Source organism: Streptomyces sp. NPDC126499 (assembly GCF_040302485.1).
GTDB lineage: Bacteria > Actinomycetota > Actinomycetes > Streptomycetales > Streptomycetaceae > Streptomyces.
This window is the reverse complement of record NZ_JBEOUO010000003.1, coordinates 227,821-343,163: the sequence shown is the minus strand read 5'-3', so window position 1 is coordinate 343,163 and position 115,343 is coordinate 227,821. Positions and strand designations below refer to the sequence as shown.

The 115,343-nt window shown below is 72.2% G+C and carries 96 protein-coding genes and 1 tRNA gene (2 of these 97 only partly in view); 54 read left to right on the top strand and 43 right to left on the bottom strand.

Going from position 1 to position 115,343, the window contains the following annotated elements:
* Positions 1 to 776, top strand: partial view of a hypothetical protein gene (locus tag ABTZ91_RS06260; RefSeq protein ID WP_352075954.1) — the 3' portion only. The gene continues 40 nt to the left of window position 1, outside the view; 776 of the gene's 816 nt are visible here — the last part of the coding sequence; the start codon falls outside the window, past its left edge; the stop codon is at positions 774 to 776.
* 27 nt (positions 777 to 803) lie between these two features.
* Positions 804 to 1,388 carry an AAA family ATPase gene (locus ABTZ91_RS06255; RefSeq protein WP_352075953.1) on the top strand — a complete coding sequence of 195 codons (585 nt, stop codon included), beginning with the start codon at positions 804 to 806 and terminating at the stop codon, positions 1,386 to 1,388.
* Here the strand turns inward: ABTZ91_RS06255 and ABTZ91_RS06250 are convergent.
* Positions 1,360 to 1,920 (bottom strand): Uma2 family endonuclease, encoded by a 561-nt coding sequence (locus tag ABTZ91_RS06250; RefSeq protein ID WP_352075952.1) that lies wholly within the window; start codon positions 1,918 to 1,920, stop codon positions 1,360 to 1,362. The two genes, ABTZ91_RS06255 and ABTZ91_RS06250, sit on opposite strands and share 29 nt — an antisense overlap.
* Positions 1,921 to 1,961: 41 nt before the next feature.
* Positions 1,962 to 3,074, bottom strand: coding sequence for a LacI family DNA-binding transcriptional regulator (locus ABTZ91_RS06245; protein WP_352075951.1), 1,113 nt, complete (start codon positions 3,072 to 3,074; stop codon positions 1,962 to 1,964).
* 128 nt (positions 3,075 to 3,202) lie between these two features.
* Here ABTZ91_RS06245 and ABTZ91_RS06240 point away from each other — a divergent pair, with 128 nt between their 5' ends.
* From ABTZ91_RS06240 to ABTZ91_RS06230, 3 genes are read left to right on the top strand one after another with little or no spacing between them, the layout of a single operon-like run.
* Complete coding sequence (locus ABTZ91_RS06240; protein WP_352075950.1) at positions 3,203 to 4,354, top strand: Gfo/Idh/MocA family oxidoreductase; 1,152 nt, start codon at positions 3,203 to 3,205, stop codon at positions 4,352 to 4,354.
* Positions 4,351 to 5,520, top strand: a complete 1,170-nt coding sequence (locus tag ABTZ91_RS06235) for a dihydrodipicolinate synthase family protein (RefSeq protein WP_352075949.1) — start codon at positions 4,351 to 4,353, stop codon at positions 5,518 to 5,520. The genes ABTZ91_RS06240 and ABTZ91_RS06235 overlap by 4 nt, the downstream gene beginning before the upstream one ends.
* Positions 5,517 to 6,320 (top strand): sugar phosphate isomerase/epimerase family protein, encoded by an 804-nt coding sequence (locus ABTZ91_RS06230; RefSeq protein WP_407077899.1) that lies wholly within the window; start codon positions 5,517 to 5,519, stop codon positions 6,318 to 6,320. Before ABTZ91_RS06235 ends, ABTZ91_RS06230 begins: the two co-directional genes overlap by 4 nt.
* Positions 6,321 to 6,618: 298 nt before the next feature.
* Here ABTZ91_RS06230 and ABTZ91_RS06225 read toward each other — a convergent pair whose 3' ends face one another.
* From ABTZ91_RS06225 to ABTZ91_RS06200, 6 genes are all read right to left on the bottom strand, one after another.
* Positions 6,619 to 7,035: a hypothetical protein gene (locus ABTZ91_RS06225; protein ID WP_352075948.1), complete on the bottom strand. Its 417-nt coding sequence runs from the start codon at positions 7,033 to 7,035 to the stop codon at positions 6,619 to 6,621.
* Positions 7,036 to 7,040: 5 nt separating this feature from the next.
* Positions 7,041 to 7,466 (bottom strand): DUF4279 domain-containing protein, encoded by a 426-nt coding sequence (locus ABTZ91_RS06220; RefSeq protein ID WP_352075947.1) that lies wholly within the window; start codon positions 7,464 to 7,466, stop codon positions 7,041 to 7,043.
* A 62-nt stretch (positions 7,467 to 7,528) separates the two neighbouring features.
* Positions 7,529 to 9,217 (bottom strand): putative T7SS-secreted protein, encoded by a 1,689-nt coding sequence (locus tag ABTZ91_RS06215; RefSeq protein WP_352075946.1) that lies wholly within the window; start codon positions 9,215 to 9,217, stop codon positions 7,529 to 7,531.
* Positions 9,217 to 9,864, bottom strand: a complete 648-nt coding sequence (locus ABTZ91_RS06210; protein WP_352075945.1) for a hypothetical protein — start codon at positions 9,862 to 9,864, stop codon at positions 9,217 to 9,219. The genes ABTZ91_RS06215 and ABTZ91_RS06210 overlap by 1 nt, the downstream gene beginning before the upstream one ends.
* Positions 9,861 to 10,280: an SseB family protein gene (locus tag ABTZ91_RS06205; protein WP_352076049.1), complete on the bottom strand. Its 420-nt coding sequence runs from the start codon at positions 10,278 to 10,280 to the stop codon at positions 9,861 to 9,863. The genes ABTZ91_RS06210 and ABTZ91_RS06205 overlap by 4 nt, the downstream gene beginning before the upstream one ends.
* A gap of 406 nt (positions 10,281 to 10,686) precedes the next feature.
* On the bottom strand, positions 10,687 to 11,169 hold the full coding sequence (locus tag ABTZ91_RS06200; RefSeq protein ID WP_352075944.1) for a DUF937 domain-containing protein: 483 nt from the start codon (positions 11,167 to 11,169) through the stop codon (positions 10,687 to 10,689).
* Positions 11,170 to 11,310: 141 nt separating this feature from the next.
* On the opposite strand from ABTZ91_RS06200, the gene ABTZ91_RS06195 reads away from it, so the two are divergent.
* Both ABTZ91_RS06195 and ABTZ91_RS06190 read left to right on the top strand, forming a co-directional pair.
* Positions 11,311 to 13,524 (top strand): ATP-dependent RecD-like DNA helicase, encoded by a 2,214-nt coding sequence (locus tag ABTZ91_RS06195; protein ID WP_352075943.1) that lies wholly within the window; start codon positions 11,311 to 11,313, stop codon positions 13,522 to 13,524.
* Between the two features lie 179 nt (positions 13,525 to 13,703).
* Positions 13,704 to 14,993: a citrate synthase gene (locus ABTZ91_RS06190; RefSeq protein ID WP_352075942.1), complete on the top strand. Its 1,290-nt coding sequence runs from the start codon at positions 13,704 to 13,706 to the stop codon at positions 14,991 to 14,993.
* 366 nt (positions 14,994 to 15,359) lie between these two features.
* On the opposite strand, the gene ABTZ91_RS06185 is transcribed toward ABTZ91_RS06190, so the two are convergent.
* From ABTZ91_RS06185 to ABTZ91_RS06175, 3 genes are all read right to left on the bottom strand, one after another.
* Positions 15,360 to 17,603 carry a heavy metal translocating P-type ATPase gene (locus ABTZ91_RS06185; protein WP_352075941.1) on the bottom strand — a complete coding sequence of 748 codons (2,244 nt, stop codon included), beginning with the start codon at positions 17,601 to 17,603 and terminating at the stop codon, positions 15,360 to 15,362.
* A 75-nt stretch (positions 17,604 to 17,678) separates the two neighbouring features.
* Entirely contained in the window at positions 17,679 to 17,912 is a 234-nt protein-coding gene (locus ABTZ91_RS06180) for a heavy-metal-associated domain-containing protein (protein WP_352075940.1), read from the bottom strand.
* Positions 17,913 to 18,046: 134 nt separating this feature from the next.
* Positions 18,047 to 18,739 carry a TetR/AcrR family transcriptional regulator gene (locus ABTZ91_RS06175; RefSeq protein ID WP_352075939.1) on the bottom strand — a complete coding sequence of 231 codons (693 nt, stop codon included), beginning with the start codon at positions 18,737 to 18,739 and terminating at the stop codon, positions 18,047 to 18,049.
* A gap of 169 nt (positions 18,740 to 18,908) precedes the next feature.
* Between ABTZ91_RS06175 and ABTZ91_RS06170 the strand changes: the two genes are divergently transcribed.
* Entirely contained in the window at positions 18,909 to 21,179 is a 2,271-nt protein-coding gene (locus ABTZ91_RS06170) for an MMPL family transporter (RefSeq protein WP_352075938.1), read from the top strand.
* Between the two features lie 3 nt (positions 21,180 to 21,182).
* Here the strand turns inward: ABTZ91_RS06170 and ABTZ91_RS06165 are convergent, their stop codons facing one another.
* Together ABTZ91_RS06165 and ABTZ91_RS06160 are read right to left on the bottom strand one after the other, a co-directional pair.
* Positions 21,183 to 21,380 carry a MarR family transcriptional regulator gene (locus ABTZ91_RS06165; RefSeq protein WP_352075937.1) on the bottom strand — a complete coding sequence of 66 codons (198 nt, stop codon included), beginning with the start codon at positions 21,378 to 21,380 and terminating at the stop codon, positions 21,183 to 21,185.
* Between the two features lie 236 nt (positions 21,381 to 21,616).
* Complete coding sequence (locus tag ABTZ91_RS06160; protein ID WP_352075936.1) at positions 21,617 to 22,534, bottom strand: sugar phosphate isomerase/epimerase; 918 nt, start codon at positions 22,532 to 22,534, stop codon at positions 21,617 to 21,619.
* 146 nt (positions 22,535 to 22,680) lie between these two features.
* On the opposite strand from ABTZ91_RS06160, the gene iolC reads away from it, so the two are divergent.
* The 5 genes from iolC to ABTZ91_RS06135 are packed head-to-tail and all read left to right on the top strand — an operon-like array spanning position 22,681 to position 28,609.
* Positions 22,681 to 23,712: a 5-dehydro-2-deoxygluconokinase gene (iolC, locus tag ABTZ91_RS06155; RefSeq protein WP_352075935.1), complete on the top strand. Its 1,032-nt coding sequence runs from the start codon at positions 22,681 to 22,683 to the stop codon at positions 23,710 to 23,712.
* A 10-nt stretch (positions 23,713 to 23,722) separates the two neighbouring features.
* Entirely contained in the window at positions 23,723 to 24,556 is an 834-nt protein-coding gene (iolB, locus tag ABTZ91_RS06150) for a 5-deoxy-glucuronate isomerase (RefSeq protein ID WP_352075934.1), read from the top strand.
* Positions 24,553 to 26,409, top strand: a complete 1,857-nt coding sequence (gene iolD, locus ABTZ91_RS06145) for a 3D-(3,5/4)-trihydroxycyclohexane-1,2-dione acylhydrolase (decyclizing) (protein ID WP_352075933.1) — start codon at positions 24,553 to 24,555, stop codon at positions 26,407 to 26,409. Before iolB ends, iolD begins: the two co-directional genes overlap by 4 nt.
* Positions 26,410 to 26,431: 22 nt before the next feature.
* Positions 26,432 to 27,934 carry a CoA-acylating methylmalonate-semialdehyde dehydrogenase gene (gene mmsA, locus ABTZ91_RS06140; RefSeq protein WP_352075932.1) on the top strand — a complete coding sequence of 501 codons (1,503 nt, stop codon included), beginning with the start codon at positions 26,432 to 26,434 and terminating at the stop codon, positions 27,932 to 27,934.
* 60 nt (positions 27,935 to 27,994) lie between these two features.
* On the top strand, positions 27,995 to 28,609 hold the full coding sequence (locus ABTZ91_RS06135; RefSeq protein ID WP_352075931.1) for a DUF4291 domain-containing protein: 615 nt from the start codon (positions 27,995 to 27,997) through the stop codon (positions 28,607 to 28,609).
* Between the two features lie 7 nt (positions 28,610 to 28,616).
* On the opposite strand, the gene ABTZ91_RS06130 is transcribed toward ABTZ91_RS06135, so the two are convergent.
* Entirely contained in the window at positions 28,617 to 29,795 is a 1,179-nt protein-coding gene (locus ABTZ91_RS06130; RefSeq protein ID WP_352075930.1) for a S8 family peptidase, read from the bottom strand.
* 157 nt (positions 29,796 to 29,952) lie between these two features.
* Positions 29,953 to 30,387, bottom strand: coding sequence for a GNAT family N-acetyltransferase (locus ABTZ91_RS06125; RefSeq protein WP_352075929.1), 435 nt, complete (start codon positions 30,385 to 30,387; stop codon positions 29,953 to 29,955).
* Positions 30,388 to 30,533: 146 nt separating this feature from the next.
* Between ABTZ91_RS06125 and ABTZ91_RS06120 the strand changes: the two genes are divergently transcribed.
* From ABTZ91_RS06120 to ABTZ91_RS06100, 5 genes are all read left to right on the top strand, one after another.
* A complete protein-coding gene (locus ABTZ91_RS06120; protein WP_352075928.1) occupies positions 30,534 to 33,374 on the top strand; it encodes an alpha/beta fold hydrolase in 2,841 nt (946 codons plus the stop codon).
* A complete protein-coding gene (locus ABTZ91_RS06115) occupies positions 33,371 to 34,231 on the top strand; it encodes an ABC transporter permease (protein ID WP_352075927.1) in 861 nt (286 codons plus the stop codon). The genes ABTZ91_RS06120 and ABTZ91_RS06115 overlap by 4 nt, the downstream gene beginning before the upstream one ends.
* A 392-nt stretch (positions 34,232 to 34,623) precedes the next feature.
* Positions 34,624 to 38,847 carry a LamG domain-containing protein gene (locus ABTZ91_RS06110; RefSeq protein WP_352075926.1) on the top strand — a complete coding sequence of 1,408 codons (4,224 nt, stop codon included), beginning with the start codon at positions 34,624 to 34,626 and terminating at the stop codon, positions 38,845 to 38,847.
* 165 nt (positions 38,848 to 39,012) lie between these two features.
* Complete coding sequence (locus ABTZ91_RS06105; RefSeq protein WP_352075925.1) at positions 39,013 to 45,378, top strand: RHS repeat-associated core domain-containing protein; 6,366 nt, start codon at positions 39,013 to 39,015, stop codon at positions 45,376 to 45,378.
* 78 nt (positions 45,379 to 45,456) lie between these two features.
* Complete coding sequence (locus ABTZ91_RS06100; RefSeq protein ID WP_352075924.1) at positions 45,457 to 45,990, top strand: hypothetical protein; 534 nt, start codon at positions 45,457 to 45,459, stop codon at positions 45,988 to 45,990.
* A gap of 71 nt (positions 45,991 to 46,061) precedes the next feature.
* Here ABTZ91_RS06100 and ABTZ91_RS06095 read toward each other — a convergent pair whose 3' ends face one another.
* Positions 46,062 to 46,772: a DNA-binding response regulator gene (locus tag ABTZ91_RS06095; protein WP_352075923.1), complete on the bottom strand. Its 711-nt coding sequence runs from the start codon at positions 46,770 to 46,772 to the stop codon at positions 46,062 to 46,064.
* A gap of 211 nt (positions 46,773 to 46,983) precedes the next feature.
* Here ABTZ91_RS06095 and ABTZ91_RS06090 point away from each other — a divergent pair, with 211 nt between their 5' ends.
* The 5 genes from ABTZ91_RS06090 to ABTZ91_RS06070 all read left to right on the top strand — a co-directional run bounded on the left by ABTZ91_RS06090 (position 46,984) and on the right by ABTZ91_RS06070 (position 53,739).
* Entirely contained in the window at positions 46,984 to 48,495 is a 1,512-nt protein-coding gene (locus ABTZ91_RS06090; protein ID WP_407077906.1) for a von Willebrand factor type A domain-containing protein, read from the top strand.
* Positions 48,496 to 48,512: 17 nt separating this feature from the next.
* On the top strand, positions 48,513 to 48,986 hold the full coding sequence (locus ABTZ91_RS06085) for an anthrone oxygenase family protein (protein ID WP_352075921.1): 474 nt from the start codon (positions 48,513 to 48,515) through the stop codon (positions 48,984 to 48,986).
* A gap of 339 nt (positions 48,987 to 49,325) precedes the next feature.
* Positions 49,326 to 50,015, top strand: coding sequence for a ScbR family autoregulator-binding transcription factor (locus ABTZ91_RS06080; protein ID WP_352075920.1), 690 nt, complete (start codon positions 49,326 to 49,328; stop codon positions 50,013 to 50,015).
* 510 nt (positions 50,016 to 50,525) lie between these two features.
* A complete protein-coding gene (locus ABTZ91_RS06075; protein ID WP_352075919.1) occupies positions 50,526 to 51,485 on the top strand; it encodes an AfsR/SARP family transcriptional regulator in 960 nt (319 codons plus the stop codon).
* A 187-nt stretch (positions 51,486 to 51,672) separates the two neighbouring features.
* Positions 51,673 to 53,739: a helix-turn-helix domain-containing protein gene (locus ABTZ91_RS06070; protein ID WP_352075918.1), complete on the top strand. Its 2,067-nt coding sequence runs from the start codon at positions 51,673 to 51,675 to the stop codon at positions 53,737 to 53,739.
* Positions 53,740 to 53,968: 229 nt separating this feature from the next.
* Here the strand turns inward: ABTZ91_RS06070 and ABTZ91_RS06065 are convergent, their stop codons facing one another.
* Complete coding sequence (locus tag ABTZ91_RS06065; RefSeq protein WP_352075917.1) at positions 53,969 to 55,180, bottom strand: transposase; 1,212 nt, start codon at positions 55,178 to 55,180, stop codon at positions 53,969 to 53,971.
* A 462-nt stretch (positions 55,181 to 55,642) separates the two neighbouring features.
* Here ABTZ91_RS06065 and ABTZ91_RS06060 point away from each other — a divergent pair, with 462 nt between their 5' ends.
* Positions 55,643 to 56,065 carry a CrcB family protein gene (locus tag ABTZ91_RS06060; protein ID WP_352075916.1) on the top strand — a complete coding sequence of 141 codons (423 nt, stop codon included), beginning with the start codon at positions 55,643 to 55,645 and terminating at the stop codon, positions 56,063 to 56,065.
* An 82-nt stretch (positions 56,066 to 56,147) separates the two neighbouring features.
* On the top strand, positions 56,148 to 56,498 hold the full coding sequence (crcB, locus tag ABTZ91_RS06055; RefSeq protein ID WP_352075915.1) for a fluoride efflux transporter CrcB: 351 nt from the start codon (positions 56,148 to 56,150) through the stop codon (positions 56,496 to 56,498).
* A gap of 179 nt (positions 56,499 to 56,677) precedes the next feature.
* Here crcB and ABTZ91_RS06050 read toward each other — a convergent pair whose 3' ends face one another.
* Together ABTZ91_RS06050 and ABTZ91_RS06045 are read right to left on the bottom strand one after the other, a co-directional pair.
* Entirely contained in the window at positions 56,678 to 57,625 is a 948-nt protein-coding gene (locus ABTZ91_RS06050; protein WP_352075914.1) for a hypothetical protein, read from the bottom strand.
* 60 nt (positions 57,626 to 57,685) lie between these two features.
* Positions 57,686 to 58,729, bottom strand: a complete 1,044-nt coding sequence (locus tag ABTZ91_RS06045) for a serine hydrolase domain-containing protein (RefSeq protein WP_352075913.1) — start codon at positions 58,727 to 58,729, stop codon at positions 57,686 to 57,688.
* Between the two features lie 236 nt (positions 58,730 to 58,965).
* On the opposite strand from ABTZ91_RS06045, the gene ABTZ91_RS06040 reads away from it, so the two are divergent.
* Together ABTZ91_RS06040 and ABTZ91_RS06035 are read left to right on the top strand one after the other, a co-directional pair.
* Complete coding sequence (locus tag ABTZ91_RS06040; RefSeq protein ID WP_352075912.1) at positions 58,966 to 59,433, top strand: DUF5994 family protein; 468 nt, start codon at positions 58,966 to 58,968, stop codon at positions 59,431 to 59,433.
* 164 nt (positions 59,434 to 59,597) lie between these two features.
* Positions 59,598 to 60,779, top strand: coding sequence for a PP2C family protein-serine/threonine phosphatase (locus ABTZ91_RS06035; protein WP_352075911.1), 1,182 nt, complete (start codon positions 59,598 to 59,600; stop codon positions 60,777 to 60,779).
* Here the strand turns inward: ABTZ91_RS06035 and ABTZ91_RS06030 are convergent.
* From ABTZ91_RS06030 to ABTZ91_RS05975, 12 genes are all read right to left on the bottom strand, one after another.
* On the bottom strand, positions 60,769 to 62,211 hold the full coding sequence (locus ABTZ91_RS06030) for a hypothetical protein (RefSeq protein WP_352075910.1): 1,443 nt from the start codon (positions 62,209 to 62,211) through the stop codon (positions 60,769 to 60,771). The genes ABTZ91_RS06035 and ABTZ91_RS06030 overlap by 11 nt on opposite strands.
* Positions 62,212 to 62,324: 113 nt before the next feature.
* A complete protein-coding gene (locus ABTZ91_RS06025; protein WP_352075909.1) occupies positions 62,325 to 62,891 on the bottom strand; it encodes an MOSC domain-containing protein in 567 nt (188 codons plus the stop codon).
* A 6-nt stretch (positions 62,892 to 62,897) separates the two neighbouring features.
* On the bottom strand, positions 62,898 to 63,131 hold the full coding sequence (locus ABTZ91_RS06020) for an acyl carrier protein (RefSeq protein ID WP_352075908.1): 234 nt from the start codon (positions 63,129 to 63,131) through the stop codon (positions 62,898 to 62,900).
* A 1-nt stretch (position 63,132) separates the two neighbouring features.
* Positions 63,133 to 64,161, bottom strand: a complete 1,029-nt coding sequence (locus ABTZ91_RS06015) for a nitronate monooxygenase (protein ID WP_352075907.1) — start codon at positions 64,159 to 64,161, stop codon at positions 63,133 to 63,135.
* The gene (locus ABTZ91_RS06010; protein WP_352075906.1) at positions 64,158 to 65,162 is read right to left on the bottom strand and encodes a hypothetical protein; all 1,005 of its coding nucleotides are present in this window, start codon (positions 65,160 to 65,162) and stop codon (positions 64,158 to 64,160) included. The genes ABTZ91_RS06015 and ABTZ91_RS06010 overlap by 4 nt, the downstream gene beginning before the upstream one ends.
* Complete coding sequence (locus ABTZ91_RS06005) at positions 65,155 to 66,129, bottom strand: diiron oxygenase (protein ID WP_352075905.1); 975 nt, start codon at positions 66,127 to 66,129, stop codon at positions 65,155 to 65,157. The genes ABTZ91_RS06010 and ABTZ91_RS06005 overlap by 8 nt, the downstream gene beginning before the upstream one ends.
* A 5-nt stretch (positions 66,130 to 66,134) precedes the next feature.
* Entirely contained in the window at positions 66,135 to 67,103 is a 969-nt protein-coding gene (locus ABTZ91_RS06000) for an inositol monophosphatase family protein (RefSeq protein WP_352075904.1), read from the bottom strand.
* On the bottom strand, positions 67,100 to 68,434 hold the full coding sequence (locus ABTZ91_RS05995; RefSeq protein WP_352075903.1) for an aspartate aminotransferase family protein: 1,335 nt from the start codon (positions 68,432 to 68,434) through the stop codon (positions 67,100 to 67,102). Before ABTZ91_RS05995 ends, ABTZ91_RS06000 begins: the two co-directional genes overlap by 4 nt.
* 191 nt (positions 68,435 to 68,625) lie before the next feature.
* Positions 68,626 to 69,153 carry a hypothetical protein gene (locus ABTZ91_RS05990; protein ID WP_352075902.1) on the bottom strand — a complete coding sequence of 176 codons (528 nt, stop codon included), beginning with the start codon at positions 69,151 to 69,153 and terminating at the stop codon, positions 68,626 to 68,628.
* 230 nt (positions 69,154 to 69,383) lie between these two features.
* Entirely contained in the window at positions 69,384 to 70,382 is a 999-nt protein-coding gene (locus tag ABTZ91_RS05985; RefSeq protein WP_352075901.1) for a phosphotransferase family protein, read from the bottom strand.
* A gap of 31 nt (positions 70,383 to 70,413) precedes the next feature.
* On the bottom strand, positions 70,414 to 71,409 hold the full coding sequence (locus ABTZ91_RS05980) for an ROK family protein (protein WP_352075900.1): 996 nt from the start codon (positions 71,407 to 71,409) through the stop codon (positions 70,414 to 70,416).
* A complete protein-coding gene (locus ABTZ91_RS05975; RefSeq protein ID WP_352075899.1) occupies positions 71,406 to 72,734 on the bottom strand; it encodes an alcohol dehydrogenase catalytic domain-containing protein in 1,329 nt (442 codons plus the stop codon). The genes ABTZ91_RS05980 and ABTZ91_RS05975 overlap by 4 nt, the downstream gene beginning before the upstream one ends.
* A 296-nt stretch (positions 72,735 to 73,030) precedes the next feature.
* On the opposite strand from ABTZ91_RS05975, the gene ABTZ91_RS05970 reads away from it, so the two are divergent.
* Together ABTZ91_RS05970 and ABTZ91_RS05965 are read left to right on the top strand one after the other, a co-directional pair.
* Positions 73,031 to 73,360, top strand: coding sequence for a hypothetical protein (locus tag ABTZ91_RS05970; protein WP_352075898.1), 330 nt, complete (start codon positions 73,031 to 73,033; stop codon positions 73,358 to 73,360).
* Between the two features lie 347 nt (positions 73,361 to 73,707).
* Positions 73,708 to 74,457 carry a DUF6928 family protein gene (locus ABTZ91_RS05965; protein WP_352075897.1) on the top strand — a complete coding sequence of 250 codons (750 nt, stop codon included), beginning with the start codon at positions 73,708 to 73,710 and terminating at the stop codon, positions 74,455 to 74,457.
* A gap of 541 nt (positions 74,458 to 74,998) precedes the next feature.
* On the opposite strand, the gene ABTZ91_RS05960 is transcribed toward ABTZ91_RS05965, so the two are convergent.
* Both ABTZ91_RS05960 and ABTZ91_RS05955 read right to left on the bottom strand, forming a co-directional pair.
* Positions 74,999 to 75,205, bottom strand: a complete 207-nt coding sequence (locus tag ABTZ91_RS05960) for a DUF6009 family protein (protein ID WP_352075896.1) — start codon at positions 75,203 to 75,205, stop codon at positions 74,999 to 75,001.
* A 1,239-nt stretch (positions 75,206 to 76,444) separates the two neighbouring features.
* Positions 76,445 to 77,269: a DUF6602 domain-containing protein gene (locus ABTZ91_RS05955; RefSeq protein ID WP_352075895.1), complete on the bottom strand. Its 825-nt coding sequence runs from the start codon at positions 77,267 to 77,269 to the stop codon at positions 76,445 to 76,447.
* A gap of 283 nt (positions 77,270 to 77,552) precedes the next feature.
* On the opposite strand from ABTZ91_RS05955, the gene ABTZ91_RS05950 reads away from it, so the two are divergent.
* The gene (locus tag ABTZ91_RS05950) at positions 77,553 to 77,681 is read left to right on the top strand and encodes a hypothetical protein (protein WP_352075894.1); all 129 of its coding nucleotides are present in this window, start codon (positions 77,553 to 77,555) and stop codon (positions 77,679 to 77,681) included.
* A 128-nt stretch (positions 77,682 to 77,809) separates the two neighbouring features.
* Here the strand turns inward: ABTZ91_RS05950 and ABTZ91_RS05945 are convergent, their stop codons facing one another.
* Entirely contained in the window at positions 77,810 to 79,060 is a 1,251-nt protein-coding gene (locus ABTZ91_RS05945; RefSeq protein WP_352075893.1) for a hypothetical protein, read from the bottom strand.
* A 302-nt stretch (positions 79,061 to 79,362) separates the two neighbouring features.
* Here ABTZ91_RS05945 and ABTZ91_RS05940 point away from each other — a divergent pair, with 302 nt between their 5' ends.
* Complete coding sequence (locus tag ABTZ91_RS05940; protein ID WP_352075892.1) at positions 79,363 to 80,139, top strand: NUDIX domain-containing protein; 777 nt, start codon at positions 79,363 to 79,365, stop codon at positions 80,137 to 80,139.
* On the opposite strand, the gene ABTZ91_RS05935 is transcribed toward ABTZ91_RS05940, so the two are convergent.
* Positions 80,123 to 81,259, bottom strand: a complete 1,137-nt coding sequence (locus ABTZ91_RS05935; RefSeq protein ID WP_352075891.1) for an XRE family transcriptional regulator — start codon at positions 81,257 to 81,259, stop codon at positions 80,123 to 80,125. The two genes, ABTZ91_RS05940 and ABTZ91_RS05935, sit on opposite strands and share 17 nt — an antisense overlap.
* Positions 81,260 to 81,876: 617 nt before the next feature.
* On the opposite strand from ABTZ91_RS05935, the gene ABTZ91_RS05930 reads away from it, so the two are divergent.
* The 15 genes from ABTZ91_RS05930 (at position 81,877) to ABTZ91_RS05860 (ending at position 93,540) form a co-directional block, all read left to right on the top strand.
* Complete coding sequence (locus tag ABTZ91_RS05930) at positions 81,877 to 82,137, top strand: hypothetical protein (protein WP_352075890.1); 261 nt, start codon at positions 81,877 to 81,879, stop codon at positions 82,135 to 82,137.
* Positions 82,134 to 82,322: a hypothetical protein gene (locus ABTZ91_RS05925; RefSeq protein WP_352075889.1), complete on the top strand. Its 189-nt coding sequence runs from the start codon at positions 82,134 to 82,136 to the stop codon at positions 82,320 to 82,322. The genes ABTZ91_RS05930 and ABTZ91_RS05925 overlap by 4 nt, the downstream gene beginning before the upstream one ends.
* Complete coding sequence (locus ABTZ91_RS05920; RefSeq protein WP_352075888.1) at positions 82,319 to 82,555, top strand: hypothetical protein; 237 nt, start codon at positions 82,319 to 82,321, stop codon at positions 82,553 to 82,555. Before ABTZ91_RS05925 ends, ABTZ91_RS05920 begins: the two co-directional genes overlap by 4 nt.
* A complete protein-coding gene (locus tag ABTZ91_RS05915) occupies positions 82,552 to 83,748 on the top strand; it encodes a hypothetical protein (protein ID WP_352075887.1) in 1,197 nt (398 codons plus the stop codon). Before ABTZ91_RS05920 ends, ABTZ91_RS05915 begins: the two co-directional genes overlap by 4 nt.
* Before the next feature lie 81 nt (positions 83,749 to 83,829).
* Positions 83,830 to 86,133 carry an FtsK/SpoIIIE domain-containing protein gene (locus tag ABTZ91_RS05910; protein ID WP_352075886.1) on the top strand — a complete coding sequence of 768 codons (2,304 nt, stop codon included), beginning with the start codon at positions 83,830 to 83,832 and terminating at the stop codon, positions 86,131 to 86,133.
* A 227-nt stretch (positions 86,134 to 86,360) separates the two neighbouring features.
* Positions 86,361 to 86,960 carry a hypothetical protein gene (locus tag ABTZ91_RS05905; RefSeq protein WP_352075885.1) on the top strand — a complete coding sequence of 200 codons (600 nt, stop codon included), beginning with the start codon at positions 86,361 to 86,363 and terminating at the stop codon, positions 86,958 to 86,960.
* Positions 86,957 to 88,051: a DNA cytosine methyltransferase gene (locus ABTZ91_RS05900; RefSeq protein ID WP_352075884.1), complete on the top strand. Its 1,095-nt coding sequence runs from the start codon at positions 86,957 to 86,959 to the stop codon at positions 88,049 to 88,051. The genes ABTZ91_RS05905 and ABTZ91_RS05900 overlap by 4 nt, the downstream gene beginning before the upstream one ends.
* On the top strand, positions 88,048 to 88,404 hold the full coding sequence (locus tag ABTZ91_RS05895) for a hypothetical protein (RefSeq protein WP_352075883.1): 357 nt from the start codon (positions 88,048 to 88,050) through the stop codon (positions 88,402 to 88,404). The genes ABTZ91_RS05900 and ABTZ91_RS05895 overlap by 4 nt, the downstream gene beginning before the upstream one ends.
* A gap of 29 nt (positions 88,405 to 88,433) precedes the next feature.
* On the top strand, positions 88,434 to 88,622 hold the full coding sequence (locus ABTZ91_RS05890) for a hypothetical protein (protein WP_352075882.1): 189 nt from the start codon (positions 88,434 to 88,436) through the stop codon (positions 88,620 to 88,622).
* A 10-nt stretch (positions 88,623 to 88,632) separates the two neighbouring features.
* Positions 88,633 to 89,298, top strand: coding sequence for a hypothetical protein (locus ABTZ91_RS05885; RefSeq protein WP_352075881.1), 666 nt, complete (start codon positions 88,633 to 88,635; stop codon positions 89,296 to 89,298).
* Positions 89,299 to 89,383: 85 nt separating this feature from the next.
* Positions 89,384 to 90,271, top strand: a complete 888-nt coding sequence (locus tag ABTZ91_RS05880) for a DNA primase (protein ID WP_352075880.1) — start codon at positions 89,384 to 89,386, stop codon at positions 90,269 to 90,271.
* Positions 90,268 to 90,486 (top strand): hypothetical protein, encoded by a 219-nt coding sequence (locus ABTZ91_RS05875; RefSeq protein ID WP_352075879.1) that lies wholly within the window; start codon positions 90,268 to 90,270, stop codon positions 90,484 to 90,486. Before ABTZ91_RS05880 ends, ABTZ91_RS05875 begins: the two co-directional genes overlap by 4 nt.
* Positions 90,483 to 91,871, top strand: a complete 1,389-nt coding sequence (locus ABTZ91_RS05870) for a phage/plasmid primase, P4 family (protein ID WP_352075878.1) — start codon at positions 90,483 to 90,485, stop codon at positions 91,869 to 91,871. Before ABTZ91_RS05875 ends, ABTZ91_RS05870 begins: the two co-directional genes overlap by 4 nt.
* A 74-nt stretch (positions 91,872 to 91,945) precedes the next feature.
* The gene (locus ABTZ91_RS05865; RefSeq protein ID WP_352075877.1) at positions 91,946 to 92,143 is read left to right on the top strand and encodes a helix-turn-helix domain-containing protein; all 198 of its coding nucleotides are present in this window, start codon (positions 91,946 to 91,948) and stop codon (positions 92,141 to 92,143) included.
* Positions 92,144 to 92,181: 38 nt separating this feature from the next.
* A complete protein-coding gene (locus ABTZ91_RS05860) occupies positions 92,182 to 93,540 on the top strand; it encodes a tyrosine-type recombinase/integrase (RefSeq protein ID WP_352075876.1) in 1,359 nt (452 codons plus the stop codon).
* A gap of 167 nt (positions 93,541 to 93,707) precedes the next feature.
* On the opposite strand, the gene ABTZ91_RS05855 is transcribed toward ABTZ91_RS05860, so the two are convergent.
* Positions 93,708 to 93,780, bottom strand: a tRNA-Arg gene (locus ABTZ91_RS05855).
* Between the two features lie 261 nt (positions 93,781 to 94,041).
* Here ABTZ91_RS05855 and ABTZ91_RS05850 point away from each other — a divergent pair.
* The 7 genes from ABTZ91_RS05850 to ABTZ91_RS05820 all read left to right on the top strand — a co-directional run bounded on the left by ABTZ91_RS05850 (position 94,042) and on the right by ABTZ91_RS05820 (position 103,529).
* Complete coding sequence (locus tag ABTZ91_RS05850) at positions 94,042 to 95,868, top strand: dynamin family protein (protein ID WP_352075875.1); 1,827 nt, start codon at positions 94,042 to 94,044, stop codon at positions 95,866 to 95,868.
* A gap of 358 nt (positions 95,869 to 96,226) precedes the next feature.
* Positions 96,227 to 98,038: a GTPase gene (locus ABTZ91_RS05845; RefSeq protein WP_352076048.1), complete on the top strand. Its 1,812-nt coding sequence runs from the start codon at positions 96,227 to 96,229 to the stop codon at positions 98,036 to 98,038.
* Between the two features lie 232 nt (positions 98,039 to 98,270).
* On the top strand, positions 98,271 to 98,765 hold the full coding sequence (locus ABTZ91_RS05840) for a single-stranded DNA-binding protein (protein ID WP_352075874.1): 495 nt from the start codon (positions 98,271 to 98,273) through the stop codon (positions 98,763 to 98,765).
* Positions 98,766 to 99,012: 247 nt separating this feature from the next.
* Positions 99,013 to 100,452: a Cys-Gln thioester bond-forming surface protein gene (locus ABTZ91_RS05835; RefSeq protein ID WP_352075873.1), complete on the top strand. Its 1,440-nt coding sequence runs from the start codon at positions 99,013 to 99,015 to the stop codon at positions 100,450 to 100,452.
* Positions 100,453 to 100,748: 296 nt separating this feature from the next.
* Positions 100,749 to 102,413 (top strand): energy-dependent translational throttle protein EttA, encoded by a 1,665-nt coding sequence (gene ettA / locus ABTZ91_RS05830; RefSeq protein WP_352075872.1) that lies wholly within the window; start codon positions 100,749 to 100,751, stop codon positions 102,411 to 102,413.
* Positions 102,414 to 102,426: 13 nt separating this feature from the next.
* Positions 102,427 to 102,852: a thioesterase family protein gene (locus ABTZ91_RS05825; RefSeq protein ID WP_352075871.1), complete on the top strand. Its 426-nt coding sequence runs from the start codon at positions 102,427 to 102,429 to the stop codon at positions 102,850 to 102,852.
* Positions 102,849 to 103,529 (top strand): hypothetical protein, encoded by a 681-nt coding sequence (locus ABTZ91_RS05820; RefSeq protein WP_352075870.1) that lies wholly within the window; start codon positions 102,849 to 102,851, stop codon positions 103,527 to 103,529. The genes ABTZ91_RS05825 and ABTZ91_RS05820 overlap by 4 nt, the downstream gene beginning before the upstream one ends.
* A 200-nt stretch (positions 103,530 to 103,729) precedes the next feature.
* Here ABTZ91_RS05820 and ABTZ91_RS05815 read toward each other — a convergent pair whose 3' ends face one another.
* From ABTZ91_RS05815 to ABTZ91_RS05795, 5 genes are all read right to left on the bottom strand, one after another.
* Positions 103,730 to 104,335: a hypothetical protein gene (locus ABTZ91_RS05815; RefSeq protein WP_352075869.1), complete on the bottom strand. Its 606-nt coding sequence runs from the start codon at positions 104,333 to 104,335 to the stop codon at positions 103,730 to 103,732.
* Positions 104,336 to 104,433: 98 nt separating this feature from the next.
* Positions 104,434 to 105,513: an ABC transporter ATP-binding protein gene (locus tag ABTZ91_RS05810; RefSeq protein ID WP_407077898.1), complete on the bottom strand. Its 1,080-nt coding sequence runs from the start codon at positions 105,511 to 105,513 to the stop codon at positions 104,434 to 104,436.
* Positions 105,510 to 108,296, bottom strand: coding sequence for an FtsX-like permease family protein (locus ABTZ91_RS05805; protein ID WP_352075868.1), 2,787 nt, complete (start codon positions 108,294 to 108,296; stop codon positions 105,510 to 105,512). The genes ABTZ91_RS05810 and ABTZ91_RS05805 overlap by 4 nt, the downstream gene beginning before the upstream one ends.
* A 104-nt stretch (positions 108,297 to 108,400) precedes the next feature.
* Positions 108,401 to 111,850: an ABC transporter permease gene (locus ABTZ91_RS05800; protein WP_352075867.1), complete on the bottom strand. Its 3,450-nt coding sequence runs from the start codon at positions 111,848 to 111,850 to the stop codon at positions 108,401 to 108,403.
* A 162-nt stretch (positions 111,851 to 112,012) separates the two neighbouring features.
* Complete coding sequence (locus tag ABTZ91_RS05795; protein WP_352075866.1) at positions 112,013 to 112,417, bottom strand: globin; 405 nt, start codon at positions 112,415 to 112,417, stop codon at positions 112,013 to 112,015.
* Positions 112,418 to 112,639: 222 nt separating this feature from the next.
* Between ABTZ91_RS05795 and ABTZ91_RS05790 the strand changes: the two genes are divergently transcribed.
* On the top strand, positions 112,640 to 113,617 hold the full coding sequence (locus tag ABTZ91_RS05790) for a methyltransferase domain-containing protein (RefSeq protein ID WP_352075865.1): 978 nt from the start codon (positions 112,640 to 112,642) through the stop codon (positions 113,615 to 113,617).
* Positions 113,618 to 113,638: 21 nt separating this feature from the next.
* Here ABTZ91_RS05790 and ABTZ91_RS05785 read toward each other — a convergent pair whose 3' ends face one another.
* Complete coding sequence (locus ABTZ91_RS05785) at positions 113,639 to 115,015, bottom strand: FHA domain-containing protein (RefSeq protein ID WP_352075864.1); 1,377 nt, start codon at positions 115,013 to 115,015, stop codon at positions 113,639 to 113,641.
* A gap of 50 nt (positions 115,016 to 115,065) precedes the next feature.
* Positions 115,066 to 115,343, bottom strand: the end of a protein-coding gene (locus ABTZ91_RS05780; RefSeq protein ID WP_352075863.1) for a VWA domain-containing protein. It continues 1,048 nt past the right edge of the window; only the last 278 of its 1,326 coding nucleotides appear in the window; the start codon falls outside the window, past its right edge; it ends in the stop codon at positions 115,066 to 115,068.

Here is a 115,343-nt window from a genome sequence, read left to right as displayed (position 1 = left end):
AGCCGTACCCGCAGCACCCGGTGCCGTACGGACAACAGCCGTACGGGCAGCAGCCGTACGGACAACAGCCGTACGGTCACGCCCCGGGACCGTACGGACAGCAGCCGTCGTACGGACAGCAGCCGCACGGCCAACTGCCGTGGGGGGCCGGTCCCTCCGGACCGCAGGGCGGCTGCGAGGTGTGCGGTGCGCAGCCCACGGCGGCGGTGACGGTCCGCTCGCACCAGGGCATGGTCGTCCTCATGCGCACGGTCACCCGGCGCGCCGCCCTCTGCCGCACCTGCGGCCTTGCCGTCTACCGGAAGATGACCTCCGAGACGCTGGTGACGGGCTGGTGGGGCCTCTTCTCCTTCTTCGTCACGCCCTTCATCGTGCTCGGCAACGTCCTCGGCGCCCGAGCCGCCCTCCGCCGGCTGCCCGAGCCGCAGGGCGCCCAGCGCCCGCCCCTGGACCCGGGGCGGCGCGTGCTGCTGCGCGCGCCCGCGATGCTGGTCCTCACCCCGGTCGCGCTCGTCCTGGCGGCGATCCCGGTGCTCCTGCTGATCGGACTGCTCGCGGGCGGCAAGGACGAGCCGGTGGCGCTGTCCGTCGGCGACTGCGTGCGCAACGAGGCGGAGTGGCCGGACCAGAAGCTGCTGAAGGTGGACTGCGGCTCACCGCTCGCCGAGTACCGGGTCGCGGCCGCCTCCTCCTGCGGGCCGACCGACTACCTCCTGCGGCCCGAGTACGTGATCGACGCGCCGGGCGAGCCTGGCTACTGTGTCACGCGCAAGTGACCGTACGGTGCTGAGAGGCCGCCCCGCATGACCTTCGAGCACGTCGTCGTCGACAGCACCGAACCGGCCCCCGGCGCGGTCCTCCTCGTCGGCATCCCCGGCAGCGGCAAGAGCACCGTCGCGGCGGCCCTCGCGGCCCGCTTTCCGCGCTCCGCGCACATCGAGGTCGACCACCTCCAGGAGCTGATCGTCCGGGGCGGCCACTGGCCCACCCCCGAGGGCGACCCCGAGGCCGACCGGCAGATCCTGCTCCGGGCCCGCCACGCCTGCCTCCTCGCGGACAGCTTCGTGGCGGCCGGCTTCCTGCCGGTCGTCGACGACGTGGTCGTCCGCCGCTCCCACCTCGACTTCTACCGCGCGCGGGTCACGACGGGCCCGCTGCACCTGGTCGTCCTCGCCCCCGGCCCCGAAACGGCCTGGGAGCGCAACAACGCCCGCCACAAGAAGCTGACCACGAACTGGGCCTTCCTCGACGAGGCCATGCGGGCCGAACTCTCCGATCAGGGCGTCTGGATCGACAACGCGGACCAGACGGTCGAGGAGACGGTGGACGCGGTACTGGAGGCGACCGGGCTCGGCAGCGCTAGTCGCGCGGGAATCCGTCCGTCTTGACGACGATCTCGCGCCCTTCGAGCGGCAGGACCAGGTCCTCGCCGAAGGGGATCTGCTCCTGCTCGGCGTAGGTGCCCGTGCGGGTCGGGCGGCTGTGGATCGTGCAGGTGGCGTCGGAGGGATCCACGATGACGTAGAGAGGGATGCCGCACTCCGCGTACATGCGGAACTTCTTCTGGAAGTCGTTGTCCCGGGTGCTCTTGGAGATGACCTCGATCACGGCTTCCAGGCTGTGCCACTCGAACCGGCCACGGCTGTTGCGCTCGGCGCCAGGTGCGACGATGGCCAGGTCCGGGGCGTATCCCCAGAGGCTGGACGGGAAGTCGATCATGACGTCCGACAGGACCTTGCCGTGTCCGGCGAGCTGTCGCTTGATCTGCGGTGCCGCCTCGATGAGAACGTCTGACTGGTCCTCGCTCCGAGGCGTCATGATGATCTTCCCCTCCGTGATCTCCACGCGGAAGCCGCCGGGCAGGTTGGTGCCCTCCAGCACGTCCCAGGCGCTCTCGGTGTCTCGGGCGACCATCGTCATCTCGACCTCCGTCAGCAGTTGCCTCCCACGGTAGCGGCGCGCTACTCCCGCGGCCCCGCCGTCGACCCCCGCACCACCACCTCCGCCGGAATCGTCGCGAGGCCCCCCGGAGGCGCCGCCTCCGCCCCCAGCGCGAGCCGGCCGGCCCGTGCGCCCGCCTCGTACAGCGGCAGCCGTACGGTCGTCAGCGCGGGGACCACGTCGACCGAGAACGGCAGGTCGTCGAAGCCCGCCACCGAGACGTCGCCGGGGATGCTCAGGCCGCGGTCGCGCAGGGCCGCGCACACGCCGAGCGCCACCGTGTCGTTGGCCGCGACGACGGCCGTCAGGTCCGGGTCGAGGCGCAGGAGTTCGACGGTCGCGTCGTAGCCGGACGCGCGGTCGTACGGCCCGTGGACCGTGGGGCCCTCGGCCACGCCGGCCGCCCGCAGCGCCTGCCGGTGGCCCTCCAGGCGGTGCCGGGTCGTGGTGCGGTCCGCCGGCCCGGCGACGTAACCGATGCGCCGGTGCCCGAGCGACAGCAGGTGCTCGGCGAGCCGGCGCGCCCCGGCCCGGTTGTCGAAGGCGAGGGTCGCGGCGCCCACGCCGGCCGCCGCGCCCACGTGCCCCGCCTCCGCCCCCGCGCCCGCCGCCGCACCCGCGTGCCCCGCGTCCCCGCCCAGCGGCGGCCGACCGCACAGCACCACCCGGGTGCCCGCCTCGGCGAGCCGGGCCAGCTTGGCCGTCACCGCCGCCTGGTGCTCGGCGTCCTCCAGGGAGCCGCCGGTGAGGATCACGGCAGCGGCGCGCTGCCGCTGGAGCAGGGTCAGATAGGTGAGCTCGCGCTCGGGCGAGCCGCCCGTGTTGCAGACCACGGCCAGCTTCTCGCCCCCGGCGCGCCCCGCCCCGCTCTCGCCGATGGCGCTCTGCGCGGCCCCGGCCATGATCCCGAAGAAGGGGTCGGCGATGTCGTTGACGAGGATGCCGACCAGGTCGGAGGTCGCGGCGGCGAGCGAGCTCGCGGGCCCGTTCGGCACGTAGTCGAGCTCGTCGACCGCCCGCATGACCCGCTCCCGGGTGGCGGCCGCGACCGGGTAGTTGCCGTTGAGTACGCGGGAGACGGTCGCGGGGGAGACCCGTGCGCGGGCGGCCACGTCCGCCAGGGTGACGGTCATCGCGTGCGTACCTCCAGGGCCCTTGTCTGCGGTGTTGTCGGCAGGCTAGCGTCATCCACGATAGAAAGCGCTTTCCATCGTGCTTTCGTCACCTGCCGCACGGCTCGCCGGGGAGAGGAAACACCTTCGTGACACGCAGAACGGTCCGCATCGCCATGAACGGCGTCACCGGACGCATGGGCAACCGCCAGCACCTCGTCCGTTCCATCCTCGCCCTGCGCGAACAGGGCGGACTCGACCTCGGCGACGGCGACACCCTGTGGCCCGAGCCGGTCCTCGTCGGCCGCCGCGAGCCCGCCCTGCGCGCCCTCGCCGAGCGCCACGGACTGACCGAGTGGTCCACCGACCTCGACGCCGTCCTCGCCGACGACTCCGTCGACGTCTACTTCGACGCCCAGGTCACCTCCGCCCGCGTCGAGGCCCTCACCAAGGCCATCACGGCGGGCAAGCACGTCTACACCGAGAAGCCCACCGCCGCCGACCTCGACGGCGCCCTCGCCCTCGCCCGCCTCGCCCGCGACGCCGGCGTCCGCCACGGCGTCGTGCAGGACAAGCTCTTCCTCCCCGGCCTGCTCAAGCTGAAGCGGCTGATCGACGGCGGCTTCTTCGGCGAGATCCTCTCCGTGCGCGGCGAGTTCGGCTACTGGGTCTTCGAAGGCGACTGGCAGGAGGCCCAGCGGCCCAGCTGGAACTACCGCGCCGAGGACGGCGGCGGCATCGTCGTCGACATGTTCCCGCACTGGGAGTACGTGCTCCACGAGCTCTTCGGCCGGGTCACCTCCGTCACCGCGCACGTCGCCACCCACATCCCGCGCCGCTGGGACGAGCGGGGCAAGCCGTACGAGGCGACCGCCGACGACGCCGCGTACGGCATCTTCCAGCTGGAGGGCGGCGCCGTCGCCCAGATCAACTCCTCCTGGGCGGTCCGCGTGAACCGCGACGAACTCGTCGAGTTCCAGGTCGACGGCACCCACGGCTCCGCCGTCGCCGGCCTGCGCGGCTGCCGCGTCCAGCACCGCTCGGCCACCCCCAAGCCGGTCTGGAACCCGGACATCCCCGTCACCGAGCCCTTCCGCGACCAGTGGCAGCAGGTCCCGGACAACGCCGACTTCGACAACGGCTTCAAGGCCCAGTGGGAGCTCTTCCTGCGCCACGTCGTCCTCGGCGAGCCCTACCACTGGGACCTGCTCGCCGGCGCGCGCGGAGTGCAGCTCGCCGAACTGGGCCTGCGCTCCGCCGCCGAGGGCCGCCGCCTGGAGGTCCCGGAGGTGACCCTGTGATCCGGCTGCCCCAGGCGGGCGGAGGCGTACGGGAGTACCACCCGCGCGCCGAGCCCCTGGCCCTCGCGGCGGGCGGCCCGTTCACCTCCCGTACCGTCTTCTCCGCCGCGCACGTCGTCGCCGACCCGTACGCCGACACCACCCCCGACGCCCCGGCCGCCGTCGACTGGGACGCCACCCTCGCCTTCCGCCGCCACCTGTGGTCCCACGGCCTCGGCGTCGCCGAGGCGATGGACACCGCCCAACGCGGCATGGGCCTCGACTGGGCGGGGGCGGCCGAGCTGATCCGCCGCTCCGCCGCCGAGGCGAAGGCGGTCGGCGGCACCATCGCGTGCGGCGTCGGCACCGACCAGCTCACCGCCGGTTCCCGCGCGGACCTCACGGAGATCCGCGCGGCGTACGAGGAACAGCTCGCCGTCGTCGAGGAGTCGGGCGCCCAGGCGATCCTGATGGCCTCGCGCGCGCTGGCCGCCGGGGCGAAGGGCCCCGAGGACTACGCGGAGATCTACGGCCATCTGCTGCGGCAGGCGAGCGAGCCGGTGATCCTGCACTGGCTCGGCCCGATGTTCGACCCGGCCCTCGCGGGCTACTGGGGCTCGGCCGACCTCGACACGGCGACGGACACCTTCCTCGACGTGATCAAGGCCCACCCCGACAAGGTCGACGGCATCAAGGTCTCCCTCCTCGACGCGGGGCGCGAGGTCGCCCTGCGCCGCCGCCTCCCCGAGGGCGTCCGCTGCTACACGGGCGACGACTTCCACTACCCGGAGCTGATCGCGGGCGAGGAGCCTGCGGCGGGCGGGCGCTTCAGCCACGCCCTGCTCGGCATCTTCGACCCGCTGGGCCCGCTGGCCGCCGAGGCCGTCCGGGTGCTCGACACCGGCGACCGGGACGGCTTCCGCACGCTCCTCGACCCGACCGTCGAGCTCTCCCGGCACCTCTTCCAGGCGCCGACCCGCTTCTACAAGACGGGCGTCGTCCTCCTCGCCTGGCTGGCCGGCCACCAGGACCACTTCACGATGGTCGGCGGACTCCAGTCCGCCCGCTCCCTGCCGCACCTCGCCCGCGCGTACGAACTCGCCGACGGCCTCGGCCTTTTCCCCGACCCGGCGCTCGCCGAGTCCCGGATGCGGTCCCTCCTCACGGTGTACGGAGTCCCCCGGTGAACCCCGACCGCTTCAGCGTCAACCAGATGACCGTGAAGCAGCTCCCACTGCCCGAGCTCGTCGCCCACTGCGTCCGCCTCGGCATCCCGGGCATCGGCCTGTGGCGCGAACCGGTGCGGGAATACGGCGTCGAGGCCGCCGCCGCCCTCGTACGGGACGCGGAGCTGACCGTCACCACCCTGTGCCGGGGCGGCTTCTTCACGCGCGAGGGGTGGGAGGAGGACAACCGGGCGGCCGTCGACGAGGCGGCGGCCCTCGGCACCGACACCCTCGTCCTCGTCTCCGGCGGCCTGCCGCCGGGCAGCCGCGACCTGCCCGCCGCCCGCGCCCTGATCGCCGACGCGATCGGGGTCCTCGCCCCGTACGCGGGGGAGCGGGGCGTACGGCTCGCGATCGAGCCGCTCCACCCCATGTACGCCTCCGACCGCTGCGCGGTCTCCACCCTGGACCAGGCCCTGGAGATCGCCGAACGCTTCCCGGCCGAGCAGGTGGGCGTGGTCGTCGACACCTACCACCTGTGGTGGGACGAGCGCGCCCCGGCGGCGGTCGCCCGCGCGGGCGCCGCCGGCCGCATCCACTCCTTCCAGCTCGCCGACTGGACCACCCCGCTCCCGGCCGGAGTCCTCAACGGCCGGGGCCAGTTGGGTACGGGCGCGATCGACCTCACGGCGTGGGCGGCCCTCGTCGAGAAGGCCGGCTACACCGGCCCGGTCGAGGTCGAGCTCTTCAACGACGCCCTGTGGGCCAGGGACGGCGCCGAGGTCCTGGAGGAGACCCGCGAGGCCTTCCTGGCGGTATGACCACCGACCACCCCCGGCCGCACGGCGCCAACGGAGCCCGCACGGCCGGGGGCCAGGGGCCGGCCGTGTGCACCCGGCCCCGGCACGGAGGGGTGCGGCCCTCCGTGCCCCGGGCTGCTTCCCGCCCCCGGGCCGGCTCGCGGGCGGGGGGCACGGCCCGCGCGTACCCGTACGGCGGGACCGTCCCCGCGGACCGGACTCGGCCGTACCCGTACGGCGAGCGCGTCCGCGCGGACCGGACCCGGGCCGGCCGGTCGGTCTGGGGCCGGCCGGTCCGTCTCCAGTCGGCCGGTCCGGCTCAGGCCAGCCAGTCCAGCGGGTCCTCCGCCGGTGTGTTGTCCGGGGTCAGGGTCGTGAAGGAGACCGGGAGGGCGAGTGCGGCGAGACGGGTGGCCGCCTCCGGGGACAGGGTCAGCGGGCCGCCGCGGTCCACGGTGCCCGAGACCGCGACCTGGACGAGGTGGCCGGTGCCGGTCAGCCGGGCGACGGCGTCGGGACGGCCCTCGACGAGGGCGGCCAGGGCCGCGACCTGGTCGTCCAGGTCGGCGGACAGGGCCTCGTCGACGGTGAGGGCCCACCAGCCCGGACCGTGGTGGACCGACAGGCCGGCCGTGCGCTCCGCCGCCGGCCGGGCGAAGGCGAGGGCGGCCTCGACGGCCGAGGCGTCCAGGTCGGGGCCCGTGACGGCGAGGGAGGTGGTGATCGAGGTCCACATGGCGGTCACCGTTCGCTCGTGCTGGGGGTCAGGGTCAGGGGCAGGCCGAGGCGCGCCACCCGGCGCATCTCCTCGGCGGTCAGGGCGAGCTGGGAGTCGTTGTCCACGTAGCCCCTCACCACCAGCGCGACGGAGACCCCTTCGGCCTCAAGGGCCCGCCACTGCTCCACGTACGGCTCGGCCGCCGACAGCACCGTGTCGAGCTGCGCCGCGAAGTCCCGCGTGGTGCGCTCGTCGCACTGCAGCCGCCATTCGCCGTCGACGTCGTCCGGCGGACCCCAGCGACTCGGCCCCGGTGGGCGGGTCGCGGTCGGGCGCAGGGGAGCGAGCCGCGCGGTCAGCGCGTCCGGGTCGAGTGCCGGCCCCCTGGCCACGAGGGCCACCGAGGTCAGCGTCCACGTCGCTCCGTGCTGCCGCCGGTCCGTGCTCACCGTGCCGTTCCTTCCCGTCCCCGTGTCCGTACCGCCGCCACCACGACCCTCACCGCCACCGCTCATTCCAGCTCCCGGCAGGCCGCCCAGTGGACGTTGCCCATGTTCTCCTTGAGCAGTTCGCTCAGATTCGTACGCTTCGCGACCGTGGTCGAATTCTCGTACACCGTGAACCCTCCGCCGCCCTTGGGCTCCGGCGGCGCGAGCGTGTAGTCGGGGATGCGGTCGCCCGGACCGAAGGTCTCCACCGCCCCGCCGGGGTACGAGCCGCCCTCGACCGCGACGCCGTTGAGCCCGGGGAGCCGTTCGGCGTGGGGGATGTAGAAGGAGATGGTCGTGCCCTCGGGGACGACCGTCTCGCCCGCGTAGCGCTCCATGTAGCCGTGCCCGGCGAACACCGTCTCGCCGTCCGCGCGGCCGCCCTTGAGGACCTGGCTCGCGTAGTAGCGCCCGTCGTCGTCGGACCACTTGCGGTCCCTGATGGGCTCCGGCTTGCTCTCGATGATGGCCCGCTTGACGTCCTCGTGCGACGGGATCTCGCCGCCCGAGCCGCGGCTCGTCAGACCGTCGAGGCCGTCGCCGAGTCCCCGGCGTCCGGAGCCGGGGACGTCGAGACCGCCCTTGAGCCCCGCGCGCAGGCCCCCGCGGACCAGGCCCGCGCCCTTGGTGCCGATCAGTTCGGGGACGAGTCGTCCCAGGAACTCGGACGGGTCGCCCTTGGCCGCCTCCCACGCGTTCTTCAGCGCGCGGTCGGGGTTGGCGACGGTGGACGCGAGACCGGCGAGCGTCATGTTGACGCCCTTGTAGTACTCGGCGGGGTGGGTGACGTTGTACGGGTCGAGCGGGTTCACGGAGCGGACGAAGTTGACCAGCCCGGCCGTGCCCTTGATGATGCCGCCGCCGAAATGGGCCAGTTCGATGCCCTGGGCCATCCCGTGGTCCATCAGCTCGTACTTCAGCTTGTCCCGGCCGGTCGGCTCCTTCGGCGCGTGCGCCATCGCCGCCCTGACCGCCGTCTTCGCGGCCTCGGCAGCTTCGTTGCGGGCCTTGCGGGCGTCGTTCAGCACCTCGTGCGCGCGCCGCCGCTTCTCCGTGCTCGGGTCGCTGAACTCGCCCGGGTGCGGCAGGGGATGGTCGCTGGTGCGGGCGTCGTTGTAGGCCTTGGCCTTCTTCTCGTACGTGTCGGCCGCCCGCTCGTAGTCCTCCTTCGCCTCCTTGTAGAGGGCGATCGCCTCGCGGGCCTTGCCCTGGGCGCTGGTGACGGTCTTCCCGTACGTCTCCAGGGCCTGGGCGGCGTCCCCGAACGCGTCGGCGGCGCGCAGCCAGTCCAGCGGCAGGGTCTCGAACCGCTTGCGGAACGCGTCGGCGGCGGCCCCGTGCCAGTGGCTCGCGTCGAGCTGCTTCATGCCGGAGCCGACGAGGTCGAAGGCCTGCTTGAAGTCGCGCAGGTTCTTGACCGCCGCGGTGATCCGGTCCGGTTTGCCGTGGATCAGCTCGTCGGCCTCCTCGGTCTGCCCGAGCTGCTTCTCGCCGACTTCCGCGCCCAGGGAGGACGCGGTCTCGTCGCCCCAGTCCTCGACGGCCTCGGCCACTCCGTCGTAACCGTAGTGCCGCAGCCCCTGCCCGGCCTTGTCGGTGACGTAGTCGACGCCCTCGCCGACGACCTCCTTGCCCTTGTCGATGCCCTTGTCGACCAGGTCCACGCCCTTGTCGACGAGATCGCCGAGTCCTCCGAGTCCCCCGAGCCCCATCAGCGCCTCTCTCCCCAGCGCGGCTCCTCCGCCTGGTCGACGGTGGCCTGGTCCGGGTCGAGGTCCCGCTTCAGCTGCTCGTCCAGCCGGTCACGGACGGCCGGGTCGACGAGGCCGGAGCGCTCCATCGAGTCGAGCTGGGCGTCCATGACGTCGTAGCCGGTGTTCTTCCAGGTCTGCTTGACCTCCTGGTGGGCCTGCGAGAACGATTCGCCGCTCCAGTCCGCGTTGTCCCACATGTGCTGGTCGCGGATGGTCTCCCAGCTCATCTGCTTGACCTCGTCCTCGGAGAGGTGCGGGTTGCCGTTGAGCGCGTTCACGCCGATCTTGAACGAGTCCTTGACGTACTGCTCCTGCTCGGCGAACGACCCCACCGACAGGCCCACTCCCTGCGCGAAGCCGTTCCCGCGCAGGGTGAGCGCGCGCACGCCCCACTCCCACCGGTTGCAGAAGGTCTCGAACTCGGAGGTCAGCCCGCCGTGGCCCAGTTCCAGACCGGTCAGGGCGAGATCGGAGAAGCCGCGGCCGACCGAGGCCTCGCCGATCATGCCGAGGTCCTTCAGCTCGGAGTGCGCCAGGTCGATGCCGCGGGCGATCTCCACCAGCGCCCAGGTCGGTGCCTCCAGCAGCGGATCGCTTCCGCTCATCGCGTCCCCCCGTGGGTGATGGGTCCTTCGTGTCCGCCGATGGCCGCGCCGCCGCCGTACGCCCCGTGCCCCTCGGTGTCCACCGCCACCGCGTCCGGCACGATGCCCCGGACGGGCGGGAAGAGCATGCCGTCCGGGCTGCCCGCGTCGAGCGCCACACCGGCCGGGCCCGGCAGCATCGGCACCATCTCGTCGAGCAGCCGGGAGCCGAGGACGGTCCGGTAGTCCCAGGCGCGTCGGGCGTCCTGCTGCGCGTACGCGAAGCGGGCGAGGGCCGGCTCGTCGGAGAAGGCGCAGATCCACCGCACGCCGTTCTGCTCGGCGGTCCACAGGCTGCCGTACGGGTCGAAGGGGACGAGCACGGCGGTGCTCCGGAACAGGGCGAGCAGCTCGGCGAACCGCTCGGGGTCGAGCACCGGTTCGCCGGGCTGACCCTGCGGACCGGCCGCGTTCGCGACACCGCCCCGGGACGCGTCCCCGGTCCCGCTCGCGGTCGCGTGCCCGGCCCCGCCCTCGGGCCCGGTCGTCGTGGTGCCGGTGGTGGAGCCGGCGGTGGCGTGGGCGGTGGCGCCGGCGGTGGCGCCGGTGTGTGCGTCCGCGTCGGGCCGGACGTTAGGTGCGGTGCGCGGCGGGGGCCGGAACGCGGTGTCGGCCCCCGCCAGTTCGGCCAGTCTGGAGACCTGGCGCGGCCTCGGTGTCTCTTCCCCGTTCTCGGTCACCGCTGCATGCTGCCACGCCGATCTTCCCAGGTGCAACGAGGAAGGAGGGCCGGGAACACGAGGCGCGAGCGCGGCGGGTACGGGCCCTTCCCCGGCGGCCGGCTCAGCGCCTGCCGCCGCCCAGGAGCTCCCCGAGGCCGCCCTTCCTGCCCGCGGCCCGCTTGGTGAGCACGGCCAGGACCACCGGGACCAGGAGTTCGACCGCGCGGGTGACGGCCGGGGCCGGCAGGCCGGTCCTCTTCGCGACCGCGTCGGCCGCGGGCCTGGCCAGCTTGGCGAGGACGCCGGCCATCAGGCCGCCGCCGACCAGCCCGCCGCCGACCAGCCCGCCGAGCGTGGCGACGCCGTGGAGCGGGGGTTCGAAGGAGGAGACCTCGGCGACGGCGGCGCGCACCTCGTCGGCGCTGACCGGTTCGGCGGCGGCCGAGCGGAGTTCCCCGGAGAGCTCCGAGACCGAGCTGCCGACGATCCGCTGCGCCCCCTCGGCGTCGGTGCCGAGCAGGTCGGCGATCTCCAGGAGCCGGTCCTCGCCGAGCTCGCTCAGGACCTCGTCCTGGAAGGAGGGTTCACGTGCGGTTTCGCTCATGCCGGAAACGCTACGGCCGGCTCCCTCCGTCGGCATGCCGAGCGCGGGCGACCGGGGAAGGCGCCCGGCCGCTCCCCGTTGTCCACAGCTGGTCGTCCACAGGGGCCGCGCGGTGTCCGAGCCCTTCGCTACCGTCGGATCATGTCCCATCTCGCAGTGCTCGAAGGTGTCCTGGAGCGGATCACCTATGCCAACGAGGAGAACGGCTACACGGTCGCCCGTGTCGACACCGGCCGTGGTTCCGGTGACCTCCTCACGGTCGTCGGGTCGCTGCTGGGCGCCCAGCCGGGGGAGTCGCTGCGGATGGAGGGCCGCTGGGGCTCCCACCCGCAGTACGGGCGGCAGTTCACCGTGGAGAACTACACGACGGTCCTGCCCGCCACCGTCCAGGGCATCCGCCGCTATCTCGGCTCCGGCCTCATCAAGGGCATCGGCCCGCGCATAGCCGAGCGGATCGTCGACCACTTCGGGACGGACACCCTCGACGTCATCGAGACCGAGCCGGAGCGGCTGATCGAGGTGCCCGGTCTCGGCCCCAAGCGGACGAAGCTGATCGGCGCGGCCTGGGAGGAGCAGAAGGCGATCAAGGAGGTGATGGTCTTCCTCCAGGGCGTCGGCGTCTCCACCTCCATCGCCGTGCGGATCTACAAGAAGTACGGGGACGCCTCGATCTCCGTCGTGCGGAACCAGCCCTACCGGCTCGCCGCCGACGTCTGGGGCATCGGCTTCCTCACCGCCGACCGGATCGCCCAGGCCGTGGGCATTCCGCACGACAGTCCCGACCGGGTGAGAGCCGGCCTGCAGTACGCGCTGTCGCAGTCCACCGACCAGGGCCACTGCTTCCTGCCCGAGGAGCGGCTGATCGCCGACGCGGTCAAGCTGCTCCAGGTCGACACGGGTCTGGTCATCGACTGCCTCGGGGAGCTCGCCGAGGACCCCGAGGGGGTCGTACGGGAGAAGGTGCCGGGCCCTGAGGGGCTGCCGGTCACGGCGGTGTACCTGGTGCCGTTCCACCGGGCCGAGCTGTCCCTCGCCGGGCAGATCCGGCGGCTGCTCGGCGCCGAGGAGGACCGGATGCCGGCCTTCCAGGACGTGGCCTGGGACAAGGCGCTGGCCTGGCTCGCGGACCGGACGGGGGCCTCGCTCGCACCGGAGCAGGAGGAGGCCGTGCGCCTCGCCCTGACCCGTAAGGTCGCCGTGCTCACCGGCGGCCCCGGCTGCGGCAAGTCGTTCACCGTCCGGTCGATCGTCGAGCTGGCCCGGGCCAAGCGGGCCAAGGTGGTGCTCGCGGCGCCGACCGGCCGGGCCGCCAAGCGGCTGGCCGAGCTGACCGGGGCGGAGGCCTCCACCGTCCACCGGCTCCTGGAGCTGAAGCCCGGCGGCGACGCCGCCTACGACCGGGACCGGCCGCTCGACGCCGACCTGGTGGTGGTCGACGAGGCCTCCATGCTGGACCTGCTGCTCGCGAACAAGCTGGTCAAGGCGGTGGCGCCGGGCGCCCATCTGCTCCTGGTCGGGGACGTGGACCAGCTGCCCTCGGTCGGCGCCGGCGAGGTCCTGGGCGATCTGCTCGCGCCCGGCGGCCCGGTCCCGGCCGTCCGGCTGACCCGGATCTTCCGGCAGGCCCAGCAGTCCGGTGTGGTCACCAACGCGCACCGGATCAACGCCGGCGAGCCGCCGCTGACGACCGGCCTGCCGGACTTCTTCCTCTTCGCCGAGGAGGAGACCGAGGACGCCGCCCGGGTGGCCGTCGAGGTCGCGGCCCGGCGGATTCCCGCCAAGTTCGGGCTCGACCCGCGCCGGGACGTCCAGGTCCTCGCCCCCATGCACCGGGGCCCGGCCGGCGCCGGCGCGCTCAACGGGCTGCTCCAGCAGGCGATCACCCCGGCCCGCCCCGACCTGCCGGAGAAGCGCTTCGGCGGCCGGGTCTTCCGGGTCGGCGACAAGGTCACCCAGATCCGCAACAACTACGAGAAGGGCGCCAACGGCGTCTTCAACGGCACGGTGGGCGTCGTGACCTCCCTCGACCCCGTCGAGCAGCGGCTCGTCGTGCGCACCGACGAGGACGAGGAGGTGCCGTACGACTTCGACGAGCTGGACGAGCTGGCCCACGCGTACGCGGTGACGATCCACCGTTCGCAGGGCAGTGAGTATCCGGCGGTGGTGATCCCGGTCACCATGAGTGCCTGGATGATGCTCCAGCGGAACCTGCTCTACACCGCCGTCACCCGGGCCCGGAAGCTCGTGGTCCTGGTGGGCTCCCGCCGGGCGATCGCCCAGGCGGTGCGTACGGTTTCGGCCGGGCGGCGCTTTACCGCACTCGCGCATCGGCTCACAGGGGGCACCCTCGTGTGAAAGATCACGGAGGACTTCCGGAACCGGGGCGAAGGGGGCAGGATGAGCAGGTTGGCGGCACTGAGTGCCGCCGATTGGCCCAATGGTCGACCCCGAGTGCACTCTCCTGAGCCAAATGGGGGATGGTAGAGACAGTCAGGGCACCTCGAAGAAGAGGCACTACGTCGGTGAGGGATGACGTGAGCGACAACTCTGTAGTACTGCGGTACGCGGACGGTGAATACACCTACCCGGTGGTCGAGAGCACCGTCGGCGACAAGGGCTTCGACATCGGGAAGCTCCGAGCCCAGACCGGTCTGGTCACCCTGGACAGCGGATACGGCAACACCGCCGCCTATAAATCCGCCATCACCTACCTGGACGGCGAGAAGGGCATCCTGCGGTACCGCGGCTACCCCATCGAGCAGCTGGCCGAGCAGTCCACCTTCCTGGAGGTGGCGTACCTGCTGATCAACGGCGAGCTGCCGACGTCGGACGAGCTCGCGACGTTCCAGAACGAGATCACCCAGCACACGCTGGTGCACGAGGACGTCAAGAACTTCTTCCGCGGCTTCCCGCGGGACGCGCACCCGATGGCGATGCTGTCCTCCGTGGTCTCCGCGCTGTCCACCTTCTACCAGGACAGCCACAACCCGTTCGACGAGAAGCAGCGCCACCTCTCCACGATCCGGCTGCTCGCCAAGCTGCCGACGATCGCGGCGTACGCGTACAAGAAGTCGATCGGCCACCCCTTCGTCTACCCGCGCAACGACCTCGGGTACGTCGAGAACTTCCTGCGCATGACCTTCTCGGTCCCGGCCCAGGAGTACGAGCTCGACCCGGTCGTGGTCTCCGCGCTCGACAAGCTGCTGATCCTGCACGCGGACCACGAGCAGAACTGTTCGACCTCCACCGTGCGTCTGGTCGGCTCCTCGCAGGCGAACATGTTCGCCTCGATCTCCGCCGGCATCTCGGCCCTGTGGGGCCCGCTGCACGGCGGCGCCAACCAGTCGGTTCTGGAGATGCTCGAGGGCATCCAGGCCAACGGCGGCGACGTCGACTCCTTCATCAACAAGGTGAAGAACAAGGAGGACGGCGTCCGCCTGATGGGCTTCGGCCACCGGGTGTACAAGTCCTTCGACCCGCGCGCCAAGATCATCAAGGCGGCGGCGCACGACGTCCTGTCGGCGCTCGGCAAGTCCGACGAGCTGCTCGACATCGCGCTGAAGCTGGAGGAGCACGCGCTCTCCGACGACTACTTCGTCTCGCGCAACCTCTACCCGAACGTGGACTTCTACACGGGCCTCATCTACCGCGCGATGGGCTTCCCGACCGAGATGTTCACCGTGCTGTTCGCCCTGGGCCGCCTCCCGGGCTGGATCGCCCAGTGGCACGAGATGATCAAGGAGCCGGGTTCCCGCATCGGCCGCCCGCGCCAGATCTACACCGGTGTGGTCGAGCGCGACTTCGTCCCGGCCGAGGCCCGCTGACGCGACTCGCCGGCCGCGGCGCCGTAGAGCGGAAGCGCCCCGCCGTCGATCCCCCCACGGGTCGGCGAGCGGGGCGCTTCCCATATCCCCGGTGCGGATTCCCCCCACGGGATCCGGGCCGGGCGTCTGCTCGCGCGGTCTGCCGGGGTACGTACGGGAGGGCCGCTCAAAGCTCCCCGGTGCACGTGCCCCGGCCGCGCTTGCCTGGGACGTCCCCCAAGACATCCCATGAACGTCCCCCAAGACGTTCTTGGCATCGCCCACTTAGACTCGCGAACAGCCCAGATGGTTACCCCCAAATATCTGTGATCTAGGTCTCTTTGTGAAGGTCCTGTGCGTCACGTGGAGGTGAATTCGTGCGATCACTCAGCGGAAGCGGCGCAGCCGCAGGCTGTTGGTCACCACGAACACGGACGAAAAGGCCATCGCGAGCCCGGCGATCATCGGGTTGAGCAGACCGGCCGCGGCGAGCGGCAGCGCGGCCACGTTGTAGCCGAACGCCCAGCCGAGGTTGCCCTTGATCGTGGCCAGGGTCCGCCGGGCGAGCCGGATGGCGTCCGCCGCGACCCGCAGGTCCCCGCGGACCAGGGTCAGATCGCCCGCCTCGATGGCGGCGTCCGTGCCGGTGCCCATCGCGAGGCCCAGGTCGGCCGTGGCCAGGGCCGCGGCGTCGTTCACCCCGTCGCCGACCATCGCCACCGTGCGGCCCTCGCCCTGGAGGCGCCGGATCACGTCCACCTTCTCCTGCGGCAGCACCTCGGCGATCACCTCGTCGATGCCGACCTCCGCGGCCACCTGCTCGGCGACGGCCCGGCCGTCCCCGGTGAGCAGCACCGGCCGCAGGCCGAGCCCGCGCAGCCGGGCGACCGCCTCCGCGCTGGTCTCCTTGACCGCGTCGGCGACCGTCAGTGTGCCGCGGGCCCGCCCGTCCCAGGCGACGTGCACGACTCCCGGACCCGGCGCGCCGGGCACCTCGATCCCCTCGGCCGCGAGCAGGGCGGCCCGTCCGACGACCACCAGACGGCCGTCGACGGATCCGCGCACGCCGAGGCCGGGCACGTTCTCGAAGGTCTTCGGTACGGGCAGCTCGCCCACCCGGGCGGCGGCGCCGGCCGCGACGGCGCGGGCGACCGGGTGCTCGGAGGAGTGCTCCAGGGCGCCCGCGAGCCGCAGCAGCTCGTTCTCGTCGGCGCGCCCGGTGCCGTAGGCGCCGCCGTACACGTGCACGCCGACGAGCTCCATGCGGCCGGTGGTGACGGTGCCGGTCTTGTCGAGGACGACGGTGTCCACGCGGCGGGTGGACTCCAGGACCTCGGGGCCCTTGATGAGGATGCCGAGCTGGGCGCCGCGGCCGGTGCCGACCATGAGCGCGGTCGGCGTGGCGAGGCCCAGGGCGCAGGGGCAGGCGATGATCAGGACGGCGACGGCGGCCGTGAAGGCGGCGGTGGTGTCGCTCGTGAGCAGGAGCCAGCCGACGAGGGTGCCGAGGGCGATGAGGAGGACGACGGGCACGAAGACGGCGGAGACGCGGTCGGCGAGCCGCTGCACCTCGGCCTTGCCGTTCTGGGCGTCCTCGACCAGCTTGGCCATCCGGGCGAGCTGGGTGTCGGCGCCGACCCGGGTGGCCTCGACGACGAGCCGGCCCGAGGTGTTGACGCAGCCGCCGGTGACGGGGTCGCCGGGGGCGACGTCGAGGGGGACGGACTCGCCGGTGAGCAGGGACGCGTCGACGGCGGAGGCGCCCTCGGCGACGGTGCCGTCGGTGGCGATCTTCTCGCCGGGCCGTACGACGAAGCGGTCGCCGACCGCGAGGGCGGCCACCGGAACGCGTACCTCCGTGCCGTCGCGCAGGACGGCCACGTCCTTGGCGCCGAGGCGCAGCAGGGCGTGCAGGGCGGCGCCGGCCTTCCGCTTGGCGCGGGCCTCCAGATGGCGGCCGAGCAGGATGAAGGTGACGACCCCGGCGGCGACCTCCAGGTAGATGGTGCCGGCGGCGTGCTCACGGGCGACGGTGAGGTCGACGTCGTGCCGCATGCCGGGCATGCCGGCGTCGCCCAGGAACAACGCCCACAGCGACCAGCCGAAGGCGGCGAGCGTGCCGACGGAGACCAGGGTGTCCATGGTGGCGGCGCCGTGCCGGAGGTTGGTCCAGGCGGCGCGGTGGAAGGGCAGCCCGCCCCAGACCACGACCGGCGCGGCGAGGGTGAGCGAGAGCCACTGCCAGTGGTCGAACTGGAGCGCCGGGACCATCGCGAGGAGCACGACGGGCAGGGCGAGCACGGCCGAGACGGTGAGCCGCTGCCGCAGCGAGGCGAGCTCCGGATCCTCCTCCCGTACGGCTCCGGACTCCGCGCCCTCCTGCTCCCTGGGCTCCCTCTCGGGCTCGGGATCCGGCGGCGGGGGCTCCTCGGCGGTGTAGCCGGTTTTGACGACGGTGGCGATCAGGTCGCCGACCGTGACCTCCGCGGGGTGTTCGACGCGCGCCTTCTCGGTGGCGTAGTTGACGGTCGCGGTCACCCCGTCCATCCGGTTGAGCTTCTTCTCGACGCGGGCCGCGCAGGAGGCGCAGGTCATCCCGCCGATCGTCAGCTCGGTGATCGTGGAGGTCATCGTGTTTCCCAACGGGTGCGGGGCCGTACGTCAGCAACCGTACGGCCCCGCGGTGGTGCTGTGGCGAGCGGACGCTCAGGCGCGGCCGACCAGCTCGTAACCGGCCTCGTCGACGGCGGCGCGGACGGCCTCCTCGTCGAGCGGGGCGGTGGACACGACGGTGACCTGGCCGGTGGCCGCCACGGCCGTGACCGAGGAGACGCCGTCGATCTCGGAGATCTCGCTCGTGACCGCGCCCTCGCAGTGGCCGCAGGTCATGCCCTTGACCTGGTAGACGGTGGTCAGTTCGGTCTTCGTCTCGGCGGTCATGGCGTTCTCCTCTGGGGCGTTGCGGTGCGGGGCCCCGCCGGTGCGCGGGGCCGTACGCCGTACTAGCACAGATTATACCCCTAGGGGGTATCGATTGCACGGGTGTCCGACCCGTGGCGCCCGGGTGGGCGTCGTCACGGCCGTCCGGCCGCGGTCGCGGGCGCCGGACCGCCCGACGTGTCGGTCACGGGCGCGGGGGTCGTGGTGAGCGCCCGGCCGATGACCGGGTCGAGATAGCGCAGCAGCACCGTCTTCGTCTCGGCGATCACCGCGTCCCGCTCGGGCCCCTCGGGTGCGGCCAGGATCAGGGCGAGTCCCGCCTTCACGATCGCGAAGGTCATGTCGGCGATCCGGCCGTGCTGGGCCGGGTCCCCGCCGGGCAGGTAGTGGCCGAGCAGCTCGCCGACCCGGGCGAGCAGCGAGGCGTGCAGGGCGTCGTGTTCCTCGGCGATCCGGCCGGGAACCTCGGAGCCGTGCATGAGGGCGAGGAAGGCCGGGTTCTGGCAGTTGAACTCGATCAGCGGGTCGAGGACGGCGTCGAGGAGCTCGGGGAGGGGAAGGGCGAGGTTCTCGGGTGTGAACGCCTGGCCGTGGGCCTCGCGCATCTCGGCGAGCAGCCGGTCGCCCAGCTCCAGCGCGATGGCCTCCTTGTTCGGGAAGTACTGGTAGAGCGTGCCGGGGGAGACGCTCGCCTCGCGGGCGATCGCGTTGGTGCTGGTCGCGGTGTAGCCGTAGGCGCAGAAGACGTTCGCGGCGGCCTGGAGGAGCTGGGCGATACGGCGCTCGCCGCGGGCCTGGCGGCGACGCGGCTTCGGTTCTTCGGGCATGGCTGTCGTCACCGGCTCTCTGAACACGATTGACAAATGCGAGAGGTCGCTCGCATTCTTGAGGAACGCGAGTGATCGCTCGTGTTTGCCAGTCTATGGGGCAATGGGCGACCCCTGCGCCCCGCCGGGAGAGCGTGCGCACGGGTCACGGTGAAGGGGACACCGCGTCATGGCCGAAGTCAAGAAAACGCAGCCCACGGGGGGTGCGCCCGATGGCTGGAGCAGGTTCGTGACGGCCCGGCCGCGCCTGACGCTGCTCCTCGCCCTCGTCCTGACCGCGCTCGCCGTCCTCGCCGGCGGCGGCGTCGCCGACCGGATGGGCAGCGGCGGCTGGGAGGACCCAGACGCCGAGTCCACGTACGCGGTCGAGGTCCTGGAGCGCGAGTTCCCCGCCTCCCAGCCCAATCTGCTGCTGCTCGTCGACGCGGGTGACGCCGGCGTCGACTCCCCGGCCGTCGCCGCCGAGGCCCGGCGGCTCGCCGAGCGGCTCGACGCCCGGCCGGACGTCGACGGCGTCGGTTCCTACTGGGGGACCGGCTCTCCCGCGCTGCGCTCCAAGGACGGCCGGCAGGCCGTGATCGCGGCCCGGATCGACGGCGACGAGAAGACCGCCGGGGAGGTCCTGGAGCGCCTCGCCCCCGAGTTCCGCGGCACCCACGGACCCGTGGAGGTCTCCGTCGGCGGCCCGCTCGCGGTCCGCCACGAAATGCAGCGCACCATCCAGGAGGACCTGCTCAGGGCGGAGCTGATCGCCCTGCCCGTCACCCTCGTCCTGCTCGTCATGGTCTTCGGCAGCGCCGTCGCCGCCCTGCTCCCGCTCGGCATCGGCATCGTCGCCATCCTCGGCACCAACGCCGTGCTGCGCGGCCTCACCGAGTTCACCGACGTCTCCGTCTTCGCGCAGAACCTCACCACCGCCCTCGGCCTCGGACTGGCCATCGACTACGCCCTGTTCGTGGTCCGGCGCTTCCGCGAGGAGCTGGCCACCGGCGCCGACACCAGGGCCGCCGTCGCCACCACCCTGCGCACCGCCGGGCGGACCGTGCTGTTCTCCGCCCTCACCGTCGCCGTCTCGCTCGCCGCGATGCTGGTCTTCCCGCAGTACTTCCTGCGCTCCTTCGCCTACGCCGGCATCGCCGTCGTCCTGCTCGCCGCCGCGGCGGCCCTGATCCTCCTGCCCGCCGCGCTCGTGCTGCTCGGCGACCGGGTCAACGCCCTGGACCTGCGCCGGCTCTTCCGGCGCGCGCCCCGGGCCGGGACGGCGACCGCCCGGACGGCCGACGGGACGGCAGCCGAGGCGGAGGCCCGTGCCGAGGGCGGGGCCGGATGGGCGCGGACGGCGGTCCTCGTGATGCGGCGGGCACCGCTGTTCGCCGTCGCGACCGCCACCGGGCTCGTCCTGCTCGGACTGCCCTTCCTCGGCGTGCGGTTCGGCACCGCCGACGACCGCCAGCTCCCGCCCGGCGCGGAGTCCCGCGTCGTCCAGGACGAGCTGCGCGAGGGCTTCCCCGGCAGCCCCGGCGGTGCGCTCACCGTGCTCGCCGAGGGCACCGCCACGCCCGGACAGTACGCCGGGTACCGGGAGCGGATCGAGCGGCTCGACGGGGTCGCGCGGGTCGACGGGCCGGTCACGTCCCCGGCCGGCGAGCGGACCCACGCCTACTTCACGGTCGTCCCCGAGGGCGAGGGCGTCGGCGCCGAGGCCCAGCGGGTGGTCGGCGAACTGCGCGCCCAGGAGGCCCCGTTCGACACCTCCGTCACCGGAGCGGCGGCCGTCCTCGTCGACTCGAAGGACGCCATAGGGGAGCGGCTGCCCTGGGCGGCCGGCATCATCGCCGTCGTCACCCTGCTCCTCGTCTTCCTGCTCACCGGCAGCGTCCTGATCCCGCTCCAGGCGGTCGTGCTCAACGCGCTCAGCCTCACGGCCATGTTCGGCGCGGTCGTCTGGGTCTTCCAGGACGGGCACCTCTCCGGACTGCTCGGCTTCACCCCCACCGGGGACATCGAGACCACCCTGCCCGTCCTGATGTTCTGCGTGGCCTTCGGACTGTCCATGGACTACGGGGTGTTCCTGCTCTCGCGGATCAAGGAGGAGTACGACGCCACCGGCGACCACGAGCACGCGGTCCGCTTCGGACTGCGCCGCACCGGCGGGCTGATCACCGCGGCCGCCGTGATCCTGGCCGTGGTCATGGTGGCCATCGGCACCTCGCGGGTCACCAACACCAAGATGCTCGGCCTCGGCGTCGCCCTCGCCGTCCTCATGGACGCCATGGTGGTCCGCAGCCTGCTCGTCCCCTCCGTGATGAAGCTGACCGGGCGCCTCACCTGGTGGGCCCCCGGGCCGCTGCGCCGGTTCCACGACCGCTTCGGCGTCAGTGAGGGCGGCGCGATACCCGAGGCACCCGGGCCGGACCGGGTGCCCGAGAAGGTGCGATAGCGGTCAGTCCCGGCGGCCCCGGTTCCCGGGGCGCCTGGCCACCCAGGCGCGGATGGTGTCCGCGTACCAGTAGGGCTTGCCCGACTCGACGTGGTCGGGGGCCGGCAGCAGCCCGTGCTTCCGATAGGAGCGGACCGTGTCCGGCTGCACCTTGATGTGCGCGGCGATGTCCTTGTACGACCAGAGCCTTCTGTCCGTCATGTGTGGCACCTCTCCTGCGTGCCCGGCAGCGGCGGCGGGGGTGCCGTCGGGGGAGCTGCCGGGCGTCACTGGTGATCACTGGCGATCACTGGCTGGTGATCACTGAGCCTGTGCCCGGTGAACGCCCGCTTCGGACCGGAGGAGAGCGGCTGTCGAACGGCTGTGACGGAAAACCCGCGTAATGGAGATATGTGTGACGAAGGAGCTACGGACGTGACGTAAGTGACGCAAGGTCATCAGGCGCCGCAGGAGCGGAGGAACCGACGGGTGCGGACCGCGATGGGGTAGGGCTTGTCCGGATCGCACGGATACATGTCCTGCTCGACGATCGCGAACAGGTCGACGTCCAGGGCCTGCGCCGCGGCCAGGACCGGTTCGAGGGCCGGCACTCCCGACGGCGGCTCGACCATCACACCGCGCGCCACCGCCGGGCCGAACGGCACCCCCTCGGCGACCACCTCGGCGAGGACCGCCGGGTCGACCTGCTTGAGGTGGAGGTAGCCGATCCGTTCGCCGTAGGTCTCGATCAGCTTGACGCTGTCCCCGCCGCAGTAGGCGTAGTGGCCGGTGTCCAGGCAGAGCGCGACCAGGTCTGGATCGGTGGCGTCCAGGAAGCGGGTGACGTTCTCCTCGCCGTCGATGTGGGTGTCGGCGTGCGGGTGGACGACGATCCGCAGGCCGTAGCGCTCCCGGACCTCGTGGCCGAGGCGCTCGGTGAGGGAGGTCAGATGCCGCCACTGCCCGGCCGTCAGGGTGCGGTCCTCCAGGACCTCGCCGGTGCGGTCGTCCCGCCAGAAGGAGGGGATCACCACCAGGTGCTCCGCGCCCATCGCCTGGGCCAGGGCCGCGTTCTCGGCCACGTGCGCCCAGGTCCGCTCCCACACCGCCGGGCCGTGGTGCAGCCCGGTGAACACCGTCGCCGCGGACACCTTCAGGCCGCGGCGGGCGGTCTCCTCGGCGAGCACGGCGGGATCGGTGGGCAGATAGCCGTACGGGCCGAGCTCGATCCACTCGTATCCGGCGCCCGCCACCTCGTCGAGGAAGCGCTGCCAGGGCACCTGCAGGGGGTCGTCGGGAAACCACACGCCCCAGGAGTCCGGGGCGGAACCGATGCGGATACGGGACAACGGCGACCGGTTCGTCGGGTTGGTCATGCATGCAACCTTGGCGGCGGTCCGCGACGAGCGTCAAGACACCGTCCGGACCCGCGTCCTCGCCCACGGACACGGCGTTGACAGGGCACAGGGCCGTGGATAGACCTGGGACGTGGGCCCCGGCGGGCCGAGGAGAGGTGCGTGGCATGACGGCGGAGCCGTACGACCGACCGTACGACCTGATCACGATGGGCCGCCTCGGCGTGGACCTCTACCCGCTGCAGAGCGGGGTGGAGCTGGCCCGGGTGGAGAGCTTCGGCAAGTTCCTCGGCGGCTCCCCGGCCAATGTCGCCGTCGCCGCCGCCCGCCTGGGACGGAGCGTCGCTCTTGTCAGCCGCACCGGGGCCGATCCGTTCGGCACGTACCTCCACCGCGAGCTGCGGGCGTTCGGGGTGGACGACCGCTGGGTCACGGACGTGACCGCGTACCCCACCCCGGTCACCTTCTGCGAGATCTTCCCGCCCGACCACTTCCCGATCCACTTCTACCGCCGCCCCAAGGCCCCCGACCTGGAGATCCACCTCCACGAACTGGACCTGCCCGCCCTGCGGGCCGCCCGCGCCTTCTGGGTGACCGGTACCGGCCTGAGCGCCGAACCGAGCCGGGCCGCCACCCTCGGCGCGCTCCGGGAACGGGCCGACGGCGCGGCGCCGGACGCGCTCACCGTCCTCGACCTGGACTGGCGGCCCGCCCTGTGGGACGGCGCCGCACCGGCCGACGAGGCCCGCCCGCTCTACCGGGAGGCCCTGCGGCACGCCACCGTCGCCGTCGGCAACGCCGACGAGTGCGAGGTCGCCACCGGCGAACGCGAGCCGTACGCCGCCGCCCGCGCCCTGCTCGCCGCCGGAGTGCGGCTCGCCGTCGTCAAACAGGGCCCCAAGGGCGTCCTCGCGCTGGCCGCCGACGGCACCGCGGCCGAGGTCCCGCCGCTGCCCGTCGAGGTGGTCAACGGCCTCGGCGCGGGCGACGCCTTCGGCGGGGCGCTCGCCCACGCCCTGCTCGACGGCCGTGACCTGGAAGACGTGCTGCGCTACGCCAACGCGGCGGGCGCGATCGTCGCCGGCCGGCTCGCCTGTTCGCCCGCGATGCCCTACGACGACGAGATCGCCCTCGCGCTCGCCACCGGCACCGGCTCCGTCCCCGCGCGCCACCGGGAGAGCGGCCCGGCAGGCGGGTAGGGAGAGGACCATGGACACCACGCTCTCGCCCCCATCCCTCCACCTGCCCGCCGGCACCGCCGCCCGCGGCCCGTACACCGTCGACATCGACCCCGAACGGGCCGGCTGGACGCACAGCTCGCTGCGGGTCGTCGACCTGCCGCCCGGCGGGACCCACACGTACCTGACGGGGAACAGCGAATGGGTGGTGCTTCCGCTCTCCGGGGGCGGTACGGTGCGCGTCGACGGGGAAATCATCGAACTCGTGGGCCGGACCGACGTGTTCGACGGGGTCTCGGACTTCGCCTATGTGCCGAGGGACGCCCACGCCCAGATCGCCTCCGGCGCGGGAGGCCGCTTCGCTTTGGCAGGAGCGAAGTGCGAGCGACGACTCCCCGCCCGCTACGGCCCCGCGCCGGAGGTTCCCGTCGAGACCCGCGGCAGCGGCAACCGTGCCCGCGAGGTGCGCAACTTCGCCGCCGCCGGAGCCTTCGCCTGCGACCGGCTGATCGCCGTCGAGGTGGTCACCCCGGGCGGCAACTGGTCCTCCTATCCGCCCCACAAACACGACGAGCACCACCCCGGCCGGGAGTCCGTCCTGGAGGAGATCTACTACTACGAGGTCGCCGGCCCGCGGGGCGTCGGCTACGGCTACCAGCGGATCACCCCCTCCCGGCCCGGCGGCGCCGAGCTCCTCGCCGAGGTCCGCACCGGCGACGCCGTCCTCGTGCCGGACGGCTGGCACGGCCCGTCCATCGCCCAGCCCGGCCACCCGCTGTACTACCTCAACGTCATGGCGGGCCCCGGGCCCGAGCGCGCGTGGCGGATCAGCTTCCACCCCGACCACACGGAGGGATACCAGTGACGCGTCTGACCGTCGCCCAGGCCCTGGTGCGCTTCCTCGCCGCCCAGCACACCGAACGCGACGGCGTACGGCAGCGGCTGATCACCGCCACCTGGGGCATCTTCGGCCACGGCAACGTCGCCGGGATCGGCCAGGCGCTCGTCGAGTTCCCCGGCCTCATGCCGTACCACCAGGGACGCAACGAACAGGCCATGGTGCACGCGGCCGTCGGCTACGCCCGCCAGTCCCGCCGCCTCCAGGCCCACGCCGTCACCACCTCCATCGGCCCCGGCGCCACCAACCTCGTCACCGGCGCCGCGCTCGCCACCGTCAACCGGCTGCCCGTGCTGCTGCTGCCCGGCGACACCTTCGCCACCCGGCCCGCCGACCCCGTCCTCCAGCAGCTCGAAGTGCCCTACGCGGGCGAGGTGTCCGTCAACGACTGCCTGCGCCCGGTGTCGAAGTACTTCGACCGGATCACCCGCCCCGAGGCGCTGATCCCGGCCGCGCTCGCCGCCGTACGCGTCCTCACCGACCCCGCCGAGACCGGGGCCGTCACCCTCGCCCTGCCGCAGGACGTCCAGGCCGAGGCGTACGACTGGCCCGAGGAGTTCCTCGCCGAGCGGACCTGGACCGTGCGCCGGCCCCGGCCCGACGCGGCCGAACTCGACGCGGCCGTCCACGCCGTCAGGGCCGCCGAGCGGCCGCTGATCATCGCGGGCGGCGGCGTGAAGTACAGCGGCGCCGAGGACGCCCTGCGCACCCTCGCCGAACGGGCCGGCCTCCCCGTCGCCACCACCCAGGCCGGCAAGGGCGTCCTGCCCCACGACCACCCCTGCGACGTCGGCGGCGTCGGCCACACCGGCACCGCGACCGCCAACGACCTCGCCCGCGGCAGCGACCTGATCATCGGCGTCGGCACCCGCCACACCGACTTCACCACCGCCTCCGGCACCCTCTTCGGCCCGGACACCCGCCTGCTCAACCTCAACATCACCGCCTTCGACGCCCACAAACAGGCCGCCCGGACCCTCGTCGCCGACGCCCGCGAGGGCCTGATCGCGCTCACCGAGAAGCTGGGCGACCACCGCCGGGACCCGGCGCGGTGGACCTCCGCCAAGGAGGACTGGCAGCGCCGGACCGACCGCGCCTACGTCGCACCCGACGAGCACGCCCGCCCCACCCAGACCCAGGTGCTCGGCGTACTCGACACCCTGGTCACCGGGGACGACATCCTGATCAACGCCGCCGGCTCGCTCCCCGGCGACCTCCACAAGCTGTGGCGGGCCCGGTCGGCCGACCAGTACCACGTCGAATACGGCTACTCCTGCATGGGATACGAGATCCCCGCCGCCATCGGCGTCGCCCTCGCCGCACCCGGCCGGCCCGTCTGGGCCCTCGTCGGCGACGGGACGTATCTGATGAACCCCACCGAAATCGTCACCGCCGTCCAGGAGGAACTGCCTATCAAGGTCGTCATCCTCGACAACCACGGCTACGCCTCCATCGGCGGCCTGTCGGAGGCGGTCGGAGCCGAGCGCTACGGCACCGACTACCGCCTCCGCGCCCCCGACGGCTCCTTCACCGGACCGCCGCTCCCCGTCGACCTGGCCGCCAACGCCGCCTCCCTCGGCATGCGGGTGCTGCGCGCCCGCACCCTGCGTGACCTGCGAGAAGCCCTCGCGGACGCACGGCGGGCGACGGTTCCCACATGTGTCTACGTCGAGACCGAAACGGCAGACAGTGTGTCGGGCGCGCCCCCGGCCGAGGCGTGGTGGGATGTGCCCGTGGCCGAGACCTCGACCCGCTCGTCGGCGGTCAAGGCCCGCGAGGAGTACGACCGGCACGTCACCGCCCGACGCCGCCACCTGTAGCAGCCAGAAGGAGCATGTCGTCATGACGAAGACCGTCAACCACTGGATCGGTGGCAAGACCGTCGAAGGCACGTCGGGCAACTGGGGCCCGGTCACCGACCCGGCCACCGGCGCCGTCACCACCCGGGTCGCGCTCGCCTCCGTCGAGGAGGTCGACGCCGCCGTCGCCGCCGCCAAGGACGCCTTCGCGACCTGGGGCACCTCCTCGCTGGCCCAGCGCACCACGATCCTCTTCCGCTTCCGCGCGCTGCTCGACGCCAACCGCGACGCGATCGCCGAGCTGATCGTCGCCGAGCACGGCAAGGTGCACTCCGACGCGCTCGGCGAGGTCGCCCGCGGCCTGGAGATCGTCGACCTGGCCTGCGGCATCACCACCCAGCTCAAGGGCGAGCTGTCCACCCAGGTGTCCAACCGGGTCGACGTGGCCGCGATCCGCCAGCCGGTGGGCGTGGTGGCCGGCATCACCCCGTTCAACTTCCCGGCGATGGTGCCGATGTGGATGTTCCCGCTCGCCATCGCCTGCGGCAACACCTTCGTCCTGAAGCCGAGCGAGAAGGACCCGTCGCCGTCCCTGAAGATCGCCGAGCTGCTCGCCGAGGCCGGCCTGCCGGACGGCGTCTTCAACGTCGTCCACGGCGACAAGGTGGCCGTGGACCGGCTGCTCGAGCACCCGGACGTCTCCGCCGTCTCCTTCGTCGGCTCCACCCCGATCGCCCGCCACATCCACACCACCGCCTCCGCGAACGGCAAGCGCGTCCAGGCCCTCGGCGGCGCGAAGAACCACATGCTCGTGCTGCCCGACGCCGACCTGGACGCGGCCGCCGACGCGGCGGTCTCGGCGGCGTACGGCTCGGCCGGCGAGCGCTGCATGGCGATCTCCGCGGTCGTCGCGGTCGGCGCGATCGGCGACGAACTGGTGCAGAAGATCCGCGAGCGCGCCGAGAAGATCAAGATCGGCCCCGGCACCGACCCGACCTCCGAGATGGGCCCGCTCATCACGGCCGCCCACCGCGACAAGGTCGCCTCCTACGTGCACGGCGCGGCGGACGAGGGCTGCGAGGTCGTCCTCGACGGCACCGGCTACACCGTCGACGGCCACGAGAACGGCCACTGGATCGGCCTGTCCCTCCTCGACCACGTGCCGACCACGGCCAAGGCGTACCAGGACGAGATCTTCGGCCCGGTGCTGTGCGTGCTGCGCGCCGAGACGTACGAGGAGGGCCTCGCCCTGATCAACGCCTCGCCGTTCGGCAACGGCACCGCCATCTTCACCCGCGACGGCGGCGCGGCCCGCCGCTTCCAGCTGGAGGTCGAGGCGGGCATGGTCGGCGTGAACGTGCCGATCCCGGTGCCGGTGGGCTACCACTCCTTCGGCGGCTGGAAGGACTCGCTCTTCGGCGACCACCACATCTACGGCAACGACGGCGTCCACTTCTACACCCGCGGCAAGGTCGTCACGACCCGCTGGCCGGACCCGTCCGAGGCCCCGGCGGGCGTCGACCTGGGCTTCCCGCGCAACCACTGAGCACCGGACGCCGGTGAATCCGCTGGCCCCCGGGGCGCGCGCCCGCGCATCCTGGGGGCCATGCCCGTACCCCCGAAGTACCAGATCCGCGCCGCCCACACCGACACGACGGTGACCGTCTACCAGGCGTACCGCCCGGAGATCGGCCTCGCGGCCGCCCGCGACGGCCGTTTCCCGGCCGTGTGGAAGCGGGACCGGATGACCTGGATCAAGCCCTCGTTCCTGTGGATGATGTACCGCTGCGGCTGGGGCCTGAAGGAGGGACAGGAGACGGTCCTCGCCGTCGAGATCACCCGTGAGGGCTTCGAGTGGGCGCTGCGCCACGCCTGCCTCTCCCACTACGTCCGGGGTTTCCACGCCGACCGCGCCACCTGGCAGCGCGAGCTGAAGCGGTCCCCGGCCCGGGTGCAGTGGGACCCGGAGCGCGACCTGCACCTGCGCCCGCTGTCGTACCGCTCGCTGCAACTGGGCCTGGCCGGGGAGGCGTCCCGCCGGTACGCGGACGAGTGGACCGTCGGCATCCGCGAGGTGACGCCGCTCGCCCGCGAGATCCACGGCCTGGTACGCGAGGGGCGCCTGCCGGAGGCGGAAGCACTGCTGCCCGAGGAGCGGCCGTACCCGGTGGGGGACGGGCTCCTCGGGCGCGTGGTCGCCGAGGGCGACGCGTCGGCCTAGCGGCCGGCTACCAGCGCGAATACAGGAGCTTGTTCGGGGAGCCGGTCCTCGGGTCCTGGACCTTGCCGGAGGTCGCGTTGGCGACGAGGGCGCTGCTCACCTGGGCCGGGGTGGCCGTCGGGTGGGTGGCGAGGTAGAGGGCCGCGACGCCCGCGGTGTGCGGGGCGGCCATGGAGGTGCCGGAGATGCTGCTGGTCGCCGTGTCGTTGTCCTTCCACGCCGAGGTGATGCCCACGCCCGGGGCGAAGAGGTCCACGCAGGTGCCGTAGTTGGAGAAGGAGGCCCGCTTGTCGGCGGAGTCCGTCGCGCCGACCGTGAGGGCCTCGGGGACGCGGGCGGGGGAGTAGTTGCAGGCGTTCGCGGGCCAGCCGAGGATGTTGCCGTTGCCCGCGGCGACCGCGTAGCTGACGCCCGAGGCGATCGAGCGCTTCACCGCGTCGTCGAGCGAGGTGTTCGCCCCGCCGCCCAAACTCATGTTGGCGACGGCCGGCTTGACCGCGTTGGCCGTCACCCAGTCGACGCCCGCGATGACCCCGGCGGTCGTGCCGGAGCCGGTGCAGTTGAGGACCCGTACCGCCACCAGCTTCACACTCTTGGCGACGCCGTACTTCGCGCCGCCGACCGTGCCCGCGACGTGCGTGCCGTGGCCCTGGCAGTCCTGGCCGTTCTGCCCGTCCCCGACGGTGTCCGTGCCGACCGTCGCCCGCCCGCCGAACTCGGAGTGGGAGGTGCGGATGCCGGTGTCGATGACGTACGCGGTGACGTTCGACGCGGTCGTGTCGTACGTGTACGTCGTCGACAGCGGCAGGTCCCGCTGGTCGACCCGGTCGAGACCCCAGGTCGCGCCGGTCTGCGTGTCGGCGACCCGTACGGTCGCGTTCTGCTCGACGTACGCCACCCGCGGGTCGGCGGCGAGCGCGGCGGCCTTCGCCCGCGACATCGTGGCCGAGAAGCCCTTGAGCGCCGACCGGTACTGGTGCTGCGGCGTCACCCCGAGATCGGCGGCGCGGGTGGAACCGTCCTTGAGGACGACGATCCAGCTGTCGTCGATCGCGAGGGACGCCGGGGCCAGCCGCAGGTCGCCGGCCGGCGTGCCCTGTGCGGTGGGGGAGGCGGCGAACTGGAGGCCGGCGGCGAGCGCGACCACGGGTATGAGCGCGGTGAGGCGGCGGGTGGTGGAGGACATCGGCTGGGGCACCTGAACCTCTCGTCGTGGGGGCACCGGACCGTGCGGCCCGCACGTGGGGCCACGGGCGCGTACGGGCACCGCGTCCCGCGGATGTGCGGGCACGCGATGGTGGCCCACAGCGTCGCGCCTTTGTCATGTGCCGCACAAGACGGCGTCAGTGCGCGTTCACCCCGCCACCCCCGAACTCCCACGTCAGCATCGCGAACGCACCCTCCGCCACCGCCCCCGCCGTCCCATACGTCCGCAGCGCGGCCTCGTTGTCCGGATCCACCCCCACCCACATCCCGTAACAGCCCCGCGCCCGCGCCTCGGCCGCCAGCGCCTCCGTGAGCGCGCGCCCGATCCCCCGCCGCCGGTGCGCCTCGTCCACCGACAGCTCGTACAGACACATCTCCACGCCCTTGTCGGGATGGCGCATCTCGACCCCCGACACGAACCCGGCGGGAAAGCCGTCCGCCGCGTACGCCACCAACAGCACATGCCCCGGCGCCGCGAGGAAGTCCGCGGCCCACTCCTCCCGCGGCGGCGCGTCGTACAGATGCCCCGCCGCCATCAGCTCCGCCACCGTCGTCGCCCTCCGGATCTCCACCTGGGCCTCCCGTTCGTACCGCCGCACCGCCCTGCCGCCGTACCGCGTCTGGTGTACGGGGACCGTACTGCGTACGACCTGAGGAGGCCGCCCGGTTCCGCCCCCGGGCAGCCGAGCCGACCCGCGCCGCCGCCTAGGCTCGACCCATGAAGCTGCGACCTCCCCGCCCGGGCCTCCCACGGTGGGCCGCCCTCGGCGCCGCCCTCGCCGTGCTCGCGGGCGGCGCCGGCACCTGGACCGCCGTCGCCTCCGACGAACCCGCGCCCGTGCGGCGCGCCGACCGGATGCTCGACCTCGACGGGGTACGGATCGACACCTCGTACTTCACCGCGGGCGACGCCGACCGCCGCCGTCCCGCCGTCCTCGTCGGCCACGGCTTCGGCGGCTCCAAGGACGACGTCCGCGCCCAGGCCGAGCAGCTCGCCCGCGACGGCTACGCCGTGCTCACCTGGTCCGCCCGCGGCTTCGGCGCCTCCACCGGGCAGATCGGCCTCAACGACCCGGAACGCGAGGTCAAGGACGTCCGCCGGCTCGTCGACTGGCTCGCCGACCGCCCCGAGGTCCTCCTCGACAAGCCGGGCGACCCGCGCGTCGGCGTCACGGGCGCCTCCTACGGCGGCGCGGTCTCGCTGCTCGCGGCCGGCCACGACCCGCGCGTCGACGCCATCGCCCCGCAGATCACCTACTGGAACCTCGCGGACGCGCTGTTCCCGAACGGGGTCTTCAAGAAGCTGTGGGCGGGCATCTTCTTCTCGGCGGGCGCGGGGGCGGGGGCGGGGGGCCCGGCGGGCGGGACGGACCGGGTGCGCGGGATGGACCGGGAGGGCAGCCTGGCGGACGGGGCGGACCGGGCGGGCGAGACGGGCCCGGCCGGCGGGACGGAGCCGGCGAACGGGACGGGTGCGACGGACCGGACGAGCGGGGCGGGCCCGGCGGGCCCGGCGGAGCCGGCGAACGGGACGGTCCCTGAGAACGGGGACGCCTGCGGTCGCTTCAGCCCCGAGGTCTGCGCCCTCTACCAGCGGGTCGCCGTCTCCGGGAAGCCGGACCCGGCCGCCCGCGCGCTCCTGGAGGCCCGCAGCCCCTCGGCCGTCGGCGCCCGCATCAAGGTGCCCGCGCTGATCGTCCAGGGGCAGTCCGACTCCCTCTTCACCCTCGACCAGGCCGACGCCATGGCGAGGACCATCGCCGCGGGCGGCGCCCCCGTCGCCGTCGACTGGACGTCCGGCGGACACGACGGCGGCGACCGCGAGACGGAGCGCGTCCAGGCCCGTATCACCGCCTGGTTCGACCGCTACCTGGGGCGGGACGCGTCCGTCGACACCGGACCCGCCTTCCGCGTCAGCCGTACCGGAGGCGTCGACTCCACCGACGGCCGGGCCACCCTGCGCGGCGCCACCGCCGACCGCTACCCCGGCCTCGCCGCCGCGCCCGTCTCCGTCCCGCTCGCCGGGCCGCCGAGCTCCTTCGCCAACCCGGCCGGCGCCAGTCCTCCCGCTCTGTCCGCCGTACCCGGCCTCGGCGGCGGGCTCTCCCAGCTGTCCTCCCTCGGCATGGGAGGGCTCTCCCTCGACTTCCCGGGCCAGTTCGCCGCCTTCGACGCCCGGCCGCAGACCCGGCCGATCCGCGTCACCGGCGCCCCGACCGTGCGCGTACGGGTCACCTCCACCGCCGCCGACGGCTCGGCGGTCCTCTTCGCCAAGGTGTACGACGTGGAGCCGGACGGACGGCAGCAGGTGCTGCCCGCCCAACTGGTCACCCCGGTCCGGGTCGAGGGCGCCGCACAGGGCCGCGAGGTCTCGCTGACCCTGCCCGCCGTGGACCACGAGGTGGCCGCCGGGCACCGGCTGCGGCTGGTCCTCGCCGCCACCGACCTCGGCTACGCCTCGCCGGCCGCGCCCGCCACGTACACCGTCGCCGTCCGCGGCCCGCTCACCGTGCCGACCGCGCCGGCCGTCGCCACCCAGGCGGCGGGGCTGCCGTGGTGGGTGTGGGGCCTGCCCGCCGCCGGTCTCGTCGTCGCGGCGGGGCTGCTGCTCACCGCCCGCCGCCGGACGGCCGCCCCGGCCCCCGACCCCGCCCTCGCGGACGTACCGCTCCAGATCACGGGGCTGACGAAGAAGTACAAGGGCGGTGACCGCTACAGCGTCCGCGACCTGTCCTTCCGCGTCGAGCAGGGCCAGGTCCTCGGCCTGCTCGGGCCGAACGGCGCCGGCAAGACGACCACGCTGCGCATGCTGATGGGGCTGATCACCCCGGACGAGGGCGAGATCCGGGTCTTCGGCCAGGCCGTCCGGCCGGGCGCGCCGGTGCTGTCCCGGGTCGGCGCGTTCGTCGAGGGCGCGGGCTTCCTGCCGCATCTGTCGGGCCGGGAGAACCTGGAGCTGTACTGGAAGGCCACCGGCCGCCCCGCCGAGGACGCCCACCTCGACGAGGCGCTGCGGATCGCCAACCTGGGCGGCGCCCTGGAACGCGCCGTCCGCACCTACTCCCAGGGCATGCGACAGCGGCTCGCCCTCGCCCAGGCCATGCTCGGCCTGCCGGACCTGCTGATCCTGGACGAGCCGACGAACGGCCTCGACCCGCCGCAGATCCGGGAGATGCGGGAGGTGATGATCCGTTACGCGGCGGGCGGCCGGACCGTCATCGTCTCCAGCCACCTGCTCGCCGAGGTCGAACAGTCCTGCACCCACCTCGTGGTGATGGACCGGGGCCGCCTCGTCCAGGCCGGCCCGGTCGAGGAGATCACCGGCTCCGGCGACACCCTGCTCGTCACCCTCGGCGGTCCGGTGCCGGACGCGGTGGTGGAGAAGCTCGGTGCCGTACGCGTGGACGGCGGCCTGCTCGTCCGCCTCGACGCGGCCGGAGTCGCCGGGCCCACGGCCCTGATCGGCGAACTCGTCCGCCTCGACGTGCCGGTGACCGGGGTGGGCCCGCACCGCCGCCTGGAGGACGCGTTCCTGACCCTGATCGGAGAGACCGCATGACCGCCGCCACCGCAGCCGCCGCTCCCGGATACGCCCCCGGCCGCACCCTGCCGCTGCGCGTGGAGGCCATGCGGCAGCTCAAGCGCCGCCGCACCCTGGTGATGGGCCTGATCCTGGCCGCCCTGCCCTTCGTCCTGATCGTCGCCTTCGCCATCGGCGGCTCCCCGGACGGCTCGCGGAACGGCCGGATCACCCTCATGGACACGGCCACGGCGTCCGGGGCCAACTTCGCGGCGACCTGCCTCTTCGTCTCGGCGGGCTTCCTCCTGGTCATCCCGGTCGCCCTGTTCTGCGGCGACACGGTCGCCTCGGAGGCCGGCTGGTCCTCCCTGCGCTACCTGCTCGCCTCACCCGTCCCCCGCGCCCGGCTGCTGTGGTCCAAACTCGCGGTCGCCCTCGGATTCAGCGCCGCCGCCATCCTGCTGCTCCCGCTCGTCGCCCTCGCCGCCGGCACGGTCGCCTACGGCTGGGGCCCGCTGCGCCTCCCCACCGGCGGCACCCTCCCGGCGACGGACGCCCTGCCCCGCCTCGCCCTCGTGGTCGCCTTCGTCTTCGTCTCCCAGCTCGTCACCGCCGGCCTCGCCTTCTGGCTCTCCACCCGCACCGACGCCCCCCTCGGCGCGGTCGGCGGCGCCGTCGGCCTCACCATCATCGGCAACGTCCTCGACGCGGTCACCGCCCTCGGCGACTGGCGCGCCTTCCTCCCGGCCCACTGGCAGTTCGCCTGGGCGGACGCCCTCCAGCCCCACCTGGAATGGTCGGGCATGGCCAAGGGCACGGCGATCTCGGTGACGTACGCCCTGGTGTTGTTCGCGCTGGCGTTCCGGGGCTTCGCGCGCAAGGACATCGTGTCCTGATCTCCCACGACTTGACGAAGTCGCACAAGAATCGAACACATGATGTTCACATGCCATTTCCCTTGATCGGCACCCGACTTTGTCTCTAGGTCGACTTTTTCGGGCTCCTGAGCTGGCATTCTGCGTCCGGTTGTGTGCGCGGCGTGAGGAGGGGGGAGGTGAACGGCGGCCGCCTTGTATGTCACCAATCGAAAGAGATTTGCCGGTTCGATTCAAAAGATCACCCCACCTCTCCTCCGACCGCCTGAGTAGCGTCCTCGTCGCGTGCACGAACCGTGTGCACATTCAACGAGGCTGGGGGGCCTATGGGGTGGGGAAGACGTCGCCGCAGAGCGACATACGGGGCCGTCATCACGACGCTGACGGCTGTTATCGCGGGCGGCACGGCAGTCTTGCCGGCCAGCGCGCAGGAGGCCGTCGCCGCACAACAGGCGGACGCCGTCCTGCGGGCGGGCGCCGTCGCCGCCGCGGCGCAGAGCGGCGAGGCACCCAGCGAGGAGCTCGCCAAGGCCGCCGCCAAGAAGAGCGGCCACGCCATTGAGGTCACCAGCCTCCGTGACGAGCGGCGTGATGTTTTCGCGAACGCCGACGGGTCGTTCAGCGCGCGCGAGTACACCCAGCCTGTGCGCACGCAGCGAGGCGAGGACTGGGTGCCCGTCGACGCCACCCTCGTCGACAACGGCGACGGCACCTGGTCTCCGAAAGCCGCGACCGTAGACCTGGAGTTCTCCGGCGGCGGCAACGGACCGTTCGCCCGGATGAGCCGGATCGGCCGAGAGTACGCCCTCACCTGGCCCGGCGGTGCGCTGCCGACGCCGAAGGTCGAGGCCGACACCGCGACCTACGCGGAGGTGCTGCCCGGCGTCGACCTCGTGGTCCGCGCGGGTATCGAGGGCTTCTCGCACTACTTTGTCGTCAAGACGGCCGAGGCCGCTGCCAATCCTGAGTTGGACACCCTGGAACTCGGCCTCTCGACGAAGGGGCTGACCGTCAAGGAGACGCCGGGCGGCGCTGTCCAGGCCGTCGACTCCGCCGTCGGCGGCACCGTCTTCGAATCGGGCAGCGCGTCCATGTGGGACTCGACCGCCCCTGTCCCGCCGGCCCGTGCCGCGGCCGCACAGGACACCGGCCCGAGGGCCGTACACCCGAGGCCCGCCCTCGACGCGGCCGACGGCGGCCGCAAGGCCAGGGTGGGCATCGACGTCGCCAAGGGCAAGCTGACCCTGAAGCCCGACCTGAAACTGCTGCGCGGCAAGAACACCGGTTATCCGGTCGTCATCGACCCGACCCCACGCACCACCGGCACCACCGCCTGGACGGGCGTGATGTCGGGCATGCCGAACGAGCAGGACTGGAAGTACTCCGGCGACGCGGGCGTGGGCCTCTGCCCCGTCGACCAGACACCTGCCTCGTGCTCGGGGATCGGTGTGCGTCGGCTGCTGTTCAGCTTCCCCATGGGCTTCTACAAGGGCAAGCAGATCCTCAGCAGCACCTTCTCCGCCCGCGTGGCGAAGGTCTACTGGAACGACTACCGGGCCGAGCCGATCGACCTGTACCGGGTCGGCGGCGCGAACTACACGGTCACGGAGTCCAGCAACTACTCCAACACCTCCGGCGACTGGACCAACCAGCTGCTGAGGGTCAACCAGAAGATCGTGCCGACCACCTGCGGCAGCCAGGCGAACCTCCACTTCAGCAACGGCGCGGTCCTCACCGACGTCCGCGCGGCGGCCGCCGGGGGCTGGAACACGATGTCCTTCGGCCTGCGCGCCGGTGACGAGACAGCGTACGCGGGATGGAAGCGCATCTGCGGCAACGCCTACCTGTCGATCACCTACAACACGCCGCCGCTTCAGGTCGCCAACGCCACCATGAGCTCGAACCCGGGGGACAGGTGCGTCACCGACCCGGCTCAGGCGCCTTACGTGGACGGCCTGCCGCAGTTGCGCGCCGAGGCCAGGGACCCCGATCACACGGCGACGTCCAGCGACCCGGTGAAGATGCAGTACCAGGTCTTCTACCGCGACGCGGCCAACGTCGAGAAGAGCTACTTCGCGGAGACCGGCTACAAGGCGCCGAACGCGGGCACGCACTTCACCCACCAGGTCACGGCGCCGCCGGCGCCCACGGGCCCGGCCATGTACTACCCGACGACGAAGATGGTCTACCAGCGCTCCACGCCGACCGCGGGTCCCAACACCGCGCAGATCCCGTTTGACGCCACGGGCAGGAAGGTCCTCGTCGGCGACTGGAACGGCGACGGACTCGACACCCTGGGTACCTACGACCCGGCAACGCGGACCTTCGCCCTGCGGGACAATAATGCAGGTCCGGACAAGATCGACTTCGCCTTCGGAAGCGCGGGTGACCTCCCGGTCGTGGGCGACTGGAACGGCGACGGCGTCGACACCGTCGGCGTTTGGCGCCCAAGCAGCCACATGTTCTACCTGAACAACGAGCACACCAATAGCGTCGCGGACGTCTCGTTCGTGTACGGCGCCGACGGCATGACCCCGCTGGTGGGTGACTGGAACGGCGACGGCCTCGACACGGTCGGCATGTACTACGGCGCGATCAGCCGTTTCTACATCCGCAATTTCAACAGCGCCGGTGGTAACAGCTACGAGATCCACTACGGCAGCGTCGGCGACCAGCCGGTCGTGGGTGACTGGAACGGCGACGGCACGGACAGCACGGGTGTCTGGCGGCCGTCCAGCCACATCTACTACCTGAACAACGAGCATGCCAACAACGTCGCGGACGTCTCCTTCGTGTATGGCGCCGACGGCATGACCGCGCTGGCCGGCAAGTGGGTGTCCGGTATCCCAGAGAACACCACGATCTCCTGGCAGGCCCGCGCCTTCGACGGGGATGCCTGGGGGCCCTGGAGCTCCGCCAACGGTGCCGGCCGCTGTGTCGTACGGCGCGACTCAACCATCCCGGCCAGGCCGATCGTCACGGGCACGCCGTACAAGGACGACAACCAGTGGCGCGACGGCATCGGCGGCATGGGAGTGTTCAGGATCGCTCCCGCCGACAAGGACGTGGCCAGCTTCCGCTACAGCTTTGACGGCGCCCCGCCCACGACGCGCGTCGCCCTCAGCGGCCTGATGCTGACGTGGACCCCGACCTGGGCAGGACGCCACACCCTGTGGGTCGAATCCGTCGACGGTGCCGGGCACACGAGCGCGCGAACGACGTACAGCTTCCTGGTCGCGAGCGGGCGGATCGCCCAGTGGAGCCTCGCCGACCCCGAAGGCAGCACGGAGGCTCTCGACGAGGTGGGCAGCTCTCCTGCCCACCCCGGTACGGGCGTGACCTTCCAGGTGGCCGGCAGGGGCGGCATGTCCGACCCGGTGGCGCGCTTCGACGGTACGTCCCTCGCTTACCTCACCACCGCCGACGAGCAGGCTCCGGCGGAGGACGCCTCCGTCGTCGACACGACGCTGGGCTTCTCGGTGAGTGCCTGGGTCAAGCCGGCGGCCCTCGACCGTGACATGACGGTTCTCAGCCAGGACGGCACCGACCAGGCCGGCTTCGTGCTCGGCTACGACGCCGCCACGAAGTCCTGGGCCTTCTCCGCGCCCGACGCGGACGGCACGGCAAACACCCGCTACGCGGCCCGGGTCGACGCCGACGCCGCGGCCGTCGACAAGTGGGTCCATCTGACGGGTGTGTTCGACACCAAGTCCACCGCCGTGCCGCAGCTCCGGTTGTACGTGGACGACGGTGACCCGGCGACTCCGACGGCCACCGCGACGGCCGAGCGGAGCACCTCATGGGCGGCGACGGGTGCCTTCCAGATCGGCCGGGCGAAGATTGACGGTACCTACGGTGCCCCCTTCGCGGGTGACATGTCCCAGGTGCGGGTCTACAACCGACCCGTGACCACCGGTGAGATCGCCGAATTCCAGACGGTCCGGCCGGCCCGCAAGGCGTATTGGGACTTCGAGACCGACGCCGTGGACGGCAAGGTGCCGAACACCGAGACCACGGGCGCCCCGTTGGCTCTGTACGACGAGGCGAAGATATACCGCAGGCTCGCTCATCGCGACCCGGTGGCTCTCTCCGGCAACGGCCACATGGTTCTTGACGGCGTCAACGACCACGCGTACACCAGCGCGCCGGTCGTGGGCGGCGACAAGAGCTTCACGGTGGCGGCTCGTGTGCGGCTGACGAACGTCGACTCCACCACGACCCAGACGATCCTGTCCCTCCCGGGGCAGAACACCGACCGGCTTGCGGTCCGCTACGACGGTGCGACCAAGCGCTTCAAGCTCACACTGACCGCCGGAGACAGCGCTACGGCCAAGACAACGGAGCTGGCGAACGCTGACGCCCTGCCCTCCGCGACGGGCAGCGGCAACCACCTGGCGGTCGTCTACGACGCGGTGACGCGGAACCTGCGGCTCTACGTGGACGGCGGTGAGCCGGTTCAGGTCACCGTTGAGGACCCGGCCGGGTGGGCCTCCACCGGCGGGCTCCAGGTGGGTCGCTCGGGGAAGGCCGGCCAGTACCTGTCCGGCGCCGTGGACGAGGTGCGGGCCTACGCCGGTGCGCTGTCTCCGACCGTGATCTCGATGCTGAACAACGTGACGCCCGAACCGAATCTCTAGTTCGGTCGGCCTGGCCGGGCGGCTCTCCTCGGAGGTCGCCCGGCCGGTTCGGCGTTCGGCGCCACCACTTTTTCCTTCTTCCTTCCGACCTCTCATCGGAGTCTCGTCATGCCCCTAAGCGGTCGACCGCTGGGCGCGCGCATGCCAAGAAGCGCGTTGTCCGGCATGGTCCTCGTCCTGACGCTGGCCCTCTCGGGCGGCGTCGCCCAAGCAGTCACACCCCAGGCGGAGGCCGCCGGCCTCCCGGGGATCTCCAAGAACCCTCACCCCGTAGAGGGCAAGCACGCCGGGAAGGCCAAGCCCCTGCCCGCGGACGCCGCCAGGAAGGCCGCAGTCAAGACCTTGGGCAAGGTCTCCTGGCCTGCTCGGGCCAGTGCCGAAGTCACGTTGTCCGCCGCCTCCGGCTGGGCGAAGGCCGCCGACGGCCGTACGGTGAAGGCCCCCGCCCAGCAGGCGGCCAAGACCCGCATCGGCGGACTGCCCGTCACCGTCGCACCCACGACTACGAAGAACCGCGCGGCCGCGGCGCAGGACACACCGCCGGCCACCGCTCCCGCCAAGGTGAGGATCACCTCTCTCGGTCGGGACAAGGCGGCCCCCTGGGGCGGAGCCGCCCTTCTCACCGTCGCGCGCGCCGACACCGGAACCAGCGCCGCACCGGTGCGGTTGTCCCTCGATTACTCCGCCTTCGCCGACGGTGCCGGCGGCGCCTACGGGTCCCGGCTCACCCTGGTCCAGCTGCCCGCCTGCGTCCTGACGGCGGCACCCGGCAGCAAGGACTGTACGGCCACCCCGAAGACCCTCGCCGCCGTCAACGACACCCAAACCCGCACGGTCAGCGCCGATGTCACCGCCACCTCGGCGAACGCCCCCGCGACCGCCGTGTACGCGCTGACGCCCACGGCCTCCTCCGCGAAGGGCAACTACAAGGCCACGCAGCTCGCACCCTCCGCCAGCTGGTCGGTCAACAACTCCTCGGGCGGCTTCTCCTGGTCGTATCCGCTGCGCACCGTGCCGACCCCCGGTGACATCGCGCCCAACATCGAGCTCGGCTACTCGTCCCAGTCCGCCGACGGCCGCACCGCCGCCACCAACAACCAGGGCTCCTGGATCGGTGAGGGATTCGGCTACGAGCCGGACTACATCGAGCGCTCCTACAAACCCTGCTCCGACGACGGCCACACCGGATCCGGCGAGCAGTGCTGGGCGTACGACAACGCCACCGTCATGCTCAACGGCCAGTCGTCCACGCTCGTCAAGAGCGACAAGGACGGCAGCTGGCACTTCGCCAACGACAACGGCGCCAAGATCCAGAAGCTGAACGGTTCGACCTACGCCACCGGCAACGGCGACAACGACGGCGAGTACTGGAAGATCACCACGACGGACGGTACGGAGTACTACTTCGGCCTGAACCGGCTCCCCGGCTGGACGACGGGCAAGGAGGAGACCCAGTCCACCTGGACGGCACCCGTCTTCGGTGACGACTCGGGCGAGCCCTGCTACAACGCCACCTTCGCGAGCGCCCACTGCAAGCAGGCCTGGCGATGGAACCTCGACTACGTCAAGGACCGGCACGGCGACGTCAGGTCGTACTTCTACACGCCGGAGACCAACCACTACGCCCTGAACGGCAAGACGGACGTCAACGGCACCGCGTACCACCGCGCCGGCTTCGTCAAGCGCATCGACTACGGTCAGCGCGACAACGCCGTCTATTCCACCAAGGCTCCGGCGCGCGTCGTCTTCACCACCGTCGAGCGCTGCCTTCCGGACGCGACGTTCGACTGCGCCCCGGCCAAGTTCACGACGGCCAACGCGGCACGATGGCCCGATACCCCGGTCGACCGGCACTGCGCCGCCAACACCAAGTGCACCCTGGCACAGAGCACCCAAACCTTCTGGACGACCAAGCGGCTCACCGGAATCACCACCCAGATGAGCACCAGCGCGGTCGCCGGCGAGTACGACGACATCGACGCCTGGACGTTCACCCACCTCTTCACGGACAACGGTGACGCCACCAAGTCCCTCTGGCTGTCCAAGATCGACCACGAGGGCCGGGCCGGCAGCGGCTCCGCCTCGCTGCCGTCCGTGACGTTCGGTGGCGAGCCCAAGATGAACCGGGTCGACAGCGACACCGACAACACCGACCCGTTCTACCGCTTCCGCCTCACCACCGTGACCAGCGAGACCGGCGCGCAGCTCGACATCACTTACGCGCCCCGCGAGTGCACGCCGACCACGCTGCCGCAGCCCGGGTCCTCGACCAAGCGCTGCTACCCGGTCATCTGGACCCCGCCGGGCGCGGCCGACGCCCAGACGGACTGGTTCCACAAGTACGTCGTCGAGCAGATCACCGACACCGACCGCACGGGCCGCAGCGACGACCTCGTCACCCGCTACGCCTACGCGGGCCCCGCCGGCTGGCGGTACGCCGAGCCCAACGGCATCACCGACCCGAAATACCTGACCTGGAGCCAGTGGCAGGGCTACGGAAAGGTCACCGTCACCGGTGGCAACGGCCAGACCATGAGGTCCCGCACCGACTACACCTATCTCCAGGGCCTCGACGGCGACAAGCTCCCCGGGACCACCACGAGCACCCGTATCGAGAAGGTGAAGGACTCCACCGGCGTCGAGTACACCGGCAGCAAGGAGTTCACCGGCGTCGAGATCGAGGAGCAGGCCTACGACCTGGCCGTCGGCGGCAAGGCGGTCTCCAAGACGATCACCGAGCCGTGGAAGACGGAGACCGCGACCCAGACGAAGACCTGGGCCACGACCAAGGCCACCGTCGTCGCTCCGGGCGCGACCCGCGTCTACCACCTGCAGTCCGACAACACCTGGACCCAGACCAAGTCCGTACCGACCTACGACACCACCGTCCCCGGCACCCGCCTGAAGCACACCGACGACTTCGGCGACGTCACGACCGCCGATGACGACAAGTGCGTCCGGCCCGCGTACGCCGACGTCCCGGCCCAGCACGTCTACGACCAGGTCTCCCGCAAGGAGACCGTCACCGTCCACTGCGGCGTCACCCCGGACCGCAGGACGCAGGTCATCAGTGACGAGAAGACGACGTACAACACCGCCGGTGACGTCATCAAGAGCGAGCGGTTGACCGCCCACGACGGGACCACTCCGACCTACCAGGTCACCAGCACCACCGAGGTCGACGGCTTCGGCCGTCCGACGCTGGTCAAGGACGCGGACCTCAAGCCGACCAGGACCACTTACACCGACACCAACGGCCTGCTGACCCGGACCACGGTCACCAACGCGCTGGGCCACGTCACCGTCACCGACTACGCCCCCGCCTGGGGCGCGGCCAGCGGCGTCACCGACCCCAACAAGAAGCGCACCGACCTGGCGTACGACGCGCTCGGCCGGCTCACCTCGGTCTGGCACGCCAACCGGGCCAAGACCTCCACCCCGAGCGTCAAGTACTCCTACAACGTCCGCCGTGACAAGCCGGTCGCGGTCAAGACGGAAACTCTGCGGAACGACGGATCGTACGAGGCCGCTTACCAGCTCTACGACAGCCTGCTGCGTCCACGGCAGACGCAGAGCCCGGGCGCCGACGGCACCAGCCTCGTCAGCGACACCTGGTACGACGGCACGGGGAAGACGAAGAAGACCAACGCCACCTACAACGCGGCGCAGGCACCGTCGGACGAGCTGATCCTCGTCGCCGACGGGCTGACCGGTTCACAGACCCGCTACGAGTACGACGGCCTCGGCCGGACCACCGCGGAGATCTCCCTCATCGCCGGCGTCGAGCAGTGGCGCACGACCACCGCCTACGACGGCACCGCGGTGCACGTCGACCCGCCGGTCGGCGGTGTACCCACGACGACCATCAACGACATCCACGGGCGGGTCAAGGAGCTTCGCCACTACCGCACCGCGTCCCCGGAGCCGGTCGGCCCCGGCACCCAGTACGACACCATCAGGTACACGTACACCAAGCGCGGCCAGCTGGAGACCTTCACCGACTCCCAGAACAACACCTGGCGCTACGGCTACGACCAGCTCGGCCGCAAGACCTCCGTCCAGGACCCGGACGCGGGCACCACGACCACCGAGTACGACAACCTCGACCGGCCCAAGTGGAGCCTGGACGCACGCGAGAAGAAGATCTCCATCACCTATGACGCCCTCGGCCGCGAGACCGGCACCTGGGAGGGTGACGCGGGGACCGGCACAAGACTGACCGAGAACCTGTACGACAACACGGGCTACCTGGGCCAGCCCTGGGCTTCCATCCGGTACGTCAACGGCGTCGAGGCCTACTCCACCTACGTCCAGACCCGTGACGCGCTCTACCGGCCCGAGCGGACCGACTACTACGTCGCCGCAGGCGTCGACAGCAAGCTCCAGGGGACGTACTCCTTCACCACCATGTACGGCCTCGACGGCAACGTCACCAGCACGGCCATGCCGGCAGCGGGCAAGCTGCCTGTCGAGACGTTCGCCTACACGTACGACGAGCTGAACCGCCCCGACACCATGGCGAGTGCGACGTCCGGCTACGTCAAGGACACGCTGTACACGCCCACCGGGCAGCTCAAGGGTTTGCTCCTGTCGAACGGCAACGGCCGCACGGTCCAGCAGTCCTTCGCGTACGAGAAGGGCACCGACCGGCTGATCGGCTCGACCATCGACATCGAGGGCGTCACCGGCCCGGCGAAGGCCACCGCCTACTCCTACGACCAGTCCGGCAACGTCCTGTCCATCACGGATACCGCCGAGGCCGTCGCCGACGTGCAGTGCTTCGCCTACGACGCGGGGCAGCGCCTCACCGAGGCGTGGACCCCGGCTGCCACCGGCGACGCGGCGACCGGCTCCGGCACGGTCGGCGGCACGCAGGACGGCAAGGCCCCCGCGGCCTGTGCCGCTGCGCCCGGCACCAACCCGCTCGGCGGCCCGGCCTCGTACTGGAAGTCCTACGTCACCGACTCCATCGGTAACCGGACGAAGGACGTCACGCACGACCCGGGTCTCGACGCGACGAAGGACACCACCCGCACCTTCACCTACGGTGAGGGCACCGCGGGCCCGCACGCCGTCACCAAGGTCGACGAGACCGGCCCCGCCGGTCCGCGTACGTCCACCTACCACTACGACCCGAGCGGCAACACCGACACCCGCACCTTCGGCACGGCCACCCAGAAGGTGGCGTGGAACTCCGAGGGCAAGCCGGAAACGATCAACGAACCGGACGGCCGGCAGTCCACGTTCCTCTACGACGCCGACGGCAACCGTGCCGTCCGCAAGGACGCCTCGGGGACCACGCTCTACCTCCCCGGTATGGAGTTGAAGCTGCCGACCGGCGGCACCGCCGTCGAGGCCACCCGCTACTACTCCTTCGCCGGCCAGACGATTGCCGTCCGCCAGGACAGCGGCGACCTCTACTTCCAGGGCGCCGACCACCAGGGCACCGGCCTCGTCGTCATCGCCGCCGCGACCGGCCTCGTCACCCGCCGCCGCCTTGACCCCTACGGCAACGCCCGCAGCGCGTCGACCGGCACGTGGCCGACCGACCAGGGCTTCGTCGGCGGCACCATCGACACCCAGTCGGGCCTGACCCACGTCGGCGCCCGTGAGTACGACCCGTCTCTGGGCAAGTTCATCTCGGTCGACCCGATCATGGACCCCCAGGACCCGGCCCAGATGAACGCCTACAGCTACGCCCACAACTCTCCGGTCACCAAGTCCGACCCGACGGGCCTCCGCCCGGACGGCCCGGTGGGCGGCAACGGCGTCGCGGACTACTACTGGGCCAAGGAACGGGGCATGACGACCGGCTACTACACCAAGAAGAACGGCTCCTACGACTGGCATCAGACGGCCCGCACGGACGCGGACTCCCAGCGCAAGTACAGGGCGTACCGGGCGAACCCGCGGCATTACAAGGTCTACCACTACGACGCGAAGCAGGTGGAGGCGGCGAGGAAGGCCGCGGACAAGCGCGCGACGGAGCGGCGGGCCGCGGAGGCGGCGCGGAAGAGCCAGGCGGAGGACAAAGGGTGGTTCCATGACACCTTCGCCACCTGGGACGGGTGGAAGAACCGGGTGCTTCCGGTTGTCGGCTTCGGTATATGTGTGATCGCTTCAGCCGGTGCCTGCATCGCTGCTGGTGCTGTCATCGCGGTTGGCAAGTTCGGAGTGGACTACGCACTCACCGGTGAAGCGGATGTTGCTGCCCTTGGGAAGGACTTGGCCTGGACTGCCGTTGGAGGAGGCGTAGCCGCCGGGGTAGGACGGTCGGTTGGCGGTGCGGCGACATGGGCTGAAGCGTACGGCGCCAACGCCATTTCGAGAGTCCCACAGGCAATCAAGACGAAGGTCCCTGGAGTGCGCGGGGTCGGCGGCAGCCCGAAGTCATGGACGACGGTAAACAATCCGAAGGGGGCCATCGATTGGGGCGCAACCTACGGAAACATGGGGCTCAACGCCGCTTTCAATACCGCCTTCTGCGGTGCGAGTAACGCAAGTCTCGGATCCTATGCCGGAGGTTGCTAGGGTCGTGTGACAGCGGTGGTCATGAGGCAGTGGACTTCGTGGCCGCCTGCAACGCCGAACGATGGGGGTGCAATGGGCGTGGAACGCCCCGTAACTCTGCAACGAAAATCCTTCCGGATTCTCTCGCTCGTCATTCCTTCCGTCATTCTTCTCTTCATTCTGTGGGTAGCGCTCGGATCCAAACGGGAGATCGATGGTGATGCACTTGCGGTGATGGCAGCCGGCTTCGCCTTGATTTCCTTGGTGCGACGCATCTGGTGTTCCCGGGTCGTCATGACCTCGAATGGGATTCAAGTTGTCAATCCACTGATTACCCATTCCATCCCGGTAGGAGTTGCTGCTCGTGCTGAGCGAACGCAGGGTGGAACATTGGTCATCGTGACCACCAGTGGCGAGGAAGTCAGGTCGGTGGGCTTCGGCGGCTCGCTGATCGACAGCTTCGTTGGATCTGCCGAGCGCGGCGCCCAACGTGTCGAAGCACACATTCGATCAGGAAGACGTTCCTCGAAGATCGACGTGTTGTCCAAGCGCATCACGACGGATGTGGTTTCCGATGTCTGCCTTCTCGCATCCTTTGTCTGCGCGGTGACGGCAGCGGCCGTCGGCGTGTGACGACAAGATGAAAGGGATCGGCTTAACGGAGTGGGATGCGCACCCGCTCAGGTCGGGCTGCTTCTGACCCCTCACACCCACCCCCTCCGAGCCGCTTCCGCCCCCGCGCGGAAGCGGCTCGTCGCGCCCAGGGCCGCCATCAGTTCGCCCACCCGGCGGCTGTAGGTGCGCGGGGACATGCCCAGGCGGGCGGCGGCGGTTTCGTCGGTGAGGCCGGCGAGGAGGGCTTCGAGGACCGGGCGGAGTTGTGGGGGGAGGTCGGGGGAGGGGGCCGTGAGGCCCGCGAGCTCCTGGCTGGTGTCCCAGGCGGCGTGATGGGCGCGGACCAGGGCCTGGACCACGACCGGGTCGCGGATGAGGAGGAGGCCGTTGTAGTGGAGCTGGAGGTCGAGGGGGACCGCCGCGACCGCGCGGTCGACCAGGATCATCTTGAAGGGGATGGACTCGGCGACCCGCGCCCGCCCCGGCACCCGCACCGCGTCCGCCACATACGGCACGGCGTGGCGCGGCACGATACGGCGCACCTCGCCCGCCCGCTCCGCCGCCGCCCGCATGCACGCTCCTGCCAGCTCCAGGAACGGCTCGGGGATCGCACGCGCCACGGAGGCGGCCGGATCGTCGAAGGTCAACAGCTCATGCCGGGCCGAGGCGGCGAGCCCCGCGAGCGCGGCGCTGACCCGGCGCGTGCCCCGCACGGGGCGCCCGGGAGGACGCTGAAGCTCCGGCCCGGCCCGGCCCATCGCCGAACGGGCCAGCATCACGGAGCCCGCAGTCTCTGCCACCGGTGACCACCCCCGCCCGAACGATGTGCCACTCCATGTACGCACGTGACTCCGCACGGTGACAACCCCTGTTGACAAGGATGGCGAGTCCCTGCCACTACGGCATGCCACCGCCGCCGTTGCCGCATTGAGATCGTTCCGCAACCCCTTCGTCTGCTCCTTCCGGCGCTCCCGAACGTCACATTCACAAGTGCCGTACCTCGACGGGGAGATGCTCATGAAGAGAAGGATCGGCGCGGGACTGCTCGCCGGAGTCCTGCTGCTCACCGGCTGCAGCGCCGGTTCCGACCGCGGCGCCACCAGGAGCTCCGACCACGGGGCGCCCGACCGCGGCGCGCCTCCGCCCCCGGCCGCCTCACCGGCCCCCGGCGCCCCCGAGACTCCCGGCGCGCCCGAGGCTCCCGACCGGCTGTCCACCTTCGCCCTCGACGTCGACACCGCCTCCTACGGCTACGCCCGCCGCGCCCTCGCCGAGGGCCGGCTGCCCGACCCGGCGGACGTACGGCCCGAGGAGTTCGTCAACAGCTTCAAGCCGGACTATCCGAGGCCGAAGGACAACGGCTTCAGCGTCACCGTCGACGGCGCCCGCTCGGACGCCGCCGGCTGGTCCCTGGTGCGGGTCGGCCTCGCGACCCGGCCGAGCGACGGCGAACGGCCGCCCGCCGCCCTCACCTTCGTCGTCGACGTCTCCGGTTCGATGGCCGAGCCGGGCAGGCTCGACCTCGTCAAGGAGTCGCTCGGGCTGCTCGCCGACCGCCTCCGCGACGACGACTCGGTCGCCCTCGTCACCTTCAGCTCCGAGGCCGAGACCGTGCTCCCCATGACCCGGGTCGGCGGCAACCGCGAGCGGTTCCACGACGTCGTCGACGCCCTCGCCACCAGCTCCTCCACCAATGTCGAGGCGGGCGTCCGCACGGGCTACGACGTCGCCGTCGAAGGACACCGCAAGGGCGCCACCAACCGGGTCGTGCTCCTCTCCGACGCCCTCGCGAACACCGGCGACACCGAAGCCGAGGGCATCCTGGAGCGGATCGACACCGAGCGCCGGAGGTACGGGATCACGCTCTTCGGCGTCGGTGTCGGCAGCGAGTACGGCGACGCCTTCATGGAGAAGCTCGCCGACAAGGGCGACGGCTCCACCACGTACGTCTCCACCCCCGGCCAGGCCCGCAAGGTCTTCGTCGACCAGCTGCCCGCCCACGTCGAGCTGCGCGCCCGTGACGCCAAGGCGCAGGTCGCCTTCGACGCGAAGACCGTGGAGAGCTTCCGGCTGATCGGCTACGAGAACCGCGAGGTCGCCGACGAGGACTTCCGTGACGACCGGGTCGACGGCGGCGAGGTCGGCGCCGGGCACACGGTGACGGCGCTGTACGCGGTCAAGCTGCGGCCCGGGAAGAGCGGGCGGGTCGCCACCGCCACGGTCCGCTGGCTCGACCCGGCCACCCGTACCCCGCACGAGCGTTCCGGCACGGCCGACACCTCCGCACTGACCGCCCCGATCTGGGGCGACGGCCACGACAGCCTCCAACTGACGGCCATCGCCGCCTACTTCGCCGACCGGCTGCGCGGCGGATCCATGCCCGGCGCACCCGCCCTGTCCAGCCTCGCCGCGCGGGCCGGCGCGCTGGCGGAGCGGGCGCGCTCCGCGTCCGTACGGGAGCTGGCCGAGGCGATCCGCCGGGCCGACGGGCTCGGCGAATCCACCGACCCGTACGCCGGCTGATCGGCATCATGGTGACCATGGCCGCCCTGCTGCTCGCTCTCGCCGTCGTCTCCACCGGGCTCTACGCCGGCTTCATGCTGATCTTCCACACCGGTGTGATGCCGGCCCTGGCCCGGCTGTCGGACGAGGAGTTCGTCCGTGCCGTGCGGCGGATCAACGAGTACGTGCCGAGGCCGGTGTTCCTGCTGGTCTTCCTCGGGGTCGTCGCCTTCCCGGCGGCGGCCCTGGCCGTGCCCACCGGCGGGCGGACGGACCTTCAGAAGTGGCTGGTGGTGGCCGGGCTTGTGTGCGCGGTGGCGAACCACCTCGTCACCATGGGCGGCAACATCCCGCTCAACACGGCGCTCGCCGCCGCCGAGTCGACGGACGAGCCGCCGGCCGCCGTGCGGGCCGCCTTCGAGAAGCGCTGGAACGGTTTCCACCGCGTCCGCACCCTGCTGATCGTGGCCTCCTTCGGTCTGCTGACCGCCTCGGCCGTCGGCACCGCCTGACCGACCCAGCCTCGGTCTCGGGCGGCCGGTCCGCCTCGATCCCGGTCGGCCGGCCCGCGCCGACGCGACCACCGGGTCGGTTTTCCGGTCGCCGAGAGTGACATCGGCGGCCTTCCGGACGGGGCGTCAGTTCCCGTCGGCGGCCCCGACCTGACGTTCTCGTTCCTGGCCGTGGTGTCAAAGTGGCTGGTCAGGAGAGTGTGTTCGCGGACGGCGAGATGCGCGGGTTCTCTGCGAACAGGGCTTCGGGTATCTTCCAGCTGCCGGAAAATAGGTACCCCCAGGTTTGTTTTCTGCCACCGGGATGCCGGTTCGGGCGATGAGAGGGACGTGACTCCCATGGCGAAGCAGGATCGGGCGATCCGCACCCGCAAGGCGATCCTGGAGGCGGCCGCCGCCGTCTTCGACGAGCGGGGCTACGAGGCCGCCAAGCTCTCCGACATCCTGGCGCTGGCCCAAGTGACCAAGGGCGCGCTGTACTTCCACTTCGACTCCAAGGAAGACCTCGCGCACGCGGTGATCGACGCCCAGGTGTCGGTCGTGCCCACGGCGCCGCCGCAGATCTCCAAGGTGCAGGAGTTCGTGGACGTCGGCATGGTCTTCGCGCACCGGCTGACCCGTGACCGGGTGCTGAGCGGCAGCGTGCGGCTGACCCTCGACCAGGGCGCCCACGACCTCAACCGCAGCGGCCCGTACCGCGAGTGGACCGAGATCAACCTGCGCCTGCTCAACGAGGCCAAGGAGCGCGGCGAACTGCTGCCGCACGCCGACCCCGAGGAGGTGGCCCCGCTCGTCGTGGGCGCCTACGCAGGGCTCAACCTGATGACCCACGCCCTGGAGGGCGACCGGTCCTCGCTGGAGCGCTGGGCGTCGGCGCTCTACCACCACTTACTTCCCAGCATCGTGGTCCCGTCGGTGCTCACCATGCTCGACCTGGAGCCGGGCCGGGGTGCCCGTGCCCTCGGCCTCGGCGCGTCGGACGACGCCACCACGACCACCGCGGCCACCCCGGAAGAGGTCGTCTCCTGACGGATGCCCGCCGGCACCCGCCATCCGATCCCTCCGCACGCCTGCCCCCGGCCCCGCCGCGACACGCCCTTGCGTCGCCGCCCGCACCCCCGTGCCTCCGGCGCACCCCGCTTGCGCCGCCCCCACCCTCTTCGCCCCTCGCCCCCTCTCCGGCGGCCGCGTGCCCGCTCGGCCGCCCAGGCCCCCTGGAGTACGCGCGCGTGAGGCGGCATCATGGGAACGCAAAAGAAACCGCCATGCTGGTTTGTTGATGACCCTGGCCGGAAGGCACCCGCACCACTGCCTGAAAACAGCCCCCAAAGCATACCCGTGGGTCCAGTAACTGGATCGCCGGGTACGTTTCCCCCGGTCCTGGCGCTCTCTTGATGGTCGCGAAGACCCGCAAACCGGGCAAAATTTCCGTCCGCGAGGTTCAGTCTTTCCGTACCGCCCGGTTTCTTATTGACATGCAGCGCGGTCTCTTTTCTAATCGTCCAGGGTCATCCCGTGCGCAGATGCTGAGGGGGCAAGGTGGACGTCCGGATCCTGGGGGGACTTTCGGTGCGCGAGAACGGGGTGTCGGTCACCCCGACCGCCGCCGCGCCACGACAACTGCTCGCCCTGCTCGCCGCCGGTGCCGACCAGATCGTCCCGGTCTCCGTCCTCATGGAGGAGGTGTGGCCGTCCGGTGCGCCGCGCGGAGCCCGCGCCGAACTCCACTCCCACATCCTCGGGTTGCGGTCCCTGATCGCCACGGCCCTGCCCGGCGGGCGGGACGGTGGCAGGGACGGCGGCAGGGGCGCCGGGCGGGACCGCGGTGACGGGCGCACCGCCGAGACCGTGCTCGCCGCCCAGTCCGGCGGCTACCGCCTCGACACCGGCGGCGGCTCCCACGACGTCTGGCAGTTCGAGCGCGCGGCCGGCGCCGGATACCGGGCCATGGAAGCGGGTGACCTCCCGCGCGCCGCGCTCCGCCTCGGCGAGGCCCTCGCCCTCTGGCGCGGCGAGCCGTACGCCGGTGTCGACGCCGGGCCACGGCTGCGGGCCGAGATCGAGCGCCTGGAGGCCTCCCGGCTCAGCGTCCTCGACCAGTGGGTGGAGGCCCAGTTGGGCCTCGGCCGGCACGCCGAGATGGTGCCCGAGCTCGCCGTGCTCGTCGCCCGCCACCCGGTCAACGAGTCGCTGCACGCCCAGTTCATGGTCGCCCTGCTGCGCTCCGGCCGCACCGACGACGCCCTGGACGCCTTCCGCAGACTCTGCGCGGCGCTGCAGCGGGACGGGGGCCGCGAGCCCTCGGCGCGGCTGCGCCGCCTCCACCGCACGCTGCTGACCGTCCGGGACACCGCCCGGCCCCGCATCCCGGCCCAGGCCCAAGCCCCGGCCCACGCCCACACCCTGCCGCCGATCCACGCGCAGCCCCGCCCCGAGACGTCGGCCTCCTGGTCGCGTTCCCCCCGGCCCGTACCGTCCTTCGCGGCCGCGTCCGCCTGAGCCGGCGGCGACGCGGGGCCGCAACGGACGGAAAGGGCCGAAGGGGCGGTAAGGAGAGGGAACGGCGATGACGGGAACGAAGTGGTCGATCTCACCGTTGACCGGCGTCCACGGCCGCTCTAGTTTCGGCCAGCGGTACGGGTTTCCGCAGCGGCACCCGATTCTGCTCGGCAGCGGGAGTTGAGGAATGTCCAACCAGGGCGCGTACGGGAGCGGTGGCGCCGGCGCGCTCGCCGTGCTGGAGCTGCTGGCCCGGCGGGCACCGCAGGAGCGGTTCGCCGAACTGCTCGACAAGGCCCGCGCGGACGACCTCCCCGAGCCCGAACTCGCCCAGCTCGAAAGGGCCGTCCACCTCGCGACCGGCGTCCGGCACTCCCTGGCCCGCCGCGAACAGCGCGAGGCCGGCCTCGACGCCCTCGCCGACACCGCCCGCGACCTCACCCTCCCCTACGACCTGGACGGGCTGCTCCGCAGCATCGCCCGCCGGGCCCGGCGGCTCCTCGGCCTCGACCTGACCTGCGTCACCCTGCGCGGCCCGCACGGCGTCCGGGTCGTCCACGGCACCGACGGCGCCCTCGCCGCGACCGGCCCGGCCGGCTGCCCCGGCGCCTTCGAGGAGGACGGGCTCGGCGGGCTCGTCCACGTCCTGGGCGCGCCCGTCTGGACCGAGGACTACCTCGCGGACGAGCGCTTCGCCCACACGCCCGCCGTCGACGCGGCCGTACGGGACGAGGGCCTGAGGGCGGTCGTCGTCGTGCCGCTGCGCGCGGGCGACACCGTCCTCGGACTGCTCTACGGCGCCGACCGCAGGGCCCGCCGGTACACCGCGGGCGAGCTCGGACTGCTCACCTCCCTCGCCGACCTGGCCGCCGTCGCCACCGAGAAGGCCGGGCTGCTCGACCAGACCCGCGCGGAGGTCACCGAGCTCGAACGGGACAGCTCCCGGGCCCGCACCACCCTCACCCGCATGCGCTACATCGGCGAGGCGCACCGCCGCATCATGAACCTGATCCTGGCCGGCGGCGACCTCGGCAACGTGGCCAAGGCCGCCGGGGACGCCCTCGACGCCTCCGTCCTGATCCGCGACCCCGGCGGCCGTACGCTCGCCTCCACCGGCGAGATCACCGGACTCGACGAGGAGGCCGTGGCCAAGGCCTCGCTCGACGCCCACGCCGGCCGCCGTCCCGTGCTCACGGGAGGCGGCCGCGACGCGCAGTGCCGGGACGGCCAGGACCGCGCCCCCGAGCCCCGCGAGGGTGAGGGTTCCGCGTCGGACGACCGGCGGACCTGGGTCGCGCCGGTCATCGCCGGCTCCGAGGACCTGGGCGTCCTCGTCGTCCGCGCCGCCACCCCGCTCACCGGCGAGGACGAGCGGCTCCTCGAACTGGCCGCCCAGGCCGTCGCCTTCCTGCTCCTGATCCAGCGCTCCACCGCCGTCGCCGAGGGCCCCGTCCGCGACGAGCTCCTCGACGACCTGCTCGCCGAGCCGCAGCACGCCCCGCAGCAGATCGCCCAGCGCGCCCGCCGCCTCGGCATCGACCTGCGCAAGCCGCACGTCCTGGTGGTCGCCCGGCCCGAGGGCGGCGAGCAGGGCCGCGCGGTGGTGTGGGCCTCCTCGTACGCGTACCGCATGGCGGGCCTGAAGACGGTGCAGGGCGGCTGCATCGTCCTGCTGCTGCCCGGGGTGGACGCCTCGGCCGCCGCGAAGGCCGTCTCGGGCGAGCTGGCCCCGCTGCTCGGCCATCCCGTCTCGGTGGGCGCCGCCGGGCCCGGCTGGAGCCCGGACAGCGTGGTCCGGTCGTACCAGGAGGCCATGCGCTGCCTGGACGCGATGAGCGCGCTCGGCGGCACGGGCGCGGCGGCGTCCGTGGACGACCTGGGGTTCCTCGGGCTGCTGCTGTCGGACGACCACGACGTGGACGGGTTCATCGAGTCGGCGATCGGCCCCGTACTGGACTACGACGCCGAGCGGTTCACCGACCTGACCCGCACGCTGGAGGCGTACTTCGCCTCCGGTGCCAGCCCCACCAACGCGGCCGAGGCGCTGCACGTCCACCCGAACACGGTCTCGCGCCGGCTGGAGCGGATCGGCGAACTCCTCGGCCCGGAGTGGCAGAAGCCCGGCCAGGTCCTGGAGGTGCAGCTGGCGCTGCGCCTCCAGCGCACTCGTGACGTCCTCGCCCGCCGCCGGGCCGCCCTGGGCGAGGCCCGCCCGTCGGCCTCTCCGGCCCCGCCGACATCCTCGGCCCCATAGGCCCCATCCGCCTCATCGACCCCGTAGGTCCCATCCCCCCTCGGCCCCGTAGGTCCCGTCGTCGGTGGACCGCCCGGTCGGCGCCTGAATCCCGCCGGGCGCCCGTACGCGTGGTGGGGGCCCGGAAATCTCACGTCGCCCGTACGCGCGTACGGGGCCCGGAAGCCCCAACTTCCGGGCCCCAGCTCTGAGGGACCCCTGTCACCGCTCTCTGAGCGCGGGTGCGGGGTCAGCTCGCCGAGCGGTCGTGGACGGAGCCGTACGGCGTGTCCCAGCCGGCGGCCAGGACGGTCGCCGCGTGCGCCGCCGAGGCGAGCGTGATGTGCCGGTGCCAGCCGCGGAAGGAGCGACCGACGAAGTCCCGCAGGCCCGCGCCCTCGCCGACCGCGCGGAAGTCCCGCTCGACCCGCCGCGACAGCTTCGTCAGCCGCAGCAGCGGCCCGACCGACGACCCCGTCAGATCCGTGATCCACAGCCGGGCCGGGGAGCGCCGGGGGTCGTCCCACTCGCCGAGCAGGAGCAGCGGCCGCTGCCGCTCGCCCGCCGGGACGGGCAGGGTGACCCGGACCGCGGTGGCCAGCGACGTGCGCGAGGTGCGCATCCCGGCGGCCGCGTCCACCCAGCTGACCGGGCGGCGCAGCCCCTTGAGGGACTCCAGGATCTGGAGCGCGGTGAGCGGTCCCGCGCCGAAGCCGGGCAGCGAGCGGTCGGCGACGGTCAGCCGGCAGCCCGCGCCGATCCGGGCGACGACGGGGACGCCCGCGAGCGCGAGCCGGTGCAGGGCCGGCCGTCCGGCGCCGCCCCGGATGTCGAGCAGCAGCGGCTTGCGGGCCACGTCCGGCCAGCGGGCCGTGTCCAGCGCCGCGTTGACCGCGCACTCCTCCAGGGTCTCCTCCGCCGCGCCCTCGGGCACCTCCGCCCGGTCCCGCCGCGTGCGGTCCTTCACCCAGGGATCGGGCAGGAAGAGGCGCCAGTTGACGGGGACGCTGGTCTCCTCGGAGGCGAACCAGACGCCGAACGCCTGCTGCCCGCGGAACACCTGGCCCCGCTCGGGGTCGAAGCGCCGGTCGACACCGACCGAGTGCTGTCCGGCCTTCGGTATCGGCATCGGCCGCACCACCCACGCCTGCGGGGCGCTGTTCTGCTGGAGGTAGCGGGCGAGTTCGGCCCGCATCGGCCGCCAGTCCCACGTGGAGCTGGAGATGAAGTGGTGCAGGCTCTGCTCGGCGGCCGGGCCGCCGATCTGCGCGGCGATGTTGCGGATCGACTTGCGGCCCTGCGCGGTCAGCAGACCGCGCAGGTACTGCTCGGCCTTCAGCCGCTGGTCACGGCGCGGGAATCCGGAGAAGAGCGCGGCGCAGAGTTCGCCGTACACGTCCTCGGCGGCCGCGTCCCGGTGCGCGGTGACGGTCCTGAACCTGGTTGCGACGGATGTACTCACGACACTCCTGCCCTACGGGTTGAGCAGCTCCCTCCCGCTGCACCTCCACGGTCGCGCGTCGCCGCCGTGGGCACGAGGTGTACCCGGCACCCGTCTGGGCCGCCGAATGGTGGCCGGACCACCGCCCCCCGTCCGGCTCCCGGTCCGGCCGCCTGTTCCCGCCCGGTCCGGCCCCCGGTCCGACCGCCCGGCCCCCCGTTCCGCCCACAGGTCCGCCCCCGGGGCCGGCCACCCCCCGGCGCTCTCGTCGCCCCATCCCCGTGGGGGGTATCTGACAGACTCGCCGGGCCGCCTTTGACCCGTGCGGCGCCCCGCCCGGACCATCGGGGCGAGGCAGCACGGGCCGGACTCCGGTTAATGCCCCAGGCCGGGGTCCGTGCCTGTGCGCCTCGCTTGCCACCCCCGTCCCATCAGGGCCGTCCCCGCCGGGGCCCGGCGCCCGGCGCGCCCTAACCTGGTGCCATGGGATTCTGCGCACAGCTCCCGGTCGTCGGAGCGGTCGCCGCCGGCGGCGCCCTCGGGGCGACCGTCCGCTACGCGGCGACCCTCGCCTGGCCGACCCCGGCCGGCGCGTTCCCGTGGACGATCCTCACCGTCAACGCGACCGGCTGCGCGGCCCTCGGCGTCCTGATGGTCCTCGCCACCGAGACCCCGACCCCGCCCCACCCGCTGCTGCGGCCCTTCCTGGGCACGGGGGTGTGCGGTGGCTTCACCACCTTCTCCGCCTACGCGCTCGACACCCAGCGGCTGCTCGCCGACGGTGACGTCACGCGCGGAATGCTCCACCTGGCGGCGACCCCGCTCACCGCGCTGGCCGCCGTCTGGGCGGCCGTCGTGGCGACCCGCGCCGCCGTACGGACCGTCCCGGCGAGGAGGCGGGGATGACGCACCAGGAGAGGGCCCGGCTCACCGGCCCGGTGACGCCCGCGTGCGAGGTCGTACGGTACGGGCGCCGGGAGCCGCAGGAGTGAACTGGCTGCTCGTCGTCGCCGGCGCCGCCGTCGGCGCGCCCCTGCGCTACCTCACCGACCGCCTGGTCCAGGCCCGCCACGACTCCGTCTTCCCCTGGGGCACGTTCCTCGTGAACGTGGCCGGCTCCTTCGCCCTCGGCCTCCTCACCGGCGTGGCCTCCACCCGGGCCGGCCTGCTCCTCGGCACGGGCCTGTGCGGCGCCCTCACCACGTACTCCACCTTCTCGTACGAGACGCTGAAGCTGTACGAGGGCGGGGCGCGGGCCTACGCGGCGGCGAACGTCGCGGGCAGCGTCGCCGCGGGCCTGGGCGCCGTGTGGCTGGGCGCGGCACTCGTACGGCCCTGACGACTCGTACGGCCGTCGGGAACAGCACCGCGTACGGCCCTGGCGCCCGCGTACGGTCCCCCGGGAGCCGCGTACGGCCGTCGGCAACGGCACCCGCGTACGGCCGTCGGCAACGGCGCCCGCGTACGGCCCTGGCGCCCGCGTACCCCGTGTACGGCCCCGGCACCCGGCCGCCCGGCTCAGGAGCGGCGCCCCGGAAGGGACGGCGGGTACACGCGGGGGACGGGCCGGGGGCCCGCGGCTCCCGGGGCGAGGGTGAGCGCGAAGCCGTGGTTCGCGGCGACGGAGCGGATGTGCTCGGCCGACAGGGAGCCCTGACGCTCCAGGGTCAGCGCCGGCAGCCCGGCCCGCCCGCACCCGGCGAAGCGGTGGAAGGAGACCACGCTCGTCGTCACCGGCGTGTGGTGCGGGTGGCGCAGCCGCGCCGCGGCCTCGTCGGCGTGCGACAGGACCCGGACCCACGGCTCGTGCGCGAAGTCCCGGGCGGCCGCGTCGGCCCGCCAGTGGGGGAGTTCGCGCGAGCGGCTCGCCGAGACGGTGAAGAGGTACTCCGTGCCGGTCCGGTCCAGGGCCGCGCGGAGGAAGTCGTTCGACGGGCAGTGCCGGCCGGGCGCGACCACCTGAACGGTCGTCACCCCGTCCTCGGCCGAGGTGAGATGCGGCGGGAGCCGGTCCGCGGCGGGGCCGCGGAAGGCGAAGGGGCCGAGCTCGTACAGCTCGTCCATCAGCGACCGGACCTGCCGCCGCGGCAGTTCGGCGGGCAGCCGGGTCCAGTCGAAGAGCCCGGGGATGGCGGACGGCACGGTGGTGACCGCGCCGGCCCGGTCCTCCGGGCGGCCCGTCATCCGGTGGACCCGCGCGACGACCTCGCGGTCGGGGCGGGCGGTCAGCGCGTAGAGGGCGGCGAAGCCGTGCACCACCGCGCAGCCCGCGTCCAGATCCTCCGCCGCCCTCCGTACGTCCCCGGCGTCGCCGAGCACCGGGCCGCCGCCGGTGCCCGGCCGCCCGGCCGCCGGTCTCCCGGCCGCCCCCGTCCCCCGCTTCCCCGTCCCCTGCTCCCCGGCCGCCCGCTCGCCCCGTTCCGTGGTCGCCGGCTCCTCCACCAACACCGCCCGCTCGTCTCCCATCGCCGCGCCTCCTCGCCTTCCCGATCGTTTACGGCGTGCAACGAGCCCGGCAGCTTCCGGTCACAACGGGGCGAACACCGCTTCCCGGAACGCGTCGCGCACCGCCGTCACGGGACCGGTGGCGCGGGTGAAGTACAGCTTGTTGGTGAGCAGGACCGCCCAGCGGCCCCGCGAGGGGCTGACCCACAGGCCGGTGCCGGTGAAGCCGTAGTGCGCCCAGACGTCGTCCCGTACCGCCGTGCCCGGGGCGAGGTGCCAGAACAGACCGCGCACCGGGGCCAGTTCGCCGGTGCGGACCCGCAGCGACGCCGCCACCCACTCGGGCCCGAACGGCGGCCGCACCGGGTCGAGCACCTGCCGCAGGAAGCGCCCCAGGTCCCCGGCGGTGGAGAAGGCGCCCGCGATGCCGCAGGCCCCGCCGAGCAGCCGGGTCGAGAAGTCGTGCACGGTGCCGCGCAGATGGGCGCCGGTCTCCTCGTCGTACTCCGTCGGCGCGCAGCGGGCGGCCAGTGGGGCCGGCAGCGGCCCGAAACGGGTCTCCGTCATGCCCAGCGGCGCCCACACCCGGTCGGCGGCGAGCCGCGCCAGGCGCAGTCCGGTGAGGTGCTCGGCGAGATAGCCGAGGATCAGCGCGGCCCGGTCGGTGTACTCGACGGCCTCCCCGGGCCGCCGCCGCAGCACCTCCCGCAGCACCCCGTCCCGTACGTCCTGCGGATCGGAGCCGTACAGCGCGCGGAGGTTGGCGCGCAGCGGCAGCCCGGCGGTGTGGGTGAGCAGCTGGAGCGGGGTGACGTCACCGAGCGGGTGCCCGGCGGCCTCGGGCCAGAAGGAGCCCAGGGGCGCGTCGAGCAGGAGCTTGCCGTCCTCTACGAGCGTGCCGACGACCGGCCACACCGCGATCACCTTGGTGAGGCTCGCCAGGTCGAACAGCGTGTCGGGGCGGGTGGGCAGGCCGCCCGCCGTCCCGTCGTGCGACCCGACGGCACCGCCCGCGACGAGGCCGCCGGCATCACCGACGGCCCAGGCGGCGCCGGGGTAGACCTGCGCGCGGACCCCTTCCCGCAGGAGCCGCGCGATCCGCGGAGTGTCGAGCGTCGTGTTCACATCAGGTGTCTACCCCGTTACGGGGTGCGAGACGGCCCTCACCGTCCCCGGCCGACGCCTCGGCCGGCGACCGGCGCGTCCGCCCTGATCAGAGCGGGTTCCAGGGGGCCGGGGAGTACGGTGGGAAGCGCGGTGGCAGAGCGGGAAGCACGGTGACAGAGCGCCGAACCGACCGCTCCGGCGTCAGGAACGCCGCGCACGGGGCCGTCGCACCGCACAGACAGGGCGAACCGATCATGGCCGCATCCGTCGACCCCCCTCCCTCCCGGCTCCTCCCCGACGAGGTCCACGGCGCGGTGCGCCCCGGGACGGCCGTGCTCCGCCTCCGTACCACCCATTCCCGCGAAGGCGTCCTCGACGGGGCCTGGTGGCCCCGCTCCCGGCACGTCGCCGCCGAGCTGCCGGCGCTGATCGAGGCCCTCACCGCCCACATCGGCCCGGTGACCAGGGTCGGCCTGGACACCGACGCCTGGGAGGAGGTCCCCACCCGCCTGGTCGTCGCCGACCGGGTCGTGCGGCTGGACTCGTATCCCGTCGGCGACGACACCGTCCTGATCACCCGGGGCGACCAGGACCACTTCGCGCTCCTCGTCGTCCCGCCGCACACGCCGACCGACCTGGCCCGCGAGGCGATGGCCCGCGCCGTCCGGGCCGACAACGTCACCTCGGCCGCCGAGATCCTCCTCGCCACGACCTCGGAGTGAGGGCAGCTCGCCGCCGCCGCGGTCCCGACCGCACCGTCCCGACCGTCCCGTCCCGTCCCGACCGCACCGCCGCTGTTCTGGCTGTGACCGCCCGTTTCCCGGCGGGGCGAGCGGGCCGGGCCGGCAACAGGACAGGCGCCATCGGCTGATGTATGCCTTTTTCCATGGGTGCCCACCCGCGAGCCTTCCGCCTCCGCCTTTCCCGGCGCGGTGGCGGAGCGCTGCTCGCCGTGCCCTTCACCCTGATCGCGACGGTCACGGTGGTCGACATCCTGTCGCCGCCGGAGGTGCACCTGGGACCGTTCCTCGTCGCCGCGCCGGCGGTGACGGCGTCCTTCGCCGGGCCGCGCATGACGGCCTTCGTGGGCGCGGCCGCGGTCCTCGCCCAGGCGGTCGTGGCGGTCGTGCGGACGAGCCTCACGGACCTCAACCACACCTACCAGATCATCGCGCTGATCCTGATCTCGGTCATCGTGACCTTCTTCGCCCATCTGCGCGAGGAGGACGAGAGCCGGGTGACGCGGCTGCGCTCCATCGCCGAGGCCGCCCAGAGCGTCGTCCTGCGCCCGCTCCCACACCGGGCGGGACCCCTGCACATCGCCTCCGTCTATCTGGCGGCCGAGGAGGAGGCGCAGATGGGCGGCGACCTGTACGCGGCGGCCCGTACGGCGTCCGGGACCCGGCTGCTCATCGGGGACGCCAGGGGCAAGGGCCTCGACGCGATCAGCGAGGCGTCGCTCGTCCTGGGCGCCTTCCGGGTCACGGCCCGCCGCGAGCACGAGCTGCCCGAACTCGTCGGACACCTGGAGGAGGGAGTCGGCTCGGCGGAGGAGACGGAGGGCGCGGCGGCGGGCTCGCGCGCCGACGGGGCGGCCGACGACCCGAACGAGGCCTTCGTCACCGCTCTGGTCCTGGACATACCCGACCGCGAGCCGGTCGTACGCCTGGTGAACCGCGGCCACCCGCCGCCGCTGCTCCTGCGCCAGGGGCGGGTGATCCCGCTCGAAACCGCCGACGCGAGTCCGCCGCTGGGCCTGTCGGACGTCGTCGCGCCCGATGTGACGGTGGAGACCTTCCCCTTCGACGTCGGCGACGTGCTCCTCCTCTACACGGACGGGGTCGTCGAGGCCCGCGACCGTACGCGCGCCTTCTACCCCCTGACCGAACGCCTCGCCGCCTGGGCCGACGCCGACCCGCCGACCCTGCTCGACCACCTGCGGGCCGACCTGCGGGCTCACGCGGGCGGCCACCTCGGTGACGACGCGGCCCTCGTCGCGGTGGAACGCCTCGCCCCGGACGCGAAGCCGCCCGCGGCCGGCCCCCTGGAGCGGGGAATCAGCCGATGACCGCCTCCGGGTCGTCGAGTTCGTGCAGGCCCGCCGGGTCCTCGTCGGTCAGCACCTCTCCCGTCGCGGTGACCAGGCGCCGGCCGTGGCCCCGGTGGACGCACAGGAGCTGGTCGCGGGTGCCGGTCCGGTCGCGGTACACCGCGAGGGCCGGGCCGTACTTGCTGCTGTGGCCGGGCAGTTCGGCGGCCTCGCTCCACCGGGTGCCGTCGTAGGAGGACCACCACAGCCGCTGGCGCGCCCGGTCGCGGTGGACGCAGATCAGCTCGCCGTCGAAGACGGCCAGGCCGATGTTGCTCCGGGTGCGGTGCCCGGGCAGGGCGCCCTCGGAGGTCCAGGTGCCGCCGCGCAGCCGGCTCCAGTGGATCGCCCCGTCCTTGGGGTTGCCGTGCAGCAGGTGCAGGGCGCCGTCGTACACGGCGAGCGCCGGGGACCTGGTGGTGACACAGCCGGGGACGGGTTCGGGGGCGGTCCAGGTGCGGCCGTCCCGGCTGGTGGTGACCATGATCCGCTGACCGGCCTCGGCGTAGGCGAGGTGCAGGGCGCCCTGGAAGACGGCCAGCGCCGGGCCGTACACGCTCTCGGCGTACGGGACCGGCCGGTCCGGGCTCCAGGTGTCGCCGTCGTACGAGGTCAGCGCCATGCCCCAGGTGCCCGAGCCGCCGCGGTGCGTGCAGTACAGCCGGTCCTCGAACACGGCCAGGGCCGGGCTGCCCAGGGTGTGGTGCGAGGGGAAGGGCCGGTCCTCGGACCGGCCGCCGTCCGCGCGGTGCGCGGTCCACCACAACTCGGGGTCGTCGCCCCGGCCCTGATAGACGCAGTACAGGTCGCCGCGGAAGACGGCCAGGGCGGGGGTCTCGGAGGCGTAGCAGGCCGTGAACTGCCGCTCGGGCCCCCAGCCCGTGCCCGGCGCATACGCGCTGAACCACAGGCCGTTCGCGGGCGGCGGGGCGTCGAGGGCCAGGGGAGCCAGCAGCGTGGGCGCGGCCCACGGAGAGGTCAGCTCGCATCCGGCGCCCCGGGCGGTCTCCCGGATCCGCCCGGCGCGTTCGGTCAGCCGCGCGCCGACGGCCTCGGCGAGCTCCTCGGGCAGGGCACCGGCGAGCACGTCCCGCACCAGGCCGGGGAAACCGCTCACGGGGCCGGTGCCGTCCGCGGGCACGAGCCGGTCCACGGCCCCCTGGTCGAGGCGGAGGGCGAAACCCCAGTCCAGGAGGCGAACGGAGACGCTCGCTCCCGTCTCGGCGAGCACCTTGGCGGCCCGCTCCGCGCGTTCCACGGCGCGGGGCGAGGGCGCGTCCGCGCCGGGGTCCGTGGCCCGGGGTGAGGGGATGTCCGCGCCGGGGTCCATGGCCCGGGGCGCGGGGGCGTCCGCGCCGGGGCCCGGTGCCGTGTCGTTCTTCCGCCCGGGGGCGGTGCCTTCGATCGCCATGCTGTCTTCCTGCCTGCAGAGCCGGGGGCCGGGCGGCCCGCCCTCCGCGCGGTGCGGGGACGAGCCGGCCGGGCCTCCGGACATGGACGTGTACGGGCCCGTCCCGGCGCGCTTCACGCCGGCGGGTGGATCCGGTCGCCGATCCTGATCGTCCCGCCGCGGACCACCTCGGCCCGCAGCCCGCCGCGGTGCACCAGGCCGCGGATCAGGCCGGGACGGACCAGTCGTTCCAGGCGGGCGCAGGGTTCGCTGAGCCTGAGGCCGCGCAGGACCACCGTCCCGATCCGGAACTCGTGGTCCACGAGCGGGTTGAGCCGGACGCCGCGGCAGACCAGGTTGCGGCGGCACTCGGCGGGGGTGAGCGTGATGCCGTGCTCGCGGGCGAGGGCGTCGAGCGCCTCGGCCTCGATGAGGGTGACGTCGCAGACCCCCGAGGCCCGTCCGGTCCCCCGGCGGCGCGGGCGGGGGCCCTGCCCCGCCCAGTAGTTGCGGTCCCCCAGCAGGCCCCGGCCGATCACCGCGCGCACCTGGGCGACGGGGAAGGTCGGCGCGCCGGGGTGCGCGGCGAGGTGCAGGGAGGCGACCAGGCCGGGTCCGGGGTCGGGGCTGGGGCCGGGGTCGGACCGGACGAGGCCGGGTCCGGGGTCGTCGGGCCCGGACGGCGGCGGGTGCTGTGCCACGGCGCTTCACCCCTTCAGGAAGTGCTCCGAGAGGGAACGCAGAGTGCGGAACTGGTTCACGTCGATCTCCTCCAGGCTCAGCTCCCGGCCGATCAGGTCCTCGAGCAGCAGGACGAACTCCATGAAGGCGAGCGAGTCGATCAGCCTGCTCTCGATCAGGTCCAGGTCGTCCGGAATGTCCCCGACGGTGGGGTTGCGTTCGCGCAGCCAGTCCACGATCGGCTTGGTGACGTCGGCCATGTCATCTCTCCTGGATCCGGTGAGGCGCGGGGGGCGTGCCCGGGTGCGAGCCGGCGCGCAGGACGCGGGCGTCCTCGTACTCCTGGCGGATCCGGGCGACGATGGCGGCGGCCGGGTGCGCGGCGGTGACGCGGGTGCAGGACCGGCCGCAGTACATGGCCATCTCCTCGACGCGCCCGGTGGTGGCCTCGCCCGGCGCGGCCGCGCTGTAGCGCGCCACCGGGTACGGCCGGCCGTCCACCCGGGTGGTGGCGATGAAGGCGGCCGGGGCGCGCTCCTTCGCGGCGGTGAGGGAGTTGCGCAGGACGCGGTGCGGGCGGTGCGGCCAGCCGATCGCGAAGAGGGAGGTGACGAGGGTGTCCTCGGCCACCGCCTCGACCACACGCCGCTTGAACTCCGGGTGCGCGGTGGACTCCCCGGCCGGTACGAACAGGGTGCCGGCCATGGCGCCGTCCGCACCCCGGGCCACCGCGCCGGCGAGGTCCCCGCCGGTGGCGATCCCGCCGGCGACGGCGAGGACGGCGTGCGGGTGGCGGGCCCGGACGGCGGCCAGCAGGACGTCCACGGGCTGGGCGCCGAGCAGATGGCCGCCGGCCTCGGTGCCCTGGAGGACCAGGACGGCCGCGCCGCGCGCGAGGGCGGTGTCGGCGTCGGAGGGGGTGCCGACCTGGACCACCAGCGGGTGTCCGGCGGCCCGTACGGTCCGGGCCGCGTCGTCGGCGGGGAGCCCGAAGGCGGTGACGAAACCGTTGCGGGGCAGTTCCGGCAGGACCGCCCGGAGCTGCTCAAGACAGCGGGCCGGGCCCGTCACCTCCGGGACGACGTTCACCCCGAAGGGGCGGCCGTCGGCGGCGGCCGCCGTCTCCCGGACCAGCCGGGCCGCCCGCGCGGGCGCCTCCTTGTACAGGGCGAGGGTGCCGCCGGCTCCGGCCCGGGAGACCTCGGCGCACAGGGCGGGCCCGGCGACGGCGCCCATGCCGGCCTGTAGCAGGGGCAGTTCGAGCCCCAGCAGGGTGGCGAGCCGGGTCACGAGCGTTCCCCCGCCCGCCGGACCGCGCGGTGCGCGGCGGCCAGGTCGCCTTCGAACAGGTCGCCCAGGGCGTGCACCCAGCGCTCCAGGCCGAAGGCGACGCAGCCCGTGAAGGCCGGGCGGCCGGCGTGGTCGATCGTGCGGCGCTCGCCGAAGAAGTTGCGGTGGTTGTTGGTGGAGGCGAGGGCGGTGCCGTCGGTGTGCAGGTACTCCTCCTTGACCGGGGCGAGCAGCTGCATGACGGTGCGCGCGCCGTCCTTCTGGAAGAACGGGTCGGTGGCGGGCCGCCGGTCCAGGGCGAGGCCGAGGGAGGCGCCGAAGGCGAGGATCCGCTCCCGGTGCCGGTCGAGGTGGGCCCGTACGGTGTCGGCCGAGCCCACGCACACCAGCTCCCGCATGGTGAATCCCCAGAGCCTGCGCAGCCCGTCGTGGTGGTCCTCACGGCGGAAGCACTGCGCGACCGTGCTGACCAGGACGGGGGTGTCGCTGCTGCTCCCGGTGAGGTGCACGAAGCAGCCGTAACAGGCGGCGGAGGGCAGGAGGTGGGTGGCGTCGGCGAGGTCGGCGGCGGGCAGTGCGGCCGGCCCGGGTGGCTCGCTGGCCGAGCCGGGCGGTTCGGCGGCGTCGTACGGAGGAGTGGGCTCGTACGGAGGAGTGGGCTCGTAGGGAGTGGTGGCGAGAGTGGCCAGGCGGTCGGGGCGGATCCGGGTGACCGGGCTGCCCAGGTGCGGGAAGTTGCGGAAGTAGTCGAGGGTCCGCAGGTCCTCCACCCGCAGCAGCGGCGGGTAGCTCTGCTGCCGGGCCCCGGCCTCGGCGCCCCAGCGGGTGAACACCGCGTCCAGCGCGGCCCTCAGCACGACGGCCGGTTCGTCGAGGGTCGCGAGCCCGTCCCGGACCGACCAGTCGGCCCCGGTCGCCCCGGTGGCCTCGGTCGCCCCGGTAGTCCCAGTCGTTCCGGCGGCCCTGGTGGCCCCGCTGGTCAGGCGGCCGGTGTCAGTCATCGAACACCCCGATCCGCCGGAGGAAACCGGTCGTCTTGTGGAGGACCCTGGCGTGGGCGGCCTGCCGCGCGGGGTGGGCGAGCAGCCGCTTGCGCAGGGCGAAGCCGTCGGGGAGGCCGGCGTCGCGGTAGACGGCGGGGTTGTAGAAGGCCGCGATGCTGAGCGCGAGGTAGCGGTCGAGGTAGCCGCGCAGGTCGCGCCGGGCCGTGTCGTCGAGGCCCCCGCGCAGCAGGCGCTCCCACAGCAGCTGCACCAGGCGGCAGCCGAAGGCGATGTGCCGGGACTCGTCCTGGTGGTGCAGCCGGTTGATGTGCCGGATGGTCGGATGCAGCCGGTCGTCGGCCGCCAGGTGGACGTTGTAGTGGTCGACGATCTGCTCGAAGACCAGGATCCGGGCGAAGACGAGGAAGTTCTGGATGTCCGGGTCGCGCGGGGCCTCGGGCAGCCTGACCGACTTGTCGGGGTAGATCTTGTCGGCGTAGCGCAGGCAGAAGGTGGCGAAGAACCACATGTGATCGTTCTCCTCACCGACGAAGTGGTGGAAGAACTCCGAGGGCAGCTCGAAGCCGGGCGTGTGGATGCGCCGGGTGACCTCGATGAGCAGCTCGCGGATGCCGTGCACGTTCAGGCTGTAGAAGTTGACGCTCTCCCACCTGCTCAGGGCGCGGAGCTGGTCGGGGCTGAGCTCGTCCATGAGTTCCGTGCCGTGGACGGAGAGCAGTTCGGGCGACATCCACAGGCCGTCGGCGGGGATCGCGGGCGGCCAGTCGAAGGTGGTGAACGGGTTGTAGTAGTCCTGGGTGGCCTTGTCGGAGAGCCGGTCGAGCAGGGCCTTGAACTCGGTGTCGTCGGGGACGGCGGCCGTGGTGGTGCCGGTCGTGGTGGCGGCGGTGGCGGCACCGGCCGTGGTGGCGTCGGTCGTTGCGGCACCGGTCGTCGTGCCGGGCGGGGTGGTCCGGGGGCGCATGGGCGTCATTCCTTCCATCGGACGGACGCCAGCAGGGCCCGGTGCAGCTCGGGCGTGGACGCCGCCACGCAGGACCGCTGGTTGCCGACGTCGAGGTCGGTCAGGACGGTGCTGCCGAGGGGCTGTCCGTAGGCGTCGGTGACGACCGCCCCGGCCCGCTCGGCGAGGAAGACGGCCGCGGCGATGTCGTACGGGAACAGGTGCAGGACCCGGCCGTTGCCGACGCGCTCGAACTCGGGCAGCAGCGCCGGATCGTCGCGCAGCAGCCGGTTGCCGATGTCCACGTAGGCGTCGAGCTGGCCGGTGAGCAGCCGCGAGATCGACCAGGTGGCGCTGTTGAAGACGAAGACCCCGCCGGTGTTGGCCGACAGGTCGATGAGGTGACCGTAGGCCTCGGTCATCAGACGGGCCGGGTGGCCGTTGAACTCCAGTGACCAGAACATCCGCGCCGGGTCGGTGGTGCGGGTCAGCGCCGGGACGGGGTGGTCGTAGCCGTACGCCGTGATCCCCGGCGTCGTGAGGTCGCCGTAGAGGTAGGCGCCCGTGCGCAGTTCCATCAGCAGCGCGTGCTCGACGTCGGCGATCCGGGGGCGCTTCGCCATCCGGGCGACCGCGACCGAGACGGTGGCCGACTCCAGGCCGGCGACGGCGGGGCGGGTGCCGTCGATGGGGTCCACGACCAGCAGATGGGCCGGGTCGGCGCCGTGGTACTGCAGTCCGCGGTCCTCGGAGTAGACGGCGACGGGCAGGTCGTGGCCGGCGATGTACTTCCAGACGGCGGCCTCGGCGACCTCGTCGAGGCCGAACTGGGCGTCGCCGCCCGGCGAGAGGCCCCGCACCAGCCGGCTGCCGTGCCGGTGCCGGGCGGCCAGCACGGCCTCGCGGACGGCCGCGGCGAGACCCGTCACGTACGCGCGCATGGCCGCGGCGGACGGCGGGCCGCCGGGCGCGGGGACGGGAGCGGGGGCGGTCACGCGGCGGCCTCCTCGGCGAAGAGCGCGTCGAGCCGGTCGCAGAGCAGATCGGCCTCCTCGTGGGTGAGGATCAGCGGCGGCCGGATCTTGATCACGTTGCCCCGGCCGTAGCGGGAGGTGCGCAGGATGAGGCCGTGGTCCATGCCGCGCCGGGCCAGGGCCTGGGCCCGTTCGCTGTGCGGGCGCCCCCGGTCGTCGCCGATCTCGATCCCGATCATCAGACCGAGGCCGCGTACGTCCACGACGGCCTTGTGCCGTGCGGCCAGCGCGCGCAGCCGTTCCATGACGTGGGCGCCGACCGCGCGGACGTTCTCCAGGAAGCCGGGGCGGCCGATCACGTCCAGGGTGGCGACCGCCGCGGCGGCGGCGAGGACGTTGCCGCCGTAGGTGAAGGAGTGGTGGTCGCTGCTGAGCCCGGACATCCGCTCGTCGGCGACGATGGCCGCGACCTGCGCACCGGAGCCGCCGAGGCCCTTGGCGGTGGTGAGGATGTCGGGCCGGACGCCGAAGTGCTCGGCGGCGAACATCCGGCCGATCCGGCCGATGCCGGTCTGGATCTCGTCGAAGACGAGGGCGATGCCCCGTTCGTCGCACAGGGCACGCAGGGCGGGCAGATAGCCGTCGGGAGGCACGATGTTGCCGCCGCTGCCGGAGACCGGTTCCACGACGACGCAGGCGACGCTGCCCGAACTCGCGTGGTCCAGGAAGTCGTTGATGCGCTCGACGCACAGCATGCCGCAGCTGTCGGGCCCCGCCTGGCCGTAGAAGCAGCGCAGACAGTAGGGGTCGGGCACCTGGAGCACACCCGGCATCAGGTGCGGAAAGGGCTCCTTGCGGAACGACTCGCCCGACATGGTGGTCGTCATCATGGTCTGGCCGTGGTGGCTGCGGAACAGGGTGACGACGTCGCGCCGGCCGGTGGCGAGCTGCGCCATCTTGACCGCGCCCTCGTTGGCGGTGGAGCCCCCCGACACCTTGAGGTGCACCTTGGTCAGGTTCGGCGGGGTGACCTCGACCAGCCGCCGGACCAGCTCGTTGACGGGAGCGGTCTGGAAGGTCGAGGTGGTGTGCACCAGCCGTTCGACCTGGTCGCGCATGGCCTTGACCACTTCGGGGTGACCGTATCCGAGGCTCAGGTTGAAGGTGCCGGACGCGCAGTCCAGGTACTCGTTGCCGTCGGTGTCGTACAGGTGGACGCCCTCACCGTGGTCCATCTCGTACGCGCTGACCGGGTAGTACAGATGGTTCTGTACGTAGCTCAGGGCCTCGCCGCGGACATCGCTCCGGGCGGTGCCGCGGTCGTCGCGCTGGGCACGTATCAGGTCTGCCATGTATCTCCTGTCGGCTTCCGTCCCGCGGACACGAAGGACGGCGGATGGCGGGAATTCGGTCGGGGAATGCGCCCGGGGAAATGCGGTCCGGGAATGCGGCCGGGGAGTGTGGCCGGGGAATGCGGCCAGGAAGACACGGCCGGGCATACGGGACGGGAATGCGGGCCGGGCTGCGGTGAAGGGGGTGGAATTCACACGTCCAGTACGAAGGTGAACGAGGCGTCCCAGCCCTCGGGGGTCTCCCGCACGTCCATCAGGCATTCTGGCCGGAAATACTTGTCGAGGTGGTTACGGCGTTCTCCCGGGAAATACAGCATCGTGGTCAGTACGGTGCCTCCGGGCGGCTGCACCTTCACGTGCACGTGCCGCGTCCGGCCCGGGTACACGGCCGGCAGGACGGTCTCGAGCCGCCACTGCCCGTCGGCGTCCGCGAACTGGTGGCCGCGCAGCCGGAAGCCGTCGTCGTCGTAGACGCCCTCGGGTCCGACCTGCCAGAAGTCGAGCAGGGTGCCGCCGACGGGCTTGCCCTCAAGGGTGCGCACCGCGCCGTGGAGCAGCATCGGGACACCCCCGTCCACATCGTCCCGGAAGCTCGTGCGCAAAGGGGTGTCTGGCTTGTAGTACGGTCCCTCGCGCAAGGCGGGCGTGGGCGGAGTCCCGTTGCAGCGAACCGTCGGAGTGATCGTCTTCAGGACATCTTCCGGACTTCCGTTCGGCACGGCGGAATTCTCCCTCGATAAAGGATCGTCCTTCGTTTCGACCAAGGAAGACTAACCCGGCCGTCTGGTACTGAGAAGAAGGCGATGCATCGTTTCTTCGCCATTGATGCCGCATATATGGCCAGGCTTTGATGATCCCTTTGTGTGGAGGTCGACTCCTGTGAAAAAGGAGGTGAGCGGGTCGGATGGGAGAAGGGGACGAGGAGCGGGCGCCGCCCGCCCGGCAGCGGTCAGGGCCGGCCGTCGGCGGCCCGGCGCAGCACGGTGAGGGTGCGGGCGAAGTAGGCCGGGTCGGGCGGTGCGGTGAGGATGTCCGCGAGCGCGAAGAGGTCCAGCGTCCGGCTGATCCGCAGCCAGTCAGCGGGCAGTCGGCCGCTCCCGGCCCGGAAGCCCTCGACGAAGCCCGTGGTGAAGTCGGGCGGGTACTCGTGGGCGAAGCGCAGCATGTTCCCGACGTCGAAGAGCGGTGAGCCGCTGAAGGCGAGCTCCCAGTCGAGCACGGCTGCCACCTCCCACCGCCCCGCGCGCCGTTCGACCAGGAGGTTCTTCGGGTTGAAGTCGCAGTGGACCAGGCTGCGTTCCCCCGCCACGGCGGCCAGCGCCGGAGCCCCTCGACGGGCCAGGGTCCTGAGCAACTCCTTGTCCGTGTCGCTCAGCGGGCCGTCGGCCGTGGCGGCAAGACAGCGGTCGACGAAGCCGGGCAGGTCGCCCAGCGGAGGCGTACCGTCCGCGGCCGGAACCAGGGACGGGTCGGCGAAGGCGCCCGGGCGGGGCAGCCTGACCCTGCCGATCCGCGCCAGCACCGAGCCGACGGCCCGGCCAAGGTCCCGGGCCTCGCCGCTCGCCGGGCCCTCGGCGAGTACCCGGCCGAGCGGGATCCCGTCCATGAACCGGTAGAGGAGGGTCGGGCGGCCGGTGACCCGGCCGTGCGGATCGGCCGCGACCACCGGGGTCACCGGGACGGTGCGGGCCGCCGCCCGGCCGAGGACGGCGACCTCCACGGCGCAGGGATTGCGCGGCACCCGGCCGCTGTGGGGCCGGTAGCGGCGCAGGACGTAGCGCTCCACGCCCGGCGCGCCGGCCGGACGGGCGGTGAGCAGGGCCATGTCATTGGTGAACCCGCCGGGCAGCGGGTCCACCTCGTACAGGCGGGCCCCGGGCAGGGCGTGCCGGACCAGCCAGGCGTGCGTGGCCGGATCGAGGAGGCCCCCCGGGGCGGCGCGCGTCATACCGGCCAGCCTGCCCGGCCCGGGGCCCGCCTCATGCGTGCCTTCCCTCCGACGGCCCAGCACCGGAACGCGGTCGCCGCCGCCCGGCAACGGCGGCGGCCGCGGCGCCGGTGGAGGCGGCGCCTGCGGCTGCCTCGGCCGCGTCGGCCGCCAGGACCAGGCCGCCGGCCGGTCCGGCGAGCCGGCCGAGCCGGGCCGGGACCACGAAGTCCTCGGCCGCGTGCTCGGGCAGCCCGGGATAGCCGGCGAGGGCGGCGGACAACTCGGCGCGCAGCAGCGGGAAGAGGCCGGGCAGCTCCGCGACGCCGCCGCCGATCACGATCCGCTGGGGCGCGGTCGTGTAGACGATGTTGCGCAGCCCCGCGGCCAGGTAGGCCGCTTCCAGCCGGAGCGCCTCCCGCAGCGCGCCCCCGGTCAGTTGCTCGGCCGGGGTGCCCCAGCGGGAGGCCATGGCCTCGCCGCCCGCCAGCCCCTCCCAGCAGTCGCCGTGGAAGGGACAGGCCCCGGGGAAGGCGTCACCGGCGATCCGAGGCACGGCGAGGTGCCCCATCTCGGTGTGGACCAGGCCGCTGACCACCTTGCCGCCAACCACCGCACCGCCGCCGATGCCGGTGCCGACGGTCAGGTAGACGTACGTGCCCAGGCCGCGAGCCGCACCCCAGCGGCCCTCGCCGAGGGCCGCGCCGTTGACGTCCGTGTCGATGCCCACCGGCACGCCGAGCGCGGCGGCGACGGGGCCGGCGACGTCCACCCCGGACCAGCCGGGCTTGGGGGTGGCCGCGAGGTGGCCGAACCGGGCGTGTCCCGGACGGAGTTCGAGGGGGCCGAAGGAGGCGATCCCGACCGCGTCCAGCGGTCCGGACGCCGCGGCCCGCTCCTGGAAGAAGGCGATGGCCCGGGCCAGGGTGGGGGCCGGTTCGCCGGTCGGGAAGCGGATCTCGGCCTCGATCCGGTCGGGGGCGGAGCCGACCAGGCAGACGAACTTGGTCCCGCCGGACTCGATCGCCCCGAACCGCGGCGCGCTCACGCGCCCACCGGCCAGCCGTCGGCGCCGACGGGGCCGGAGTGCGAGCGGATGACCACCTTGAGCGCGTCGTAACGGGGAGGCCGCCCGGGCGCGCGGTCGCCGCGGACCGGAGCGTCGGCGTGGGCCGGGTGGGCCGCGTCGGTCCGGCCGACGGCGCCGGGTCGGGGGTCCGCCTCGGTCCGGCCGTCCGCGTCGGTCCGGCCGGCCTTGTCGCCCTGGATGAGCCCGCCGAGGGCCGCGAAGGCGTCCTCGTACCGTTCGAGCGGGAACTCGTGCGTCACCAGCCGCTCCAGGAAGGGCACGCCGCCGGACGGGGACCTCGCACCGGTCCGGGACCCGGGCGCCGGACCGGTGCGGGGCTCGGGGCCGGCGGGACCGGTCGGGCCGGTGCGGGGCTCCCGGCCGGTCGGGCAGGTCCGGGCGCAGAGTTCGGCGGCCAGGTCGACGGCGACCGGGAAGGTGTCGGCCCGGTAGTCACCGGCACCGATCAGCCGGATGCCGCGGTTGGTGAGCCGGAGCGGGTGCACCGGCACGGCGTAGCTGTCGTCGAAGCCCATCACCACGATCCGGCCGCCGTCGTCGACCAGCCGCAGCGCCGCGTCGAGGCCGACCCCGGTGGTGTCGAAGACGAGGGAGGGGCGCTCGCCGTCCGCCGCCTTGAGCACCGCTTCGGCCGGGTCCGTACCGGCCACGTCCACGACGTGCGCGAACTGTTCGCGGGCCAGTTCGAGCCGGTAGCCGTCGGGTTCGGCGAGGGTGACCCGGCGCGCCTGGCGGGCGGCGACCAGCGCGGTCAGCATCCCGATCGGCCCGGCGCCGAGCACCACGACGGTGTCGTCGAAGGAGACGGCCGCCGCCTCGACGTTGTTGAGGACGCAGGCGAGCGGTTCGATCAGGACGGCGCCACGGAAGGACAGCCCGTCGGGAAGCCGTACGACGAATCGTTCCGGCAGGGTCACGCTCTCCGCGTACGTACCGTCGCGGTCGACGCCGACCTCGGTCCCGGCCTTGTGCCGGCAGAAGTTGGTCGCTCCCCGCCGGCAAGGCACGCACCAGCCGCAGTACAGCGTGGGGTTGACCACGACCCGGTCGCCGACGGCCACCGAACGCACCTGTGGCCCCGTCTCCCGGACCACACCCACCGACTCGTGCCCGAGCACCACGCCCGGCCGAGCGGGGAACCGCCCGAGCAGGATCTTGCGGTCCGTACCGCAGACCCCTGTACCGACGACCTCGACGACGACGTCATCACCGTTCAAGAGCTGTGCGGCGGGCCGGTCCTGCAGTGCGACGGAGCCGGGACCCAGATAGACGAGAGCGCGCACGAAACCTCCCCCATCGGTGTTGGGAAGGCGAAGTTAGCCCAGCCGGACACGACGGGACACAACACCTCTGAGCCACTTCGCACCCCCGGCCGCCGTGGCCGTGGCCGCGACACCTCGGGCCCGGCCGCAGGACGACTGGTCAGAGCGACGTCAACGACTCTTGCCCGACCGGGAGCCCGGGCGGACCGGGGCGGACCCGCGTCCGAAACTGGGCGGTGACGGGCCGCACCCGACCATTAGGTCAAAGACCGTTGCAGTACTGGTGAAGTGCCCAGCGCTTGCCGACACTTGGGGCCATGAGCGACGACGGATGGACTTACGAGGTCGACCAGAACGGCAACCGCTGGCGCTACCGGGTGAAGCCGGAGCGGATCCAAACAGTCGGGGTCACGTACGAAAGAGCGGTCGTCCTCGTCGAGGACGCCGACAAGCGGGGCATGACGCTGGTGGAGTACGCCGGCTGGGTCGGCAGGATGTCCTCTTCGGAACTGCACGTGTACCGCGACCGCGTCAGAGCGGGCATCGGCGGACCGGAACTGGAGGCCCTGTACGACGCCTGGCTGGACGCACGGGTAGTGGTGAGGGAGACCCAGATGCAGATCATGGGCTCGTGGAAGACGGTCTAGCGAGCGAGCACCTGGTGGGCGCAGGCGCCGCCATGATCGCGGCCAGCGTCTTCCGGGTCACCTGCTCGCCGACGGCCCCCGTCCTTCGGTCGCATCCGCCGTCGATGGTCCTACTCGCCGGAACGGCACCCACAACTCGTCCGCACCGCCACCCGCTCAATCAGATCGGTCACGCACACTTCAACGAACGATCGCGCCAAGGAACGACGTCTTAGAAGGCACTTGGTGGATGGGGGAGTGGGGTGCCTCTGACCTGTGCCGGCGTGCCCAGTCGCTGGCCGCTCCCGGAAACTGCGGACGCTCTCGGGACGGCGGGGCTGTCAGCGGTGCGGGCTAGCGTGCGTCTCATGGGAGCGAAGACGGCGCTACTGGCGTACGCGGACGGAGACATGGCCTCGGCTTTGCGGGAGGCCGGTGAGCCGGCGGCTGAGGCAACAGCGGCGCTGATCGCCCAGGTCTTCCCGGGCTGGGAGATGGAGTCGACGAAGGGCGAGGCCCTGGGGGAGGTGACGTACCCACCGGAGGGACTCACGTACGCGGCGAGCTTCCCGGGCGTGGACCTGGTCTGCGACCGGCGTCTGATGTTCGACCGCCCGTCGGAACTGCCGGCACACCTTCTGGAGGCCGCCGCGGGTCGTCGCGTGATCCTGCACGCGATGCACAGTGTCTCGGATTGGCTTGCCTTCGCAGTCTGGGAGGAGGGCCGCCTCCGCCGCTCGCTGAGCCTCTCGCCTGGCGGCGGCATCGTGGAGAACATCGGTGACCCGTTCCCCTTCGAGATGCCTTACTGGGCCGGTGACCGGCCCGTGGAGTCCGACCCGGAGTGGAGCGAGGAGCCGTACGCGCTGCCGTTCCACCCTCTGGAACTGGGCAACGAAGCCCTTCGAGCCTTCTTCGGCTTCCTCCTGGAAGGCCGACCTTTGCCCGGCGACGCCGACCCGGACGAGGTCCCGCTGCTCGGTTTCCACCTCACGGACCCGGATCCGTCCCGGCGAGCCAGGGAACGGGAAGCACTCGAAGAGGCGGCCCAACGGATGCAACGCAGGAGTTTCCATCTCGGCGCAGAGGGAAGCTGGAGCGAAGCCGTCGGCGGGTGACCGCGTTGCCCCGGCTTCATTCAGCCGGACAGATCAAGCCACCGGCGCTGCCCGTCCCGACCTCTCACCCTCGACCGAAAATCACCCTGACCAGCAAAAAGACCCTCCCGAAGGAGGGTCCCGGTAAAGCGCCCCCGGCAGGACTCGAACCTGCGGCCAAGTGCTTAGAAGAGACTTGGCCGCAGCAGCGCCCCTAGGCCGCTGACCAGCTACCTTCGATGTTCTCTGATGCGCTCTCTCGGAGCCTTCCCCGCGTATTCACCGGAGGGCCTGGTTCCGGGCTCTGCCAGAGCATGTTCCAGCTACTTTCTGAGATATCGCGACTCAAGCGACTCATCGCGTCTCAGCGCAGGTCAGAGGGGGTGCCCACGAGACGAGCATCGCGACTCATCGCGGCTCAGATCGCGACTCAGCCCGCAGGCGGAAGAGACCACCGCGCGCGGCGGTGGTCTCTTCTCCGCTGCACCATCAGCTGCCATCGTGGTCGGTCTGCCCCGGGTGCCCGCTCAGTCGGGCAGCGGGCCGCCCCAGGCGCGCTCGGTCAGCTCGCTCCAGACTCCCGGCGCGACCGTCCGCGGGTGACGGCCTCACTGGGCGCGGACGACTTGTACGTACCGTCGGGCTGCTCGGAGCGGTCGTAGTCCTTAACCCAGAACACCCGACGGACGAGCCTGCCGGCGTCTCCGCTCGGGGCCTCCGACTTGAGCACGGAGTAGCCCACCCGCCGGCCTGTCCCGTTCCATCCCACCGGCTTCCGTTGGGCCGTAGAAGCGAGTCATGGTCTGGCGAACATCACAACGGCTCTTGGGCGGCCCAGAGACGGCCCAGCGCCGGCGCGCACTACTCGCTGCGCTTCCAGTCGGGTCCAGGCGCCGAGAATCCCAGCCAAACAAAACTCTCTGAATGGAATCGACTGTTTACCTGTAAGAGCAGGCATGGCTAGCATAGTGTGATGACATCCCCTTCGGCAGAAATTTTCGGCCTGCCAGTAGCAACTTGGGCGTTGTTCGTGGCTTGCCTGAGCTTCGGGACAGCAGCCGTTTCACTTGGTTGGCAGGTCCTCAAGCACGTGCTTGACGGTGGTCGTGTTCGTGTTTACCTAAACACTGCAATCATGAATGGTCGGGACACGCTAGCGACGAATAGCACCGGAAAATGGGAACTGCATTACCCATTCGGGCACGGGCCTGGCAGGGGCAATATCGAATTGGCCCAGTTGGTGGTCGAGAATCCCGGTCGATCGAGCTTGACGATTCACGGTCCGGCGCTTGCCATCTATGGAACGAGAAAGCGGCGCTACTCTGTCTGTCCGAGGATGTTCGCCTTCGACGGGAATGGGTCGCACGCGGCTGTGACCGATACATTGGTGCGGCTAGAGCCTCACAGTAGGGTCACGTTTCTTCTCGACTACTGGAGTGTCGTGTCGCACGTCGGAGCGGACGTTCGAGGCAGGACGATAAGCCTTCGCGGCATTGTTCACGTTGCTGGCCGCAAGCGTCCGAGTAGGTCCCGCAGGCGTCTGGCTTGGCGCATACCGGTGGGGTCTTGGACGGCCCGGCGCGGGATATCTAAAATCGATCCGTATACGGTGATGTGGCGAGAACTGTATCGCGCGCACTGGAATCTCGATAAAGGTTCAACTGAGTCTCATGAGGTTTCATTCGGGGAATTGGAGCACGCGCTATTGCGAACAGCTCGAAGTCTGTATGAAATGCCGACCGTGGACATCTTGACAGATTCCTTGCGATCCGGACTGCGGGATGTAGCGGATGCTCGTTTCCCCGTGTCATTGCTGGCGTTCCAAATGCATGAGGCTCTGAAGGCTCACGAGGCACACCTAGCTGCCTGGTCTCCCACACCTCCATCCACTAGCACGCCTGTTACCTCCTGACTGCTGGATTTCCCCAGGCATTGTGGGGGTGGGAGCCGTCGCTGTAGGGCAAGGAATGGCATCCAGTAGACGCTCCCCTTCGCAGAGGGATATAGATCACTCCTGAGGAGGTGCTTCTTCCTCGGTCCAGACGTGTCGGGCGGTCCCGAGAGGGTGCTGACCCGCGTAGTCGGCCAGTCGAAACGGAGGCATCCAAGCAGTAGCAAAGTGTTGGTTTAGATGCAGGGTTAGAGGCAGCAATACATCTTCATCTTGCCAAGGCTCCAGGGCGAGCAATCCGGAGCGGTGTTCGGGACTCGGGTTAATGAGACCCGACTTCGGATCGGTCCACACGAAGTAGCCCTTTCCTAGAATCCAGATACTGTCTGGCCGCTCTTCTGGTTCAACGTTGGCGCACCACTCTGCAAAGTGATTTCCGAGAGTGATGAGGTCGATGCTGTCGAACGCGAAGATCATTCCAACTGTTGGCGTGTAGGGGTAGGTCTTACCATATGTTGTTCGCGTTCGCTGGTATCCAGGCGTCGGATAGTAAGCGGTCTTGGAGAGCGCCTTCACTTTCTGGATCTTCTGGCACGCATCACGTAGCTCAGCGCGGTTCAAGGTGGTCTTAACCTCTACGACTCCATAGACGCACTCATTCGGAAGGATCCGGTACCCCTGCAAGTCTGTAAGGGGCGGGGTACTGCGGTCGACGATGACGATGTCGCACTGCGGTGACGTCTCACCCGAAGCCGTGATGATCTCGCAGCTCTGGAGGACTTCGGTGTGCCCTGGCACTCGGCTGGCCAAGACCTTTTGAGCAAGGAGCTCACGGCTGGACCCAGTCTCTGCCCGATGCTGGAACTCCTTCGACTGTTCGAAGTCGGCGCGCATCCTCTTGGCTACGGAGTGCAGGACTCCGGCGAGTCGGTTCTCATCCATGGCGCGACTGTAGAGGCCGCGCCCGCGTGGCTGCTGACCATTCGGCAATGGAGGAAGCCTTGACGCTGGGGGCGAGCCGGACGCACTTTGCCTGACCATGGACAACGAGGGTTGTGCCGGCCAGCCCGCTGCCGATGGCGAGCCTGCCAACGAAGTCTGCCCCTCCGTCGCCAGATCGCCGAGTCAGCCACACTTCGCGGTGGCCCGATGCGCAGCGAGCCGATGCCCCAGTGCGTGGTGGCCACGGGAAGGCGTTTGCGTCGCTCCGACGAGCCTCACCGCCGTGCTCAAGGTCGTGATCACCGCCCCGCGAGCGCACCTGCCCCTACTTGTTGCGGAGGAAGCGGGACACCGCCTGAGCAGCCTGCTGGAAACCCTGTTGGCGCATGGAAACGAGCTCCTCTATCAATGACTGTTGGTGGATGCCGGTGGCCGTAGGCCACCCTCAGACGGACGCAGGGACGGCCCAGGGGATCTGGAACCCCAGCCAGTTCGCGCCTGGATGACTTCGCTGGGCCTCCAGTGACGCAACCTGAGTGCTCATCCGCGATGTGATCGACGTCCAGAACGGGGCCTCCGCCCGGCAATCCGCCACTGTGCGCTTCCCCGTCGCCGCTTGGTTACCGGAAGGGGCCAAGGGCGAACCGTTCCCTCAGGGTTGGATGCTTCCTCGAACGAAACACCGCCGCGAGACAGCTCCGCCTCTTCGAAAGTTACGCCACCCGCCTCAAAGGAAGCTTGGTCAAAAAGCACCATCCCACCGGATTGCTTCAAGTTATTCAGACTCAATTCCGCGCCCGCGAAGTGAACCCCCATGAAGCTCAATAGCCCTGACCTCAGTTTCGCCCCGTCAAAACCCACGTAACCGCCTCGGAAATTTGCCCCGACCCAGACAGGACCCCCAAAGCTAATAAAGGCGTCACGCAGCTCAGCCGAACTAAAGCTCACTGAACTGCCCGGCAAGAATTCTGATGCCCCAAATTCCAAGCTGCCGGATTTGAAATCAGCAAAGATGAACCGGAGACCCGCCCCGTCCTTGAAATGAGCACCAATAAAGTGCAGGTGGCCGCCATCGAAGATGGCCGGGTCGCTCTCACCGTCACCAAAATCAACTTCTACACTCTCGAAGCTGCATCCATCGAAATGAGTGGTGCCAGCAACAAACCGGCACCCCGAAAAGTCGACACGCGTGTTGACGAAATGAGAGCCAGCGAAGGAGCCACCGTCAAAAATTGCCCCGCTGAAGTCCAATTGATAACCGCACCACGTGTCCGGAGCGGCGGGATCCTGGAGATGTTCCGCAATTACCCCGATGATTGTATGCCTCACCTCGCGCTCGCCGGGTGGCGGATTATCCGGGTCGTACGACATTCGCAAGTAGCCGCACAGGAGGCGACAAATCGTTTCCCGCTGAGCACTATCCTCATCCGCCAACCTTGAAAGCGAGTAAACACCAGCCAGCCGGACAGCAGAACTTTCGTTTCCCAGCAACTCAGCCGCGCTTTGATATCTCGCCCCAAGGCTGTCGGCATCAGCTCTGAAACTGTTAGCTTCCTCGATCTTCTGCTTTCTGTAGGCATAGACGATAGCGAAAACTCCCGCCAGTAGCCCGGCGGCCGTGACAGTGCTCCTAGTTAGATCGAATAGCCTATTAGGCGGTAGTGATGCGGCACGGTCAGGCCAGAGACCGACGCTACCACCCGTCAGATGGGCCATTCCGGCAAAGATTAGCCATGCACAAACAGAGGAAACGACGAAGGCCGTTATCAAAGTGACAGGAAAATTGGGCATACGAGGCGTGTGACGCCCGGCGTCGCTTTTCCTCCTTCTGCTTTTGAGTTGTCTAAGAGTGACAAACGAAACAGTGGACTTCAGTAGCCGACGCATGGCGACCGATCCTAGCGGTCACAATCGCCCTGGGGGCAGGTACGACCAAGCTAGACGCGGGACGAGGTAAGTCACGAAGGAGAAAGAGCTCCAGCGAACCCCTGATGGGCATCTAGGGAAGCGAGCAGCACTTGTCTGAGTCACACACGCTCCTCCGCCGTTACGCTGTCGAGAACCAACCGACGATCCGGGAGTGTGCGCCGAGGATGGGACCCAAGACGCAGAGGGTCTACGAGACGATCCGAGCCTGGATCGAGTCGGGGCGCTACGGGCCCGGTGACAAGCTGCCGTCCGAGCGGACGCTGAGCGCAGAGCTTGAGATTGGCCGCACTGCGCTGCGTCAGGTGCTCGCTCGCTTGTCGAACGAGCACTTCATCAAGGCCCATGACCGAAGCTCCTACCGCGTACTCGGCGGCAACAGTGTTCCGACGCCGGCGGAGATGGAGCCGTGGAAGATCCACGGCTCTCGCCGCATCTACGAGAACCGGTGGGTGAACCTCGACCTGGTCGACGTCGAGCCTCCTGGCGTCGACCGGTTCGAGCACCACGTCGTCCGGCTCTTCCGCGTGGCGGTAACCGCCGTGATCGACGATCAAGACCGCGTGCTCATGCTGTGGCGGTACCGCTTCGTGCCGCAGCAGTGGGGATGGGAGTTGCCCGGCGGGATCGTGGACGCGGGCGAGGATGCCGCCGCCACGGCGGCCCGCGAGACCGAGGAAGAGACGGGTTGGCGTCCCGGCCCTGTCGAGCACGTCGTCAGTTACCAGCCGATGATCGGCATGGTCGACTCGCCACACGAGATCTTCGTGGCCCGTGGCGCCGAGAAGGTTGGTGAGCCGACCGACGCCGAGGAGGCCGGGGAGATCGCCTGGATCCCCCTAGACGACATCCCGCGCCTGATGTCCGAAGGCAAGCTCATGGGCTCCGGCACACTCGTGGCGCTGCTCCACATCCTCGCGTCCCGGTCTAGAGGCGCCCGGTAAGGAGCTCCACCCGCCGGCGGTACCGCACGGATCCCGTGCGGTTCGCCAGCAATCGGGCCTTCTGGAGGTGGGACCGAGCGTCGTCCAGCTCGCCGCGGGCGAGATGCGCCTGGGTGAGGTCGCAGTGGATGCCGGAGTTCGCGCGTACGAAGGTCTCGTCGACGCTGCGGAGCGACGCGTACAGCTCCTCCATCGCTGAGGCATCGCCAAGCTTGGCCAGGACGTTCCCCCGCCACCTCGACAGGTGGCCGGTGTTGAGGAAGATGCTCAGCATGTCGGCGTCGCGCACCTCGCCGTCGTCCGGGAGAAGTTGAGTCGCCCGGTCGAGTGCCGCCCTCGCAGCCGACTCCATTTCGGGGCCGCCGGCGGCGGCGCACAGCTCGGCCTCTGCTGCCGCGAGCCACGCCCGCAGTCGAGGCGACTGGCGCTCAGGGTGGGTGCGCTGCGCGTCTCGCACCAGCTCGACCGCAAGCTGAGGGCGACCGGCGTCCGCGAGGACGTACGCCTGCTCGCCCATGGCATGCGCTAGATACAGCGGGGACTCCGCATCCTGGGCGGCCCTCTTGGCTAGCTCGTACCTGCGCCACGCCCGATCCACGGCGCCAGCGTCCAGCGCCTGCCACGCGGCGAGGGTGGACGCCCCTGCGAGAGCAGTCGCGATGGGCTGACGCGTCCCCGGCAGTACGGCGAAGGTCAGCGCCTCCTCCATTGCCGCCAGGTGGCCGTTCATCTGGTCCACCAGACCAGTCGCACCCATCTGCCGGTCCATGGTTCGGAGGAGTTCGGTCTGGGCCAGGAACGACGGGACCATGGACTCACTTACGCTGCCCGCCGCATCGATCCGACTCAACAGGTCCGCATATCCGTCCACCTGCGCCTCAGGGGCCTCGGTCGCTCCTCGCAGTTCTGCGTCTGTAGCTCCGAGGAGCGGCCGGAGGATCGCGGCGTACCGGTCCGTGATGCTGCGTCGGCCGTTCTCCCACTCCGAAATGTAGGTCTTGAGGCTGGAAGCCGAGGCGATGTCGAGCAGCCTTTGCTCCGCGAACCGCCGCATCTCATAGACCAATCGGTCCTGCGACCACCCTCGCGCGGTCCTGACGTCCCTTAACCCCTGAGCCATGCCGCCTCCTGTAAAGCCCCAGGTGGGAGCTGGTCAACACCCCTGAGGTTAACCCCAGTTGGCTACCGAGACGCCCGACTCGGGCCGTTCTCTGGAGGGGCACACCGACACGCAACCCGAACCAAGGGGTTGCATCTGGTGCGCACCAGATGTCAATCTACTGGTGCGCACCAGATGGGCGGCAAGCGGCCCGACCGGTGTGTGCTGAAGGCGGGGACGCTGCAATCCCGCTGAAGGCCAGGGGACAGGGCTTGGGCCCGACTGGCGAGGTGGCCCGGTGACCGCGAGCAACGGCCGGAGGGTGGGGACGAGGTCCCCCTTGCAGTGCTCCATCCCTGTTGCTTGACGCCAAGGAGGTACCGATGTTCCGGCGAAGACTTCAGGCGCCGCCCCCGCTGGACCGGCGAAGCGGCCGCGCCAACCGAGTCATCTGACCGCCGCAGCGATGACTGCGGTCGGCTGCCTCCTCCGCCCGTCCGGCCCTCTTCATCGAGGTTCCGTACGGGCGGGGTGGTGGGGAGCCGGAGATTCCTGGTTCTGACGGCAAGAGGCCCCGGAGTTGCACCTCCGGGGCCTCGGTTCGGGCCGTCCCAACCCCGTGAAAGGAAAGACGACCCATGAACGTGATCGTTGCTGGTCAGAGGATCGTTACCGAGGCGGAGCTGGTCGAGGCCGCGCTCGGCTTCGACGTCGAGCTGCCGAAGTTCGACTCGGCGGCCGGCCAGGACGCGCTGCGGGACATCGTCGACGTCCTGGCGACCGAGGCCGAGGACGACGTCGACGCCGCGAACGTCGCCTACTACGGCGGCAAGCTCGGCGCCCGGGTCCTGACCTTCCCGCACCGCTCCGGCGCCCGGTTCGAGCGGGGTGCCGCGTGAGCCGCATCGTCTTCTGGCCGCTGATGGCCCTGTGCATCGCCGTCGAGATCTGGGGCCTGGTCATCGACAACCGGGACGTCCACTACCTCGGCGCCATCGCCGGGCTCGGCGTGATCGTCGTCAACCGCCTCCTGCTCCGCGCCGACCGCTACAAGGAGTTCGTCAAGGCGGGTGAGGAGTCGTGAGGACGCTCGCGCAGACGCTGCTGTTCGTGCTGACGGTGCTGGAGTTCGCGCTCGGCCTGGTGGCCGGCGCGGTCGCGCTCGCCAGCCTCATCACCGAGACGCTCGCCCGCGCCGCCACGGCGGCCGACGAGGCGTTCGCCCGCCGCTACCGGCTGGCCCGGGTCTCGCCGAAGCTCCGCTCCGAGATCGCCACCGTCCTGTCCGGCATCGCCACCCCGGGAGGCACCCGATGAGCTCGTACCGCGAGGACCGCCGCGCCGACCGGGCCGCCGAACGCGCCCAGGACCGCGAGGACCGCCGCCTTGAACTCGACGCCCGGCTGGACGCCGAGCGGCTGCGGGCGGAGGAGAAGCGCAAGGACGCCGACGCCAAGCGCCGCCAGGAGCAGGCCGACCGCAAGGCCAAGCTCGCCGAGAAGCAGGCGAAGAAGGCGGCCGCGGCCGCCAAGCGCGCGAAGCTGGTGCGCTGGCTGAAGGCGAACCCGGCCACGCTGTTCGTCGGCTTCGTGATGGTCGCCTCCATCGTTCCGGCCGTGCTCTCCCAGATCGGCGCACTGACCGGCGCGAGCGTCGCGGCCCCGATGGCCGGCCTTTTGGCCGCGATGCTGGAGGGCGGCGCCTGGGCCATCACGTTCATGGGCAAGCAGGCCGAGGACTCCGGCCGGGAACCGAGGAAGTACCGGATCGGCACCTGGGCCGTCGCCACGGTCGCGGCCGCGGTGAACTTCTGGCACGGCTGGGAGCAGTACAGCGAGCACCGGTGGGTGGCGCTCGTCCTCGGTGCCTCGTCGCTGTTCGCGATCTACATCTGGGACCTCAAGACCCACGGCTCCCACGGCAAGACGAAGGCGGAGAAGCAGGCCGAGAAGGACCGCGCCCGGCACGTGGCCGCGCGCCGCAAGCACCACCCGCAGATCGTCGAGGCGGCAGTGAAGCTCCAGTCCGCCCTGCCGTACGGCGCCCTCGACGACGAGGCCGCGTTCGCCGCCGCCTGGCGCATCCACACCGGCGCCGAGCCGGGCCTGTCCGCCGAGCTGTACGCGACCGCGACCAACGCGGTGCTGTCGCTCGGGTCCGCGTTCGAGCTCGCCGACAACGTCCGCGAGGAGCTGCTGGAGACCGGCTTCAAAGCCGCCCGCCTCAACCCCTTCCCGGAGCTGACCCAGAGCCCCGAAGCCCAAGCGGGAATTGGGTCGAACACTCCCGAAAAGTCCCCTGAGGTACCCCGCCAGACCGCCCCGCGCGGACGGTCCGAGGCGGAGCTGAAGGAACTCCTGCCGGACGCTCTCGCGGTCGCCGCCGAGCTGGTCGCCGAGGGCCGTCAGATCTCCGCATCGGCGCTCGCGAAGCGGCTGCAGATCCGCCGCGAGGACGCGGTCGTACTGCGCGACCTGGTCGTCGAACAGCGCCGCCTGCACGTCGCCTGACCAACCCCTGAACCGCGGGGCCCGGCCCTCGCCTGGCAGCACCGGCCGGGCCCCGCTACCTCACACGGAGGCAGAGACAGCATGACCGAGCACCTGCCCGAAGACACCACCGCCCCGGAACCCGACACGATCGCGACCGTCACCTTCCTGCACCCCGCCCGGCCGTCCGTCGACAACGACCAGCCGGACACGCCGACCGCCGCCCCGGTGGCGCCGCAGCAGCCGGTTGTCATCCCGCCGATCCCGGCCCAGGCGCCGGCCGTCGCCCCGGACGACCGCACCGTCGTGCTCGACATCGCCCGCGTCATCCTCGACAAGCAGGCCGCCCAGGCCGCCGAGCCGAAGGTAGTCGGCAAGGTTGACCTGGACGACTTCGACGACGCCCCGCTGATCCCGGCCTGGATGAAGACGCCGGAGGGCTGGGCAGCGTGGACGGGGGTGTTCTACCGGGCACGCCGGCGGGACTTCCGCCGATGGGTCCGCCGCCAGCGCACCGACAAGGGCCACATCCGCCAGTTCGGCCGCGGCGTGCGCCGCAGCCACGAGTGGGTCGTCGGCTTCGAAGGCGTCCGCGTCCAGTCCGCCGCCCACACTGCACACGTCCTGACCCGCGAGGCCCGAATCGCCGCCAGGTCGGCCCGGTTCACCCCGCGCATCCTCGGGGCGAAGAAGCAAATCGCGATGAAGGCGGCGGAGAAGGCGACGAAGGCCGCCGAGGAGGCCGTGCTCCTGCACAAGAAGGCGAAGAAGGACCGCAACCGGGCCCGCAACCTGCGGGCCGGTGTCGTCTATGGTCCGCCGCTCGCCGCGATCGGATCCGGCTACGCCTACGGCGGCAGTCTCGGGCTGGCGGCCGGGCTGCTGTCGACGTTCGCCGGCGGCGCGTTCATCGGCTGCCACCCGTACAACGAGGAGAACGACTGGACCACCGAGTGGCGCTCGCTCGGCGACGGCGACCGCATGACGGCGCCGATGCTCGACCAGTCGTTCCGCGCGGCGAAGGTCATCGGCAATGACGAGTCGCTGCGTGTGGTGCAGATGCCGATGCTCGACAACCGCGGCGCTTGGACAGCGATCCTCGACCTTCCGCCGGGGGTGCCGGCCAAGCGCGCGATCCGCGCGACCGACGAGCTGGCGGCCGCGTTCGGCGTCGAGGAGGCCCAGGTGTCCATCGCGAAGAAGGGCCGCTCCGGCCGCATCGAGCTCTACGTCTCCCGCGACCTGCCCTTCACCGACAAGGCCGCCCCCGGTCCGCTGCTCGCGCTGAATGAGGCGGCGAACTTCTGGGGCCCGATCAGCATCGGCCCGGACGTGCGCGGACTGCCGATCTCCATCTCGGTCGTCGAGCGGTCCGGCCTGATCGGCGGTGAGCCGGGCGCGGGCAAGTCGGCCTCAGGCAACACGATCCTGCTCGCGGCCGCGCTCGACCCGCGCGTCATCCTCGTCCTGGCCGACGGCAAGGGCGGCGGCGACCTGGAGCCGTTTGAGCACCTCTGCGAGTGCTTCGAGGGCGACGCCGACCCGGAGGCGTTCTACGAGCTGCTCAAGGAGCAGGTCGAGGACATGAAACGCCGCTACGCCCTGCTGAAGAAGCTCGGCAAGCGGAAGGTCACCGAGGAGCTCGCCAACAAGTACCCGGAGCTGCGGCAGAAGCTCATCTGGGTCGACGAGCTGATGTTCTACACGACCGACGAGGAGTACGGGAAGAAAATCACCAAGCTCCTGCGCAATCTCGTCTCGCGTGGCCGGGCGGCCGGGATCATCACCTTCTGCGCCACCCAGAAGCCCGGCTCTGACGTTGTCGACACCAGCCTCCGGGACCTGCTGTCCATCCGGTGGGCCCTGCGCTGCACCACCCCCGAGGCGTCCGACACGATCCTCGGGAAGGGCGCCGCCGCGAGCGGCTACTCGGCGAAGACGATCCAGTCGGAGATGCGGGGCGCCGGCCTGCTGTGGGCCGAGGGCACCAATCCCGTCATGGTCCGCGCCGACTACTACACCGACGAGCAGGTCAACGAGCTCCTGGACCGCGCCACTGAGTGGCGCCGCGAGGCCGGGACCCTGCCCAACGCGCCGATGTCGCTGGCCGACCAGCTCCGCGCCCAGGGCGACGACGACGCACAGATCCTCGCGTTCGTCCTGGACGTCTTCGCCGCCCACGGCACCGACGAGGAGCCCGCCGACTGGCTGCCCGGGCAGCTCCTGCTCGACCGGCTCAAGGCGGCCGGCCACCCGGTCACCGCCGAGAAGCTCGGCGCCCTGATCGTCCGCACCGACGAGGAGAAGGCCAAGCGCCCGTGGGGTGAGAAGGGTTCGCGCGTCACCGGCTACCCGCTTGCCCGCGTCGAGGCCGCCGCCACCGGCCGATTCGGGCTCACCGCCTGATCCCACCCGGACACGACCCGGACACCCGCCCGATATGACCCGGTCCACCCCCGGGCGGGGCGGGGTCCAACCCGGACGCCGAAGCCGCCGACCCGGACACCCGCGTCCGGGTCGGCCCCGGATCCGTCCAGGTCGCCCACCTTTCTGACCTGCGTAAACGCGAAGCCGCCCGGGCCGCGTCCAGGTCTCCGCACTAGCCCAAACCGATACATAAGGAGTCAGGCTCTGTGACCGTCCAGACCCTCACCATCCCCGCCGTCCCGGCCCCGGAACTCGCCGACGAGGCGGCGCTCCTGGTCCGCGAGATCGAGCAGTACCTCACTGCCCGCATCCGCACCACCGCGCACCCGCTCGTCACCAAGACCACCGCCGAACTCATCGCCGAAGCCCTCGGCACCGCCCCGGCGCCGGCAGTCGCGGCGCCGGTCCTCACCCCGCCCGCCCGCGCCCTGCGGCTCCTGCCCGACTGGGTCCTCGCCTTCCCGCTGCTCCGCCAACTCCACGGCTCCGGTCGGCAGATCAGCGTCGCCGAGCACCTGGAGCTCACCGCCCTCGTCATCGAGCGCTACGGCTGGCACCGCGGCGCGCTGCGCTCGGCGTCCGGCCATCGCTGCATCCTCGGCGCCCAGGCCGTCCTGTTCCGCCTCGGCTACGGCGACGAGACGACCGCCCTCGCCGCCAGCCACCGCCTTCAGGCCGTTCTCACCGCCCGGGGGATCGCCGAGCCGTACCACCGCTGGAACGACGCCACCGGCCGCACCCGCGCCGAGGTCCTCGGCCTCGTCCGTACCGCCGCCACTCACGCTCGCGAGGAGGCCCGCCGGTGACCGACGACCTGAGGATCGGCTCGCTGTGCACCGGATACGGCGGCCTGGACATGGCCGTCCAGGCCGTCCTCGGCGGCACCCTCGCCTGGGTCTCCGACATCGACCCCGGAGCCTCCCGGATCCTCGCCCACCACCACCCCGAGGTCCCCAACCTCGGCGACCTGACCGCCGTCGACTGGACCGGCGTCGAGCCGGTCGACGTCCTGTGCGGCGGCTACCCCTGCCAGCCGTTCTCGCTGGCCGGCAAGCGGAAAGGAACCGCCGATGAGCGGCACATCTGGCCGTCGATCGCGCACGCCCTTCGCGTTCTACGACCCCGCTACGCGATCTTTGAGAACGTCGCAAACCACCTTCGACTTGGGTTTGCCGACGTTCTCGCCGACCTTGCCCGCCTCGGGTTCGATGCGGAGTGGTGCGCTGTACGCGCGTCGGAGGTCGGCGCTGCCCACGACCGCCGCCGCCTCTTCCTCCTCGCCCGGCCTTCCGACGCCCAGGGCCCGCGACAGTCGGGGGAAGGGCTTCGAGGACGCCTTGCCGAACGTGGTGGCGTTGCTGCCGACCCCGACCGCGTCGGAGGCGACCGGCGCGGGTCACGCGGGCCGGGGCGGGCTGAACCTGCGCCACACGGTGACGCTTCTACCGACCCCGCGCGCCTCGGACGGCGAGAAGGGCGGTCCGAACCAGCGCGGCTCGAAGGGCGACCTGGCCCTGCCGTCCGCAGTGGTGCGGCTGCTGCCGACACCGACCGCGACGGACGCGAAGAGCAGCAGCGGCGCGAACCCGGCATGGGGCCATGGGGAGACTCTGACGGACGTGGCCCGGAGCGTTGGGGCCGCTTCGCCCCCGCCGTCACCCGCTGGGAAACCGTCCTCGGCCGACCCGCTCCCGGGGCAACTGACGCTCGACGTCGCCTGAACCCCGCGTTCGTCGAATGGCTCATGGGCCTCCCCGCCGGCCACGTCACTGACGTCCCCGGCCTCACCCGCACCCAGCAGCTCAAAGCCCTCGGCAACGGGGTCGTCCCCCAGCAGGCCGAAGCCGCCCTCCGCATGCTTCTCGACCGCACCACCCCCGAGGAGGCTCACCCGTGATCTCCCGCGACCGCATCCGGCAGATCCGTGCCGAGTCCGAGTCCGAGCACCGCACCCACGAGTGGGCCGATCGCATCATCGACGAGCTGCTGACCGAGGCCGAGACCCGCAACGCCGTCGACACCGCCGTCCGTGGCATGACCGACACCAAGGGCCGCAACCTCGCCCAGCGCATCGTCACCGTGAAGCGGTACGGCACGCCGCCCACCGCCGCCGAACTCGACGAGGCGTACGACCTGCTCGTCCAGGTCCTCACGGCCGGCGCCAAGTACGGGCTCACGCTCGACGACTGGGACTGGGTCGACGACCTCCCCGGCACCTGCCGCGACCTGATCCGCCACAAGCACCGCTGACCACACCCACCCCCGAAAGGAGATCCGCCGTGGCCATCACCGTCTCGCTCGTCGCCCTCTTCGGCCTCGTCCTGTTCTTCCTCCTGCGCTCCGGAAGCCTCACCTACGGGGCCGCGTTCGTCGCCGCCGGCTTCGGCTTCTTCCTCGCCTCCACCGGCGCCGCCACCCCCATCAATCAGCTCACCAACAGCGTCATCGACGCCCTCTCCAACCTCTGAGGAGCCCCTCTTGCCCACCAAGACCCTGCCCTGGTTCGAGACCCTCACCGACAGCGTCTTCGCCCTCGGCGCCGCCGCCCGCGAGACCCGCACCGCCCACCAGGCCGCCCAGGCCGCCACCGCCCAGTACGACCTCGACCGCGTCCGCCTCCTCGACGGCGAGATCACCGCCCCCGGACTGTTCACCCCGCCCCGGCCCCACGACCGCGCCGTGATGGGCATCGGCAAGGCCCTCCAGGAGTGCCGGGACCGGATGGAGCGCCTCTACACCGACGCCGCCCTCAGCTACGCCTACGGCACCGCGTGGGCCATCCTGCGCGTCCTCGACGGCCAGGAGCCGCCCCGCGTCGAGCTCCGCCTCTCCGCCGAGGGACACCTGACCATCCCGGCCGAGCTCGCCCCCATCCCGCCCGCCATCGAGGGCCTGGGCCGCTGGCGGGACAACGCCAAGTTTGAGAAGGCCCGCCAGCGGTGGTGGGACTGCGACTCCGCCGGCGAGTACGCCTCCGCCCTCGACGAGGAGGACTACCTCACGGACCACGAGGCGTACGAGATGCACCAGGCGTACGACGAAGCGCGGGGCCTGGCCGGCGCCGCCTACGCCTACGGCCTCCTCGCCGAATCCGCCCTCCGCTTCACCCTGCTCGGCACCCGCGCACGCCACACCAAGCCGTAGCTACGCCGAGGGCGGCCCCCGTCTCGCCAAAGCCTGGGGCCGCCCTCGTCTACCAGCACCTTCTACAGAACTGGAGACATCCAGCATGACCCATCCGACGCCGATCCGGCGAGACAACCTGCTCGCCATCGCCCTGCGCCTCGCCTCGGGCAGCGTGCCGGTGCTGCCGCTGCGGGCGGGGAAGGGCCCCTTCGGTAACTGCCCCGACTGCGTCGACAACGCGTGCGGCGGCCGGCCGAACATGAAGACGCCCGGCCCCTGCGCCTGCCCGCGGCCCTGCCACGCGTGGGCCGCCGCCAGCATCGACCCAGCCGTCCTCACCTCGCCTGCCTGGACCCGCGCCTGGGAGCACGCCGAGACCGTCGCTTATCACCCCGGCGGGGCCGGTGTGACCGTGGTCGACCTCGACGACACCGACGCCGTCGCCTGGGCCCGCACCGCCCTTCCCCCGACCCGCACCGTGGCCACCACCCGCGGCGAGCACTGGATCTACCGGGGTGCCATGCGCTCCGCCAACAAGGTCCGACCCGGCGTCGACATCAAGTCGTCCATGGCTTACGCCCGCTGGCTCGGGCCCGGCACCGGTCCGATGACGGTTCTGCCGTCGACCGTCCTCGCCTTGGTGGAGAGGGAAGAGTCCACCCCCGCCCGCGCGGCCGTGGACTCTTCCACCCCGACCCGGTGGGACCGCAGCGTCGCCACCGGTTGCCGCCACACCCCCGCGTTCATCCGGACCGGCCTGGAACGCGGACTCGACAACATCCGGGCCCACCCCGAGCAGGGCGCCGGCACCGCCGCCTACGGTGCCGCTCGATTCCTCGCCTCCCGGCACACCGCCTGCCCTGGCCCCTGTGGCCTCGACGGCATCGCCGAGGAGCTCATCGGCGCCGCCGTCGCCGTCGGAGTCCCGGCCCCGTACGCCCGCCGCTGCGTCACCAACGGCATGAACGCCGCCCTGGGAGCCGTCGCATGACCGCCCGGACCGGCGACACCGGGCAGCCCCGGATCGTCGCCCTGCTGAGGATCTCCGCCCCGGGACGGGATACGACGCCTTCCGCGCGGTCCTGGTGCTCCTGCGGCCGGGACGTGGCTGCGTTCGGGCAACGGAAGGCCGCCGCGCTCATCGAGGACCACACCCGCCACCGCACCGCCTGCCCGCTGCTGACCGAGGGGAAGGAAGCCGCGTGAACGGCACGGAGGAACTGCCCTCGCCGTCCAACCCGCTCGCCGTCGCCCGCCGGATCGTGCCCGACTGGCACACCGAGGACGGACACCTGCGGCTGCGCCGCTGGCGCGGGTCGTGGATGCGGTGGACCGGGACGTGCTGGCGCGAGTACGACGAGCAGCAGATGCGTGCTGGGCTCTACCGACGTCTGGAGCACGCCACCTTCTTCGCCGGCGTCGACAAGAACGGTGAGCCGGAGGTGCGGGAGTGGGCGCCGACGAAGACGAAGATCAGTAATCTTCTCGACGCGCTGAGCGCCATCACCCTCCTGCCCTCGGACGTGGACGCGCCGTCCTGGATCGATGGTGAGGAGGACCGGCACGACGCCAGCCCGATCGTCGCCTGCCGCAACGGGCTCCTGCGGATCCGGGACCGCAAGCTGCTGCCGCACGGGCCCGCCTTCTTCAACATCGTCTCCGTCCCGTACGACTACGACCCCGCCGCGACCGCGCCCACCTGGGAGAGGTTCCTGGCGGGGATCTGGCCGGACGACCCCGAGTCCATCGCCGCCCTTCAGGAGTGGTTCGGCTACGTGCTCTCGGGCCGGACCGACCAGCAGAAGATCCTGCTCATGAAGGGCCCCTCCCGCTCCGGGAAGGGCACCATCGCCCGGATCCTGAAGGAGCTGGTCGGCAAGGAGAACCTCGCCGGGCCCACTCTCGCCGGCCTGGGCACGAACTTCGGGCTCTCCACCCTCGTCGGCAAGCCGCTCGCCGTCATCTCCGACGCCCGCCTGTCCGGCGACGGCGGCCAGGTCGTCGAGCGGCTGCTCACCATCTCCGGCGAGGACACCATCGACATCGACCGCAAGTACCGCGAGCCCTGGACCGGGAAGCTGCCGACCCGGCTCATGGTCCTCACCAACGAGCTGCCGAACTTCGGCGACTCCTCCGGCGTCATCGCCCGCCGGTTCATCGTCCTCAACATGACCGTCTCCTGGCTCGGCAAGGAGGACACCGGGCTCACCGGCAAGCTCGCCGCCGAGATGCCCGGCATCATCAACTGGGCCCTCGACGGCCTCGCCCGCCTGGAGCGCACCGGCCGGATCACCGAGCCCGCCTCCTCGCAGGACGCCGTCACGATGATGCAGGACACCGCCTCGCCCACCTCCGCGTTCGTCCGCGAGCGCTGCACCACCGGCCCCACCCACGAAGTGCCCGTGGACGTGCTGTGGGCCGCCTGGCGTGAGTGGGCCGAGGACAACGGCGTGAAGGCCATCGGGACCAAGCAGCTCTTCGGCCGCAACCTGCTGTCCGTCGTCCCCCAGCTCCACCGCACCCGGCCCCGCGACGCCTATGGCCGGCAGGTGGCCACATACGCCGGAATCACCCTCAACCCGACTTCTTGAGCCGCTTGAGTCGCGATGAGTCGCGACTCAGCGCAATGTCACTCCAACTTTTTCGCCCCGAGGAGGGCACCTCGATGGCCAGCACGCCCAAGACGCGCGCGATGCTCACCGTCCCCGAGCTGTGTGACGAGCTCGGCATCACCCGCTCCACCTTCTACGACTGGCGCCAGAAGAAGCGGGCCCCCCGCTGCGTCAAGCTCCCGAACGGCGCCCTCCGCGTGCGCCGGCTCGACCTTGAGATCTGGCTGGACGAGCACGAGGACGCTGCTTGATGGACACGACGTACGACGTGAAGTTCTGGAAGACCTCGGTGTACGAGGGCAAGCGGAAGACCACGCACACCGTCCGCTGGGAGCTGGAGGGCAGGGAGTGGCGCAAGCCCTTCGCCACCGGCCCCCTCGCCGAGTCCTTCCGCTCGGGCCTGCTGACCGCCGCCCGCAAGGGGGAAGCGTTCAGCCTGTCCACGGGCCTGCCGGTCTCGTACCAGTCGCGGGCGACCTCCGAGAACTGGTACGACTTCGCGGTCCAGTTCGTTGACCACATCTGGGACCGGACGTCCGCCAACAACCGGCGCAACGTCGCGAAAGCCCTGACCCCCATCACCGTTGCCCTGCTCCGGTCCAAGCCGACCATGTTCGACGGGGTTGACCTCCGGCGCGCTCTTCGGGAGTACGCGTTCAACAAGAACCGGCGCGACCAGGCCCCGCCCGAGGTCGCCGTGATCCTCCGGTGGGTGAAGCGCAACACGCTCGCCATGTCGGCCTGGGAGGACGAGGAGACGGTGGAGGCCGTGCTGCGCGCGGCCGGGACGAAGCTGGACGGGAAGCCGGCCGCCCCCAGCTCGGTGCGGCGCAACAAGCGCATCCTGAACGTCCTGATCGAGTACGCGGTCAAGAAGAAGGTGCTCAAGGAGAACCTCCTGCCAAAGGGCAAGGGCACTGCGGCATCGAAGACGTCGTCGGCAGTCGACAAGCGGTCCCTGCTCAGCGTGGGGCAGGCGGCGGCCATGCTCGGCTGGGTGCACGCCCGGCCACGGGGAGGCCGGCGGCTGCACACGTTCTTCGCAACGATGTACTACGCGGGTGCCCGGCCGGAGGAAGTGGTCGCGATCGACGTCGGGGACGTGCGGCTGCCTGCCGCCGACGCCGAGGACCAGTGGGGTGAGCTGCTGATCCACACCGCTCAGCCCGAGGTCGGCAGGACGTGGACGGATACGGGGGAGGTCCGGGACGAGCGCGGGCTGAAGGGGCGGGCGGCGGACGACATGCGCACGGTGCCCTGCCGCCCCGCGCTGACCCGGATTCTGCGTGCCCATATCGAGAAGGAAGGGCTCAAACCGGGTGATCTCCTGATTCAGGGAGAAAAGGGCGGGATGCTTGCCGGGTCCGTCATTCGACGAGCGTGGCGCAGCGCTCGAAAGGAAGTGCTCGGGGCGCACGAATTCGAGTCCCCCCTCGCCCGTCGGGTGTACGACCTCCGCCATACGTGTCTGACCAACTGGCTGAACGCCGGCGTGCCGCCCGCGACCGTGGCGGAGTGGGCAGGCAACAGCGTGCCGGTGCTGCTCGCGACCTACGCCCGCTGCGTCAACGGTCAGCTCGATGACCTGAAGAAGCGCATCGAGGACGCGGGTGCGCTACCGCATCCGGCCGGGCCCGAGGCTGTCTGAGAACTTCACCGCGTATTCTCCGCAGCCACCCGCAGGAACCCGGTAACAGCCGGACACCGCCGGACACCTCCCGTGGCTCTCAGGAGCGTGTCCGGCGCCCTGCGGCGATCACGAAAACCGCCCCTGACCAGCAAAAAGGCCCCTCCCGAAGGAGGGGCCTCGCTGTGCGCCCCCGGCAGGACTCGAACCTGCGGCCAAGTGCTTAGAAGGCACCTGCTCTATCCGCTGAGCTACGGGGGCCGGTGGTGGCCGGGTCAAGGATAGGGCTCCCGTCGGCCTGGCCAGGGTGCTTCACCTGCGTGGCACGATGTGGAGGTTCGGTGAAGCGGTCCGATAATCGCAGGCAGGTGCGATTCGCGCAGCGCTTTTCGCGCCACTCGGGCCGGGTGTTGTGCACTCGTTATGCCCGAGGTCCCCGGCTACATCCGTTCGGTCGGCGCGCAGGGGGTCAATACGCTTCAAAAAGGCTCCAAAATTGGGCATTCTTCGCATGTGGTGACCTTGGACGAACGGCCTCAGCTGATCGACGCACTCTCCGCCCTGCGCGACTGTGTCGCCGCCGTGCGTCTTCCCCTCCCCCTCCCAGGCGCCCCCCGGGCCCGGCAGACCCGGGCCGAGCTGCTCGCCCAGCTCGACGACTACCTGGTGCCGCGGCTGAAGGATCCCGACGCGCCGCTGCTCGCGGTCGTCGGCGGGTCGACCGGAGCCGGGAAGTCCACGCTCGTCAACTCACTCGTGGGGCGGCGTGTCAGCGAGGCCGGGGTGCTCAGACCCACCACCCGCACGCCGGTCCTGGTGTGCCACCCGGAGGACCACCACTGGTTCGCCGGGATGCGCGTGCTGCCCCAGCTGACCCGCGTCTGGCTGCCCCAGCAGGACGACGACCACCCCGCCGAGGAGCCCCCCGAGGACAACGCCCTGCGGGTCGAGACGGCCGCCACCCTGCCCCGCGGGCTCGCCCTGCTCGACGCGCCCGACATCGACTCGCTCGTCGTCGAGAGCCGGCTCCTCGCCGCCGAGTTGATCTGCGCCGCCGACATCTGGGTCATGGTCACCACCGCGTCCCGCTACGCCGACGCCGTCCCCTGGCACCTCCTCCGTACCGCCAAGGAGTACGACGTCACCCTCGTCACCGTCCTCGACCGCGTGCCCCACCAGGTCATCGGCGAGGTCTCCCGGCAGTACGAGGCGCTGCTCGACAAGGCGGGCTTCGGCGACCTGCCCCGGTTCACCATCCCCGAGCTGCCCGAGTCCACCGGCGGCGGCAGCGGGCTGCTGCCCGACAACGCCGTCGCCCCGCTGCGCGGCTGGCTCGCCCACTGCGCCCAGGACCCGGCCGCCCGCCAGCAGGCCGCCGGCCGGACCGCTTCCGGCGTGCTCGATTCCCTCGACACCCGCATGCCCGAGCTCGCCGGGGCGGTCGCCGCCCAGTACGCCGCGGCCGTACGCCTCGGCGGCGCCGTCGAGGCCGCGTACGAGGAGCAGGGGCAGCGGGTCAGGGAGCAGCTGCGGCGCGGGGCCGTCCTCGCCGGTGACGCCCGTACCCGCTGGCGCGCCTACCCGCGCGACAGCTCCGCCGACGAACTCCTCGACGCCCTCGTCGAGTCCCTGACCGCGCTCGTGCAGTGCGCCGTCGCCGCCGCCGACGAGCGGGTACGGGACGCCTGGCGCCGGGAGCCGGCCGCGGGCGCCCTCGTCCCGGGCCGCGGCGCGCGGGTCGGTCCCGGGGCACCCGACGAGAGCCGGGACGCGGGCGAGCGGATCGCCATGACGGTACGGCGCTGGCGGCGCGTACTGGAGGAGATGGTCGAGGAGGAGGTGCGGGAGACGGAACGCCTGTCCACCGCGGGCGGCACGGTCCGAAGGGCCGGGCGGGGGGCCGGGCGAGGGGCCGGGCGGGGAACCGGAGGCTCGTCCGGGAACGGCTCCGGCCACGGTTCCGGATATGGCTCGGGACCGGGATACGGCTCGGGATACGGCTCCGGGCGAGACTCCGGACGCGAGTCCGAGCGCGGCCCCGGGCGCGGGGGCAGGCGGGGCGCCGCCGCTTCGCACCCCGACACCGAGACGCTCACCGCCCTCCTCGCCGCCGTCCTTCTCGGCGGCCGCCGCACCCGGGCCGCGGGCGACCGGCTCGCCGAACTCCTCGGTGCCCAGGGCGCCCTCCGCCTGTGCGACAAGGGCGGCGAACTGCTCACGACGTACCTCGACCGCGCCCTGCACGCCGAACGCGACCGGCGTCTCGCCCCCCTCGACGCCCTCGACGTGACCCCCGAGCCGCAGGCCGAGCTGATCGCCGCGCTCTCCCTACTGCAGAAGGAGAAGTGACGCAGTGGACGCAGTGGACGGAGTGGATGCAGTGGACGGAGTGGGCTCCGTGGGCTCAGCCGCCCCACCGGCGGCCCCACCGGCCCCGGTGACGCCGACAGCCCCGACAGCCCCGGTAGCCCCGGTAACCCCCGTGACGCCGACGACCCCCACGGCCCCCGTGACCCCGGTGACGCCGACGACCCCCACGGCCCCGGTCACCCCGGTCACCCCGACGCCCCCCGCCACCCCCAAGAGCCCCGCGGCCCCGGCCCCCCACCCCGCCACCAACCCCCCCACCCCTGAAGGCGACCCCGCCACCAACCCCTCCGCCCCTGACGGCGAGGGCGGTGACCGGGGCCGCAGCTGGGACGACGGCCTGATCGCGCGGCGCGCGGCCGGCCGGGCCGCCTCCCGGGACCACCGAGGGCCGGGCCCAGGCCAGGACCCGAGGGCCGAGGACGACGAGAGCGACGGCCTCCCGCCCCTCGGGGGGGCCTATAGCGGCGTCCTGCGTGCCCGGCTCGACGCGCTCCACGAACTCGTCGGCCTGTCCCGTACGAGGGTCGAGAGCGAGACGCTCGCCGAGGCCGGCCGGGTCCTCGACGAGGCCGCCGCCCGGCAGCGGCTGTCCACCCGGCACACCGTCGTGGCCATCGCGGGCGCCACCGGCAGCGGCAAGTCGACCCTCTTCAACGCCCTCGCCGGCGTCCCCGTCTCCGAGACCGGACTGCGCCGCCCCACCACCGCCGCCCCGGTCGCGCTCACCTGGTCCGAGGGCGCCGCCGGCCTCCTCGACCGGCTCGGCATCCCCGGGCGGCTGCGCCGCAGGCCGCTCGCGGGCGGCGCGGCCGACGCCGAGCTCCAGGGGCTCGTCCTGGTCGACCTGCCCGACCACGACTCGGCGGTCACCGCCCACCGCGACACGGTGGACCGGCTGCTCGGGCTCGTCGACGCGGTGATCTGGGTGGTGGACCCGGAGAAGTACGCGGACGCGGCCCTGCACGAGCGGTACCTGCGGCCGCTCGCCGGACACGCCGAGGTCACCTTCGTCGTGCTCAACCAGATCGACCGGCTCGGCACCGAGGCCGCCGACCTCGTCCTCGACGACCTGCGCCGTCTCCTCGACGAGGACGGTGTGGCGCTCGGCGAGCACGGGGAGCCCGGCGCGACCGTCCTGTCCCTCTCCGCGCTGACCGGGGAAGGCGTGCCGGAGCTACGCGAGCTGCTCGGCCGGTTCGTCCAGGAGCGCACCGCCCCCGAACGGCGGCTGTCCGCCGACATCGACGCCGCCGCGGCCCGGCTGCGGCCGGTGTACGTGGCCGACGGCCGGTCCGGGCTCGGCGAACGGGCCCGCGAGGAGTTCGCCGACCGGCTCGCGGTCGCGGTCGGGGCCAGGGCGGCGGGCGAGGCCGCCGAGCGGGTCTGGCGGCGGGGCGCCATCCGCGCCTGCGGGACGCCGTGGCTGCGGCTCTACCGCTGGTACGAGCGGGTCCGCGCGCACGGCAGCACCGATCCGCGCCTCCACGCCCCGGTCGAGGACGAGCTGACCGCCCGCCAACGCGTCGAACAGGCGGTACGGATCGTCTCCGACGAGGCCTCCCGCGGGCTGCCCGCGCCGTGGGCCCAGGCGGTCCGGGAGGCGGCGCAGCGAGGGGCCGAGGGGCTTCCGGAGGCCCTGGACGAACTGACGGTGACCATGGGCGACCCGGCCGCTCGGCCGCCCCGTCCGGCGTGGTGGCCGGCCGCGGTCCTCGCGCAGGTGGTGATGACCTTCCTGCAGATCTTCGGCGCGCTGTGGCTGGTGGGCCAGATCGCGGGTGTGGTGGAGCCGCTGCTGTGGCCGCCGGTGCTGATCATGGTGACCGGGATCGTCGGCGGTCCCCTGGTGGAGTGGGCGTGTGCGGCGGCCGTACGGGGGCCGGCGCGGCGTTACGGGCAGGAGGCCGAGCGCAGGCTGCGCGAGGCGGCCGCCGCCTGCGGCCGGGCCCGGGTGCTCGACCCGATCGCGGCGGAGCTGATGCGCTACCGGGAGGTGCGCGAGCAGTACGTGACGGCCTCGGGCGCGACGCGGGTGGTGAGCCGGATCGCGGGCGCCGGCATGGGCGGCGGAGGCGGACGCATGGGGGCCGGAGGGTTCGGCGGGACCCGGTTCGGTCCGGCGAGGGCGGGTGGCGCGCGGGTGAGGTGAGGGGGGAGGGGGTGAGCCGGGAGGGTGGTGCGTCGGAAGGGTGGCGCGTCGGGAGGACGGGCGGAACCACTCCTTCGGGTGACGGAGTTGTCCACAATCTTCCGTGTGTCCACAGGCTTCAGCGGGTTTCTCCGGCCGGGTCCAGCATGGATTCCGAGAACGCCGATGACAGTGCGAACGCGGCGAACGCGGTGAAAGCCGTGCGTCCGCACGGAAGCTGAGGAGTGGGCAGATGAACGAGACGATGGTGACCCTGGTCGGGAACGTGGCGACGAACGTGGAGTTCCGGGAGACCGTGACGGGCGGGGTCGCGCGCTTCCGCTTCGCGGTGACGGCCCGTCGCTGGGACCGCGAGCGCGCGGTCTGGACGGACGGCGCGACCAGCTTCTACACGGTGTCCGCCTGGCGCTCGCTGGGCGCGAATCTGGCGGCCTCGGTCTCGGTGGGGGAGCCGCTGGTGGTGCACGGCCGGCTGAGGGTGCGGGAGGAGGAGCACGACGGCCGCCGGAAGACCTTCGTGGACGTCGACGCGCTGGCGGTGGGTCACGATCTGACCCGGGGGACGGCGGCCTTCCGCCGCACGATGCGGCAGAACACCGACATGACGACCTCTCTCACGACGTCCGTACCGGAGCAGCGAGTTCCGGATCCGTCGGCTCCCGACCCCTGGCAGACTCCGCCACCCGTCGTTGAAGGGGCCCAACCGCCTGCGGTAATCGCTTCCTGACGGACCGTCGTGGGGATTTGTCGATACCGTGACCTGCGGTTTCACCATCAACTTCCGCCGGTGATAACGATTTCGAGTCGGAATGGTTATCAGACCGTACGACGGGACACAGGAGGCTTCCCCGTCCCTAGGATTCCCGGGTACTCATGAGGCGCTTGCTTCCAGTGGGTCAGTGAGTCTGCTGGCGGGTGCTCCCCCCACGCGTATCGATCGATGTCGCGGAGCAGCCTGCCCGGAGGGGAAATCCATGTTTTCTGTACGGAGGCGCGGCGCTGCCCGCCTTGCCGCCGCGACCGTGGTCTCCGGCCTCGTCGCGGCGGGCGCGATAGCCGTCGCCGGACCTGCGGCGGCCGACGAGGGCTCCACGAGCGGCGGGGGTGTCTCCGCGACGCTGGGTGATCTCGCCGAGGCCGGCAAGATCGACATCACCGTCAAGAACGGCAAGGGCGAGGAGGAGATCCGTACCTACCGGGGCGGTCTCTTCTCCCTCGCCGTCAACGGCGGCGGTTCGCTCAAGGCCTACTGCATCGACCTGTTCACGCCGACCCAGTCGGGCGTCAAGTACAAGGAGGTCGGCTGGGACGAGTCGACCCTCCACGACAACGCCGACGCCGGCAAGATCCGCTGGATCCTGCAGAACTCCTACCCGCAGGTGGACGACCTGACCGCGCTGGCCGCCAAGGCCGACGTCAAGGGCAGCCTGACCACGGAGGAAGCGGCCACGGCCACGCAGGCGGCGATCTGGCACTTCTCGGACAAGATCAAGGCCACTCCGCAGGACGCCGAGGCCAAGCAGCTCGCCGCGTACCTCGTGGAGAAGGCGCAGAAGGCCGAGGACCTCTCCGAGCCCTCGGCGACGCTCGGTCTCTCCAAGGGTTCCCTGGCGGGCAAGGCCGGCGGCCGCCTCGGCCCGACCAAGGTGAGCACCAACGCCACCGCCACCGTCTCCCTGCCCTCCGACACCCCGGCGGGCGTCAAGGTCGTGGACAAGGACGGCAAGGTCGTCACCTCCGCCAAGGACGGCGACGAGCTCTACATCGACGTGCCGGCCGGCACTCCCGACGGGTCCGCCAAGGTCAGCCTGCAGGCCAACACCAAGGTGAACGTCGGCCGCGCCTTCGCCAGCACCGAGGCCGAGCGCAAGCAGACCCTGATCCTCGCCGGCAGCAGCCAGTCCACGGCCAAGGCCGAGTTCCAGGCCACCTGGGCCAAGCAGGGCCCCGTCCCGGCCGTCGACTTCAAGGAGAACTGCGCCGAGGGCGGCGTGGACATCACGGTCTCCAACAAGGGCGACGAGGACTGGGTCTTCGAGCTCAAGGGCGTGAAGCGGACGATCGCCGCCGGCAAGTCCGAGACGATCACCGTCCCGGTCGCCGAGGACTCGGCGTACAAGTTCACGATCGCCGGCCCGAACGGGTTCGAGAAGGTCATCGAGGGCGTCCTCGACTGCAAGACGGCCACCCCCGGCCCGAAGCCGTCCGAGACCCCGGCTCCGTCCGAGAGCCCGGCCACCGGCGGCAGCACCGGTTCCGCCGGCACCACCGGCTCCACCACCGGTGGCGGCGACCTCGCCGAGACCGGTAGCTCCAACGCCACCCCGATGATCGCCGGCATCGCCGTCGCGCTCGTCGCGATCGGCGGCGGCGCGATGTTCTTCCTCCGCAAGAAGAAGGCGGCCGGCCAGTAAGGCGCCCGCAGCACAAGCAGCACCCGCAGTACCCGGGGCCGCCCTGAGCGGCGGCCCCACCCGACGGCCCCGTCGCGCACCGCGCGCCGGGGCCGTCCCGCTGTCCGCGGCCGGCCTCCCCCAAGGGGATACCGGACACCGCCACCCGCCGGACACCCAGCGTGACCGGAAGGCCACCGCCCCTCCGGCACAAGGCGCAGGTCAGCCGGTCCCGCGGGTACGGGTTTCCGCCGATGGGGCTCGGTCAGGCAAGATGGGGTCTATCTGCCCACTCACTCTTTGCCGGACGGTTTCTCTTGGCTGAGTACATCTACACCATGCGCAAGGCGCGCAAGGCGCACGGCGACAAGGTCATCCTCGATGACGTGACGCTGAGCTTCCTGCCCGGCGCGAAGATCGGTGTGGTCGGTCCGAACGGTGCCGGTAAGTCCACCGTGCTGAAGATCATGGCCGGTCTGGAGCAGCCCTCCAACGGTGACGCGTTCCTCACGCCCGGCTACTCCGTCGGCATCCTCATGCAGGAGCCGAAGCTCGACGAGACCAAGACCGTCCTGGAGAACGTCGAGGACGGCGTCGCCGAGATCAAGGGCAAGCTCGACCGGTTCAACGCCATCGCCGAGGAGATGGCCACGAACTACACGGACGAGCTCATGGCGGAGATGGGCAAGCTCCAGGACGACCTGGACCACGCCAACGCCTGGGACCTCGACGCCCAGCTGGAGCAGGCCATGGACGCGCTGGGCTGCCCGCCCGCCGACTGGCCGGTCACCAACCTCTCCGGTGGTGAGAAGCGCCGCGTGGCCCTGTGCAAGCTGCTGCTCGAGGCCCCCGACCTGCTGCTGCTCGACGAGCCCACCAACCACCTCGACGCCGAGTCGGTGAACTGGCTGGAGCAGCACCTCGCCCAGTACAAGGGCACCGTCGTGGCCATCACCCACGACCGGTACTTCCTCGACAACGTCGCCGAGTGGATCCTCGAGCTCGACCGCGGCCGCGCCCACCCGTACGAGGGCAACTACTCGACCTACCTGCAGAAGAAGGCCGAGCGCCTCAAGGTCGAGGGCAAGAAGGACGAGAAGCGCCAGAAGCGCCTCAAGGAAGAGCTGGAGTGGGTCCGCTCCAACGCCAAGGGCCGCCAGGCCAAGTCCAAGGCCCGCCTCGCCCGCTACGAGGAGATGGCCGCCGAGGCCGAGAAGATGCGGAAGCTGGACTTCGAGGAGATCCAGATCCCGCCGGGCCCGCGCCTGGGCTCGGTCGTCGTCGAGGTCAACAACCTCTCCAAGGCCTTCGGCGACAAGGTCCTCATCGACGACCTGTCCTTCACCCTGCCCCGTAACGGCATCGTCGGCGTGATCGGCCCGAACGGCGCCGGCAAGACCACGCTGTTCAAGATGATCCAGGGCCTGGAGACCCCCGACTCCGGCGACATCCGGGTCGGCGAGACCGTCAAGATCTCGTACGTCGACCAGACCCGCGCCAACATCGACCCGAAGAAGACGCTGTGGGCCGTCGTCTCCGACGAGCTGGACTACATCAACGTCGGCCAGGTCGAGATGCCGTCCCGCGCCTACGTCTCCGCGTTCGGCTTCAAGGGCCCGGACCAGCAGAAGCCGGCCGGCGTGCTCTCCGGCGGTGAGCGCAACCGCCTGAACCTGGCGCTCACCCTCAAGCAGGGCGGCAACCTGCTGCTCCTCGACGAGCCCACCAACGACCTCGACGTCGAGACCCTGTCCTCGCTCGAGAACGCGCTCCTCGACTTCCCCGGCTGCGCCGTGGTCGTCTCCCACGACCGCTGGTTCCTCGACCGGGTCGCCACGCACATCCTGGCGTACGAGGGCGACTCCAAGTGGTTCTGGTTCGAGGGCAACTTCGAGTCGTACGAGAAGAACAAGGTCGAGCGGCTCGGCCCGGACGCCACCCGTCCGCACCGCGCCACCTACAAGAAGCTGACCCGAGGCTGAGGCAGACCGCCGCATGGCACGACACATCTACTCCTGTCCCCTCCGCTGGTCGGACATGGACGCCTTCGGGCACGTCAACAACGTCGTCTTCCTCCGCTATCTGGAGGAGGCGCGGATCGACTTCATGTTCCGGCTCGCGCCGGGGAACGGGAGCCCGTCGTTCTCCGGCGGGTCCGTCGTGGCCCGCCACGAGATCGACTACGTACGGCCGCTGGTCCACCGGCACGAGCCGGTGACCATCGAGTCCTGGGTCACGAAGATCGGCGCGGCGTCGCTGACGATCGCGTACGAGATCAAGGATCCGGACGTGACGTACGTACGGGCGTCGACGGTCGTCGTGCCCTTCGACCTCCAGGAGCAGCGCCCGCGCCGCATCACCGAGGAGGAGCGGGCGTTCCTCCAGGAGTACGTCGACGACGGGATGACGTCCGCGCCATGACCGCCCTCGCGCCGCTGCACTTCGCCGACCCCAGGGAGGCGGCGGGCCTCGCCGCCTTCCTGCGCCGGCTGCTCCACTACGACCGCGCCGCCGCCGTCCGCCTCCAGGCGGGCGAGGGCGGCGCGCTCGCCGTCTTCGGGCGACCTCCGTCGTTCGAGGTGCTGGCGATCCGCGCGGCGCGGCTCGTCGACGCGGTGGAGCTGGACGTGACCGTGTCCGCCGGTGAACTCCTCGAAGGCATCGAGGAGTCGGCGGGCAAGGCGGTCGTCCCCGACAGCGTCACCGGCCCGCCCTGGGCCGGGGTCCTGCCGCCGCGCGGCGGCTGGGAGCCCGTCGCCGGAGTGCCGTCCGCCGCCGAGATGCGGAGCGCGGTCGCCGCGGCGGTGGCCGAGTTCCGGTCCCGCGACGAGGCCCTGCCCGAGCAACGGCGGACCCGGGCCGAACGCGACCGCATCGGCCGCGAGATCTGGTCCCGCACACTGGCCGACACGGGCCTCCCGCTGCGCGCCGTCCACGCGGCCCAGTCCCTCGGCTTCCTCCCGGACCTCCCCGACGAGGACCTGCCGGTGGTGCTGTTCGCCGCCGGCCCCTGGCTGCGGCTGCGCACCCCGTACGGCTCGGTCGCGTTGCGCAGCGCCCCGATGTCGCTGACGGTCAGCCCGCGCACGGCCGGCTGACGGACCTGCCTGCGCCCGGCCCGCGCAGGGAACGGCCCGCGCACGGAACGGCCCGCGCACGGAACGGCCCGCGCACGGAACGGCCCGCGCACGGAACGGCCCGCGCACGGAACGGCCCGCGCACGGAACGGCCCGCTGATGGACCGTCCCGCTACGGACCGGCCCGACGGTGGACCGGACCGGCCGGAGGGCGGCAGGGCTCAAGCGCCTGGACGACCGCCGCCGGTCCACCCCTCTCCCGCGACCACTACGACCGAGACGAGCGCCGACAGCGCGAGCAGGATCGACGGGACGACCGGGGAGCCACGGGACTTGTTGTGCTTCTCCAGGACCGGGTCCATCCGGTGGGCCGGGTCGTAGGCGATGCGGACGGTCTTGCCGGCCTCGCCGATCCGTTCCTCGGCGGTGAACTCCGAGGGGTAGCCGCCGGGGCAGTCGAGCGGATGGTGGTACAGCCACTTGTCGCTCGGCGCGCCCTCGCCGAAGGTCGGATGGTAGGTCGCCCTGGCCTTGCCGGTGATCTCGCAGGTCACGACCTCGGCGCGGACCCGGGAGTCCCGGGCCTCCACCCACACCGCGCCCAGGCCCGCCACCAGCAGCACCACCGCGGCGATGCTGCCGCCCTCCCGGAACAGCGCGTTGTGCGCGAGCAGGGCGACACCGGTCAGGACCAGACCGGCGAGCACCGCGATCAGGGTCGGTACGCGTACGGGGCTGCGCATGCTCCAGCCCGCCCACAGGTGCAGCAGCACACCGGCGCCCGTGGGCACCAGCACCGCGCCGAGACACGCCAGAGCCCTTCTCATGGGCGGTCACCCCCGGATACGAGGACGCGTACGGCTCCGGCGCGGTTTCCCCGCCCGTCCGCAGACCTCGCAGACCTCGCCGGCCTCGGCGGCCCGCCTCAGCGCCCGCCGCCCGCCTCCGAACCCGTACCCGCGCCCGCGTCCGTACCGGCGTCCCCGCCCGCCTCCGCGTCGTCCGGCCACACCCCGATGTGGTCCGGCTCCAGCTCCAGTGCCACCCGGTGCCGCATGCCCAGCGCCTCGGTGTACTCGGCGGGCAACTGCAGCCGTCCCGCCCGGTCGAGCATCGCGTACTCCCGGGCCACCAGCGACTCCTGGCCCTCCGCGTCGATCTCCGTGCGCCGCAGCACCTCGGAGGAGGTGCGGCCGTCGCGTATCGCGACGGTGCGGCGGACCTCGGAGGCGACCGCCTGGTCATGGGTGACGATCACGATCGTCGTGCCCAGCTCCTCGTTGGCGCGGCGGAAGGCCGCGAAGACCTGCTCGCCGGTGGCCGAGTCCAGCTCGCCGGTCGGTTCGTCGGCGAGCAGCACGGACGGGTCGTTGGCGAGGGCGACGGCGATCGCCACCCGCTGTTGCTGGCCGCCGGACATCTGGTGCGGGCGCCGGTCGCGGATCTCGGAGATGCCGAGCATCGCCAGGAGCTCCTCGGCGCGCCTGGCCCTGTTCTTCTTCCCTCCGGCCAACTGCATGGGCAGGGCGACGTTCTGGGCGGCCGTCAGGTAGGGCAGCAGGTTGCGGGCGGTCTGCTGCCAGACGAAGCCGACGACCTCGCGGCGGTAGCGCAGCCGGGCCTTGCCGTCCATGGCGAGCAGGTCGCAGCCGGCGACCTTCGCGGCCCCGGCGGTCGGCACGTCGAGACCGGCCAGGATGTTCATCAGGGTCGACTTGCCGGAGCCGGACGCCCCGACCAGGGCCATCAGCTCGCCCTCCTTCACCAGCAGGTCGAGCCCCTGGAGGGCCTGCACCTCCACCCCGTCCGTGGTGAAGATCCGTACCAGCCGGTCGCAGGCGATCAGCGCGTCATGGCCGTACGAGGGACGGTCACGGCGCGCCGCCGCCCGCCGTTCCAGCTCCTCCAGGCTCGTACCCGCGCCTCCCGCGCCGCCGGAAACCGCCGAGGTCCCCGTGCTCCCCGAGGTCCCCGTGCTCCCGGTGCTCCCCGTGGTCGTCGTCATCGTGCGTCTCCTGCCCTGAGTTCCCTGATCGAGCCCCTACGGGATGCCCACCACGCCTGCACCAGGGCCGCCCCGGCCGCCAGCAGCACCACCGCGGCCGCCGGAAGCCCCAGCGACCAGGCGTCCGCCCGCAGTGCCGCCCCCAGCGCCATCGCCTCGTCCGGCGCCCTGCCCAGCGCGAGCCGCGCCAGGTCGACGCCCGGCGCGAGCAGCAGGATCGTCACCCAGCCGACCAGCGCGCCGCCCGCCGCCGCGAGGAACGCCTGCGGCAGCGCCTCCAGACCGAGCAGCCGCCGCGCCTGCCGGCGGGTCAGGCCCATGGTGCGCAGCCGGGCGAGGAGCGTGGTGCGCTCGGGCGCGGACTGCAGCAGGGAGAGCGTCAGCGCGAGGACGGCGTATCCGGCGCCCGCGCCGAGGGCGGTGAGATAGATCCGTTCGGCGCCGGTCTGCATCGGCGAGTCGACGTAGCCGGCCCGCTGCTCCTCCTTGAGCGCCACCCGCAGGCTCCCGGCCTTCGCGGTGACCGCGGCGCGCAGCGCCGGGCCGTCCAGGCTCCCGGGCGTGCGCTCGCTCACGAGCAGCGCGGTGGGTGCCCGGTTGGTGAGGTCGTCGCCGTTGACGAGGAGGAAGTCCTTGTCGGGAAGGGCCGGGGTGGCGGTCCGTACGGCGACCACCCTCACATGGAACCGGCCGGCGGCCGCCGTGATCTCGATGGGCGCCCGGCCCAGCCGTTCGGCGACCCGCGGCGAGGCGATCACCGGCAGGACCCGGTCGGTGTCGCCGGTGTGGGCGGGCCCGCCGGTGCCGGTGGACCTCAGCAGGGCGGCGGGGAACGGCCCGAAGCCGGTCCGGGCCGCGAGCCGGGCGTACGAGGCGGGCTCGACGCCGATCAGCGGCGCGCCCATGCCGTTGTCGACGGCGCCCTTGTGGTCGGGCAGCTCCAGGCCGTACTCGATCTGCACCGGCGACACCTCGCCGACACCGGGGAAGCGCCGTACCGTCTCGGCGACTCCGGCGGGCAGCGGCGTCATCTCCAGGTTCTGGTTCACCCGGGCGTCCGCGCCGGTCGCGAGGAGCGCCGCCCGGTCGCGGGCCTCGGCGATCCCGGTGAGCACGGAACCGCCGAACGCGGCCGTGGTCAGCGCCACCAGCAGCGCGAGCAGCGGCAGCGCGCCGGTCGACGAGGAGCGTCCGGCGCGGGCGAGCGACAGATGGCCGACCGCGCCGCGCAGCCTGCGGGCCGGCCGGGCGGCCCAGCGCAGCGGCAGCGGATACAGCCGTACGAGCACGAACGCGGCGATCAGGCCGACCAGGACGGGCGCCGCGCTCACCAGGTAGTCGCCGGAGTCGGCGGTGCCGCGGCGACGCAGGGCGGTGACCGCGCCGATGGCGAGGACGAGGAAGGTGAGCTCGGCGACGGTGCGGCGGGTGGAGGGCCGGGCGGTGACCAGGTCCTCGCGCCCGCCGTGCAGCTGGGGGCGGCGGTGCAGGAACACCGCGCGCAGCGGCAGGACCACCGAGGCGAGCAGGGCGACGGCGGCGGCGGCCGCGCAGGCGGGCCAGAGGCGGGCGCCGCCGCCGGTGCCGACGGCCGGCACGGCCAGCAGCAGCCCGAGCACGGCGGCCGGGACGGCGATGGCGGCGGTCTCGCCGAGCAGCCGGCCGCCGATGCCGGTCAGGGAGGCGCCGCGGGAGCGCAGCAGGGCCAGTTCGGCGTGGCGGCGGGCGGTGAACAGGCCGCCGGTCATGGCGATCACCACGGCCGCGACGGCGCCGATGCCGAAGGCGGCGACGGCGACGACCGCGGCGATGGCGTCCCGCATCCCGGCGTAGTCGGCGACGATGTCGTCGAGGCCGGTGGTGAAGCCGCCGTTGTCGCCGAGCACCTTGCGCAGCTTCACCCGGCCGGGGCCGCTGTCCGCCGAGTCGAGGGCGGCGGCGAGGCGGTCGGTGTCCTGGGCGGTGAGGTGGCCGACGGTGGGCGCGAACCGCCAGTACTGCTCGGGCTCCCCGAGGGTGGTGAGCATCCCGGGGGCGCTCTCGGGCGCGACGAGCAGGGACGCCACCCAGTACCACCGGATCTCGTCGGTGCCCTTCGCGGTGAAGAGGGGGGTGTGCAGCAGCGGGTCGACCGCCCAGTAGCCGTTGTCGACCTCACGCGGCTCGACGACGCCGGTGACGGTGATCGGCTTGGGCGTGCCGTCCTTGCCGGGCACGTGGACGACGGAACCGGGCTTCAGCTGGAGCGCCTTGGCGGTCCTCGTCGTGACCGCCGCCTCCATGGCGCCGCCCGCCCCGGCCCGGGGCGCGCGGCCGGCCGTGAGGGTGGAGTGGGCGGCCAGGTCGGACGGCGCGTCGAGGACGAGCTCCGGCGGCAGGCCGTCCGGCCGCGGCAGCCACGGGTCGAGGCCAGGTATCCGCTTCGTCGTGTGCACGCCGTACGCCGAGTGCGCGGGGTCGGTGCGCAGCGGCGGGGGCAGCAGCGGCAGCAGCGCGTCCCGGGTGGTGCGCAGCCTCTCGGGGGTGAGCTGCGCGGCCTGCGCCGCCGGGCTGAGATGGGCCTCGACCCGGGTGGTCAGGGACAGCGCGCCGCGGCGCGGTTCGGCGGAGTCGACGGCGTGCCACAGGCCCTCGGTCTCGTACGCGTCGACGGCCCTCGGCAGCCCCGCCGCGAGGAAGGCCGTCACCAGGACGAGCAGGCCGTAGGCGAGGGCCGTGCCCGGGGCGGTCCGCAGCCGGGTGCGGACCCAGGGGGCCACGGCGCGGGCGGGCTTGCGGGGCATGGCGTTCGCCTTTCCGCGGGCGGGGGTGGACGGCTGCTGCGGTGACGGTTGCTGTGGTGACGGCTGCCGTGGTGACGGTTGCCGCGGTGCGCGGGGGCCCGGCATCAGTGGTCCCCCTGGGTGCGCAGGGTGACGGCCGGGTCGGTGCGGCGCAGCGCGATCGCGGCGACGATCAGCAGCGGCAGGGCGGCGACACCGGCGAGCAGCAGCGCCACGTGGGCGACGGGCAGTTCGACCAGGACGTCGGGCACGGGCCGGCCGGCCTGGGCGGTGAGCACGACGAGCGGGACGACCGCCCGGGTGAGGACGGTGCCGAGCGCGACGCCGACGAGCAGGCCGATGCCGATGAGCAGGCCCTGTTCGGCGGCGATCAGCCGGGCGAGCCGCCGGCGCGGCGCGCCGAGCGCCCGCAGCACCCCGAACTCCGCCGACCGTTCGCGCATCGAACCGGCCGAGCCGACCGCGAAGCCGACCGCCGCGAGCGCGGCCGCCGCCGCGGCGACCGCCATCAGGGCGGAGTGGGGGCCGGCGCCGAGCGGGTCGCCGAGGAGTTCGGCGGCGGCCTCGTCCCGTACCAGGACCAGGGAGGGGTCGGTGTCCGGGCGGGAGCGCAGTGCCGCGGCGACCTCGGCGGCCCGGCCGGGCTCGGTGGCGAGCCACCACTCGGTGGGCGCCAGGGCCGCGCCGGAGGCGGCCAGCGCCCGGTTGGCGGTGAACAGGTCGAAGAGGAGCGCGCCGCCGTCCTCGGGCAGGGTGGCGGGCGCCGAAGCGGAGACGGTCCGGGCGCCGGGCCCGGCGGTCGGCAGCTCCCGTACGACGGCGGTGATCTCCACGTCGAGGGTGACGCCGCCGAGGGCGACGCCGACGGTGTCGCCCTTCTTCGCCTTGGCGGCGCCGACGAACGCCTCGGTCGCGAGTGCCGGGATCCGCTGGGTCGCGGCGGGGCGGGGGGCGGTGAGCGTCAGCCGGTACGCGTCGGTGCCCGGCTCGCCGGAGCCGTCGCGGCGGTGCTCCGTGGAGCCGCCGACGAAGGTGACGGTGAAGGGGGAGCCGGCGGTCGGCGGGCGGCGCACCGGGTCCTGGAGGGTGTCGCCGTTGGCGAGTTCGCCGGTGAAGGCGGTCTGCCACGAGCGCAGGGCGGTGCGGAGATCGACCGGCTGCCCGGGGCCGCCGGCGCCGACGGGGGCGATCCGCTCGACGGTGAGGACGCGCGGTCCGCCGCGGCCCTCCTCGATCCGGCCGCCGATCTCCAGACCGACCAGACCGAAGCCGCCGCCGGGCCGGGTGGCGCCGTCGGACCGGGTGGCGCCGTCGGACCGGGTGACGCCGTCGGACCGGGTGACGCCGTCGAGCCGGGTGACGCCGTCGGACCGGGTGGCGCCATCGGACCGGGTGACGCCGTCAAGCCGGGTGACGCCGACGGGGTCGGGCAGCGCCACCGTGAGCCGGTGAAGTCGCCCGTCGGCGGGCAGGCTGCCGAGCGGGCGGCGGTACGGGGCGCCGAAGGCGTCCTCGAGGAGGGCGGTGACCTGGGTGGCGGGCGTCCCGGGCGGCGCTGTGTCGCGCAGGTCGACGGCGAGGGCGCGGGTCCCGGCCGGCAGCGGGATGCCGGGCCGCGCTCCGGCCTTCGGGGTGACGGAGGCGAGGCGCTCGGCGGGCCTGCCGTCCGCGAGATCGGGGCGGAAGCGCAGGCCCTCGGCGGCGTGCCGGGTGTCCAGGGCGAGGACGGTCGCCTGCCGGCCGGTGACGTCGGTGGTGGTGCGGTGCGCGGGCGCCGCCTGCCGCACCCCGGGCACGGCCGTGAGCTGCTCGGCGAGCTCACCGGAGCCCGAGGCGAGCAGCCGGACGTCCGTACCGGTGCGGAAGTCGGCCTGGTCCCGCTGCGAGCGGTCCCAGGAGTCGCTCTGGCCGATCGCCAGCATGCCCATGGCGACGGCGAGGACGAGCAGCAGCACCGGGCCCGCGCCGCGCAGCGGGCGGCGGCTGAACTGCCAGCCGGCCAGGGCAGCCGACAGTCCCCGGCCGCCGGCCGCGCGCCGCTCGGCCAGCCGGGCCGCGGGCGGCAGCAGACGGAGCGTCAGGACGGTCCCGGCCAGCAGGGCGAGGGCGGGCGCGGCCACCAGGAGCGGGTCGATGCCGAGGTCGCCCGAGCGGTCGCCGGCGAGCGCGCCGCCGCCCTCGCCGGTCTGCCGGTCCAGCTGCCAGTAGGCGACGCCGGCGACGAGGAGCAGGGCGACGTCGGCGCCGGCCCGTACGGGCGCGGGCAGGGCGGCCGCCCGGCCCCGGCGCAGCGCGACGGCGCCGCCGTCCCCGGCGGCGAGCGCGGGGGCGACGACGGCTCCGGCGCAGCACAGGGCGACCGCGGCGGCGACCAGCCAGACGGTGAGCGGGGGAGTGGCGTCGAGCCGGCCGAGCGCGTCGAGGGCCGACCGGTCGGCGAAGAGGCGGGTGAGCGGGCCGGCGAGCAGCGGGGCGGTGACGGCGGCGGGCAGGGCGAGCAGCAGGGCCTCGACGGTGGCGAGTCCGGCGATCCGGCGGCGGGAGGCGCCGCGGGCGCGCAGGAGCGCGGTCTCGCCGGAGCGTTCGGAGCTGAGCAGCCGGGCGACGAGCAGCAGGGCGTAGGCGGCGAGCAGCACCAGCTGCACGGCCACGATGGAGAGGGTGGAGCGGGAGACGAGCAGGGCCCGGTCGGTCTGTTCCAGGACGGTGGGCAGCAGGGTGCGGGCGGTGACGGTGGCGCCGAATCGGGCCGTGTCGGCGGCGATCGCCTTCGGGCCCTCGGTGGCGGCGGTGCGCAGGGCGTCCATCCGGCCGGTGGTGACGCCGGTGTAGTCGGCGGTGGCGAGCCAGGCGGTGTCACCGGTGGTGAGCCGGCCCGAGCCGAGGACGGCGGGGTCGGCGAGCAGCGGGCCGTACGTGGTGAACACGACGGTCTTCACGCCGCGCCCGCCGGCCAGGTCGAGCTGCCAGTAGAGGTCGGCGGTGTCGAGCGGCCGGTAGACGCCGGTGACCTTGGCCTTGACGGTCTTTCCGCCGAGCCGGTCGGTGAGGTCGAGGACGGTGCCGGGCGTGATCCCGAGCCGCTGGGCGGCCTCTTCGGGCAGGGCGGTCTCGACCGGGTCGCGCGGGCCGGTCGCCTTCGGCCAGGAGCCGCCGGCCAGGGTGATCCGCGAGCGGTCGAGCGCGGCGAAGTGGGTGAGGTCCGGCTCGCTCCCGCGGGCGTCGGCGGGCTTGACGGAACGGGGCAGCGCGTACGTGCCCGAGCGCTCCAGCTTCCGCAGGGTGACGGGCAGTCCGTCGAAGGTCTGCCGGGCGCCCTCGCGGACGGCGGTGTCGGCGCTCGCCCGCTTGCCGGCCGGGACCTGGCTGGTGACGACGAGGGCGGCGGCGGGCGCGGAGCGGCCGCGCAGGGTGCCCTGGAGGGCGGCGTCGCCGATGGCGCCGGAGAAGGCGGCGAGGGTGGCGAGGACGGCGGTGGTGAGGAGGACGGAGAGTAGGGCGGCGGACAGCAGGAGCCGGTGCGCCCTGACCCGTAGGAGTACGAAACCCGTCACCCGTTTCCCCCCTGAAAACACCGTGATCGTTCACGATCGAACGTTCAGGGGATGGTTTCAGAGGGCATCGGGTCTGGAAACCGCTTTCGGATCGACCTTGATGGGATCGTGACCGTTAATCGGCGTTCCGTCACCGGAATGTGTTCGTCCGGGAGCGGGCGGTCAGTCCGCGGTGTTGATCATCGAAGCGGCGGCATAGGTCATGTAGCGCCACAGCTGCTGCTCGTGCTCCGGCGCGAGCCCCAGCTCGTCCACCGCGGCCCGCATGTGCCGCAGCCACGCGTCGTGCGCCGCGCGGTCGACCGTGAACGGGGCGTGCCGCATCCGCAGCCGGGGGTGGCCGCGGTGGTCGCTGTAGGTGCGCGGGCCGCCCCAGTACTGCATGAGGAAGAGCACCAGCCGCTCCTCGGCCGGCCCCAGGTCCTCCTCCGGGTACATCGGCCGCAGCAGCGGGTCCTCGGCCACTCCCTGGTAGAAGCGGCGGACCAGACGCCGGAAGGTCTCCTCGCCACCCACCTGCTCGTAGAAGGTCTGCTCCTGAAGCGTGCCGCGCGGAATCTCGTTCACCGTTCCATCGTCTCAGATGCCCCGGCGGAGGACCGGAGGTCTAGGACCCCTGACCGGAAGGCACCGCCGACCGGCCGGGACCACCACCTGGGAGTCCGCGCTGAGCGGCCGGGACCACCACCCGGGCGCCCGCGCCGACCGGACGGGACCATCACCCGGAAGGCACCGCCGACCGGACGGGAGCGGTGGCCGGATCGCGTTGGTCCGCAGCACAGTGGACCCATGGGTGCACCGCACGACCTGTTCGCCGAGGAGGCCGCGCGGGCGCGGCGGGCGCTGGTGCGCCAGATCGAGGCGTACGGCGCCCTCGGCGACCCCGCCTGGAAGGCCGCCTTCACCCACGTCCCGCGCCACCTCTTCGTCCCCTACTACTACGTCGCCGGGCCCGGCGGCTACGAACGCCTCTGGTCCGGCGACCCCGACCCGGCCCGCCGCGCCCGCTGGCTCAGCGGCGCCTACCAGGACACCGCCCTCGCCACCCGGGTCCGGGACGGCGAGCTGATCTCCTCCGCCAGCCAGCCCTCCCTGATGGCGCGGATGCTCCAGGCCCTCGACGTCCGCGACGGCCACGACGTCCTGGAGATCGGCGCGGGCACCGGATACGGCGCCGCCCTGCTCTGCCACCGCCTCGGCGACGACCACGTCACCACCGTCGACCTGGACGAGGAGATCACCGAGTCCGCCCGCGCCCACCTCGCCGCCGCCGGTCACCGGCCCGCCGTGATCACCGGGGACGGCGCCCGCGGCTGCCCCGAGCGCGCCCCGTACGACCGGATCGTCGCGACCTGCGCGGTGGGCTCCGTCCCGTACGGCTGGCTCGCCCGGTGCCGGCCCGGCGCCCGGATCCTCACCCCGCTGTCCACGGGGCTGCTCGTGCTCGACGTCCGCGACCCCGGCCACGCCGAGGGGCGCTTCCTGGCCACCTCCGCCTATTTCGTCGCCCTGCGCGGCGGCAGCGCCCGCCCGGAACCGCCCCGGCGCACGGCCGGGCTGCCGCGGGGGGTGGGGGAGGACGAGCGGTTCGCGTTCCTCACCGGCCTCGCCGGGGAAGCCCTGGACACGCGCGAAGCGCTCGCGCTCTGGCAGCGCGAGGGGCGGCCGGAGCGGGAGCGCTTCGGGGTGACGGTGAGCGGCGGGCGGCAGTGGGCCTGGCTGGACGACCCCGAAGGGCCGTACGCCTGGCCCCTGCCGGGCGGATGACCGCGCGCTTGCGGTACGGGCTCAGCCGCGCCGGACGGTGATCGTCGTCCAGGCGCCGACGTGCACCCGGTCGCCGTCCTGGAGCTGGACCGGCACGTACGGCTGGATCGGATCGGGCGAGCCGTTGATCGTGGTGCCGTTGGTGGAGTTCTGGTCCACCACCGCCCACGAACCGTCCGGCTGCTGCACCAGCACCGCGTGCTGGTGCGAGACGCCCGGGTCCTCCGGCGGCACCGACAGGTCGATGTCGGGCGACTCGCCGGTGGAGTGCCGGCGGCGGCCGATGCTGACCTGGCTGCCCTGGAGCGGCACGTGCTGCTCGGGGGAGTACGCGGGCAGGTTGAGCCCCGACGCCTCCGGGCCGCTGCGCTGCATCATCGCCATGAAGTAGTCACGGTCCGGGCCGATCACCGCGGTCCAGCCCGCCTGCGGGCGCGGCTGCTCCTGGAACTGCTGCGGCGGGCCCTGCGGGGCCTGGCCCTGGGGCGCCGGGCCCTGGCCCGGGCCGTGGCCGTGGCCGGGGCCGTGCGGGCCGCCGGGGTGCCGTCCGCCGGGACCGGGCGCGGGGGCCGGCGGCTGCTGCGGGGTCGACGGCGGCGGCAGCATCCAGTCGTCGTCCGCCCGGGGCTGCGGCGGCGCGGGCTGTGGCGGCGCCTGGTGGAAGCCCTGCGGGGCCTGCGGCGGCTGGTGCGCCTGGGGCGGCTGCGGCGGCTGGTGGGCCGGGGGTGCCTGGTGGGCGGGAGGGGCCTGGTGGCCGGGCGGCGCCTGCGGCGGGGCCATCGGCGGACGCTGCGGCGGCGCCTGGTGGTGGGTCGCGTCGGCGCCCAGCGGCTCGGCCGGGCGGTTCACCTGCGAGGGCCGGGAGCCCTGGTACTCGTACGGGTCGGGGTGCTGCGGCGGCGCGGGGCGCGGCGGCGCGGGGCGCGGCGGCGACTGGAAACCCGGGGGCAGGTGGAGACCGGGCGGCGGTCCCTGCGGCGGGCCCTGCGGCGCGGCGCCCGGACCGGGCTGCCCGTGCGGACCGGGCTGCCCGGGGCCCGGCTGCCCGTGCGGGGGTGCGATCGGCGTGTACGAGGTCGCCGTGTTCGTGAGGAAGTTCCAGCGGCACTCCTCGCAGAACGGCGCCATGTGCTCGCGCGGGGTGCGGCACTGGGGGCACAGCTCGGCCTGGGCGGTCGCGTTCGGGTCGTAACCGCCGGGCGCGGGAGCACCGGGCGGCGGCACCGGGGCGCCGGGCCCGCCGGGACCACCGGGGCCGGGGTAGCCGTACGCGGGCGGCGGCGGGGGAGGCGGCGGCACGGCACCCGTCGGCGCACCCGCCCCGGCCGCCATGCGGTGGCCGCAGACCTCGCACCAGTCGTCGGAGACCGACTGGTGTCCGTTCGGGCAGGTCGGCATGTCGGTGCTTCCCCCTCTCGTCACGTCATCACGCGCTGCTTCGTCACGCCTTACTTCTTCACGCGAACGGTCTTGGTGGAGCGGGTCTCGAGAGTCATCTCGTCCGCTTCGGCGACCTTCGCCTTCAACCGCACAGTACCCGTCGCGGCGTCGACCACGTCCACCACCTTCGAAAGGAGTTTCGCCGTATCGGCGTTGCCGGAGGCCGCGGCCAGCTGCACCGCGCGCCCGAGTTTGGCCGTCGCGCCGTCGAAATCACCCGATTTGCGGGCGTCGAGGCCCTGCTGGATGACATCGGCCAGCTCGGCCTGCCCCGTGTAGTGCGCGA

Bases quoted from the DNA above. Each gene is read 5' to 3' on its own strand.
- ABTZ91_RS06255 (WP_352075953.1), top strand. From the start codon at position 804: ATGACCTTCGAGCACGTCGTCGTCGACAGCACCGAACCGGCCCCCGGC.
- ABTZ91_RS06250 (WP_352075952.1), bottom strand. From the start codon at position 1,920: ATGACGATGGTCGCCCGAGACACCGAGAGCGCCTGGGACGTGCTGGAG.
- ABTZ91_RS06245 (WP_352075951.1), bottom strand. From the start codon at position 3,074: ATGACCGTCACCCTGGCGGACGTGGCCGCCCGCGCACGGGTCTCCCCC.
- ABTZ91_RS06225 (WP_352075948.1), bottom strand. From the start codon at position 7,035: ATGTGGACCTCGATCACCACCTCCCTCGCCGTCACGGGCCCCGACCTG.
- ABTZ91_RS06215 (WP_352075946.1), bottom strand. From the start codon at position 9,217: ATGGGGCTCGGGGGACTCGGAGGACTCGGCGATCTCGTCGACAAGGGC.
- ABTZ91_RS06210 (WP_352075945.1), bottom strand. From the start codon at position 9,864: ATGAGCGGAAGCGATCCGCTGCTGGAGGCACCGACCTGGGCGCTGGTG.
- ABTZ91_RS06200 (WP_352075944.1), bottom strand. From the start codon at position 11,169: ATGAGCGAAACCGCACGTGAACCCTCCTTCCAGGACGAGGTCCTGAGC.
- ABTZ91_RS06195 (WP_352075943.1), top strand. From the start codon at position 11,311: ATGTCCCATCTCGCAGTGCTCGAAGGTGTCCTGGAGCGGATCACCTAT.
- ABTZ91_RS06185 (WP_352075941.1), bottom strand. From the start codon at position 17,603: ATGACCTCCACGATCACCGAGCTGACGATCGGCGGGATGACCTGCGCC.
- ABTZ91_RS06180 (WP_352075940.1), bottom strand. From the start codon at position 17,912: ATGACCGCCGAGACGAAGACCGAACTGACCACCGTCTACCAGGTCAAG.
- ABTZ91_RS06175 (WP_352075939.1), bottom strand. From the start codon at position 18,739: ATGCCCGAAGAACCGAAGCCGCGTCGCCGCCAGGCCCGCGGCGAGCGC.
- ABTZ91_RS06170 (WP_352075938.1), top strand. From the start codon at position 18,909: ATGGCCGAAGTCAAGAAAACGCAGCCCACGGGGGGTGCGCCCGATGGC.
- ABTZ91_RS06165 (WP_352075937.1), bottom strand. From the start codon at position 21,380: ATGACGGACAGAAGGCTCTGGTCGTACAAGGACATCGCCGCGCACATC.
- ABTZ91_RS06160 (WP_352075936.1), bottom strand. From the start codon at position 22,534: ATGACCAACCCGACGAACCGGTCGCCGTTGTCCCGTATCCGCATCGGT.
- iolC (WP_352075935.1), top strand. From the start codon at position 22,681: ATGACGGCGGAGCCGTACGACCGACCGTACGACCTGATCACGATGGGC.
- iolB (WP_352075934.1), top strand. From the start codon at position 23,723: ATGGACACCACGCTCTCGCCCCCATCCCTCCACCTGCCCGCCGGCACC.
- mmsA (WP_352075932.1), top strand. From the start codon at position 26,432: ATGACGAAGACCGTCAACCACTGGATCGGTGGCAAGACCGTCGAAGGC.
- ABTZ91_RS06135 (WP_352075931.1), top strand. From the start codon at position 27,995: ATGCCCGTACCCCCGAAGTACCAGATCCGCGCCGCCCACACCGACACG.
- ABTZ91_RS06130 (WP_352075930.1), bottom strand. From the start codon at position 29,795: ATGTCCTCCACCACCCGCCGCCTCACCGCGCTCATACCCGTGGTCGCG.
- ABTZ91_RS06120 (WP_352075928.1), top strand. From the start codon at position 30,534: ATGAAGCTGCGACCTCCCCGCCCGGGCCTCCCACGGTGGGCCGCCCTC.
- ABTZ91_RS06115 (WP_352075927.1), top strand. From the start codon at position 33,371: ATGACCGCCGCCACCGCAGCCGCCGCTCCCGGATACGCCCCCGGCCGC.
- ABTZ91_RS06105 (WP_352075925.1), top strand. From the start codon at position 39,013: ATGGTCCTCGTCCTGACGCTGGCCCTCTCGGGCGGCGTCGCCCAAGCA.
- ABTZ91_RS06090 (WP_407077906.1), top strand. From the start codon at position 46,984: ATGCTCATGAAGAGAAGGATCGGCGCGGGACTGCTCGCCGGAGTCCTG.
- ABTZ91_RS06085 (WP_352075921.1), top strand. From the start codon at position 48,513: ATGGCCGCCCTGCTGCTCGCTCTCGCCGTCGTCTCCACCGGGCTCTAC.
- ABTZ91_RS06080 (WP_352075920.1), top strand. From the start codon at position 49,326: ATGGCGAAGCAGGATCGGGCGATCCGCACCCGCAAGGCGATCCTGGAG.
- ABTZ91_RS06070 (WP_352075918.1), top strand. From the start codon at position 51,673: ATGTCCAACCAGGGCGCGTACGGGAGCGGTGGCGCCGGCGCGCTCGCC.
- ABTZ91_RS06060 (WP_352075916.1), top strand. From the start codon at position 55,643: ATGGGATTCTGCGCACAGCTCCCGGTCGTCGGAGCGGTCGCCGCCGGC.
- ABTZ91_RS06050 (WP_352075914.1), bottom strand. From the start codon at position 57,625: ATGGGAGACGAGCGGGCGGTGTTGGTGGAGGAGCCGGCGACCACGGAA.
- ABTZ91_RS06040 (WP_352075912.1), top strand. From the start codon at position 58,966: ATGGCCGCATCCGTCGACCCCCCTCCCTCCCGGCTCCTCCCCGACGAG.
- ABTZ91_RS06035 (WP_352075911.1), top strand. From the start codon at position 59,598: ATGGGTGCCCACCCGCGAGCCTTCCGCCTCCGCCTTTCCCGGCGCGGT.
- ABTZ91_RS06030 (WP_352075910.1), bottom strand. From the start codon at position 62,211: ATGGCGATCGAAGGCACCGCCCCCGGGCGGAAGAACGACACGGCACCG.
- ABTZ91_RS06020 (WP_352075908.1), bottom strand. From the start codon at position 63,131: ATGGCCGACGTCACCAAGCCGATCGTGGACTGGCTGCGCGAACGCAAC.
- ABTZ91_RS06010 (WP_352075906.1), bottom strand. From the start codon at position 65,162: ATGACTGACACCGGCCGCCTGACCAGCGGGGCCACCAGGGCCGCCGGA.
- ABTZ91_RS06005 (WP_352075905.1), bottom strand. From the start codon at position 66,129: ATGCGCCCCCGGACCACCCCGCCCGGCACGACGACCGGTGCCGCAACG.
- ABTZ91_RS05995 (WP_352075903.1), bottom strand. From the start codon at position 68,434: ATGGCAGACCTGATACGTGCCCAGCGCGACGACCGCGGCACCGCCCGG.
- ABTZ91_RS05985 (WP_352075901.1), bottom strand. From the start codon at position 70,382: ATGACGCGCGCCGCCCCGGGGGGCCTCCTCGATCCGGCCACGCACGCC.
- ABTZ91_RS05970 (WP_352075898.1), top strand. From the start codon at position 73,031: ATGAGCGACGACGGATGGACTTACGAGGTCGACCAGAACGGCAACCGC.
- ABTZ91_RS05965 (WP_352075897.1), top strand. From the start codon at position 73,708: ATGGGAGCGAAGACGGCGCTACTGGCGTACGCGGACGGAGACATGGCC.
- ABTZ91_RS05955 (WP_352075895.1), bottom strand. From the start codon at position 77,269: ATGGATGAGAACCGACTCGCCGGAGTCCTGCACTCCGTAGCCAAGAGG.
- ABTZ91_RS05945 (WP_352075893.1), bottom strand. From the start codon at position 79,060: ATGCCCAATTTTCCTGTCACTTTGATAACGGCCTTCGTCGTTTCCTCT.
- ABTZ91_RS05940 (WP_352075892.1), top strand. From the start codon at position 79,363: ATGGGACCCAAGACGCAGAGGGTCTACGAGACGATCCGAGCCTGGATC.
- ABTZ91_RS05935 (WP_352075891.1), bottom strand. From the start codon at position 81,259: ATGGCTCAGGGGTTAAGGGACGTCAGGACCGCGCGAGGGTGGTCGCAG.
- ABTZ91_RS05930 (WP_352075890.1), top strand. From the start codon at position 81,877: ATGAACGTGATCGTTGCTGGTCAGAGGATCGTTACCGAGGCGGAGCTG.
- ABTZ91_RS05915 (WP_352075887.1), top strand. From the start codon at position 82,552: ATGAGCTCGTACCGCGAGGACCGCCGCGCCGACCGGGCCGCCGAACGC.
- ABTZ91_RS05910 (WP_352075886.1), top strand. From the start codon at position 83,830: ATGACCGAGCACCTGCCCGAAGACACCACCGCCCCGGAACCCGACACG.
- ABTZ91_RS05880 (WP_352075880.1), top strand. From the start codon at position 89,384: ATGACCCATCCGACGCCGATCCGGCGAGACAACCTGCTCGCCATCGCC.
- ABTZ91_RS05875 (WP_352075879.1), top strand. From the start codon at position 90,268: ATGACCGCCCGGACCGGCGACACCGGGCAGCCCCGGATCGTCGCCCTG.
- ABTZ91_RS05865 (WP_352075877.1), top strand. From the start codon at position 91,946: ATGGCCAGCACGCCCAAGACGCGCGCGATGCTCACCGTCCCCGAGCTG.
- ABTZ91_RS05840 (WP_352075874.1), top strand. From the start codon at position 98,271: ATGAACGAGACGATGGTGACCCTGGTCGGGAACGTGGCGACGAACGTG.
- ABTZ91_RS05835 (WP_352075873.1), top strand. From the start codon at position 99,013: ATGTTTTCTGTACGGAGGCGCGGCGCTGCCCGCCTTGCCGCCGCGACC.
- ABTZ91_RS05825 (WP_352075871.1), top strand. From the start codon at position 102,427: ATGGCACGACACATCTACTCCTGTCCCCTCCGCTGGTCGGACATGGAC.
- ABTZ91_RS05820 (WP_352075870.1), top strand. From the start codon at position 102,849: ATGACCGCCCTCGCGCCGCTGCACTTCGCCGACCCCAGGGAGGCGGCG.
- ABTZ91_RS05815 (WP_352075869.1), bottom strand. From the start codon at position 104,335: ATGAGAAGGGCTCTGGCGTGTCTCGGCGCGGTGCTGGTGCCCACGGGC.
- ABTZ91_RS05810 (WP_407077898.1), bottom strand. From the start codon at position 105,513: ATGACGACGACCACGGGGAGCACCGGGAGCACGGGGACCTCGGGGAGC.
- ABTZ91_RS05805 (WP_352075868.1), bottom strand. From the start codon at position 108,296: ATGCCCCGCAAGCCCGCCCGCGCCGTGGCCCCCTGGGTCCGCACCCGG.
- ABTZ91_RS05790 (WP_352075865.1), top strand. From the start codon at position 112,640: ATGGGTGCACCGCACGACCTGTTCGCCGAGGAGGCCGCGCGGGCGCGG.
- ABTZ91_RS05785 (WP_352075864.1), bottom strand. From the start codon at position 115,015: ATGCCGACCTGCCCGAACGGACACCAGTCGGTCTCCGACGACTGGTGC.